This is a genomic window from Streptomyces sp. NPDC050448, from assembly GCF_040655295.1.
In the GTDB taxonomy this organism is placed as follows: Bacteria; Actinomycetota; Actinomycetes; order Streptomycetales; family Streptomycetaceae; genus Streptomyces.
Genome location: NZ_JBFAJR010000028.1, coordinates 1 through 105993, shown reverse-complemented (window position 1 = coordinate 105993; position 105993 = coordinate 1). Strand labels below are relative to the sequence as shown.

Sequence of the window (105993 nt, the reverse complement as noted above, 5' to 3'; positions counted from 1 at the left end):
CGCGGGCGCTCGGCCACGAGGAGGTCCTGGACGACGTCCGGGAGGTCTCGGTGCGCGGGGTCGGCGCGCCCGGGCCCGGGCCTGATCCGCCGGACACCCCCTAGCGCACCGGCGCCGCCGACAGGACCGCCAGCGCGTCCGGCCCGGACCAGCGCGCGCCGACCCCGCGCACCGAGACCTCCCGTACGTCGTCCAGGACCTCCTCGTGGCCGACCGCCCGCGCGATCACCACGTGCAGCCGGTCCTCGGAGAGCTCCTCGACCTTGCCGTCGCCCCACTCCACGACGACCACGGACTCGGGCAGCGAGACGTCGAGGTCCAGGTCCTCCATCTCGTCCAGCCCGCCGCCGAGCCGGTACGCGTCCACGTGCACCAGCGCTGGACCGCCGCGCAGCGAGGGGTGCACCCGGGCGATCACGAAGGTCGGCGAGGTGACGGCGCCCCGTACGCCCAGCCCCTCGCCCAGGCCCCGGGTCAGCGTGGTCTTGCCCGCGCCGAGCTCCCCGGTCAGCAGGACGAGGTCGCCGGGGCGGAGCAGGCCGGCGAGGGTGCGGCCCAGCTCCTGCATGGCCTCGGGCGAGTCGACGGTGACGCGGGCCTCGGCGTCGGCCGCCTCAGCTCCCTGCTGCGGTGCCTGGCTGTGCGGTGCTCGCGGCGCTTCCAGCGGTACTTCTTCCATGCCCGCCAACGTTAGTCGCTGTGGGCACCGCACCGGTGCGCGCCAGCAGGTCGGCGAGCAGCCCGGTCACCGTCTCGGGGTACTCCAGCATCATCAGGTGCCCGGCGGACTCCAGGACCACCAGCTCGGCGGCCGGCAGCGCGTCCTTGATGGCCTGGCTGTGCGCGGCCGGGGTGACCATGTCGCGGTCGCCGGCGATGACGGTGACGGGGATGTCGGCGAACCGCTGGAGGGCGGCGCTCTTGTCGTGGATCTGGAAGGCCGGGTAGAACTCGGCGACCACGTCGATCGGAGTGGCCTCGATGAGCCGCTCGGCGAAGCGCGCGACGCCCGGGTCCACCTCGCGGGGGGCGCCGAACGAGTACATCTTGATCATTCCCGCGAAGAGGTCGGCGGTGGCCCGGCGCCCCTTCTCCACCAGCTCCACCTGTGAGCCGAGGGCCTTGAGCACGGGCGGCAGGATGCGGCGTACGGCCCCCATCCCGACCGAGGGCAGCCCGTACGTCACCTGGTCGAGGTGCCCGCTGGAGGTGCCGACGAGGGCGACGCCGATCACCCGGTCGCGGATGAGCTCGGGGAACTGCTCGGCCAGCGCCATGATGGTCATGCCGCCCATCGAGTGACCCACCAGGATCAGCGGGCCCTCGGGCGCGGCGGCGTCGATGACGGCCTTCAGGTCGCGGCCGAGCTGGTCGATGGTCACGCGCTCGCCGTCGGCCTGGGAGAACCCGCGCGCGCTGCGGCCGTGGCTGCGCTGGTCCCAGTACACGGCGCGGACCAGTCCGCGCAGGGCGGCGCGCTGGAAGTGCCAGGAGTCCTGGGCGAGGCAGTAGCCGTGGCAGAACACGACGGTCGGGGCGGCCGGGCCCTTGCGGCGCAGCCGGGGCCGCTTCTTCGGGCCCTCGGACGGCTCGTCGACCTCGTGGTAGAGCTCGGTGCCGTCCTCGGCGTAGCAGGCTCCCGGCGTCCCGCGCAGGGACCCGTAGTCGCCGGTGGCGTCGAGCGCGAGGCGCGCCTTGCGGCGCATGCCGCGCCCGACCGTGATCCGTTCGACCGCGACCCCGGCAGCCGCGCCTGCGGCTATCACGCCGATCGCGGCGCCGGCCCAGCCGGCTTTGCGCCAGTTCTCGCTCACGCCGTCCTCACTCAGCCCTCAGCCGCCCAGGTAGACCCGAGGAACGCGCACCCCGATACGGGTGACGATCTCATAGGCGATCGTGTGTGCCGCCTGAGCCCAGTCCTCGGCGGTGGGCTCGCCGTGCTCGCCGGTGCCGAAGATGACGGCCTCGTCCCCGGCCCGTACCAGGTCACTGCCCAGGTCGACGACGAACTGGTCCATGGCGACGCGGCCGGCGACGCGGCGGACCTTCCCGCCGACGGAGACGGGTCCGCGGCCGGAGGCGTGCCGGGGGATGCCGTCGGCGTATCCGGCCGGGATGAGGGCGAGGTTCGTCTCGCCCTCGGTGACGTAGTGGTGTCCGTAGCTCACCCCGTGGCCCGGGGGCACGGCCTTGACCAGCGCCACGGAGGCCTTGAGGGTCATGGCGGGGCGCAGGCCGAGCTCTTCGGAGGTCCCGAGCTCGGGGGCCGGGGACACGCCGTAGACGGCGAGGCCGCAGCGCACGAGGTCGAAGTGGCTCTCGGGCAGGGTCAGGGTCGCGGGCGAGTTGGCGATGTGCCGGACCTCGGGCCGGGCGCCCTCCTTCTCGGCGTACGCCAGCATGTCGCGGAACGCCGCCAGCTGGAGCGCGATGGAGGGGTGGCCGGGCTCGTCGGCGCAGGCGAAGTGGGACCAGACGCCGGTGATCCGGACGGTCCCCTCGGCCTGGGCGGCGACGGCCGCGCCGACGAGCTCGGCCCAGTCGGCGGGCGTGCAGCCGTTGCGGCCGAGGCCGGTGTCGGCCTTGAGCTGGATCCTGGCCGGGCGGTCGGCGGCGTGTGCGGCCTTGCGTACCTCGTCGAGGGCCCACATCCCGCTGACGGAGATGTCCAGGTCGGCCTCGACGGCCGCCTGCCAGGGCCCGCCGGGGGTCCACAGCCAGCACATGACCGGCCCGCCGATCCCGGCGGCGCGCAGGGCGAGCGCCTCCTGGGGGGTGGCGGTTCCGAGCCAGGTGGCACCGGCCTCCTGGGCCGCGCGGGCGCAGGGGATCGCGCCGTGGCCATAGGCGTCCGCCTTGACGACGGCCATCAGCTCGGCCCCGGGTGCCCGCTCGCGCAGTGCGCGTACGTTCGCCCGTACGGCGTCCAGATCGATCTCGGCGTACACGCGCGTCGGTGTCTCGTTCATCGCCCCCAGTCTCTCAGAGCCCGGCCCTGGCCTGCGCGACCGCCGTCCCCGCCCCGCATACCAACATATTTGACTCCATTGGGACCACTCCGGGCGCCCCGGGACCCGGATACCTGCCTCCGCGGGCGGGGGTGGCGGGGTGTCAGGGGCGACGGGGGTGTCAGGGCCGGCGGGTGCTGCGCCAGACCTCCGGGAGGGACTCCGCGATCTCCTGGGCGAGGAGCGGCGCTCCGGACGCGGCCCGGCGCCCCGCCAGGCCGTGGAGGTACGCCGCGACCGAAGCGGCGTCGGCCGCCGACAGGCCCGAGGCCAGCAGGGAGCCCGCCAGGCCCGACAGGACGTCGCCGCTGCCGGCCGTCGCCAGCCACGGGGTGCCCGTCGGGTTGACCCGGACCGGGCCGCCGCCGCGGGACACCAGCGTCGTCGAGCCCTTCAGCAGGGCCGTCGCCCCGTACCGCGCCGCCAGGGACCGTACGGACGACAGCCGGGCCGACTCCACCGACTCCCGGGACACCCCCAGCAGCGCCGCCGCCTCCCCCGCGTGCGGGGTCAGCAGGGTCTCGGCCGGCCGGGCCCGCAGCACCGCCGGGTCCAGCCCGCGCAGCCCGTCCGCGTCCACCAGCACCGGCACCGGGTCCGCCAGGGCCTTCGCGACCTCCGCCGCCCGGCCCTCCCCCAGCCCCGGACCGACCACCCACGCCTGCACCCGGCCCCGCCCGATCAGCGTCTCGGGGTACCGCGCCAGCACCGCGTCCGCCGCCGGCCCGACGTACCGCACGGCACCCGCGCCGCCCCGCAGCGCCCCCGCTACGGCGAGCACCGCCGCGCCCGGGTACTGCGCCGACCCGGCGACGATGCCGACCACGCCCCGCCGGTACTTGTCGCTCGACGCCGTCGGCACCGGCAGCAGCTCCGCCACATCGGCGTGCTGCAGCGCCTCCGCGTCCGGCTCCGGCAGCGACAGCCCGATGTCCACCAGCCGCACCGCGCCCGTGCGCGAGGCCCCCGGGTCGATCAGCAGCCCCGGCTTGTACGCCCCGAAGGTCACCGTGACATCGGCCCGGACGGCCGGTCCGGCCACCTCCCCGGTGTCCGCGTCCACCCCGCTCGGCAGGTCCACCGCGACCACGACCGCGCCGGCCGGGATCTGCTCCACCAGCGCCGCCGCGGCCGGCCGCAGCCCGCCGCGCCCGCCGATGCCGACGAGCCCGTCCAGTACGAGGTCCGCCCGCCCGGGAACGCCCTGCGCCACCCGCCCCCCGGCGGCCAGCAGCGCCCGCAGCCCGCCCGCGTGCACCCGCTGCGGATCCATCGCGACCGCCGTCACCCCGGCGCCGCGCCGGGTCAGCCGGGCGCCCGCGTACAGCGCGTCGCCGCCGTTGTCCCCGGGTCCGACGAGCAGCACCACGCGCGCCCCGTACACCCGGCGCAGCAGGCCCGCGCAGACGGCGGCCAGCCCGGCCGCCGCCCGCTGCATCAGGGCGCCCTCGGGCAGCCGGGCCATCAGCTCCCGCTCGGCGGTCCGTACGGTCTCCACGCTGTAAGCAGTACGCATGGCACCAGCGTGCCCGAAAAGACGGCCCTGCCTCTCGCCTACCCTTCGGCGATCACCACGGCCGAGGCGATGCCCGCGTCGTGGCTCAGGGAGACGTGCCAGGACTTCACGCCCAGCGCCACCGCCCTGGCCTTGACCGTCCCCGACACCCGCACCCGCGGCTGCCCGGTCTCCTCGACGTACACCTCGGCGTCGGTCCACAGCATCCCGCCGGGCGCGCCGAGCGCCTTGGCGACTGCCTCCTTGGCCGCGAACCGGGCGGCGAGCGAGGCGATCCCGCGCCGCTCGCCGCTCGGCAGCGTCAACTCGGAGTCGACGAACAGCCGCTGAGCCATGTTCGGCGTGCGCTCCAGCGCCTCCCCGAACCGTTCGATCTCGGCAACGTCGATCCCCACACCGATAATCACCACGTCAACTCGCTTCGCTCACTCCACCGTCACCGACTTCGCGAGATTACGCGGCTGGTCCACCTCGTTCCCCCGCGCCGTCGCCAGCTCGCAGGCGAAGACCTGCAACGGCACCGTCGCCACCAGCGGCTGCAGCAGCGTCGGCGTCGCCGGGATCCGGATCAGGTGGTCGGCGTACGGGACGACCGCCTGGTCGCCCTCCTCCGCGATCACGATGGTCCGCGCCCCGCGCGCCCGGATCTCCTGGATGTTCGACACGATCTTGTCGTGCAGCACGGAGCGCCCGCGCGGCGACGGCACGACCACCACCACCGGCAGGTCCTTCTCGATCAGCGCGATCGGGCCGTGCTTGAGCTCGCCCGCCGCGAAGCCCTCGGCGTGCATGTACGCGAGCTCCTTGAGCTTGAGCGCGCCCTCCAGGGCCACCGGGTACCCGACGTGCCGCCCGAGGAACAGCACGGTGTCCTTGTCCGCCAGCGACCGCGCCAGCTCCCGTACCGGCTCCATGGTCTCCAGTACGGTGTCCACGGCCGCGGCGATGTCGGACAGCTCTCGGATCACCGCCTCGATCTCGTCGCCCCATTTCGTACCCCGAACCTGCCCGAGGTACAGCGCGACCAGATAGCAGGCCACCAGCTGTGTCAAGAACGCCTTGGTCGAGGCGACGGCCACCTCCGGACCGGCGTGCGTGTACAGCACCGCATCCGATTCGCGCGGGATCGTCGACCCGTTCGTATTGCAGATGGCCAGCACCTTTGCCCCCTGCTCGCGCGCGTGCCGCAGCGCCATCAGGGTGTCCATGGTCTCGCCGCTCTGCGAGATCGCGACCACCAGCGTCCGCTGGTCCAGGATCGGGTCGCGGTAGCGGAACTCGCTCGCCAGCTCCGTCTCGCACGGGATGCGGGTCCAGTGCTCGATGGCCAGCTTCGCGATCATGCCCGCGTGGTACGCCGTACCGCACGCCACGATCACGACCTTGTCGACCTCCCTGAGCACCGAGACGGGGATGCGCACCTCGTCCAGGCTCAGCGAGCCGCTCGCGTCGATCCTGCCCAGGAGGGTGTCGGCGACAGCCTTCGGCTGCTCGGCGATCTCCTTGAGCATGAAGTAGTCATATCCCCCCTTCTCGGCCGCCGAGGCGTCCCAGTCCACGTGGTACGCCCGCACGGACGCGGGCGCACCGCCGAAGTCGGTCACCGTGACCCCGTCGCGGCGGAGCTCGACGACCTGATCCTGCCCCAGCTCGATCGCGGACCGGGTGTGGGCGATGAACGCGGCCACGTCCGAGGCGAGGAAGTGCTCACCCTCCCCAACGCCCACCACCAGAGGGGAGTTCCGGCGTGCCCCGACGACCACGTCCGGTGCGTCGGCGTGCACCGCGACCAGCGTGAACGCGCCCTCCAGCCGCCGGCACACCTGCCGCATGGCCTCCGCGAGATCCCCGCCGGCGTCGAACCGCTCCGCCAGCAGGTGCGCGACGACCTCGGTGTCCGTCTCGGACTCCAGCCGGTGCCCGCGTTCGGTCAGTTCGGCGCGCAGCGCGGCGAAGTTCTCGATGATGCCGTTGTGTACGACGGCCACCCGGCCCGCGTTGTCGAGGTGCGGGTGGGCGTTGACGTCGGTGGGCCCGCCGTGGGTAGCCCAGCGGGTGTGCCCGAGTCCCGTGGAACCGGCCGGCAGCGGGTGCGCGACCAGCTCCTTCTCCAGATTGACCAGTTTTCCGGCCTTCTTGGCGGCGGCGAGCCCCCCGTCGGCGAGCACGGCGACGCCCGCCGAGTCGTAGCCGCGGTACTCGAGCCGCTTGAGTCCGGCGATGACCACATCGAGCGCCGACTGCGCTCCCACGTAACCCACAATTCCGCACATACGGCGCAGCGTACGCCGTAGTTGGCCGCCTGGCCGGTACCTGAACAAGACGAAAACCCCGCCCCGGCGAATGCGCCGGAGCGGGGTCGACGGCCGGTGCGGCCGGACTCAGCCGAGCTTCTTGACCTGGGTGTCGATCAGCGCCTTCGGGTGCTCGGCCTCGCCCGTCAGGCTGATCGAGCTGAAGGTGGCCGCGGTGGAGCCCTTGCGGGTGACGGCGATCAGGATCGTGCCCTTGTCGCCGTCCGACAGGTCGACGGTGAGGGACAGGCTCACGGACTCGTCGCCGCCGGTGACGGCCGGGCCGGGCTTGACGCTCTCGTACTTGGTGGTGTCGCCCTCGGAGGTGGCGCTGAAGCCGCCCGCGCACGCGGTGCCCGCCGCCTTGACGGAGGCGAGCAGCTCCTCCGCGCCCTTGCCGTCGTACGAGGAGAGGCCGGTCATCGTCGTGGTGATGCCGAGCGCGTTCTTGATCGCCTCGAGCTTCTCCTCCGGCGAGGCGTTGGCGGCCGGCTCCTTCGGCTTGGCGCCCAGCGCCGTACGGGCGACGCCGGTCGGCGTGCCGACCTTCTGCAGGGCCTGGGACTGGACCAGGACCTTGCAGGCGGCCTTGTCGGTGGTGACCGCGGTCGAGTCGACCTTGGCGAGCTTGGTGGCCGCCTCGGTCTGGACCAGGTAGCCGGGGACCTCGGCCTGGGTGACCAGCAGGCCGGTGAGCTCCGCGTCGGTCTTGCCCTTCGCGGCCGCGGCGGGGGCCGCGGACGACGCGGCGGCCGACGGCTTGGCGTCCGCCTTCTTGTCGTCCGCCTTGTCGGAACCGCAGGCGGTGGCCAGCAGGGCCAGGGACACGGCGGAAGCGGTCAGGACGGCACGGCGGACAAGGGTGCTACGCACGAAGGATCTCCCCCAGAAAACACAACGACGGCGACTACGGCAGGACAGCCCGAGCTGCGCCCGTCCGGAGGAGGGCGCACACCAGGCCGCGATGATCAGCAAATCTACGGGGCGATCCGATCACTGCCAGTGCATTTTCCGCCGCATACGGCGATCGTGATCGCGGCGGGATCCGGCGCACCTCCCCTCGCCGCCCACCCCGCTCCCCGCCTGCCGCCCCGGGAACACCCCGCCCCCGCCCGAACCGTGCCCGGCCCGAGCCCCCGCCCGAGCGCCCGCCCGGACCCCTGCCCGAGCGCCTGCCCGAGCCTCGCCCCAGACCGGTTCGCGCCCGGCTCGCGCCCGGCTCGAGACCGGAACGCGGACCACTGCACGCCACCCCGCCAACACCGCTGCGCCGGCCGCAGGCCCCCGGCACGTGACCGACCACACCACCCACAACCGCCCCCGAGCCATGACAATGGCCCTGTGATCACTTCGCCGCCACGAAGCACGCCGGACAGCGCGATGGAGCGCCCCGACCGACCCGAGCGACCTCACCGCCGGGCCGAGGTCTCCCCGTACGTCGACCTCACCCGCGCCGAGTGGAGCGCCCTGCGCGAGCGCACCCCGCTCCCCCTCACCGCCGACGAGGTCGAGCGGCTGCGCGGTCTGGGCGACGTCATCGACCTCGACGAGGTCCGGGACGTCTACCTCCCGCTCTCCCGCCTCCTCAACCTCTACGTCGGCGCCACGAGCAATCTCCGCGGCACCCTCAACACCTTCCTCGGCGACGCCGGCAACGGCCACGGCGCCCAGCAGGGCACCCCGTTCGTCATAGGGGTCGCCGGCTCCGTCGCCGTCGGCAAGTCCACCGTGGCGCGTCTGCTCCAGGCCCTGCTCGCCCGCTGGCCCGAGCACCCCCGCGTCGAACTGGTCACCACCGACGGCTTCCTCTACCCCATGAAGGAGCTCCAGCGCCGCGGGCTCACCTCCCGCAAGGGCTTCCCGGAGTCGTACGACCGCCGTGCCCTCACCCGCTTCGTCGCGGACATCAAGGCGGGCAAGGACGAGGTCACGGCCCCGGTCTACTCGCACCTGATCTACGACATCGTCCCGGGCGAGCAGCTCGTCGTGCGCCGCCCGGACATCCTGATCGTCGAGGGGCTCAACGTCCTCCAGCCGGCCCTCCCGGGCAAGGACGGCCGCACGCGCGTCGGCCTCGCCGACTACTTCGACTTCAGCGTGTACGTGGACGCCCGTCCCGAGGACATCGAGCGCTGGTACCTCAACCGGTTCCGGAAGCTGCGCGAGACCGCATTCCAGAATCCTTTCTCCTACTTCCGCAAGTACACCCAGGTCTCCGAGGAGGAGGCCATGGAGTACGCGCAGACCATGTGGCGCACCATCAACAAGCCCAACCTCCTGGAGAACGTGGCCCCCACCCGCGGCCGCGCGACCCTCGTCGTGCGCAAGGGCCCGGACCACAAGGTGCAGAAGCTCAGCCTCCGAAAGCTCTGACCCCGTCACCCACTAAGGTGCGGCCATGCTGCACCTTCGGTTGATCACTCCGGCGGACCGGACCGAGGCCGTGGTCTCGGTCATCGAATCGACGGTCGGCACCACCCATCTGGTCGTACTGCCGGGCGCCGCCCGCGAACCCCGGGGCGACCTCGTGCTGTGCGACGTCGCCCGCGAGGCGGGGGACGAGCTGCTGCACGAGCTCCGGGAGCTGGGGATCGAGCAGGACGGCTCGATCGCCGTCGAGAACATCGACCTGTCGCTGTCCCGGCGTGCCGACGCGGCCGAGGAGGAGGCCCCGGGCGAGGCCGCCGACGCGGTGCTGTGGGAGCAGCTGACCGAGGCCACCCACGAGGAGTCCACCCTCACCATCACGTACGTCGCGTTCATGATCCTCGCGACCATGATCGCGGCGTGTGGTGTCGCCCTCGACAACGCCATCCTGATCGTGGGCGCGATGGCGGTCGGTCCGGAGTTCGGCCCGCTCGCGGGTGTCTGCACCGCGGTGGTGCAGCGCGAGCCGCGGCTCGCGCTGCGGTCCCTGAGCGCGCTGCTGATCGGCTTCGCCTCGGCGATCGTCGCCACCACCGTCTTCAGCCTGGGGATGGACGCGATCGGGCAGTTCCACGCGGGAATACTGGACCGGCCCCGCCCGAACACCGGCTTCATCTGGCAGCCGGACCCGTTCTCCTTCGTGGTGTCGCTGCTCGCGGGCGTGGCGGGGGTGCTGTCCCTGACCTCCGCCAAGTCCGGGGCCCTGGTGGGCGTCGCGATCTCCGTGACCACCGTCCCGGCCGGTGCGAATGCCGCTCTGGCCCTCAGCTACGGCGACTTCGCCCAGATGTGGGGGTCGACGGAGCAGCTGCTGCTGAATCTGGGCGGGATCATGCTGGCCGGCATCCTGACCCTCTACGGGCAGAAAGCGCTGTGGCGGACCCAGCGCGGCCGCTGGGTCCGCCGGCCGAAGACCTGAGGCGCGGGCGGCGCCGGCCGCCCCAGCCCCAGCGCGTGGAACGCAGTCGGCCCCGCCCTCCGGAATCTGCGGGAGGGCGGGGCCGATGCGCGGGCCGATGCGTGGGCCGATGCAGGAGCCGATGCGCGGGCCGGGGGCCGGATCTAGCCGAGCGCCGACTTCACGACGTCCGCGAGCCGCCCGGCGACCGCGCGGGCCTGCTCGATGTCGGCGGCCTCGACCATCACCCGGACGAGCGGCTCGGTGCCGGACGGACGGAGCAGCACCCGGCCGGTGGTGCCCAGCTCGCGCTCGGCGTCGGCGACGGCCGCGGCCAGCTCGGCGGAGGTCCCGACCCGGGACCGGTCCACGTCGGGGACGTTGATCAGCACCTGCGGCAGCCGCTGCATGACGCCGGCCAGGTCGGCCAGCGACCGGCCTGTGGCCGCGACGCGCGCCGCCAGCATCAGGCCGGTGAGCGTGCCGTCGCCGGTCGTGGCGTGATCGAGGATGATCACGTGGCCGGACTGCTCGCCGCCGAGCGCGTAACCGTGCTCCTTCATCGATTCGAGCACGTACCGGTCGCCGACGCCGGTCTGCACGACCTGGATGCCCTCGCCCTCCATGGCCAGCTTGAAGCCGAGGTTGGACATCACGGTGCCGACGACGGTGTTGCCGCGCAGCTGGCCGGCCTCGCGCATGGCCAGGGCCAGCACCGCGAGGATCTGGTCGCCGTCGATTTCCGTGCCGGAGGCGTCGACCGCGAGGCAGCGGTCCGCGTCGCCGTCGTGCGCGATGCCGAGGTCGGCGCCGTGCTCGACCACGGCCTGCTTGAGGAGCTCCATGTGGGTGGAGCCGCAGCCGTCGTTGATGTTGAGGCCGTCCGGCTCGGCGCCGATGGTGACGACCTCGGCACCCGCCCGGGTGAAGGCCTCGGGCGAGACGCGGGCGGCCGCGCCGTGCGCCTCGTCCAGGACGATCTTGAGCCCGTCCAGGCGGTTGGGCAGGACCGCGATCAGGTGGGCGACGTACTTGTCGAAGCCCTCGTCATAGTCGGAGACGCGGCCGACGCCGGCGCCGGTGGGCCGGTCCCAGGGAGCGCCGGTGCGGTGCTCGTCGTAGACGGCCTCGATGCGGTCCTCGAGCTCGTCGGCGAGCTTGTGGCCGCCGCGGGCGAAGAACTTGATGCCGTTGTCGGGCATCGCGTTGTGGCTGGCGGAGAGCATCACGCCGAGGTCGGCACCCAGCGCACCGGTGAGATACGCCACCGCCGGGGTGGGCAGCACACCGACGCGCAGGACGTCCACGCCCGCGCTCGCGAGGCCCGCGACGACCGCGGCCTCCAGGAATTCGCCGGAGGCGCGGGGGTCGCGGCCGACGACCGCGGTCGCCCGGTGGCCCGCGAAAGTGCCCGCCTCGGCGAGTACGTGGGCAGCTGCCACGGAGAGACCGAGCGCGAGCTCAGCCGTCAGATCCGCGTTGGCGACGCCGCGTACACCGTCCGTCCCGAAGAGTTGTCCCACTGTTGTCCTCCCGAGTTCACGCTTCGTTTGTGACCGCTTGTGACATCTATTTGCCGCTTGTGGCGGTAAACGAACCGCCCCGGCAGCACGGAGAGTGCTGCCGGGGCGGTTGTTGCTGAACAGCAGGCGCAGATTAACGCTTGCTGTACTGCGGAGCCTTACGGGCCTTCTTGAGACCGGCCTTCTTGCGCTCGACCGCACGGTCGTCGCGGGAGAGGAAGCCGGCCTTCTTCAGCGCCGGGCGGTTGTTGTCGACGTCCGCCTCGTTCAGGGCGCGGGCCACACCGAGGCGCAGGGCGCCGGCCTGACCGGAGACGCCGCCACCCGCGATGCGGGCGATGACGTCGTAGCGACCGTCGAGCTCGAGCAGCTTGAACGGCTCGTTGACTTCCTGCTGGTGCACCTTGTTGGGGAAGTAGTCCTCAAGGGTGCGACCGTTGATCTTCCACTTGCCGGTGCCCGGAACGATCCGGACGCGGGCGATGGCGTTCTTGCGACGGCCCAGGCCGGCAGCCGGCTGGGGGTCGCCGAAGCGGCCGGCAAGGGACTCGGAGGTGTAGTCGCCCTCGACGACAACCTCAGACTCGGTGGTGTACTCCTCGACGCCCTCGAACTCTTCGACGGGGGTCTCGGCGGTGGTCTCGGCCACGATGCTCCTCAGAATTTTCTACGTCTTAGGGGGTGGCCGGAACTACTGCGCGACCTGGGTGATCTCGAACGGCACCGGCTGCTGGGCAGCGTGGGGGTGCTGGTCGCCCGAGTAGACCTTCAGCTTCGAGAGCATCTGACGGCCCAGGGTGTTCTTGGGGAGCATGCCCTTGACGGCCTTCTCGACGGCCTTCTCCGGGTTGTTCGCCAGGAGGTCGTCGTAGCGCACGGAACGCAGACCACCCGGGAAGCCGGAGTGGCGGTACGCCATCTTCTGGGTCGCCTTGTTGCCGGACAGGTGAACCTTGTCGGCGTTGACGATGATGACGAAGTCGCCCATGTCCATGTGGGGGGCGTAAGTCGGCTTGTGCTTGCCCCGCAGGAGGGCAGCGGCCTGGGTCGCCAGACGGCCGAGGACAACGTCCTGGGCGTCGATGACGAGCCACTGGCGCGAGATGTCGCCGGGCTTGGGGCTGAACGTACGCACGCGTATGCCTTCGCTTCTTCAGTGGTGGTATCCCAAGGGCGCAAGCCCCCACGGGAAGGTCCTGACAGGGTCACCACGGACGATCACGACAGCCCTCGTTCACATCGGGGACGCAACCCGTGTGAACCGCTGGTCATCGGTCCGGTGGACCGGCGTAAGGCCCTTTCACGTGAGAATGAGAAAGCCAATACGCATAACAAACCAGCAGGATACCCAAGCAGACCCGTACGGGTCAAAACGCGGTCCGCGATGCCGATTCTGCTGGCGTCGCGGCGCACTCCGGTTCGGTCCTGGGTGGGGACCCCGCAGTTGTTACGGGCTCCAGAATAACCCGACCTGAGCGCAACGCACGACGCGCCAGCAGGATCGCGAGCCCGCACAGCGTGGCGCAGTCCTTGAAGGCGCGCCGCTTGTGGGCCAGCTCCGAGGGCCACGGGATCAGGGCCACCTGGGGCGTCAGGGCCAGCCAGAACCAGGGCGAGCGGGGCATCGAGCCCGGCCGTACCGCCGAGGCCAGCAGCAGCGGCAGCACCACCAGCAGGTAGTGGTCGAAGGACGGCCGCGAGACCAGGAATGCGGCGAGCATCACCATGCAGGCCGTCTCCACGAGCCGCAGCTCTCCCCCGTCCGTCTCCTCCCCCGTGCGCCGCCACCGCGTCCAAGCGGCCCACAGCCCCGCCCCGGCCCCCGCGAAGGCCACCAGCACCGCCACCGGCTCCGGCACGCCCAGCCGGGGCAGCACGGCGATCGGCGAGGCGTCCCAGGGCAGCGCGTACGCGTCCTGCCCCTTGAACAGGAACGGCAGGGTCTTGGTGACGAACAGCGACGGGCTCGGCATCAGCAGCGCACCCGCCAGCGAGAGCCCCAGCGGCACCAGTACGGCCGCCGCCAGCCCCCGCCACCGCCGCGCGATCACGAACAGCAGCCCGACCGGCACCAGCATCGGCTTGCAGGCGATCGCCAGCCCGACGACCAGCCCGGCCGCCCCCCAGCGCCGCCGGTGCGCGAGCAGCAGCGCCACCGGCAGCGCGGCAGCCGAGATCGCCGTCCAGTTGCCGATCAGCACGAGGTTCACGTACGGCTTGTAGGCCAGGGCCAGCGCCGCGAACCCGCCCACCGCGAAGCGCGAGCGCAGCGGCACCGAGAACATCCGCAGCGCGGCCAGCCACCCGATGCCCAGCAGCCCGGACATGGCGACCGGCAGGCTCCAGCGCAGCACGGGCGTCGGCAGCAGCGCCTCGGGAACGGCCATCAGGACCGCGCTGGGCAGGTACAGGAAGCGCTTGTCCTCGTACGGCGACCCGCCGGCCAGAAGCGTCTGCGCCGCCTTGACCACGAAGGCGTTGTCGGAGCCCCAGTTCTCCCGCAGGCTCGTGGAGACGCATATCCCCAGGACGACCGCGAGGGAGACGAGCTGCCAGGGCCGGGACGCGGGCCGCAGCAGCCAGTCGAGCAGCCGGCTGCCGGGGCTGTGGTTCTCCCACTTCATGAGCCAGATGCCAGGCCGCAGGCCCACAACGCCTCCCCTCACTCCGACCGGGGACGGGGTCCCCTAGCGCTTCCGCTCGACTCTGCGTTCGTCCCAAACGGGTTCCTGAGTCTCTCGCACAACACCGTCCGAACCGAAGACCAGGAAACGGTCAAATGTGCGCGCGAACCAGCGGTCGTGCGTGACGCACAGCACAGTTCCCTCGTACGACTCCAGGCCGTCCTGGAGCGCCTCCGCGGACTCCAGGTCCAGGTTGTCCGTCGGCTCGTCCAGCAGCAGTGCCGTGGTGCCCGCCAGCTCCAGCAGCAGGATCTGGAAGCGCGCCTGCTGTCCGCCCGAGAGCTTCTCGAAGGGCTGGTCCCCCTGCCGCTCCAGCTCGTACCGGCGCAGGACGCCCATGGCGGCGCCGAGCGGCTTCGCGGCCTCCGTCCACAGGATGTCGACGAGGGTGCGGCCGAACAGCTCCGGATGCGCGTGCGTCTGCGCGAAGTGCCCGGGAACCACCCGTGCGCCCAGCTTCCACGTACCGGTGTGCTTGACGTCCTCGCCCGCCATCAGCCGCAGGAAGTGCGACTTCCCGGAGCCGTTCGAGCCGAGCACCGCGACCCGCTCCCCGTAGAAGACCTCCAGCGAGAACGGCTTCATCAGGCCCGTGAGCTCGAGGTTCTCCACGGTCAGCGCGCGCACGCCGGTCCGGCCGCCCTTGAGCCGCATCCGGATGTCCTGCTCCCGCGGCGGCTCCGGAGGCGGGCCCGCCTCCTCGAACTTCTGGAAGCGCGTCTGCATGGCCTTGTACCGCGAGGCCATGTCGGGGCTGCTCGCCGCCTGGTTGCGCAGCCGCAGGACCAGCGCCTTCAGGCGGGCGTGCTCCTCGTCCCAGCGTCGCTTGAGCTCCTCGAAGCGCGCGAAGCGCTCCCTGCGGGCGTCGTGGTACGTGCCGAAGCCCGCGCCGTGCACCCACACGTCCGTCCCCATGGGGCTCGGCTCCAGGCTGATGATCTTCTCGGCGGCCGTGGACAGCAGCTCCCGGTCGTGCGACACGAAGAGCACCGTCTTGCGGGTGGTCTTGAGCTGCTCCTCCAGCCACCGCTTGCCCGGGACGTCCAGGTAGTTGTCCGGTTCGTCGAGCAGCAGCACCTCGTCCGGCCCGCGCAGCAGGGCCTCCAGGACCAGCCGCTTCTGCTCACCGCCCGACAGCGTGCGCACCTCGCGGAACTGCGCCGTGTCGTACGGGACGGCCAGCGCGGCCATGGTGCACACGTCCCAGAGGGTCTCCGCCTCGTAGCCCTGCACGTCGGCCCAGTCGCTGAGCGCCTGCGCGTACGCCATCTGGGCGGACTCGTCGTCCACCGTCATGATCAGGTGCTCGGCGTGGTCGACGGCCTTCGCGGCCGCCCGGAGCCGGGGCTGGGCCACCGAGACCAGCAGGTCCCGGACGGTCGTCTCGTCCCGTACGGAGCCCACGAACTGCGACATCACGCCGAGGCCGCCGCTGACGGTGACCCCGCCGCCGTGGGGCTGGAGGTCACCGGAGATCAGCTTCAGCAGGGTGGTCTTGCCGGCCCCGTTCGCCCCGACGAGGGCGACGACCGACCCCTCCCCCACACGGAAGGAGACGTCGGGGAGCAGTACCCGCCCGTCGGGAAGGTAGTACTCCAGGTGGCTGGCTTCGAGATGTCCCATGCCGGGCATTGTCCAGGCCCGGCGCCGATCCGCCCAAACGGATAAGGCGCCGGTCAGCAGCAGCCGGCGCCCGGGAGGGTGCGGATGTTGCGCGCTTCCTTGCTGCGGGCGGCCAGCAGCTCGTCGGCCGGGTAGCCGACCTCCTCCAGGGTGAGCCCGTGCGGCTTCACGACGTGCACCGAGGAATCCCGTACGGCGGCCCGCAGGACCTTCCCGGGCCAGTCGGTGGGCCGGTGCCCGTCCCCGACGTGCAGCAGCGCGCCGACCAGCGAGCGGACCATGTTGTGGCAGAAGGCGTCGGCGCGGACGGTCGCGGTGATGATCCCGTCCTCGGCGCGCTCCCAGCTCAGCTGCTGGAGGGTGCGGATCGTCGTGGCGCCCTCGCGCTTCTTGCAGTACGCGGCGAAGTCGTGCTCGCCGAGCAGCGGGGCGGCGGCTTCGTTCATGGCGTCCACGTCCAGCGGCCACTGGTGCCACAGGACGTGCCCGCGGCGCAGCGGGTCGACGCCGCCCTGGTGGTCGCCCACGCGGTAGGCGTAGCGGCGCCAGATGGCGGAGAACCGGGCGTTGAAGCCCTCCGGGGCCTCGGCGACCTTCCACACCCGTACGTCGTGCGGGAGCCGGCCCGCGAGGCGGCGCAGCAGCTTGTCGTGGTGCTCGGCCCACACCTCCTCGGCCAGGTCGAACTGCGCGACCTGGCCGCGGGCGTGCACGCCCGCGTCGGTCCGCCCCGCCACGGTCAGCTCCACCGGGTACGGCAGCCGCATCACGGTCTGCAGAGCCGACTCCAGCTCACCCTGCACGGTCCGCAGCACGCGCTGCTTCGCCCAGCCGGAGAAGTCCTTGCCGTCGTACGACAGGTCCAGCCGCACCCGGACGTGCCCGGGCTCCACCTCGTCACTCACGTGACCGATCCTCTCAGAAGGCTCGAGAACTCCAGAAAACGCAGAACGGGCCCGCCCCGGGAAAGGGGCGGGCCCGTTCAGAGCCGATCAAGCAAGCTCGATCCCGAAGGATCAGGCCTCCTTGGTCTCCTCGGCGGGGGTCTCGACAGCCTCCGCCTCCTTGACCGCGCGCTTGGTGGCGGCCTCGGCCTCACCGGTGGCCTGCTGGGCGACCGTAAGGGCCTCGACCAGCTCGATCACGGCCATCGGGGCGTTGTCGCCACGACGGTTGCCGATCTTGGTGATGCGCGTGTAACCACCGGGGCGGTTCTCGTAGCGCGGGGCGATCTCGGTGAACAGCGTGTGCACGATGCTCTTGTCCGTGATCGTCTGCAGCACCAGGCGACGGTTGTGGATGTCGCCCTTCTTGGCCTTGGTGACCAGACGCTCGGCGTAGGGACGCAGGCGACGGGCCTTGGCCTCGGTGGTGGTGATGCGGCCGTGCTCGAAGAGGGCCTTCGCGAGGTTCGCGAGAAGGTGCTTCTCGTGCGCGGCGCTGCCGCCCAGACGGGCACCCTTTGCGGGACGCGGCATGGTGTTACTCCTTCATATCTGCACCGGCCGTGTCAGGTACCGGTGTCAGTTCCCCCGGGGCGGCTGCCCCGGGAAAGTCTCTTCTTAGTACTGCTCGGTCTCGACGAAACCGGCGTCCGCGTCGTCGTCGGCGCCGAAGGCGTCGGCGGCGGCGGTCGGGTCGAATCCGGGCGGGCTGTCCTTGAGGGCCAGGCCCATGCCGGCCAGCTTCGCCTTGACCTCGTCGATCGACTTCGCACCGAAGTTGCGGATGTCGAGCAGGTCCGCCTCGGAGCGGGCGACGAGCTCACCCACGGAGTGGATGCCCTCGCGCTTGAGGCAGTTGTACGACCGAACGGTGAGCTCGAGCTCCTCGATCGGCAGCGCCAGGTCGGCGGCCAGGGCGGCGTCCGTCGGGGACGGGCCCATGTCGATGCCCTCGGCGTCGATGTTGAGCTCGCGGGCCAGACCGAACAGCTCGACCAGGGTCTTGCCGGCGGACGCCATGGCGTCACGCGGGCGCATGGCCTGCTTGGTCTCGACGTCGACGATCAGCTTGTCGAAGTCGGTGCGCTGCTCGACTCGGGTCGCCTCGACCTTGTAGGTGACCTTGAGGACCGGGCTGTAGATGGAGTCGATCGGGATACGGCCGATCTCCTGGCCCAGCTGCTTGTTCTGGACGGCGGAGACGTAGCCGCGACCGCGCTCGACGGTCAGCTCCATCTCCAGCTTGCCCTTGCCGTTGAGCGTGGCGAGGACCAGGTCCGGGTTGTGCACCTCGACACCGGCCGGGGGCGCGATGTCGGCAGCGGTGACCAGGCCGGGACCCTGCTTGCGCAGGTACATCACGACCGGCTCGTCGTGCTCCGAGGAGACGACCAGCTGCTTGATGTTGAGGATGATGTCGGTGACGTCTTCCTTGACACCGGGCACGGTGGTGAACTCGTGCAGGACGCCGTCCACGCGGATGCTGGTGACAGCGGCACCCGGGATCGAGGACAGGAGCGTGCGGCGCAGCGAGTTGCCGAGGGTGTAGCCGAAGCCCGGCTCGAGCGGCTCGATCACGAACCGCGAGCGGTACTCGTCGACGACCTCTTCGGTCAGCGAAGGACGCTGAGCGATAAGCATGTCTGTGTTCCTTCAGTCGTGGACGCCCACTATTTGACGCCCGACACGTACTGCTGGGTACTGCAAGGGTACGGGCGGCACGGCCCCCGAAGGGGTCGTACCGCCCGGACACTCAAAGACGCACAGGCGTCGCTGCGTCAGACGCGGCGGCGCTTCGGCGGGCGGCAGCCGTTGTGCGGGGTGGGGGTGACGTCCTGGATCGAGCCGACCTCGAGGCCGGTGGCCTGGAGGGAGCGGATCGCGGTCTCGCGGCCGGAGCCCGGACCCTTGACGAAGACGTCAACCTTGCGCATGCCGTGCTCCTGCGCGCGGCGGGCGGCCGACTCGGCGGCCATCTGCGCGGCGAAGGGGGTGGACTTGCGCGAGCCCTTGAAGCCGACGTGGCCGGCGGAGGCCCAGGAGATCACGTTGCCCGAGGGGTCCGTGATCGAGACGATCGTGTTGTTGAACGTGCTCTTGATGTGGGCGTGCCCGTGAGCGACGTTCTTCTTTTCCTTGCGGCGCACCTTCTTGGCAGCGCCCTGACGACCCTTGGGGGGCATCTAAATCTCCTACGGGAGGTGGTCGGTCCTACAGCGCAAGACCGCTGAACAGGACTACTTCTTGCCCGGCTTCTTCTTACCGGCGATCGCGCGACGCGGGCCCTTGCGGGTACGCGCGTTCGTGCTGGTGCGCTGACCGTGCACCGGCAGGCCACGACGGTGGCGGATGCCCTGGTAGCACTGGATCTCGATCTTGCGGCGAATGTCGCCCTGGATCTCGCGGCGGAGGTCACCCTCGGTACGGAGGTTGGCGTCCACGTACTCGCGGATCTTGACGAGGTCCTCTTCGGCCAGGTCACGAACGCGGGTGTTCGGGTTCACGCCGGTGGAGGCGAGGATCTCCTTGGACCGGGTGCGCCCGATACCGAAGACGTAGGTGAGTGCGATCTCCACACGCTTTTCGCGCGGGATGTCAACACCGGAAACGCGTGCCATTCAATGGCTCCTGTGTGTTCGGGGGTCTTCCGCAGAGCCACTCCCGACCGCCGACCACACCTGATGGGTGGTGGTACGCCCGGGTCTCCGGCCCCCGCCGGAGGTGCCGCCGGCCCTCTTCAGGGCTGGGCGGGCTCTGCGTATGTACGTTTTCTTACGTCGCGCGAAGAACTGCGTAGTGCAGGTCGGTCGGCGTGCGTCAGCCCTGGCGCTGCTTGTGGCGCAGGTTGTCGCAGATGACCATGACCCGACCGTGACGGCGGATCACCTTGCACTTGTCGCAGATCTTCTTGACGCTCGGCTTGACCTTCATGTTGGTGAGGTTCTCCGGGTCAGTGCCACCACCCGTACCGGGACGTGCGCCCAGGCAGGAGTGAGGACAAGATCTACTTGTATCGGTAGACGATCCGGCCACGCGTCAGGTCGTACGGAGACAGCTCCACAACGACCCGGTCATCCGGGAGGATGCGGATGTAGTGCATACGCATCTTGCCGCTGATGTGCGCGAGGACCTTGTGACCGTTCTGCAGTTCCACCTTGAACATCGCGTTCGGGAGGGACTCGATCACGGTGCCCTCGATTTCGATGGCACCTTGCTTCTTGGCCACGCTTCGCCCTTCGAATCGGCTACCTTGATCAGCTCCCTGCTTCACATGAGGACATGCGGGTGCAAAGGAGCCGACGAGTCAGTCTACGTCAGGGCACCCAGAAAGACGAATCCGGAAAGTTTGCCCCACAGACTAGATCATTAACCGAGGGGATCCGGCGCCGTCGTCACGCCGTACTCCGCCAGCTTCGCCTTGCCGCAGTCCGATTCCCGGACGCCCCGCTCGCGGGCTCGGCGCTGGCGCGCCTCACAAGCTTCGCGAGGCTGCGCCGGACTCCGTCCGTCGACGCGGCCCGGGCTCCCGGCCGGATCAGCCCAGCGGGTCAGGCGCCGTCGTCACGCCGTACTCCGCCAGCTTCGCCTTGCCGCAGTCCGGGCTGGTCAGGACGATGGGGCCGGCCTCCGTCAGCGCGATGGAGTGCTCCCAGTGCGAGGACCAGGTGCCGTCCGTCGTGATGACCGTCCAGTCGTCCGCCAGAACCTCCGTCTGGGGGGTGCCCAGGGAGACCATCGGCTCGATCGCCAGGCAGACGCCCGGGACCAGCTTGATGCCCTTGCCCCGCTTGCGCGAGACGTAGTTCAGCAGGTGGGGGTCCATGTGCATCTCGGACCCGATGCCGTGGCCGCCGTAGTCCTCGATGATCCCGTACTTGCCGGTCGCGGGCCGCGGCTGGCGGCGGATGTAGCCCTCGATCGCCTTGGAGATGTCCACGAGGCGGTTGCCGAGCTTCATGGCGGCGATGCCGGCCCACATGGACTCCTCGGTCACCCGGGAGAGCTCGATGAGCTCCGGAGCGTGGCCGTTGCCCACGAAGGCCGTGTACGCGGCGTCGCCGTGCCAGCCGTCGACGATCGCGCCGGCGTCGATCGAGATGACGTCGCCGTCCTTGAGGACCGTCTTGTCGTCCGGGATGCCGTGGACGACGACCTCGTTCACCGAGGTGCAGATCGTCGCGGGGAAGCCGCCGTAGCCGAGGAAGTTCGACTTGGCCCCGGCATCCGCGATGACCTTGCGGGCCACCATGTCCAGATCCCGCGTCGTGGCGCCCGGCACGGCCGCCTCACGGGTCGCCGCGTGGATCGCGGCGACGACCAGCCCTGCCTCGCGCATCTTCGCGATCTGCTCGGGGGTCTTGATCTGGACCATGGGAAAAGCCTGCCCTTCTGTGCGGCCGGACCGCCGCCGCTCTCGCGGAGGTGGTTGCTCTCCGCTGTGGTTCCTCAATTATTGGCTGAGGTCGGCACCATCTGCTTCATGCAGACGGCCGCGGCGTCTCGAGGACACCGCGGCCGTACTGCACGAACAGGGGTACTACTTCTTGAGGGCGTCCATCGCGCGCTGCGTGACGTCCGCGACCTCACCGAGGGCCGGGATGGTCACCAGCAGGCCCTGGGCCTTGTAGTAGTCGATGATCGGCTCGGTCTGCGTGTGGTAGACCTCGAGCCGGTTGCGGACCGTGGCCTCCGAGTCGTCGTCGCGCTGGTACAGCTCGCCGCCGCAGACGTCGCAGACGCCCTCGGCCTTCGGCGCGGCGTACACCACGTGGAAGACGTGCGCAGAGTCGTTGCGGCAGATCCGGCGACCGGCGATGCGCTTGACGACCTCGTCCTCCTCGACCTCCAGGTCGAGGACGGCGTCGAGCTTCATGGCCGCCGTCTTCAGCATCTCGTCCAGCGCCTCGGCCTGCGAGACGTTGCGCGGGAAGCCGTCCAGCAGGAAGCCGTTCACGGCGTCCGGCTGCTCCATCCGGTCCTTGGCCATGCCGATGGTGATCTCGTCGGGGACGAGGTCACCGGCGTCCATGAACGCCTTCGCGCGCTGGCCCAGCTCGGTGTTCCGGCTGATGTTGGCGCGGAAGAGGTCGCCCGTGGAGATGTGCGGGATCGACAGGTTCTTCGCAAGGAACGCGGCCTGCGTTCCCTTGCCCGCACCGGGCGGTCCGACGAGGACGATTCGCATCAGCGGAGGAACCCTTCGTAATTGCGCTGCTGGAGCTGGCTCTCGATCTGCTTCACGGTTTCCAGACCCACACCCACGATGATGAGGATGCTCGTCCCGCCGAACGGGAAGTTCTGGTTCGCTCCGAAGCCGGCCAACGCCATCGTCGGCACAAGAGCGATGAGACCCAGGTACAGCGACCCCGGCCAGGTGATCCGGTTGAGCACGTAGCTCAGGTACTCAGCGGTGGGTCGACCGGCGCGAATACCCGGGATGAACCCACCATACTTCTTCATGTTGTCTGCAACTTCCTCGGGGTTGAACGAAATCGCCACGTAGAAGAACGCGAAGAAGACGATCAGGAGGAAGTAGGCGGCGATGTAGTACGGGTGGTCGCCCTTGACGAAGTGCTTCTGGATCCAGGTGGCCCAGCTCGCGGTCGAACCGCTGAACTGGACGATCAGCGCCGGGATGTACAGCAGCGACGAGGCGAAGATGACCGGGATCACACCCGCCTGGTTCACCTTGAGCGGGATGTACGTCGAGGTGCCCCCGTACGCACGGCGGCCGATCATGCGCTTCGCGTACTGGACCGGAATCCGTCGCTGCGCCTGCTCGACGAAGACCACCAGGGCGACCATGGCCAGGCCGACGAGGATGACCACGCCGAACTCGACCCAGCCGCCGGCGATCTTGCCCTGGAGCTTGATCTGCCAGAGGGCGCCCATGAAGCCGGCGGCGATCGAGATGAACATCAGGATCGACATGCCGTTGCCGATGCCGCGGTCGGTCACGAGCTCGCCGAGCCACATGACGACGCAGGTACCGGCGGTCATCGTGACGACCATGACGATGGTGGTGAAGATCGACCGGTTCGGAACGATCTGGCTGGCGACCTGGCAGCCCTGGAACAGGGCACCAGTGCGGGCAGTGGCGACGAGGCCGGTGCCCTGCAGGATCGCGAGTGCGACCGTCAGATAGCGCGTGTACTGAGTGATCTTCGCGGTGCCGGACTGACCCTCTTTTTTGAGGTTCTCCAGCTTCGGGATGACCACGGTCAGCAGCTGCAGGATGATGCTCGCCGTGATGTACGGCATGATGCCGAGCGCAAAGATCGTGATCTGCAGCAGCGCACCGCCGCTGAACATGTTGACGAGCCCGAAGAGGCTGTTGTTGCTTCCGGCCTGGTCGACACAGATCTGAACGTTCTTGTAGCTCACGCCGGGTACCGGGATGTGGGACCCGAGCCGGAACAGCACGATGATGCCGAGCGTGAAGAGCAGCTTCTTGCGCAGGTCGGGCGTCTTGAACGCCCGGGCGAACGCGGTGAGCACGGTGCCTCCTGCGACCCCCGCGCTACTGCGTCAGAGGTGACGGTCTGAGGGATCGACGAATACGTACAAGCAAAGGTGCAGGCCACCTTACCGGCGACTGCGCCCCCCGTGGAACGACCAACCGGGGATGCCCCAAATGTGAGGCATCCCCGGTCGGGTTTCTAGCTATCTGTCACCCGGTTCGTCTTAGACGAGCTCGGTGACGGTGCCGCCGGCAGCGGCAATCTTCTCCTTGGCGGAGGCGGAAACGGCGTCAACCGAAACCGTCAGCGCCACGGAGATCTCGCCCTGGCCCAGGACCTTGACGAGGCTGTTCTTGCGAACCGCGCCCTTGGCGACCAGGTCGGCCACCGTGACCTCTCCACCCTCGGGGTAGAGAGCGCCGAGCTTGTCCAGGTTGACAACCTGGAACTCGGTGCGGAACGGGTTCTTGAAGCCCTTGAGCTTCGGCAGGCGCATGTGGAGGGGCATCTGCCCACCCTCGAAGCGCTGCGGGATCTGGTAACGGGCCTTCTGGCCCTTCGTACCACGACCGGCCGTCTTACCCTTCGACGCCTCACCACGACCGACACGGGTCTTCGCGGTCTTGGCGCCGGGGGCGGGACGGAGGTTGTGGGCCTTCAGCGGGCTGTTCTCAGCCATGATTAGTCAACCTCCTCAACCGTCACGAGGTGGCGGACGGTGTGAACCATTCCGCGGAACTCGGGGCGGTCCTCCTTGACGACGACGTCGTTCAGGCGCTTGAGCCCGAGCGAACGCAGCGTGTCGCGGTGGTTCTGCTTGCTGCCGATGTACGACTTCGTCTGCGTGATCTTGAGGCGAGCCATTACGCACCCGCCCCAGCACGTGCACGAAGGAGAGCCGCGGGGGCGACGTCCTCGAGGGGCAGACCACGGCGAGCCGCGATCTCCTCGGGACGCTGCAGGCCCTTGAGGGCCGCCACGGTCGCGTGCACGATGTTGATCGCGTTGGAAGAGCCGAGCGACTTCGACAGGATGTCGTGAACGCCGGCGCACTCCAGAACGGCGCGCACCGGGCCACCGGCGATAACACCGGTACCGGGGGAAGCCGGCTTCAGCAGCACGACGCCCGCAGCACGCTCGCCCGTGATCGGGTGAGGAATGGTGCCCTGGATGCGCGGGACCTTGAAGAAGCTCTTCTTGGCTTCCTCGACGCCCTTGGCGATGGCCGCGGGAACTTCCTTGGCCTTGCCGTAACCGACACCTACAGTGCCGTCACCGTCGCCCACCACGACCAGCGCGGTGAAGCTGAAGCGGCGACCACCCTTGACAACCTTGGCGACGCGGTTGATCGCGACAACGCGCTCAACGTAAGCGGTCTTCTCGGCGGCAGGGCCACCGTCGCGACCCTTCCGGTCCCGCCGCTCGCCGCCACCGGCACCGCTTCCGCGGCGCTGGGGTCCAGCCATTGGATTACCTCTCTCTGTTACGTCCGTGAGTCCCGGAACCGGGGCTTAGAACTTCAGCCCGGCTTCGCGGGCGGCGTCAGCCAGAGCGGCAATGCGCCCGGCGTATCGGTTGCCACCGCGGTCAAAGACAACGGTCTCGACGCCGGCAGCCTTCGCACGCTCGGCCACGAGCGCGCCGACGGCCTGGGCCTGGGCGCTCTTGTCGCCTTCGCCACCGCGGATCGAGGTGTCCAGGGTCGACGCGGACGCCAGGGTGTGACCCTGGAGGTCGTCGATGACCTGAGCAACGATGTTGCGGTTGGAACGCGTCACGACGAGGCGCGGACGCTCCGCCGTACCCGACACGTTCTTGCGAATGCGGATGTGGCGGCGAGCCTTGGCAGCGCGCTTGTACGCGTCGCCCTTGGCGATCTTCACACCGTATGCCATGGCTACTTACCAGCCTTTCCGACCTTGCGGCGGATGACTTCGCCGGCGTACTTGACACCCTTGGCCTTGTACGGGTCGGGCTTCCGCAGCTTGCGGATGTTGGCGGCGACCTCGCCGACCTTCTGCTTGTCGATGCCCTCGACCGAGAACTTGGTGGGCGACTCGACCTTGAAGGAGATGCCCTCGGGCGCCTCGATCAGGATCGGGTGGCTGTAACCAAGCTGGAACTCCAGAGCGGAGCCCTTCGCGGCGACGCGGTAACCGACACCGCTGATCTCGAGAGCCTTGACGTACCCCGTGGTCACACCGGTGATCATGTTCGCCACCAGCGTGCGGGACAGGCCGTGCAGGGCCTTGTTCTGACGCTCGTCGTTGGGGCGGATGACGTTCAGAACGCCTTCCTCACCCTTGACGATCTCGATCGGCGCGGCGACGGTGTGCGAGAGGAGACCCTTGGGGCCCTTCACCGCGACCGTGCGGCCATCGATGGTGACGTCCACACCGGCGGGAACCTGGATGGGGAGCTTGCCGATTCGCGACATTGCTTTTCCTCCGTTCCCGACTACCAGACGTAGGCGAGGACTTCCCCACCTACGCCCTTCTTGCCTGCCTGCTGGCCGGTCAGGAGACCGTGGGACGTGGAGATGATCGCCACGCCCAGGCCGCCGAGGACCTTCGGCAGGTTGGTGGACTTTGCGTACACGCGCAGACCGGGCTTCGAGATCCGCTTGATGCCCGCGATGGAGCGCTCACGGTTCGGCCCGAACTTCAGCTCGAGGACGAGGTTCTTGCCGACCTCGGCGTCCTCGACCTTCCAGCCGGTGATGAAACCCTCCTGCTTGAGGATCTCCGCGATGTGCGACTTGATCTTGCTGTGCGGCATCACGACAGTGTCGTGGTACGCCGAGTTAGCGTTACGCAGACGGGTCAGCATGTCTGCGATCGGGTCAGTCATGGTCATGAAGTGGCCTTCGGCCTCTCTCGCCGGGGTTTCCTGTATGCGCCATCCCTCTCCCCACTCAGTGGCGGGACGGGTGCGGTGCGGGGACCTACGGCGTAGTAAGTCGTTATGGACGGCGGACGCCCAACCCCGCAAGCCTACGGCATGCGGAGCAGGGCACCCACCGACCAGATGCTTACCGAGAGTGCCTGGAAGTTCCCAAGTCCTTGCGGACGAGAGGGAATTACCAGGAGCTCTTGGTCACGCCCGGCAGCTCGCCACGGTGAGCCATCTCACGAAGGCAGACGCGGCACAGGCCGAACTTGCGGTACACGGAGTGGGGACGACCGCAGCGCTGGCAGCGGGTGTACGCACGTACACCGAACTTGGGCTTGCGGGCAGCCTTCGCGATGAGAGCCTTCTTCGCCATCTCGCTTACGCCTCCTTGAAGGGGAAGCCGAGGTGACGAAGGAGCGCGCGGCCCTCAGCGTCGTTGGTCGCCGTGGTGACCACGGTGATGTCCATACCCCGGGTACGGTCGATCTTGTCCTGGTCGATCTCGTGGAACATGACCTGCTCCGTGAGACCGAAGGTGTAGTTACCACGGCCGTCGAACTGCTTCGGCGACAGACCACGGAAGTCACGGATACGCGGCAGCGCGAGCGACAGCGTACGGTCCAGGAACTCCCACATGCGGTCACCACGGAGGGTGACGTGGCAGCCGATCGGCTGACCCTCGCGCAGCTTGAACTGCGCGATGGACTTGCGGGCCTTCGTGACGGCCGGCTTCTGACCGGTGATCGTCGTCAGGTCCTTGATGGCGCCGTCGATCAGCTTGGAGTCGCGGGCGGCGTCGCCCACACCCATGTTGACCACGATCTTCACGAGACCGGGGATCTGCATGACGTTCTCGTAGGAGAACTCCTCACGCAGCTTGCCCGAGATGTCCTCGCGGTACTTCGTCTTGAGACGCGGAGTGGTAGCCATCAGATGTCCTCACCCGTCCGCTTGGCAACGCGGATCTTGTTGCCCTCGTCATCGAAGCGGAAACCGACGCGGGTAACGACCTTCTGGCCGTCCTTCTCCACAACCAGCTGAACGTTGCTGACGTGGATCGGCGCCTCGACGATCACGATGCCGCCGGTCTGCGAACCACCAGCGGTCTGGCCGGCCTTGGTGTGCTTCTTGACCCGGTTGACACCCTCGACGAGGACACGGTTCTCAGTAGGGATGGCCATGATGACCTTGCCCTGCTTGCCCTTGTCCTTACCGGTGATGACCTGAACCAGGTCGCCCTTCTTGATCTTCATGCTTACAGCACCTCCGGCGCGAGCGAGATGATCTTCATGAACTTCTTCTCGCGCAGCTCACGGCCCACCGGGCCGAAGATACGGGTGCCGCGAGGGTCGCCGTCGTTCTTCAGAATGACGGCGGCGTTCTCGTCGAAGCGGATGTACGAGCCGTCCTGGCGGCGACGCTCCTTGACGGTGCGAACGATGACCGCCTTGACGACGTCACCCTTCTTTACGTTGCCACCGGGGATCGCGTCCTTGACGGTGGCGACGATGACGTCACCGATGCCCGCGTAGCGGCGACCCGAACCACCGAGAACACGGATGCAAAGGATTTCCTTCGCACCAGTGTTGTCGGCGATACGCAGTCGCGACTCCTGCTGGATCACGTGTATCTCCTGTTTGTCTGCCGGTTCCCGGCGGGGGCTTCACTCCGAAGAGCGGCAGCCCCCACCGAGCCTGGCGGAACGAACCTGAGGGAAACCCCTCAGGCCTTGACTATTGGAATTCGCTTGCGCGAATTTCCTTACTTGGCCTTCTCGAGGATCTCGACGATGCGCCAGCGCTTGCTCGCCGACAGCGGACGCGTCTCCATGATGAGGACGCGGTCGCCGACGCCGGCAGCGTTCTGCTCGTCGTGCGCCTTGAGCTTGTTCGTACGGCGGATGACCTTGCCGTACAGGGCGTGCTTCACGCGGTCCTCGACAGCGACGACGACGGTCTTGTCCATCTTGTCGCTGACGACGAGACCCTCACGGGTCTTGCGGAAACCGCGCTCGTTCGTCTCAGTCACGTTCTTCTCGCTCATCAGGCGCTCTCCACCGTCTCGATACCGAGCTCACGCTCGTGCATCAGGGTGTAGATGCGAGCGATGTCCTTACGGACGGACTTGAGCCGGCCGTTGTTCTCCAGCTGACCCGTGGCCGCCTGGAAGCGGAGCTTGAACAGCTCCTCCTTGGCCTCGCGCAGCTTGCCAACGAGCTCCTCGTTGCCGAGCTCACGCAGCTCGGACGCCTTGGTTCCCGTCGCCATCACGACTCACCTGCCTCGCGCCGAACAATCCGGCACTTCATCGGAAGCTTGTGAGCAGCGCGGGTGAGCGCCTCACGAGCAATCTTCTCGTTCGGGTAGGACAGCTCGAACATGACCCGGCCCGGGTGCACGTTCGCGATCCACCACTCGGGAGAACCCTTACCGGAACCCATGCGGGTCTCGGCAGGCTTCTTGGTCAGCGGGCGGTCCGGGTAGATGTTGATCCAGACCTTGCCGCCACGCTTGATGTGGCGGGTCATCGCGATACGAGCCGCCTCGATCTGGCGGTTCGTCACGTACGCCGGGGTCAGCGCCTGGATGCCGTACTCGCCGAACGAGACCTCAGTACCGCCCTTGGCCATACCGCGGCGCTTCGGGTGGTGCTGCTTGCGGTGCTTGACCCTACGAGGGATCAGCATGTCGGTCAGGCCTCCGTTCCGGTGCTCTCGGCCGGAGCGGCGGCGGGAGCGTCGGCCTTGGGGGCCTCGGCGCCTGCAGCCTGCTGCGGCTTGCGGCCACCACGGCCGCCGCGCTCGCCACCACGGCCACCACGGCCGGCGGGACGGTCGCCAGCGCCCTGCGCGCCACGGGCCGGGCGGTTACCCGCACGGGCCGCAGCGTTCTCGGCGCGAACCTCGGCGATGTTCTTGACGTCGCCCTTGTAGATCCAGACCTTCACACCGATACGGCCGAAGGTGGTCTTGGCCTCGAAGAAGCCGTAGTCCACGTTCGCGCGCAGCGTGTGCAGCGGCACACGACCCTCGCGGTAGAACTCGGAGCGGGACATCTCGGCGCCGCCGAGACGGCCGCCACACTGGATCTTGATGCCCTTGGCGCCGGCCTTCATCGTGCCCTGCATGCTCTTACGCATGGCGCGACGGAAGGAGACGCGGGAGGAGAGCTGCTCGGCAACGGCCTGGGCAACCAGCTGAGCGTCGAGCTCGGGGTTCTTGACCTCGAGGATGTTCAGCTGGACCTGCTTGCCCGTGAGCTTCTCGAGGTCACCGCGGATGCGGTCGGCCTCGGCGCCACGGCGGCCGATGACGATGCCCGGACGAGCGGTGTGGATGTCCACACGCACGCGGTCACGGGTGCGCTCGATCTCAACCTTCGAGATGCCGGCGCGCTCCATGCCGGACGTCATCATCCGACGGATGGCGACGTCTTCCTTGACGTAGTCCTTGTACAGCTTGTCGGCGTACCAACGCGACTTGAAGTCGGTGGTGATGCCGAGCCGGAACCCGTGCGGGTTTACCTTCTGGCCCATTACCGGGAACCTTCCTTGCTGCTGACGACCACGGTGATGTGGCTGGTCCGCTTGCGGATCCGGTAGGCACGGCCCTGCGCACGCGGACGGAACCGCTTCAGGGTCGGGCCCTCGTCCACGAACGCCTCGCTGATGACCAGCGTGGAGGCGTCCGGGTGGTTGTAGTTGTGTGCGGCGTTGGCAATGGCGCTGTCCAGCACCTTGCCGACCGGCACGCTCGCGGCCTGCGGGGCGAAACGCAGGACCGCCTGAGCCTCCGTGGCATCCATGCCACGGATAAGGTCCACCACTCGGCGGGCCTTCATGGGCGTGACGCGGATGTACCGCGCCTGGGCCCTGGCTTCCATGGTTGTCCCTTCGGTGTAAGTCATAGTCGTTACCACCCCGCCTTTAGCGGCGCTTCGACTTCCGGTCGTCCTTGACGTGGCCGCGGAAGGTGCGAGTCGGCGAGAACTCGCCGAGCTTGTGGCCGACCATCGACTCGGTGACGAACACCGGGACGTGGGTCTTGCCGTTGTGCACCGCGATGGTGTGACCCAGCATGCTGGGGATGATCATCGAGCGACGGGACCAGGTCTTGATGACGTTCTTGGTGCCGGCTTCGTTCTGGACGTCCACCTTCTTTACGAGGTGGTCGTCGACGAAGGGCCCCTTCTTGAGACTGCGCGGCATCTAAACCCGCTCCTAGCGCTTCTTGTTCGTCTTGCGGCGGCGGACGATGTACTTGCTCGAAGCCTTCTTCGGCGAGCGAGTACGACCCTCCTTCTGACCCCACGGGGAGACCGGGTGGCGACCACCACTGGTCTTACCCTCACCACCACCGTGCGGGTGGTCAACCGGGTTCATCGCGACACCGCGGACGGACGGGCGAACGCCCTTCCAGCGCATGCGGCCGGCCTTGCCCCAGTTGATGTTCGACTGCTCGGCGTTGCCGACCTCGCCGACGGTGGCGCGGCAGCGGGCGTCGACGAGACGGATCTCGCCGGACGGCATGCGGAGGTGGGCCATGGTGCCCTCCTTCGCCAGCAGCTGCACGGAGGCACCAGCCGAGCGGGCGAACTTCGCGCCGCCACCGGGACGGAGCTCGATCGCGTGGATCGTGGTACCGACCGGGATGTTGCGGAGCGCCAGGTTGTTACCGGGCTTGATGTCGGCCGTCGGGCCGTTCTCAATCCGGTCGCCCTGCTTCAGAGCCTTCGGCGCGATGATGTAGCGCTTCTCGCCGTCCGCGTAGTGCAGGAGCGCGATGCGCGCGGTGCGGTTGGGGTCGTACTCGATGTGCGCGACCTTGGCCGGCACGCCGTCCTTGTCGTGACGACGGAAGTCGATCACGCGGTAGGCGCGCTTGTGTCCACCACCCTGGTGGCGAACGGTGATCCGACCGGTGTTGTTACGGCCGCCCTTGCTGTGCAGCGGGCGAACCAGCGACTTCTCCGGCGTGGACCGCGTGATCTCGACAAAGTCGGCGACGCTGGAGCCACGACGGCCCGGGGTCGTCGGCTTGTACTTGCGGATACCCATTTCTCAGTCCTCGTCCGATTCCGGACGACTAGACCTCCGTTAGGAGGCCTGGCCGCCGAAGATGTCGATTCGGTCGCCCTCAGCGAGGGTCACGATGGCGCGCTTGGTGTTGGCGCGCTTGCCGAAACCGGTCTTGGTGCGCTTGCGCTTACCCTGACGGTTGATCGTGTTGACCCCGGTGACCTTGACCGAGAAGACCGCCTCGACGGCCTGCTTGATCTGGGTCTTGTTGGCGCCAGGCGCGACGATGAACGTGTACTTGTTCTCGTCCAGCAGCGCGTAGCTCTTCTCCGAGACAACCGGCTTGATCAGCAGGTCGCGCGGGTCAGTGAAGGTCTTGCTGGTAACGGTCGCCTCAGACATCAGGCGTCGCTCCCTTCGGTCTCATCGGCCTTGGGGCCAGACACGAAGGACTCGAAAGCGGCCTGAGTGAAGACCACGTCGTCAGAGACGATCACGTCGTACGTGTTCAGCTGGCCCGGCTCCAGGATGTGAACCTGGGGCAGGTTGCGGGCGGACAGCCACGCGGCCTCGTCGGCGCGCTCGACGACCAGGAGCAGGTTCTTGCGCTCCGAGATCTTGCCGAACAGCGTCTTGGCGGCCTTCGTGGAGGCGGCACCCTCGACCACGCCGGTGACGACGTGGATGCGGGAGTGGCGCGCACGGTCCGAGAGGGCACCGCGGAGGGCGGCGGCCTTCATCTTCTTCGGGGTCCGCTGGGAGTAGTCACGCGGCTGCGGGCCGTGGACGACGCCACCGCCGACGAACTGCGGAGCGCGGGTCGAACCCTGACGGGCGCGGCCGGTGCCCTTCTGGCGGTACGGCTTGCGGCCACCACCACGGACTTCGCCACGACGCTTGGTCTTGTGCGTGCCCTGACGGGCAGCAGCCAGCTGAGCGACAACGACCTGGTGGATCAGCGGAACGCTGGTCTTCGCGTCGAAGATCTCCGCGGGGAGCTCGACGGTACCGGCCTTGTCGCCTGCCGGCGAAAGGATGTCAATGGTGCTCATTACCTCAAGCCCCCTTGGCCGCGGTACGGACCAGGACGAGGCCGCCGTTCGGACCGGGGACTGCGCCCTTGATGAGGAGCAGACCCTTCTCCGCGTCAACCGCGTGGATGGTCAGGTTCTGGGTGGTGACGCGCTCGTTGCCCATACGACCGGCCATGCGCATGCCCTTGAAGACACGCCCAGGGGTGGCGCAGCCACCGATCGAACCGGGGGAGCGGTGCTTGCGCTGCACACCGTGACCGGCGCCGAGGCCCCGGAAGTTGTGCCGCTTCATGACACCGGCGAAGCCCTTGCCCTTGCTGTTGCCCGTGACGTCAACCTTGACGCCGGACTCGAACACCTGGGCGGTGATCTCCTGGCCGAGCGTGTACTCGCTGGCGTCGGAGGTGCGGAGCTCCACCAGGTGGCGGCGCGGGGTCACGTCGGCCTTGGCGAAGTGGCCCTTGAGGGGCTTGTTCACCTTGCGCGGGTCGATCTCGCCGAAGGCGATCTGGACCGACTCGTAGCCGTCGATGTCGTTCGTACGGACCTGGGTAACGACGCAGGGCCCGGCCTTGACAACGGTCACCGGGACGACACGGTTGTTCTCGTCCCAGACCTGGGTCATGCCGAGCTTCTCGCCCAGGACGCCCTTGATCTGCTTTGCCATCTTCTCGACGCCTCTCAGAGCTTGATCTCGATGTCAACGCCGGCCGGAAGGTCCAGGCGCATCAGCGAGTCAACGGTCTTGGGCGTCGGGTCGAGGATGTCGATCAGGCGCTTGTGCGTGCGCATCTCGAAGTGCTCGCGCGAGTCCTTGTACTTGTGCGGCGACTTGATGACGCAGTACACGTTCTTCTCAGTGGGCAGCGGCACCGGGCCTGCGACCGACGCACCAGTGCGGGTCACCGTCTCGACGATCTTCTTCGCCGAGGAGTCGATGACCTCGTGGTCGTAGGCCTTGAGCCGGATGCGGATCTTCTGTCCCGCCATGGCTACTCCGTAGTCCTGTCTGTTGTGGAAACGCTCTGGCTCTCGGTCGGCTGTGGATCTCTCCACCGCTTCTCTCCGACCCACGCGGTCGGGCGTGTCGCACTCCCTCTACAGAAAATTCCCATACGGAAATTCCCTCGTCCAAGGGGGTGCGGTCCCAAGACCGCGGTTCGGGGGAGAAACACCCACCGAGTGCCTGGCCGACACCGTGCTGACGCTTCCCAGAAGATTCCCGTACGTCCGCCCCATTGCTGCCCCGAAAGGCAGATGAAGGCGACGAGTACTGTGGGACTTGCTTCCGGTCCTCCCGGCGGGAGGCGCGCAGCATCGGCACTCAGCCGAGCAACTTGAGTAGTCTGCCATACAAGACACGTACTGCGCCAATCGGGCCGAAGAGAATACCCCTCCGCGGTGATCGGTCAAACCGCACCGCGCAGCGAGGCTTCCCGGGCCCCCCTTGGGATCCGCCCGGGCCCGCCCACGGGCACGACGGCGGGCACACCGGTCCCCGGAATCCCGTTCGCCCCGCCGCGAGAGCAGGGCGCGGCCCTGGCCCCGGGGGCCTGAGCGCGAGCTTCTGGTTCCCGGACCGCGTGGCCCCTCAGTTCTTCTGGGCGTCCCTCTTGACCTTGGCGGCCTTCCGGGCGTCCTTCTCGACCTGCTCGTCCTTCTCGATGTCCGCCCTGGAGCGGACGCGCTTGGGCGCGTTCATCCCGCAGACGCTGGGCCAGTCGTCGGCCACGATGCCGGCGCACCAGATGAAGTCCTGAATGGGGCCGGGCTTCCAGTCGTCCTTCTCGATGTCCTTGCAGTCCTTGACGGGCGAGAAGCGCGGGCAGCTGCCGTCCCGCTTCTTGATGGTGTGCGCGCGGTACGCGTCGATGCCCATCGAGTCGACGTCGGACGAGGGCATGTAGCGGTTGACCGACCAGGACGCACCCATGGTCGCGAACAGGGCGACCACGCACACCATGCCGGCGGCGAGCTGGCGGACCACCCGCCGCGGAATGACCCGGGAGGCCCCGGCCCCCGCCCCGGTCGGGCGCAGCGTGCGCTCGATCCACCCGGAGCCCCGGTTCACCACCGCCATCATGCCGAGCACGGCCAGGATCATCAGGCAGTACATGATGATCCACGTGGTGCGCGGGTAGAGCTGGATGGCCTTGTCGTGGGCCATGTGCCCGGCGAACCAGAAGCGGGCGAGCCAGGCGCCCGCCAGGACCGCCGCCGCGGTGCGGACCATGACGTTGCGCAGGCCGAGGCCGAGGCCGAGGCCCACCCCGAACAGCAGCAGCAGGGCGAACCCGCTCTGGCCCGCCAGCTCGCCGGCCACCGGCCAGGTCTGGTAGGTCAGGGTCCCGGACCGGTCCGAGACCCAGCCGAGGACGTACGTGGGATCCGCGTAGACGGCGAGGAAGGCGTAGCGGTCGGGGTTCTCCGAGCCCAGCCGGACCATCTGGTACAGCAGCGGGGCGCCGACGACGGCGGCCGACACCAGCGTGGCTCCGACGTACAGGCCCGCCCTCTTGGCCGTCGCGGCGCCCTGGCGCCACGGGAAGAAGAACAGCGCGGCCGCGGCAGCGCCGGGTGCGGCCCAGATGTACCAGCCGGAGTACCAGAGGAACAGCGCGCCGAAGATCAGGCCGACGGCGGTGCCGCGCAGCAGCAGGTGCCACGTGGTGAGCCGGCCGGCCAGGCGCATCTCGCGCAGCCAGTAACCGAGCAGCGGGAGCAGCACGATCATGACGATGTGGCTGTACGGGCGGATCGGGTCGAGGAAGACCACCGCGGCCGGAACCGCGATCAGCAGCGCCCAGAAGGGCCGCAGCAGTACCCGCCAGGCCAGGTAGGCCATCGGGCCGGCCACGGCGGTGAAGAAGATCTGGAGGTCGTGCAGGGCGAAACCGGTCTCGCCGCGGCCGTTGTAGCGGATCTTCGCCCAGAGGGCGATCAGGGCCGGGAAGGCGGGCGGGTAGATGCCCGACATCCCCTCGTGGTGCAGGAACGAGTTGGCCATGTCGATCAGGACGCCCGGGTCGCCCTCCTGGCCGCCGAGCGCGTGGGGCGTGCCGCGCAGGGCGACGACGACACCGCCGGCGATCACGCCGGTGGCCAGGCCCGCCAGGGCGGCGCAGACCAGGCGCTTGACCAGCTGGTGGCGCCGGGCGGTACCCCGGTAGGCGGTGAACAGCAGCAGCGCGAGCAGCGGCAGGCCGATGATCGCGGCGTACTGCTGGAGCATGGCGAGGCCGCTGACCTGGCCGAGGCGGACGAGCGGGTTCACCATGATGTGACGGCTCAGCAGCGTGTAGCCGAGGGCCGCCGTGACGCTGACGACGGCCTCCGCGAGGCCGAGCACCCAGCGCCGGGACGTCCAGGGGCGGCGGGCCGCCTCGCCGGCCGGGACTGGCCCGGCATCCGGGGTCCGGGTACCGGTCCGGCGGTGCGCCGTGCCGGATGCTCCGACGACCTCGGGGGCCAGGTGTGTCATCTCAGTCCAATTCCGTCACGGGTGTCACCGCGGGATGGGGCCCGACGGCCGCTGTCTCTGGTGTTCCGGGGTCAGTCAGCTCTCTGACCGGCGGTGAAGGCGTGCTTCGCCAGCGTGCGGACGCCCTCGCGGTGTCCGCGGAGCAGGGCGCCGGGGATCATGGTGATGGCGTGGAACCGGGAGCCGCTGTGGAAGCGGGCCGCGCGTGCGGCCTTGGGCCAGCCCCGGGCGTCCATCCGGGCGGCCACCGCGGAGAAGTACCGCTCGGCCTCGGTGAAGCGGGTGCCGGAGAACGCCTGGACCGACGACTCGCTGACCGCGTGGCGGCGGTACTGGAACACCGTGGTGGACTCGTCGATCAGCATCTGCTCGCCGAGCTCGAGGAGGTCGACCACCAGTGCCAGGTCCTGGATCACCGAGTAGTCGTCGCGGAAGTTGACCCCGCGCAGGGCCTCGCCGCGCCAGCAGATCGACGGGAAGTACAGCCAGTTCCCGCGCAGCACGCTGGTGGCCAGCTCTTCGCCGCCCATCAGGCGCCGGCCCTTGACCTGAGGGGCGTACAGCCGCCGCTTGGTCTGGTCGGCCAGCCCGGACGTCACCTGTCCGTCGCCGTCGATCACCTCGACGCCGGGCTGGACCATGCCGATGCCCGGGTTGGCCGTGATGAGGCCGCGGACGGTCTCCAGGTAGTGCGGGTGCAGCAGGTCGTCGCAGCCCATGATGACGACGTAGTCGGCCTCGGAGAGCCGGACGCACTTCTGGAAGTTCTTGGTGATGCCGAGGTTCTGCTCGTTGCGCGTGTAGTGCACCCGCTCGTCGCCGAGCGCCTCGAACCAGCCCGGGACGTCGGGCTCCTTGCCGTCGTCGATGACGACGAGGCGGAAGTCCGGGTCCGTCTGGGCCAGGACGCTGCGGACGGCGTCCTGCATCAGCTGCACGTCCCCGTAGTAGGGGAGCATGAAGTCGAAGGTCACCACGGGACGTCAGGCCTTCACGGAGTCGGATTCGGCGGGCGAGTCGGCGTTCGACCCGGCGGCGGCGCCGACGGTCGAGCCGAGGCGCGCGTCGTTGTGCCGTGCGCCCTCGCTCAGGGCCACCGTCCGGGCCAGGTCGGTGATCTTCTTCTCCAACGAGCGGAAGCGCAGGAAGGTGTTGAGGGTCAGGAAGCCCATGGCCAGCACCATGACGTACAGCACAAGGTCGGTGCCGCGGCCGACGCCGAGCCGGTGCGCCACCCACGTGACGTCCGTGGGGCGGAGCACGGCGTACACGTTGACGACGACGAACACCGAGAACGCGATGCGCTTCCAGGCGCGGTTCTTCGCCTGGCCCCACGTACGGATGAACATCAGTGCCATCGACACCGATCCCGCGATGAGCAGCAGCTGGATCCAGAAGTACTTCATCAGCGGTTTCGCTCCCGCATCGTGATGTCAAAGATGATGTTGACGCCGTTGATCAGGGACTGGCCCTTGGCGCGCGAGTACTCGGTGTAGAGGATGTCCACGGGGACCTCGGTGACGCGCAGGCCGGACCCGGCCAGGAAACCGACGATCTCGGACGCGTGCGCCATCCCGTTCATGGTGATGTCCAGTTGCTCGGCCGCCTTGCGGCTGAGCACGCGCAGACCGTTGTGCGCGTCGGTGAGCTTCAGCTTGCGGGCGGTCGGGCTGACCGTCGCGGCCGTACGCAGCACGACGCGCTTGATCCACGGCACTTGGCCGTTCTGCTCGATGAAGCGCGAGCCGAGGACCACGTCGGCCTCGTCGTCGCGCAGCACCTTGACCATCTTCTCGACGTCGTGCGTCTGGTGCTGGCCGTCCGCGTCGAAGGTCGCGAAGTAGCGGGCACCGGGCTGGGCGAGGGCGTACTTGAGACCGGTCTGCAGGGCGGCGCCCTGGCCGAGGTTGACCGGGTGCCGCACCAGGTGGGCGCCGGTCGTCGTGATGTGCTCGGCCGAGTTGTCGGAGCTGCCGTCGTCGACGACGACTATGTTCGGGAAGGTCGCACGCGCTCCCTCGACCACATCGGCGATCACCTGGCCCTCGTTATAGGCCGGTATGACCAGCCAGACATCGTCGTATTGGGACACGGTAGCTCCAGCGGAATGTGGCACGTGCGCGTGCTCGGTGATCGGTGGGACGTCGGAAGCCGGCATGGTCACTCCCCGACCGCTCCGGCGCCCAGCGGGCTTGCGGCGACCTTGTGCCCGGGTCCTTCGGGTGCGCCCGGAGCAGCTCCGGGGAACCTCAGTCTCAGCACGGCCAGCATACCGAGCACGGTGGCGAGGGAGCCGAGAGCGTAGGCCAGGATGACGCGCATGGCCACGTCGCCCGGAGCGAAGGTGATGCCGATCAGGACGGCGGTGCCGATGGCCCAGCAGAGCAGTTGCAGGTTGTGCCGCTTGAATACCATCAGCGCCTGTCCGAGCACCATCGCGAACATGTACGCCACGGTGCCTGCGGACAAAAGGAAGAAGTCGAGGCAGCCCAGTACCGGCTCGGCGTGGAACAGCACCTCGATCAGCCAGGGGCCGAGCACGGTCGCGGGCACGCCGCCGAGCAGCCCCAGCAGCCCGACGACCACGCCGATCCGGCGCAGCATCGCGGAGAACGCGGCCCGGTCGCCGGCCGTGTAGGCGGCGGTGAGCCCGCCCAGCAGCGAGGCCTGGAGCGAGCCGAAGACGAACAGCGGCACCCGGGCCAGGACCAGCGCGTTCAGCAGCGCCGCGATCAGCGCGCTGTCGGTGGGGGCGAGCAGCTTGGTGCTCATCACCGCCGCGTTGACGACGACCTGCGACAGCAGGGTCGAGCAGATCAGCAGGCCGAGGCCGCCGGTCAGCTCCCGCCAGGCGATCTCCTCGCCGGGCTCCACGGTGCGCAGCAGCGCCGGGAGGGTGAGCAGCGTCGCCGCGACGGGCGCGACGGCCAGGACCAGGCTGAAGGCGAGCGCGGAGTGCAGCCCGGACACCGCGCAGCCGAAGGCGAGGACGATGCGCAGCCCGCCGTCGACGGCCAGCTGGGTGCCGTACACGCCGAACCGGCCGAGGCCGGCCAGGACGCCGCGGGTCAGGTAGCAGACGGCCATTCCCGTGAACGCGCCGCCGAGGGCCGCCACCAGGCCGCGGTCGCCGCGGAACAGCAGGTCCGCGATCGGGCCCGCGCCGAGGGCGAGGACGACCAGGGTCGCGCCGAGGATCCCCGAGGTCAGCAGCGTGGCCCGGCGCAGTACGGGGGCCGCGCCCTGGCCCAGCACCACGCGGGCGGAGACGATCCGGGTGAGCTCCTGCTCGATCGGGAAGAAGATGCCGAGGCCGAGCGCCATGACGATCGTCCACAGCACCGAGACGTTCGCCATGGCGTCCGTGGACAGGCTGTGCCCGGCCACGCCCAGGTGGACGTACGAGGCCGCACCGAGCACGACGGTGCCGCCGGCCACCGCGACGGTGCCCGGCGGCAGCGCCGCGGTGAGCCTGCTCAGCAGGGACTTCATCCCGTACTGCCGTTCCTGGCGGAGCCGGCCAGCGCGGTGAACGCGGGGGCGGCGAGGGCCTCGGCGAGCTGTTCGCGCCAGTCGGCGAGCGGGGCCAGGCCCGCTTCGGCCCAGCGGTCGTGCGCGAGCACGCTGAACGCCGGGCGGGCGGCAGGGCGGACGAACGCGGCGGAGGTGGTCGGCCGGATCCGCTCCGGGTCGAGCCCGCTCAGCCGGTAGCTCTCGCGGGCCAGCCCCCACCAGGTGGTGCGGCCGCTCGCGGTGCCGTGGTAGACCCCGCCGGGGGCCCGGCCCGCCAGCGCGGCCAGGCCGAGCTCGACGAGGCGGCGGGCCAGCGCGTACGACCAGGTGGGCTGGCCGTGCTGGTCGTCGACCACGTCGAGGGTGTCCCGCTGCGCGGCCAGCTTGAGCATGGTGGCGACGAAGTTCGGCCCGTGCTCGCCGTACAGCCACGCGGTGCGCACGACGTAGCCGTCCTGCGGCAGCAGTTCGGCGACGGCCTGCTCGCCGGCCAGCTTGCCGCGCCCGTACGCGTTGACCGGGCCGGTGGCCGCGTCCTCGCGGTACGGCTCGCAGGCGTCCCCGGGCAGCACGTAGTCGGTGGAGACGTGCAGCAGGCGCGCACCGGCCGCGGCGCAGGCCTCGGCGAGGACGCGTACGCCCGTGCCGTTGACGGCGGTGGCGGCCTCCTCGGCCGTCTCCGCACCGTCGACGTCGGTCCAGGCGGCGCAGTTCACGACGACGGCGACGCCCTCGACGGCGGCCCGGACTGCGGCCGGGTCGGTGATGTCGAGGTCGGCGCGGCCGAGGCCCGCGGCCTCGATCCCGGCGTCCTTGAGCACGGCCAGGACGTCCTGGCCGAGCATCCCGGCGGCGCCGGTGACGACCCAGCGCCCCGCGGCGGAGTTCGTGCCGTGCGCGCTCACTTCTGCAGGGCCGCCTTCGCCTTCAGCGGCTCCCACCAGGCGCGGTTCTCGCGGTACCAGTCGACGGTGGCGGCGATGCCGGCCTCGAAGGTGACCTGCGGGGCGTAGCCGAGCTCCGCGCCGATCTTGCTGATGTCGATGGAGTAGCGGAGGTCGTGGCCCTTGCGGTCCTCGACCTGCTCGACCATGTCCCAGCCGAGGCCGGCCGCCTCGAGCAGCACACCGGTGAGCTCCTTGTTGGTGAGCTCGGTGCCGCCGCCGATGTTGTAGACCTCGCCGGCGCGGCCCTTGCGCATCGCCAGGTCGATGCCGCGGCAGTGGTCGGAGACGTGCAGCCAGTCGCGGACGTTGCCGCCGTTGCCGTACAGCGGGACCTTCTTGCCGTCCATCAGGTTCGAGACGAACAGCGGGATGACCTTCTCCGGGAACTGGTAGTGCCCGTAGTTGTTGGAGCAGCGCGTGACCACGACGTCCATGCCGTGCGTCCGGGCGTAGGCCAGGGCCAGCAGGTCGGACGAGGCCTTGGAGGCGGAGTACGGGGAGTTCGGGACCAGGGGCCACTCCTCGGTCCAGGAGCCCTCGCTGATCGAGCCGTACACCTCGTCGGTGGAGATGTGGACGAAGCGGCCGACGCCGTGCTTGCGGGCGGCGTCCAACAGGACCTGCGTGCCCACGACGTTGGTCATCACGAACGGGCCGGCGCCGGCGATCGAGCGGTCCACGTGGGACTCCGCGGCGAAGTGCACCACGACGTCGTGCCCGGGCATGACCTGGTCGACGGCATCGGCGTCGCAGATGTCGCCCTTGACGAACGTGTAACCGGGGTGCGCCGCGACCGGGGCGAGATTGGCTTCGACTCCGGAGTAGGTCAGCTTGTCGAAGACCGTGATCTGGGCCGATGCATCTGCACCGAGCTGCTGGCGGACGAATTCTGAACCGATGAAGCCGGCGCCGCCGGTCACGAGGATGCGCATAATACGAAGAGTCTAGCCGCTCGTACACCACCGTTCCGGCCCGGACCACGCCGCCCCCGCGCTCTCGCATAGGGTTGTGGCCATGCGTGGAATTCTCTTGGCCGGTGGCACCGGATCCCGACTCTGGCCGCTGACCCGGGCCGTCTCGAAGCAGCTGCTCCCCGTCTTCGACAAGCCGATGATCTACTACCCGCTCTCCACCCTGGTCATGGCCGGAATCAGCGAGATTCTCGTCATCACCACTCCGGAGGACCGTGCTCAGTTCGAGCGACTGCTCGGCGACGGCTCCCAGTTCGGCATCCGGCTGGAGTACGCGGTCCAGGAGCGCCCCGAGGGCATCGCCCAGGCTTTCGTGCTCGGCGCCGACTTCATCGGCGACGAATCCGTCGCCCTGATCCTCGGCGACAACATCTTCCACGGCAGCGGTCTCGGCACCCGCCTGGCGGAGCACACCGACTCCAAGGGCGGCCGGGTCTTCGCGTACCCGGTGGCGGACCCGAGGGCGTACGGCGTGGTCGAGTTCGACGAGAACGGCCAGGCCATCTCCATCGAGGAGAAGCCGGCCCAGCCCAAGTCCCGCTATGCGGTGCCCGGTCTGTACTTCTACGACAACCGCGTCGTCGAGATCGCCCGCACCCTGAAGCCCAGCGCGCGCGGCGAACTGGAGATCACGGCGGTCAACGACGCGTACCTCCAGGCCGGTGAGTTGAATGTCACCATCCTCGACCGCGGTACCGCCTGGCTGGACACCGGGACCTTCGTCTCCATGGTCCAGGCCTCGGAGTTCGTCCGCGTGATCGAGGAGCGCCAGGGCTTCAAGATCGGCTGCATCGAGGAGGCGGCCTGGCGGGCCGGCCTGATCGACTCGGCGCAGCTGCGCGACCTGGCCCAGCCGCTGCTCAAGAGCGGTTACGGCGACTACCTGATCAGCCTGCTCGACGAGGAGTCCTCCCGGTGAAGTTCCGCCAGCTCTCGATAGAGGGCGCCTACGAGATCACCCCGCAGCTGCACGGCGACCCGCGCGGCCTGTTCACCGAGTGGTACCGCTTCGACAAGCTGTCCGAGGTCGTCGGGCACCCGCTGAACCTGGCGCAGGCGAACCTCTCGGTGTCCTCGCGCGGCGTGGTCCGCGGCATCCACTTCGCCGACGTACCGCGCGGCCAGGCCAAGTACGTGACCTGCGTACGGGGCGCCGTGCTCGACGTGATCGTGGACCTGCGGGTCGGCTCTGCGACCTTCGGCCGCTGGGAGGGTGTCCGGCTGGACGACGTGGACCGCCGCGCGGTCTACATCCCGGAGGGCCTGGGTCACGGGTTCTGCGCTCTGAGCGACGACGCCACGCTTTCGTACCTCTGTTCGGAGACGTACAACCCGACCGGCGAGCACTCGGTTCACCCGCTCGACCCGGATCTGGCCATCGACTGGCCGGCGGACGTCCCGCTGCTCTCCGCCCGCGACGAGGCCGCGCCGTCGCTGGCCGAGGCCGTCGAGTCGGGCCTGCTGCCCGACTACGCCGTCTGCAACGAGTTCACCGAATCCCTGCGCGTGACCGGCTGACGACTCCCCCGCAGCACACGAGAGAGGGCCGCACCCCGCGATCGGGGGTGCGGCCCTCTTCCGTGTGCCGTACGACGCCCCGTACGGCGGCTCGTACGACGAAGGGCCCCTCCCCCGCCGCCGAGGCGGAAGGGAAGGGGCCCTTCTGTCAAACATGGTGCCCGCTCGCGCGAGCTACCAGGTCAGAGCACGAATTACTTCGTGATCTTGGTGACCTGGCCGGCGCCGACCGTACGACCACCCTCACGGATGGCGAACTTCAGGCCCTCCTCCATGGCGACCGGCTGGATCAGCGCGACCGTCATCTCGGTGTTGTCGCCCGGCATGACCATCTCCGTGCCGGCCGGCAGGGTGACGACACCCGTGACGTCCGTGGTACGGAAGTAGAACTGCGGGCGGTAGTTGTTGAAGAACGGGGTGTGACGGCCACCCTCGTCCTTCGACAGGATGTAGGCCTGGGCCTCGAACTCGGTGTGCGGGGTGACCGAACCGGGCTTGATGATGACCTGGCCGCGCTCGACGTCCTCGCGCTTGATGCCACGGAGGAGCAGACCGACGTTCTCGCCCGCCTGGCCCTCGTCGAGGAGCTTGCGGAACATCTCGATACCGGTGACCGTGGTGGTGGTCTTGGTCTCCTTGATACCGATGATGTCGACGGTCTCGTTGACCTTCAGGACACCACGCTCGATACGACCGGTGACGACGGTGCCACGACCGGTGATCGTGAAGACGTCCTCGACGGGCATGAGGAACGGCAGGTCGGTGTCACGCGGCGGGGTCGGGATCGCCTCGTCGACGGCGGACATGAGGCCGAGAAGCTTCTCGCCCCACTCCTTGTCGCCCTCGAGCGCCTTCAGCGCGGAGACACGGACGACCGGAAGGTCGTCGCCCGGGAACTCGTAGTCGGAGAGGAGCTCACGAACCTCGAGCTCGACGAGCTCCAGGATCTCCTCGTCGTCCACCATGTCGGCCTTGTTCAGGGCGACGACGATGTAGGGGACGCCGACCTGGCGGGCCAGGAGCACGTGCTCCTTGGTCTGCGGCATCGGGCCGTCGGTGGCGGCGACCACGAGGATCGCGCCGTCCATCTGCGCGGCACCGGTGATCATGTTCTTGATGTAGTCCGCGTGACCCGGGCAGTCGACGTGGGCGTAGTGACGCGCCTCGGTCTGGTACTCGACGTGCGCGATGGAGATGGTGATACCGCGCTGGCGCTCCTCAGGAGCCTTGTCGATCTGGTCGAAGGCCGAGGCCTCGTTCAGGTCCGGGTACGCGTCGTGCAGCACCTTGGTAATGGCGGCCGTGAGGGTCGTCTTACCGTGGTCAATGTGACCGATGGTGCCGATGTTGACGTGCGGCTTAGTCCGCTCGAACTTCGCCTTCGCCACGGGGGTCCTCCTGGAGAGTGGTTCTGTACGCCTTACTCATCGGCGCCAGGTGATCTTTGCTGGATTGCCGTCCCCTCCGGGGCAACGAGAGTGGTTACTCCTGATGCCCCAGAGGTTCCGGTGATTAGCCTAAAGCGTGAACTCGGGAGAGTTACTCGCCCTTGGCCTTCGCGATGATCTCCTCGGCGACGTTCCGGGGAACCTCGGCGTAGGAGTCGAACTGCATCGAGTAGCTGGCGCGACCCGAGGTCTTGCTGCGGAGGTCGCCGACGTAGCCGAACATCTCCGAAAGCGGCACGAGGCCCTTCACGACGCGAGCGCCGTGACGCTCCTCCATGGCCTGGATCTGGCCACGGCGGGAGTTGATGTCGCCGATGACGTCACCCATGTAGTCCTCGGGCGTGGTGACCTCTACGGCCATCATCGGCTCGAGGAGCACGGGAGAAGCCTTGCGCGCGGCCTCCTTGAAGGCCTGCGAACCGGCGATCTTGAACGCGAGCTCGGAGGAGTCGACCTCGTGGTAGCCACCGTCGAGAAGCGTGACGCGAACGCCCGTCATCTCGTAGCCGGCCAGGATGCCGAACTGCATGGCCTCCTGCGCACCGGCGTCGACCGAAGGGATGTACTCCTTCGGCACGCGGCCACCGGTGACCTTGTTCACGAACTCGTACGCCGGACCATCGGCGTCCGTGATCGGCTCGATCGCGATCTGCACCTTGGCGAACTGACCGGTACCACCGGTCTGCTTCTTGTGGGTGTAGTCGTGACGCTCGACGGCCTTGCGGATCGTCTCGCGGTACGCGACCTGCGGCTTGCCGACGTTGGCCTCGACCTTGAACTCGCGCTTCATACGGTCGACCAGCACCTCGAGGTGCAGCTCGCCCATACCGCCGAGGATGGTCTGGCCCGTCTCCTCGTCCGAGTGAACGTGGAAGGAGGGGTCCTCCTCCGCGAGACGCTGGATGGCGACACCCAGCTTCTCCTGGTCACCCTTGGACTTGGGCTCGATGGCGACCTGGATGACCGGAGCCGGGAAGTCCATGGACTCCAGGATCACGGGCGCCTTGTCGTCACACAGCGTCTCACCGGTGGTGGTCTGCTTCAGGCCCATGACGGCGACGATGTCACCGGCGCCCACCGCGGCGATCTCTTCACGCTTGTTGGCGTGCATGCGGTAGATCTTGCCGATGCGCTCCTTCTTGCCCTTGACGGAGTTCAGCACCGAGGTGCCGGCCTCCAGGCGGCCCGAGTAAACCCGGACGAAGGTGAGCTTGCCGAGGTGCGGGTCGCTCATGATCTTGAACGCGAGCGCCGCGAGGGGCTCCTCGTCGGACGGCTTGCGCTTCACGACGACCTCGGCGTCCCGGACGTCGTGGCCCTCGATGGCCTCGATGTCCAGGGGCGACGGCAGGTAGCGGACGACAGCGTCGAGCAGGGGCTGAACGCCCTTGTTCTTGAACGCCGTGCCACAGAACACCGCAGTGATCGTGGGCTCGCCCTTGCCCTTGCCGGAGCCGAGGATGATGCGACGGACGGCGGCGTGCAGCTGCTCCACGGACGGCTCGTCGCCGTTCAGGAAGAGCTCCATGATCTCGTCGTCGTTCTCGGCGACGGTCTCGACCAGCTTGCCGCGCCACTCTTCAGCAGCCTCGGTGTGCGTGGCCGGGATGTCGACGATGTCGTACATCTCGCCCTTGGTCGCCTCGGCGGACCAGACGAACGCCTTCATGGTGACCAGGTCGACAACGCCCTGGAAGTCCATCTCGGCACCGATGGGGAGCTGCATGACGATCGGAACCGCACCGAGGCGGTCCTTGATCATGTCGACACAGCGGTGGAACTCGGCGCCGGTGCGGTCCAGCTTGTTGACGAAGCAGATGCGCGGCACGCCGTAACGGTCGGCCTGACGCCAGACCGTCTCGGACTGCGGCTCCACACCGGCGACACCGTCGAACACGGTGACGGCACCGTCGAGGACGCGGAGCGAACGCTCCACCTCGACGGTGAAGTCGACGTGACCCGGGGTGTCGATGATGTTGATGGTGTGGTCAACGTCTTCGAGGGGCCAGTGGCAGGTCGTAGCGGCAGACGTGATGGTGATACCACGCTCCTGCTCCTGCTCCATCCAGTCCATCGTGGCGGCGCCGTCGTGGACCTCACCGATCTTGTACGACACACCGGTGTAGAACAGGATGCGCTCGGTGGTGGTCGTCTTGCCCGCGTCGATGTGGGCCATGATCCCGATGTTGCGGACCTTGGCCAGGTCAAGCGAAGTGGTAGCCATAAGGCTTCGGTCTTCTCTCGGTCTCGATGTGGGGTGGGACTACCAGCGGTAGTGCGCGAAGGCCTTGTTGGACTCGGCCATCTTGTGCGTGTCCTCGCGCTTCTTGACGGCCGCACCGAGGCCGTTCGAGGCGTCGAGGAGCTCGTTCATGAGGCGCTCGGTCATGGTCTTCTCGCGGCGGGCGCGGGAGTAACCCACGACCCAGCGCAGCGCGAGGGTGGACGCGCGACCGGGCTTGACCTCGATCGGCACCTGGTAGGTGGCGCCACCGACACGGCGGGACTTGACCTCGAGGGACGGCTTGACGTTCTCGAGCGCGCGCTTCAGCGTGATGACCGGGTCAGCGCCGGTCTTCTCGCGGAGGCCTTCCATGGCGCCGTAAACGATGCGCTCGGCGGTGGAGCGCTTGCCGTTCAGGAGGATCTTGTTGATGAGCGAGGTCACCAGAGGAGATGCGTAGACCGGGTCGATGATGACCGGGCGCTTCGGGGCGGGGCCCTTACGAGGCATTCTTACTTCTCCTTCTTGGCGCCGTAGCGGCTGCGGGCCTGCTTGCGGTTCTTGACAGCCTGCGTGTCAAGCGCACCGCGGATGATCTTGTAACGAACACCCGGCAGGTCCTTCACACGGCCACCACGCACGAGCACGATCGAGTGCTCCTGCAGGTTGTGTCCCTCACCCGGAATGTAAGCGGTGACCTCGATGCCGGAGGTCAGACGCACACGCGCGACCTTACGGAGCGCCGAGTTCGGCTTCTTCGGGGTGGTCGTGAACACACGCGTGCAGACGCCACGGCGCTGGGGCGAAGCCTCAAGCGCGGGCGTCTTCGTCTTCTCGACCTTGTCCTGCCGGCCCTTACGGACCAGCTGCTGGATCGTAGGCACTACTTCTCCGGTTTCTGTGTGCCGTGTAGTGAAGCTAACCTGGAACTTTGCCGACCCACGCGGTCGGGTGTGTCGGATCCGGCGAAGCTCCGCGCAAGCACGGAAACGCATGGATCGCGGTGGCTGATCCGGCTCTCGTGCGGTTGATGGACACGCACGGGAGCCCAGGCACACCCCAGGCACAAGGTCTGAGCGTACCTACCGCATCCCATCCGGTCAAAACAAAAGCCCGCGCGGGACAACCGGGACATCGCCGCCGGTCATGTGCCGCTTGGGCGAGGCCCCGGTGTGGCCGCGCCGACTCGCGCGTGTGGTAAAGGCGTGCTAAGCGGAGCCGGACGGAGCGACCGCCCCCGCGAACTAAACTGCCTCAGCGATTCACCCCAAACGGCACCACACCAGGGAGCGGGACATTGCGGACGGTCACCACGGAGCCGACGGCGGCCGACAGCCCGGTCCACCCGTCGCCCCGGCGCCGGCACCCGCGACCCGCCCGGCTGTACGGGCCCCTGCTGGCGTTCCTCGTCACCTCGGCCGCGTTCTGCTCGGCCTGGGCGGCCCGCGGCACCTTCCCCTTCGGCAACACCGGCCGGGCCCTCAACGACCAGGCAAACCAGTACGTGCCCTTCCACCGGGCGCTGTGGGACCTGGTCCACGGGCAGGCCGCTGGCGACGTGCTCTTCACCTGGCGCGGAGGCTTCGGCCAGCAGTTCCTGTCCGACTACTACACGTACCTCGGCAACCCGTTCTCCTGGCTGGCCGTCCTGGTCCCGCGCACCCACGTCGACCTCGCCGTCTTCGCGATCACCCCGATCACGATGGGCACCGCCGCCGCCCTCATGACGGTCTACCTCGGCAAGCTGGCCCCCGGCCCGTGGTGGCAGCGCGGGGTCCTCGGCGCCTGCTACGGCCTGTGCGGCTGGGCGCTCAGCGACGCCTCGTACATCCCCATGTGGCTGTGGGGCCTGGTCGCGCTCCCCCTCCTCGGCATCGCCGTCGAGTGGTGCCTGGAGGAGCGCCGCTGGCCGGGGGTGGCGCTGTTCGTCGCGCTCGCCTGGTTCGGCAACTTCTACACCGCGATGATGGCCACGATGGCCGCCTGCGTCCTGCTCGGCATCCGTCTGACCACCCGGGACATGACCGGCCGGCAGCGGCTGCGCGCCCTGTGGCGGGCCTCGACCGCCGCCGCGACGGGCATCCTCCTCACCCTCCCGCTCCTGCTGCCGTCCTTCCTCTCCAGCGGCTCCTCGCAGCCCACCCGGGCAGGGGCCTTCGAGCCGGTGCGGATCGAGGTCTTCCTCGCCGGGATGCTCCCGGCCACCCACCTGTGGGGCGGCCGGCCGCGGCTGTACGTGGCCTCGCTGGGCCTGATCCTCGCCGGATCGTTCCTCTTCAACGCCGCCATCGCGAAGAAGACCCGCCTGGTGTGGGCGGCGGCGACGCTGCTGGTCGTCGCCTCCTTCCAGTTCCCGCCGACGCAGTACCTGTGGCACGGGCTGGCGGTGCCGAACGGCAATCCGTACCGCGAGGCCTTCGTCTTCAGCGGCATGGTGGTGATCCTGGCCTGGCTGGCCCTGGCCCACCGCCCGCGCCCGCTCCACCTTGCACTGACGGCCGCCCTCCTGGTGGCGGCCACCTTCGCGCTCCGCCACACCGACGACTTCGGCGGCTGGACCTGGCCTGCGGTGCTCGTCGGCGGGGGCGTCTCGCTGCTCGCCCTGACCCTCCTGTCACTGGGCGAGAAGCGCCGGGTGCTGATCCCCGTGGCCGCCGTCCTCATGGTCGGCGTGGTCTTCGCCGAATCCACCGTGGCGGCCGCCAGCGCGGACGCCCGCCGGGCCCGCGAGCGCTGGGCCAAGCCCACCGCCACCTCGAACCGGTCGATCAACGCGCACTTCGACGCCGTCCGAGGCGTGGACGGCTGGCCCGCATACCGGACCGATTCGGGCGCGCCGCAGACCTCGTACAACGACGCCCTGGCCCTGCGGGCCGAGGGGCCGCAGTACTACAGCAGCTACCTGCCGGAGGCCACCTACCAGGCCCTGGAGCCCCTCGGCTACGGCTTCAAGAACGACGGCCGGACCTTCTTCGGCGCCGACAACCCGGTGCTCGACGCGATCTTCGCCATCGGCGCCCGGGTCCACCCGGGTCCGGCGAAGGACACCTGGACGTCCACCCGCTTCCCCGCCCCTCCCCTGGTGACGGTCCGCAGCGCCGCCTACGCCTCGCCGAACCCGGCCGACAGCGTCTACGCCCACCAGGAGAACGTGCTGGGCGCCACCGTCTACCAGGTCCCGCAGGTCACCCGGGGCGGCAGCGCCACGGAGCAGACGTACACCGCCCTCTGCACCCCGGGCGCGGAGGCGTACTGGTTCTCCCCGGAGCTCTACGGCGCCCTCGCCTCCGGCGGCTCGTCCCGCCCCCTGGAAGACCGGATGACCGGGGTCGTGAAGCTGGGCCCGGTCCCCGCCGACGGCACGGTCTCGGTCACGGTGAAGACGGGGACCAAGGACGCGACGGCCGGCGACCACCCGGTCGGCTGCCTGGACCGCCCCGCCCTGGACACGGCGGTCGGCTCCCTCAGGTCCACCGGCGCCACGAAGGTCACGGCGGGCGGCCACACCATCGAGGCCGCCCTCCCGAAGGGCGCCACGGGCACGGCGGTCTTCGCGATGACCGACGTCCCCGGCTGGCAGTGCACGGCGGGCTCCCGCACGACCGCCCCGACCTCCTTCCACGGCCTGGTCTCCCTCCCCCTCCCCCCGGGCACGGACAAGGTCTCCTGCGCCTTCACCCCGAAGGGCCTCACCCCGGGCCTCGCAGCCGCCGCCCTGGCCCTCCTGGCCCTGACCTCGGTCACACTGGCCGGCCTCCGTCGCCGGCCGGCCACCGGGTAATCCCGCAGTTCCGGGACCGGCCGAAGCCGTTGTTGAGTACATTGACCGCCCTGATCAACGGGGCGGGGGCAATGGCAGATGACCGAGGGTGCGGACTCGACGTACGACGCGGGCGGGCTGGACGACCGGGTCCCCTTACTCGCCCGGCTGGAGGAAGCAGACGGCACCGCGTTACGGGCGCTCGGGCGCGAGGTGATCTACCAGCCCCGCAGCACCCTGCTCCACCAGGACGAGCCCACCACCCACGTCCTCCTGGTGCTGCACGGCTGGACCAAGGTCACCGCCACGCACCCCAACGGCTACCAGGCCCTGCTCGCCCTGCGCGGGCCGGGCGACATCATCGGTGAGTCCGCGGCCCTCACCCGTCGTCCCCGCTCCGCGACCGTGACCGCACTCGAACGGGTCCGCGCGGTCGTCATCGAGCACGAACACTTCCGCGTCTTCCTCGGCCGCTTCCCCGACGTCGCGCTCCAGCTGCTGGCCCTCGTCTCCGACCGCACACGGGCGGCAGACCGGCGCAATCTCCAGTTCGCCTCCATGCCGGTCCGCGAGCGGCTCGCGGTGCTCCTGCTGGACTTGGCCCGGATCCACGGCAGGCGCACCACGGAGGGAGTGGAGGTGGCCGTCCCGCTGACCAAACAGGAGCTGGCGGGGGCTGTGGGAGCCTCGCGCGAGATGGTCCAGCGGGAGCTGAAGAGCCTGCGGGACCGGGGAGTCATCAGCACCGGCCGGCGCACGCTGGTGATCGTACGGCCGGACGTGCTGCACCGGATCGCCCGGGCCCAGTCGCCCGCCCCCTGAGGCAGGCCCCGCGCTCCGTTCAGTGCACACGGTCACACTCGGATGCGTCATCCGCCCTCACGGCACGGGGGCAACCCGGCCGACGCTGCTCGCATGACACAGCCACAGCCCCTGTCCCGCACCCTGCTCCTCATCGACACCGAGCGGTACAGCGACCGCGATGACGTCCAGCAGGGCTACCTCCGGCGCATGCTCTTCGGGATCGTCGACCGCGTCCTGCTCGCGGCCGGCGTCGACGAAACCCTGCGCCGACGAGCCGACCGCGGTGACGCGGTCATCGAGCTGATCGACCCCGCCGTGCCGCTGACCGGCCTGCTGCGGGCACTGCTGAAGGACGCTCCCGCCGAACTGCACGCCGTGAACCGGCTCGCCGCCAGCTCCGCGCAGATCCGGCTGCGTGCCGTCCTGGCGACGGGGTTCGTCCACATCGACGAGTTCGACGGCTGGGTGGGCACGGACCTGAACAACGCCTGCCGTCTCCTCGACGGCGAACCACTGCGGGCCGCACTGCGCGAGCGCCCGGACGACTACGCGCTGTGCGTCTCGGAATCCGTGCACTCCGGCATCGTCGCCCACGACCACCTCGGCATCCCCACGGACGAGTTCCACCCGGTCACCGTCCCCACCAAGAACGGCCCGATGCCCGCCTGGCTCCACGGCCCGCTCCCCGCCCCGCGCCCCGCCCCTGAAGCACCGACTGCGTCCACCCCCCACCCCGGGGCCCCCCGGCCCGCGCCCTGCGCCCCCACCGCCATCGACTTCCACGGCACCAACCACGGGATGGTCGCCAACCAGGTCCAGGGCGACATCACCTTCGGCGCCCCCGGTGAGCGCCGGTGAGCGAGCAAGCGGCTCCGCAGGCCGATCCGGAAGCGCCCGCCGCCGGACCGGCCGACGGCGAGACCGTTGCCGAGGCCGAACAGCCCGCGCAGGAGCCCTGGGCTGCTCGCCGGGACCTGGACGCTCACGCTCCCAGCTCGATGGCGCTCCGCTTCCGTGGGACCAACCACGGCGTCACGGCCCAGCAGGTCATCGGCGACATCATCACCGGCGGCAAGACCGAGCACCACTACAACTTCGGTGGTTTCGGCGGTGGGCAGGTCTCCGGCGAGATCCCGACGGAGGCCTTGGAACGACTGGCCGACGACTTCGTGGCGGAAGGCACCGCGTTTGCGCAGCTGCTGGAGAGGCTGCGCGAGGAGCGGGTGATCGTCCTGGCGGGTGCCCCTTTCACCGGCCGCCGCACCGCGGCCCTCATGCTGCTGCACCATCTCGGCGCCACTCCGGTCCGCGCCCTGGACCGGGATGTGACGCCGGGCGAGCTGAGCCTGCGGCTGGCCTCGGGTAACGGCACCGTCGGCCACGTGCTGTGCGATCTGGACATCTCGCGTGAGCAGCCGCTGCGGGAGGCCCACGTACTGGCACTGCGCGGCCGGATGCGGGAACTGAACGGCTATCTCGTGATCACTACGGGCCGTAGCCCGTACGTCGAGGACACCGTCGAGCTTGCCGCCTGGCGCCCGCCCGAAGCGGCGATCGTACTCAGGGCCCTGCTGCCCCAGAAGACAGGCGCCGCGCATGCGCAGCGGCTGCTGGCCCTGCCTGCCGTTGCCGAGTTCCTCACGCACGAGCGCCAGATCCGCGAGGTCGTGCGGTACGTCGGGGTTCTCGCCGAGGCCGACGAGGACCGGATCGATCAGTACTCGCTCGACGCCCTGGAACAGCAGGTCCAAGAGTGGTTCGAGGAGGCTGAGACGCCGGTGCAGTTACGGGAGAAAGCCTTCCTGATCGCGCTGGCCGCCTTCGACCACGGGCCGTACGCCCTGACCGCAGAACTGAGCGACACCCTCTACGCCGCCCTGCGCAGCACCGGGGACGAGAAGTACCAGAAACCGATACCGGTCTTCGGCACCCACATCGGCAAACGGCTGCAGAACGCACGGGCACGCAGCTACCGCAGCAAGGAAATGACCGAGTGGGGGCCGGTCACCCAGGTCAAGGCGGCCTTCCACGACGAACGTGTGGCGCCGGTCGTGCTGCGCGAGGTCTGGACCGGCCACCCTGCAGCCCGCCCTGCGCTGATCAGATGGCTCAACGCCCTCTCCATCGATGGGCGTCCCTTCGTACGGACCCGGGCGGCGGCCACCGTCGCCGTCCTCGCCTACACCGACCTGCCGTCCACCATGGCTCTCATCATCGAGCGCTGGGCGGGGGCGAGGGAATCCCGGCGCCAGCTGACGGCGGTCAGCGCTCTCACTCTGGCGCACCGCATCGGGGCCCCGAACATCCCCCGGATCGTCGATGTGTGGAGCGGCGATGGGCATGACCCGAAGCGCTGCTGGGTGGGGGTCCGGGCACTGGGGCTGATCGGGCCCGAGCGCCCGGTGGAGACCCTCGCCGCCCTTCAGGCACAAGCCCGGCACCAGTACGACAAGAAGCTCAAGCAATCCCGCGTGGGGGCGGGCGACCAGCAGGTCACCGCGGAGCTTCCCCAGTCCGTCGCCCTGCTGCTGCTCTCGCCGGCGGCCGATCCGGCCCTCGGCGCCCTGCTGCCGGCCCTCGACGGCCACCCTTCCGCGCGTGAGCTCGCTCTGGACGGTTTCCTCACTGCCTGCGAACGGGTGGACGAGCCTGCTTGTCCTCCGTTGCTGAGCCTGGCGGCCCGGTCGCCCTCCGCCTCCGCCGGCGTCGCCCAGCTGCTTCGGGTCGCGCTCAACGACCGTACGACCAATGAACGCGCCGAGGACGTGCTGCGGAGCTGGGTCCGGGCCGCCGACGCGGACCCGGGTACAGCGCGGGCCCTCACGGATCTGCTCCCCGCGGTCGTCGCCGGCCCCCGCGACGCGGCCCGCCTCGACCACCTGCTCGACACCGTGCAGGGGCTGGACGGTCAGCCCCGGCCGGCGGTCGCGGACCGGATGCGCGCCGCCCTCACCCGTCCCCTGGCCCACACCTGACAGGAGGCCTGACATGGCCAGTCCGCTGTACCGCTCCACCGACTGGGACCAGCACGCCGACCGGCACGCCCTGCTGAAGGACCCAGTCGTCACGGTCCGCCAGCTGGGTCGTCTGGGCCTGCCCGGCAGCCCGCCGACCCGCATCGATCACACCCTTGTCTACACAACCAGGCGTGGCACCTTCGAGGTCTTCCTCCCGCCGCACCGACCCCGTCGGATCCCTCGGCGCTACACCGCGGTCTACGAAGTGGACATGGGCGTGCATGCCGTACGGACCCGAGTGCCATTGCCCAGCATCGACGACGCCCACGAGTTCGAGGTGAGCGTCGAACTCGACTGGCAGGTCACCGACCCGGCCCGGTTCGTTCGCAGCGGGCACCGCGACGTCCCCCGTCTCCTGCTGGGCGAACTCGAACGGGCCGCCCGTCCGGTCACCCGTCGGTTCCCGATCGCCGACAGCGCGGGCGCCGAGGCAGAGGTACTGACCGTGGTCCGTGAGGGAAAACCGCTGGGCGAGGAGGCGGGCCTGCGGGTCCTGTGGACCGTCCGGCTGCGTCGCGACGAGGACAACGTCGCCCACGCCCGGCGCCTCCAGGCGATCGAACACACGACCGCCGAGGGGATCCTGACCCAGCAGGGCGGCTCCAGGGTCGACCTGGAGAAGGCCTTGCGCGCCCATGCCCAGCACCAGCACCGCCTGGAGCTGCAGGAGTACGAGGCGCAGCGGATCGACTTCTACCGTGAATATCTGACGCGCGGCGGGATCGACGCCTGGGCCCTGCACCTGGCACAGCATCCGCAGGACTCCGCAAAGGCCATGAACAGCCTTCGCGAGGATCAGCGGGAGCGCCTGCGGGCTCAGATGAACCTCATCAAGGAGGTGCTGACCAAGACGGGCACCGAGCCCTTCGAGTTGGAAGGACCGCGGCGGCTCGCGATCGACGCGTTCAATGCCGTATTCGGCCAGCACGTGCCCGTCGAGCCGGGCTCCGCGGAACCGGACGCCGAGAAGGAGACGGAGGCCCGTACGGAGCCCGATCCCGCGCGCCTGCCCGCGCAACCGGCGGCGGACATGCACGGCTGGCAGCCGGCGGTTCCTCCGAGCCCTCCCGCCGCCCCCGGTGAGCCCCTGTGACCGCCGATGACGAGGTGGCGGTCCGGCTCCTCGCCGACCTTCGCGTCGAGATCGCCCGCGCCGACAGCAAGGCGGCCCTGCTCGTCGGGGCCCTCGGGATGACCGCCGGTGTGGTCAGTGGCCAGCAGTCCGGGCCGCACCGGTCTCCCGGCTCCCTTTCAGGATGCGGCCTGGCGCTCTGGTGGGCCGGCGTGGTGGCTCTGGCGTTGGCCCTGCTGGCCCTGCTCCTCGCCGTATTGCCCCGGTCGCTGCGCTCCGACTGGCAGGCGGGCAGTTCACTGACCTACTTCGGCGACATCCGCTCCGCCGACCGGCAGGGCCGTCTGGCCGAAGCCCTCGCCGACACCGGTCACGACCCGAGCAGCGCGGTACGTGCCGCGCTGGCCGCGAACAGCCGGATCGCGGTCCGCAAACACCAGTGGATCCGGGTCGGCCTGGTGGCCTACGGCTCCGGCGCGGTGCTGCTGCCCGCCGCCCTGTTCCTCTGCTGACCCGATCCCGCCCGTGGAGGCCCGCATGGACGACACACCCGCTCCGCCCGACGACCTCGAATACCGCAATGGCCCCGGTACCCGTGTCACGTACCGGGCCCGGCAGCGCCGGACCGACCACACCGCCTGGCTCGGGCTCGCGCTGCACCTGCCCGCGTTCCTGCTCAGCTCCGCAGTGGTCATGACAGCGGCCCTGGCACTCGACGCCTGGCTGGGCGTCCCGGTGTGGCTCCCCACCATGCTGTGGGCAGCCTCCGGGATGTTCGCCTTCCACCGACCGGCCGAAGGGCTCCTCGCCCGTCACGTACTGCACCTGCATCGTCCGATACCCGCCGAGCTGACCAGGCTCGCCCCGGTGTGGCGCGAGGTCACAGCCCGTGCCGGGGTGGACGGGAGCCGGTACGAGCTGTGGGTCGAGGACAGCGACGACCTGAACGCCCTCGCCGCCGCCGGCCACATCGTCGCCGTGACCCGGCGGGCGCTGCAGGACCTGCCCACCTCCCGGCTGGCTGCCGTACTCGCACACGAGCTGGGACACCACACCAGTGGTCACTCGTGGTCGGGGATGCTCGGCTGGTGGTACGCGATCCCCGGGCGTCTGGTGTGGCGGGGGCTGACCCGCATGAGGCCCCGGCTGATCCGTACCGCACGCGGGGCGTCGATCACGGCCGTGGGCGTACTCATGGTCCTCACCGGCTACCTCGCATTCACCGCGCTGAAGGCCAGCTACGGCCTTCCGCTACTCCTGCTCGCACTGCCTTACCTGACGGCTGCGGTCGGCAGGCGGGCCGAGCTCCGTGCCGACGCGCACGCCGCTCGCCTCGGCTTCGGGCAGCCCCTCGCCAGGACACTGCACGAGCGGCTCACCGAGCAGTCCGCTGTGCCCGGAGCGGCGGAGCGGCCCGGACTCGCGGCACGCCTCCTGTCCCACCACCCCGACCACCGCACCCGGCTGCACCACCTCCAGCCGTATCTCCAGCCCCCGGGAACGCCGCAGGGCGGCCACCCTTCCGGGTGACCGCCCTGCGGTTTACTGCTTGCGCTCGACTCAGCCGTTGTACGGGCCGTAGTCGTAGTCCTCCAGCGGGACAGCCTGGCCGGAGCCGGTGCCGAAGGGCGAGTAGTCGATGTCGTCGTAGCCGACGGCCGAGTACATCGCTGCCTTCGCCTCTTCGGTGGGCTCGACCCGGATGTTGCGGTAGCGGGCGAGGCCCGTACCGGCCGGGATGAGCTTACCGATGATGACGTTCTCCTTGAGGCCGATGAGGCTGTCGGACTTGGCGTTGATCGCCGCATCCGTCAGGACTCGGGTCGTCTCCTGGAAGGAGGCGGCCGACAGCCAGGACTCCGTCGCCAGCGAGGCCTTGGTGATACCCATCAGCTGCGGACGGCCGGAGGCGGGGTGACCGCCCTCGGTGACCACACGACGGTTCTCGGTCTCGAACCTCGAGCGCTCGACGAGCTCGCCCGGCAGGAGCTCCGCGTCGCCGGACTCGATGATCGTCACGCGGCGGAGCATCTGCCGGATGATGATCTCGATGTGCTTGTCGTGGATCGACACGCCCTGCGAGTTGTAGACCTTCTGGACTTCGCCGACCAGGTGGACCTGGACCGCACGCTGGCCGAGGATGCGCAGCACGTCGTGCGGGTTGGTGGCACCCGCGGTGAGCTTCTGGCCCACCTCGACGTGGTCACCCTCGTGCACGATGACCTTGGCGCGCTTCGAGATCGGGAAGGCCGTCTCGTCGCTGCCGTCGTCCGGCGTGATGACGATCTTCTTCGTCTTCTCGGTCTCCTCGATCCGCACGCGGCCGGCGGCCTCGGAGATCGGGGCGACACCCTTCGGGGTACGGGCCTCGAAGAGCTCGACGACACGCGGCAGACCCTGCGTGATGTCGTCACCGGCCACACCACCGGTGTGGAAGGTACGCATCGTCAGCTGGGTACCGGGCTCACCGATGGACTGGGCGGCGATGATGCCGACCGCCTCACCGATGTCGACCAGCTTGCCGGTGGCGAGCGAGCGTCCGTAGCAGAAGGCACAGGTGCCGACCGCGGACTCACAGGTCAGGACCGAGCGGGTCTTGACCTCCTCGACGCCGTTGGCGACCAGGGCGTCGATCAGGACGTCACCGAGGTCGACGTTGGCCGGCGCGATGACCTTGCCGTCGATGACGACGTCCTCGGCCAGCATGCGGGCGTAGATCGAGGTCTCGACGTCGTCGGCCTTGCGCAGCACGCCGTCCTCGCCGCGAACGGCGATCTTCAGCTTCAGGCCGCGCTCGGTGCCGCAGTCCTCCTCGCGGATGATCACGTCCTGCGAGACGTCCACCAGACGACGGGTCAGGTAACCCGAGTCGGCGGTACGCAGGGCGGTGTCCGCCAGACCCTTACGGGCACCGTGCGTGGAGATGAAGTACTCCAGAACGGTGAGGCCCTCACGGAAGGACGCCTTGATCGGACGCGGGATGGTCTCGTTCTTCGCGTTCGACACCAGACCACGCATACCGGCGATCTGTCGCATCTGCATCATGTTTCCTCGGGCACCCGAGTCAACCATCATGAAGATGGGGTTCGTCTTGGGGAAGTTCGCGTTCATCGCCTCGGCAACCTCGTTGGTCGCCTTGGTCCAGATCGCGATGAGCTCCTGCGTGCGCTCGTCCTTGGTGATCAGACCGCGCTCGTACTGCTTCTGGACCTTCTCGTCCATCGCCTCGTAGCCCGCGACGATGGCCTTCTTGGCCTCGGGCACGACGACGTCGGAGATGGCCACGGTGACGCCCGAACGGGTCGCCCAGTGGAAGCCGGCCGCCTTCAGGTTGTCGAGCGTCGCCGCCACGATGACCTTGGGGTAGCGCTCCGCCAGGTCGTTGACGATCTCGGAGAGCTGCTTCTTGCCCACCGAGTAGTCGACGAACGGGTAGTCCTCGGGCAGCAGCTCGTTGAAGAGCGCGCGACCCAGGGTGGTCTTCAGACGGAAGCTGTCGCCCTGCTGGAACTCCTGCTCGCCCTCCTCGGCGACCGGCGCCACCCAGCCACGCGGCGGGATGGTGCCCACCGGGAAGCGGATGTCGACGGACGACTGCAGCGCGAGCTCGCCGGCGTCGAACGCCATGATCGCCTCGGCCGTGGAGCCGAACGCGCGGCCCTCGCCCTTGGTGTCACGGAGCTCACCGTCCGTGGTCAGGAAGAACAGACCGAGGACCATGTCCTGGGTCGGCATCGTGACCGGACGGCCGTCGGCCGGCTTGAGGATGTTGTTCGAGGACAGCATCAGGATGCGGGCCTCGGCCTGCGCCTCCGCGGAGAGCGGCAGGTGCACGGCCATCTGGTCACCGTCGAAGTCCGCGTTGAACGCGGTGCAGACGAGCGGGTGGATCTGGATGGCCTTGCCTTCGACCAGCTGGGGCTCGAAGGCCTGGATGCCGAGGCGGTGCAGCGTGGGTGCACGGTTCAGCAGCACCGGGTGCTCGGCGATGACCTCTTCGAGCACGTCGTACACGACCGTGCGGCCGCGCTCGACCATGCGCTTCGCCGACTTGATGTTCTGCGCGTGGTTCAGGTCGACCAGGCGCTTCATCACGAACGGCTTGAAGAGCTCCAGCGCCATGGCCTTGGGCAGACCACACTGGTGCAGCTTCAGCTGCGGACCGACGACGATCACGGAACGCGCGGAGTAGTCCACGCGCTTGCCGAGAAGGTTCTGGCGGAATCGACCCTGCTTGCCCTTGAGCATGTCGCTCAGGGACTTCAGCGGACGGTTGCCGGGGCCCGTGACCGGGCGACCGCGACGGCCGTTGTCGAAGAGGGCGTCGACCGCCTCCTGGAGCATGCGCTTCTCGTTGTTCACGATGATCTCGGGGGCACCGAGGTCGAGAAGGCGCTTCAGACGGTTGTTGCGGTTGATCACGCGGCGGTACAGGTCGTTCAGGTCGGAGGTCGCGAAGCGGCCACCGTCCAGCTGCACCATCGGACGCAGGTCCGGCGGGATGACCGGCACGCAGTCCAGAACCATGCCCTTGGGCTTGTTGCTGGTCTGCAGGAACGCGGAGACGACCTTGAGGCGCTTGAGCGCACGGGTCTTCTTCTGGCCCTTGCCGGTACGGATGATCTCGCGGAGGCGCTCGGCCTCCTCCTCGAGGTCGAAGGACTCCAGGCGCTTCTGCAGCGCCGCGGCACCCATGCAACCGTCGAAGTACGTACCGAAGCGGTCGCGCAGCTCGCGGTAGAGCAGCTCGTCGCCCTCGAGGTCCTGGACCTTGAGGTTCTTGAAGCGCGCCCAGACCTCGTCGAGGCGGTCGATCTCGCGCTGGGCGCGGTCACGGAGCTGCTTCATCTCGCGCTCGGCGCCTTCGCGCACCTTGCGGCGTACGTCGGCCTTCGCGCCCTCGGCCTCGAGCTCGGCCAGGTCGGTCTCGAGCTTCTTGGCACGGCCTTCGAGGTCCGCGTCACGGCGGTTCTCGATCTGCTGGCGCTCGACGGAGACGTGCGCCTCCAGCGACGGGAGGTCGCGGGTGCGGCGCTCGTCGTCCACGAACGTGATCATGTACGCGGCGAAGTAGATGACCTTCTCGAGGTCCTTCGGCGCGAGGTCCAGCAGGTAGCCAAGGCGCGACGGGACGCCCTTGAAGTACCAGATGTGGGTGACGGGAGCGGCAAGCTCGATGTGGCCCATCCGCTCACGACGCACCTTGGCGCGCGTGACTTCGACGCCACAGCGCTCACAGATGATGCCCTTGAAGCGGACACGCTTGTACTTGCCGCAGTAGCACTCCCAGTCCCGGGTAGGACCGAAGATCTTCTCGCAGAAGAGTCCGTCCTTCTCGGGCTTGAGGGTGCGGTAGTTGATGGTCTCCGGCTTCTTGACCTCGCCGTGCGACCAGGTTCGGATGTCGTCCGCGGTGGCAAGGCCGATCCGCAGCTCGTCGAAGAAGTTGACGTCGAGCACTGTGCGTCAATCCCTCTTTCGGGGTCGAGTCTCAATCATGGTCTGAACGGTCCCGGGGATGACGGGGGGCTCTTGAGCGAGCCCCCCGTCAGGCCCGTCAGACCTCTTCGACGCTGCTCGGCTCGCGCCGGGACAGGTCGATACCGAGCTCCTCCGCCGCGCGGAAGACGTCCTCGTCGGTGTCGCGCATCTCGATGGACATGCCGTCCGAGGACAGCACCTCCACGTTGAGGCAGAGCGACTGCATTTCCTTGATGAGCACCTTGAAGGACTCGGGAATGCCCGGCTCGGGGATGTTCTCGCCCTTGACGATGGCCTCGTAGACCTTCACGCGGCCGGTGACGTCGTCGGACTTGATGGTCAGCAGCTCCTGGAGGGCGTAAGCGGCGCCATAAGCCTCGAGCGCCCACACCTCCATCTCACCGAAGCGCTGGCCACCGAACTGCGCCTTACCACCCAGCGGCTGCTGCGTGATCATCGAGTACGGACCGGTCGACCGCGCGTGGAGCTTGTCGTCGACCAGGTGGTGGAGCTTGAGGATGTACATGTACCCGATCGAGATCGGGTCCGGGAACGGCTCGCCGGAGCGGCCGTCGAACAGGCGCGCCTTGCCGGACGGGAGGACCAGGCGGTCACCGTCGCGGTTCGGGATGGTGTGCTCGAACAGGCCGGCGAGCTCGTCCTCGCGGGCGCCGTCGAACACGGGGGTGGCGACGTTGGTACCGGGCTCGACATGGTCGGCGCCGATGACCTTCAGACGCTCGGCCCAGTCCTCCGCGAGGCCGGAGACGTCCCAGCCGCGGCTGGCGAGCCAGCCGAGGTGGATCTCCAGGACCTGTCCCGGGTTCATTCGGGACGGGACACCCAGCGGGTTCAGGATGATGTCGACCGGGGTGCCGTCCTCGAGGAAGGGCATGTCCTCGATCGGAAGGATCTTGGAGATGACACCCTTGTTGCCGTGGCGGCCGGCGAGCTTGTCACCGTCGGTGATCTTGCGCTTCTGGGCGACGTAGACGCGGACCAGCTGGTTCACGCCCGGAGGAAGCTCGTCGCCCTCCTCGCGGTCGAAGACGCGGACACCGATGACCTTGCCGATCTCACCGTGAGGCACCTTGAGCGAGGTGTCACGCACCTCGCGGGCCTTCTCACCGAAGATCGCGCGGAGCAGGCGCTCCTCCGGGGTCAGCTCGGTCTCACCCTTGGGCGTGACCTTGCCGACCAGGATGTCGCCGGCGACGACGTCCGCACCGATGCGGATGATGCCGCGCTCGTCGAGGTCGGCGAGGACCTCCTCGGAGACGTTCGGGATGTCCCGGGTGATCTCCTCGGGGCCCAGCTTGGTGTCACGGGCGTCGACCTCGTGCTCCTCGATGTGGATCGAGGAGAGGACGTCGTCCTGCACGAGGCGCTGCGACAGGATGATCGCGTCCTCGTAGTTGTGACCTTCCCACGGCATGAACGCGACGAGCAGGTTCTTGCCGAGGGCCATTTCGCCCTCTTCGGTCGCGGGACCGTCGGCGAGGACCTGGGACTCGACGATCCGGTCACCCTCGTTGACGATGACCTTCTGGTTGACCGAGGTGCCCTGGTTCGAGCGGGAGAACTTGGCGACGCGGTACGTGGTGTACGTGCCGTCGTCGTTGGCGACGGTGATGTAGTCGGCCGAGACCTCCTGGACGACACCGTCCTTCTCCGCACGGATCGAGTCACCGGCGTCGACCGCACAGCGGTACTCCATGCCGGTGCCGACGAGCGGGGCCTCCGCCTTGATGAGCGGAACGGCCTGGCGCATCATGTTCGCGCCCATGAGGGCACGGTTGGCGTCGTCGTGCTCCAGGAAGGGGATCATCGCGGTCGCGACGGACACCATCTGGCGCGGGGAGACGTCCATGTAGTCGACGTCGCCGCCGGCGATGTAGTCGATCTCGCCACCACGGCGGCGGACCAGGACGCGGTTCTCGGTGAAGCGCATCTCATCGTTCAGGGCGGCGTTCGCCTGGGCGATGACGAAGCGGTCTTCCTCGTCGGCCGTGAGGTAGTCGACCTCGTCGGTGACGACACCCTCGACGACCTTGCGGTACGGGGTCTCGATGAAGCCGAACGGGTTGATCCGGCCGTAGGAGGCCAGCGAGCCGATCAGACCGATGTTCGGGCCTTCCGGCGTCTCGATCGGGCACATGCGGCCGTAGTGCGACGGGTGCACGTCACGGACCTCGAAGCCGGCCCGCTCACGGGAGAGACCACCCGGGCCGAGGGCGTTGAGACGACGCTTGTGCGTCAGACCCGACAGCGGGTTGTTCTGGTCCATGAACTGCGACAGCTGGCTGGTGCCGAAGAACTCCTTGATGGAGGCGACGACCGGCCGGATGTTGATCAGGGTCTGCGGCGTGATCGCCTCGACGTCCTGGGTGGTCATGCGCTCGCGCACGACGCGCTCCATACGGGCGAGACCCGTACGGACCTGGTTCTGGATGAGCTCGCCGACGTTGCGGATACGACGGTTGCCGAAGTGGTCGATGTCGTCGGTCTCGACGACGATCTCCCGGCCCGACTCGCCGACCGTCTCGGTCTCCCCGGCGTGCAGCTTCACCAGGTACTTGATCGTCGCGATGACGTCGTCGGTGGTGAGCACACCGGCGTCGAGCGGCTCGTCGGCGCCGAGCTTCTTGTTCACCTTGTAGCGGCCGACCTTGGCGAGGTCGTAGCGCTTCGGGTTGAAGTAGAGGTTCTCGAGCAGCGTCTGAGCGGCCTCGCGGGTCGGCGGCTCGCCCGGGCGCAGCTTGCGGTAGATGTCGAGCAGCGCGTCGTCCTGGCCCTGGGTGTGGTCCTTCTCCAGGGTGGCGCGCATGGACTCGTACTCGCCGAACTCCTCGAGGATCTGCTCGGTGGTCCAGCCGAGAGCCTTCAGGAGGACGGTGACGGACTGCTTGCGCTTGCGGTCGATGCGGACGCCGACCATGTCGCGCTTGTCGATCTCCATCTCCAGCCAGGCACCCCGGGACGGGATGATCTTGGCGGAGAAGATGTCCTTGTCGGACGTCTTGTCGATGGAGGAGTCGAAGTAGACACCGGGGGAACGGACAAGCTGCGACACGACGACACGCTCGGTGCCGTTGATGACGAAGGTGCCCTTGTTGGTCATGAGCGGGAAGTCGCCCATGAAGACCGTCTGAGACTTGATCTCACCGGTCTCGTTGTTCGTGAACTCGGCCGTGACGAAGAGCGGCGCCGCGTACGTGAAGTCGCGCTCCTTGCACTCGTCGACGGAGTTCTTCGCCGGCTCGAACCGGTGGTCGCGGAACGTCAGCGACATGGAACCGGAGAAGTCCTCGATCGGCGAGATCTCCTCGAAGATCTCTTCCAGACCGGACTTGGTGGGGACGTCCTGTCCACTCTCGAGCGCCGACTCGACGCGAGACTTCCAGGCTGCATTGCCGAGCAGCCAGTCAAAGCTCTCGGTTTGCAGCGCCAGGAGGTTCGGAACCTCGAGGGGCTCCTTGATCTTTGCAAAGGAGATGCGCAGCGGGGCGGTGCTGGCACCGGTGTTCGTATTGGTCGAGGCGTTGCGCGAGGCGGCCAAGAGGGGGTCCTTCCGAGGGCTCGGACTCACTACGCGCGTACCGGTCCCAGCTGACACAGAAGACGGCCCCCCTGATCTGGCCCGAAAAGGCCAGGTCAGGGCGTATCAATCAAGTGTGCTCGAGCGTGGGCATGCCCCTGGCGACGGGCAGGGGGCAGCTAACAGGCAGCGCAAAGGGTCAGTGTAGCCACTTGGCTCACTGATGTCCAGACCAGGTTTCCGGAAACCGGCAACAGGCCTTCCCCATGTCGTTGAAACCAACCCTGCAACCCTGCGTCCAGCACTGCGGCTCTCGTACACAGAGCGCGTATCAGTACTGCCCTCTTCGTAGCCGATCCATGCCTCGGATCCGCGATCCGTGCCTCGGATCCCTGATCGAGCGGACCGTTCCCGCAACGGGTCTGAGAATTGCGCGCCGCGTGCCGTTCGTCAAGGCCCCCTGCTCCGTGCGGATCAGCTCCGGACCCGGCCGCGGGGCAACGATGATCACCCTACTCCCCAACGAGACCAGGGCAAGTCAGGCACTGCGGGTACGCCAAAGGGCGACCACCCTTACGGGTGATCGCCCTCGGTTGGGGCCTCAGGAGGCCCCAGAGGTGTTACTTGACCTCGACGGCCGCACCGGCACCCTTGAGGGCCTCGGCAGCCTTCTCCGCGGCCTCCTTGGCGACCTTCTCGAGGACCGGCTTCGGGGCGCCGTCCACGAGGTCCTTGGCCTCCTTCAGGCCCAGGGAGGTCAGCTCACGCACGACCTTGATGACCTGGATCTTCTTGTCGCCGGCACCGGTGAGGATGACGTCGAACTCGTCCTGCTCCTCGGCGGCCTCGGCAACGACGGCCGGGCCGGCGGGGCCGGCGGCGACGGCCGCGGCGGCGGTGACGTCGAACTTGTCCTCGAACGCCTTAACGAACTCGGAGAGCTCGATGAGGGTCATCTCCTCGAACTGGGCGAGGAGGTCGTCCTGAGAGAGCTTCGCCATGATGGGCGATCCTTCCACTAATTCGGCAGGTGCCGGATGTATATAGAGGCGGGCGTAACGGCCCGCTACGACCCACGCACTAGGCGGCGTGGATCAGTGCGCGAGCCGAATTACTCGGCACCGCCCTGCTCGGCGAGCTTGACGCGAAGCGCTTCCGCGGTGCGGACGAACTTCGACGGCAGCGCCTGGAAGAGCGAGGCAGCCTGAGACTGCTTGCCCTTGAACGCGCCGGCCAGCTTGCTGAGCAGAACCTCGCGGGACTCGAGGTCCGCAAGCTTCTTGATCTCATCGGCGGTGAGCGCCTTACCATCAAGGACACCCGCCTTGATGATGAGGTTCGGGTTGTCCTTGGCGAAGTCACGCAGGCTCTTCGCCGACTCCACCGGGTCACCGGTGATGAAGGCGACCGCGGTCGGACCAGCGAAGTGCTCGTCCAGCGCGGTGATCCCGGCCTGGTTGGCCGCAATCTTGGTCAGCGTGTTCTTCACCACGGCGTACTGGGCGTTCTCACCGAGAGAACGACGCAGCGTCTTGAGCTGCGCGACGGTGAGACCCCGGTACTCGGTCAGCACGGCGGCGTTCGAGCTCTGGAACGCGTCCGTGAGCTCGGCTACCGCGGCAGCCTTGTTGGGCGTCGGCATAGTGCGTCGGCCTCCTTCCGGGTGATGAGGACCGCTCAGAAGGGGCTGACATACGAAACGCCCCGGCGCAGGCGCCAGGGCGTAGCTCAACCGGAATAAAATTCCGGGAACATTCCACAGTCACCTGCGCAGGACGTCCGCAATTGGCGGATCCTTCGGCCGCCGTTCCCTTGCGGGCACGGCAACGACCAGCGGTCTTTGGCTTCTGGGGAAGACTACGTGACCCGGCACCGGTCAGGCAAATCGGTCAGTGGCCGAGGCCGTCCAGCGTGGCCTGGGCCTCCTTCAGCTTGCGGTCGGTCTCCTTCTGCACGTCGCCGAAGTCGGAGACCTGGTCCGCCGGCGGCGCCTCGACCGGCGCCGCCTTGCCGAAGTCGGAGAACTTGGCCGTGGTCTTCGCCGGGCCCTTCTCGTCCGTCAGTACGGAGTCCACCCGGACCGGGAAGCCCGCCTTGTCGATCCACAGGTCGAAGGCGTAGGTCTTGACCTTGGCCTTCTTCAGGGCGTCGTACAGTGCCTGGCGCTGCTTGTCCTCGAGGAGCCTGCTCTTGGAGTCGCTCTGGAGCAGCTCGTCCAGGGTGAAGGTGCCCTGGTAGTGCTGGGCGTCGGCGCCGTCGGTCTGCTCGGCCCCGACGTGCTTGAGGTTCTCCTGGTCCAGCAGCATCGCCAGGTACTCGACCGGGTTGTCGTTCAGCCGGACGCCGGGCTTGTCCGGGGTGCCCAGCTCGAGCTTCATCCACGGCTTGCCGCCGTTCTTGTCCTTCTCGACCGGCGAGTAGACGGTGTCACCGATCATGATCGAGCGCTTCCCGGCGCTCGTGGTGTCCATGCTGTACGGGTACCAGCCCTTGACCCCGGTCTCCTCGCGGGCCGCGCCGTCCGCCTCCACGGTCGAGACGGAGGCTTTGGCGAACTTGGCCGCCACCGTCTTCTTGTAGGACGCCTTGACCGCTTCGGTGGGCTTCTGGGCGTGGTCGGCGCCCCCGTGGCCCCCGTCGGCCTGCTTGTCCTTCCCCGTGCCCCCGTCGGCGCCGCAGGCCGTGAGACCCCCCACGAGCAGTGCGGCACCCGCCAGGGCGGCACCCGTCCGTATCCAGACAGCCTGGTTCATCGTGTTGCTTCCCCCCATGCGTGGATCTTGATCCGACCCTACGCGCGAGTACGGCCGTCCGAAAACGAGAAACGGGCCCCTCGCCGCCCTGTGAAGGGGGCGAGGGGCCCGTTCAGCCACTCAGGTGAGCCGGAGGCTCAGCGTGGGGCTCAGACAGCGGCCGGGTCTTCCTCGACGAGGAGGTTCCGGGTGCGGTTCGAGTCCAGCTGGATGCCGGGGCCCATCGTGGTGCTCAGGGCGGCCTTCTTGATGTAGCGGCCCTTCGCGGCGGACGGCTTCAGACGAAGGATCTCGTCCAGGGCCGCGCCGTAGTTCTCGACCAGCTGCTCATCGGAGAAGGAGACCTTGCCGATGATGAAGTGCAGGTTCGAGTGCTTGTCGACGCGGAACTCGATCTTGCCACCCTTGATCTCGGTGACAGCCTTCACGACGTCCATCGTGACGGTGCCGGTCTTCGGGTTCGGCATGAGGCCACGGGGACCGAGCACGCGGCCGAGGCGGCCGACCTTGCCCATGAGGTCCGGGGTGGCCACAACGGCGTCGAACTCGTTCAGGCGGTTGCCCTTGGCGATCTCGTTGATCAGCTCGTCGTCGCCGACGATGTCGGCGCCGGCGGCTTCCGCGGCCGCAGCACGGTCACCGGTCGCGAAGACCAGGACCCGGGCGGTCTTGCCGGTGCCGTGCGGGAGGTTCACGGTGCCACGCACCATCTGGTCGGCCTTGCGCGGGTCGACACCCAGGCGGAAGGCGACCTCGACGGTGCTGTCGAACTTGGTCGCGGAGGTCTCCTTGGCGAGACGGACGGCCTCGAGCGGGGCGTACAGCTTCTCCCGGTCGACCTTGGCGTCCGCAGCGCGGAGAGTCTTGCTGCGCTTCACTTCTGCTCCTGTGTTTTGGCTTCAGGCATGGAGTCGTGGTGCGGACCAGCGCTTGGTCCTACCACTGGTGGTGCTGGGGGGTGGCTGGATCAGCCTTCGACCGTGACGCCCATCGAGCGCGCGGTGCCGGCGATGATCTTCATCGCGGCGTCGACGTCGTTGGCGTTCAGGTCGGGCATCTTCAGCTCGGCGATCTCGCGGACCTGGGCGCCGGTGAGCTTGGCGACCTTGGTCTTGTGCGGCTCGCCGGAGCCCTTCTCGATGCCCGCGGCCTTCAGGATGAGGCGCGCGGCCGGCGGGGTCTTGGTGATGAAGGTGAAGGAACGGTCGTCGTAGACCGTGATCTCCACCGGCACGACCATGCCACGCTGCGACTCGGTCGCGGCGTTGTAGGCCTTGCAGAACTCCATGATGTTGACGCCGTGCTGACCGAGCGCGGGGCCGACCGGCGGAGCCGGGTTGGCCGCACCGGCCTTGATCTGGAGCTTGATGAGCCCCGTGATCTTCTTCTTCTTGGGAGGCATTGCTCTCTCCGGGTCCTAGTGAGAGTTTTTCGCCGCCAATCCGGTCATCCGGATGGAGGCATACCGCACCACAATAACGGGTATCGGAGCGGGGCTAAAAACCGAGCAGGTCAGACCGCCCTTTGCGGGGCGATCTGACCTGTCCGGAAGCGTTGTCTCAGAAGATCAGTTCTTCTGGATCTGGTCGAAGCTGAGCTCGACCGGAGTCTCGCGACCGAAGATCTCGACGAGGCCCTTGACCTTCTTCGAGTCGGGGTTGATCTCGTTGATGGTCGCCTGCAGCGTCGCGAACGGGCCGTCGGTGACCGTGACCGAGTCGCCGACCTCGAAGTCCAGGACCTCGATGGTGCGCTTGACGGCGGGCGCGGGCAGGCCGGCCTCTTCCGCGGCGGCCTTGGCGGCCTTCTCCTGCGCCTCCGGGGCGAGCATCTTGACGATCTCGTCCAGGGTCAGCGGGTACGGGTCGTACGCGTTGCCGACGAAGCCGGTGACACCGGGCGTGTTGCGGACGACGCCCCAGGACTCGTTCGTCAGATCCATGCGGACGAGAACGTAACCGGGCAGCTTGTTCTGCCGGACGTTCTTGCGCTCGCCGTTCTTGATCTGGACGATCTCTTCCTCGGGCACCTCGGCCTGGTAGATGAACTCCTCGACGTTCAGCGAGACGGCGCGCTGCTCCAGGTTGGCCTTCACGCGCTTCTCGTAGCCCGCGTAGGTGTGGATCACGTACCACTCGCCGGGCAGGAGGCGCAGCTCGTCGCGCAGGGCCTGGACGGGGTCGACGGGCTCGACGGGCTCGGCGACGGCGGCCTCCTCGGCCTCTTCCGCGTCCGCAGCGTCCTCGGTGGGCTCGGCCTCGTCCGCGACGTCGCCGGCCTCGGCGACGGCGGCGTCCTCGTCGGCCTCTTCGTCGTCCGCGACCTCGTCAGCCTCGTCCTCGACGTGCAGCGCGGCCTCTTCGGCGGCGACACCCGCCTCGGCGTCGGCGAGCTCGGCCTCGTCGGGGTCCACAGCGTCTGCCGCCTCGACGATGTCGAGCGCGTCCTCGACGGACTCGACGGAGTCGGGGCTCGCGTTCAGGTTCGGGTCAGACACGGTGGCTGCTTCTTCCTGGATACAAAAGGTGGTCGAACATGCGAAAACGGGCGGCACCCATCAAGGCGCCGCCCTCCGCGGGGATCAGCCGAAGACGAACTTGATGGCTTCCTGGAGTCCATAGTCAATCACGGTCACCAGACCGATCATGATGACGACGAAGACAATCACCACGGAGGTGTACGTCGTGAGCTGGTTGCGCGTCGGCCAGACGACCTTGCGGAGCTCCGCGACGATCTGGCGGTAGAACAGCGCAAGCCGGCCCAGAGGACCCTTCTTCCCGCGCTTACCGCCCTTGCGGGCCTTCTTCTCGCGGGTGTCGTCCTCGGCGTCAGGCATGTCGATGGAGCCCAGGGCGTCCGTCACGTCTCTCACCTGAATCCGGGTCGTGGCCGTAGCCGCGCCCGGTTGCGCCGCACGGCGTTGCATCGAAGTACGTACCTGCGCACACATCCGAGAAGGAGTGTGGAGCAGGGCCGGAGGGACTCGAACCCCCAACCGCTGGTTTTGGAGACCAGTGCTCTACCAATTGAGCTACGACCCTTTGCGTCCCCCAACCTACCGCATCCAAGCGAGTGCACGGAGTGCTCACGCTCTGGAGTGATCGGCGGGGTCCAACGACAGGTGAGTGTACGTGGTCCGGGCCCTGACGTCGAACAGAGCGCATTTTCGGCTGGTCCGTCCGATGACTGAAACGGTGTGCGGCGCCTCTGGGGCGTCTGGGACGATTGGCGGCATGACCTCTGCAACGCCTTCCTCCGAGCGCCGGGTGTCCGCCCGTATCGGCGCCATTTCCGAGTCCGCCACCCTCGCCGTGGACGCCAAGGCCAAGGCCCTCAAGGCCGCCGGGCGCCCGGTCATCGGCTTCGGTGCGGGCGAGCCCGACTTCCCGACCCCGGACTACATCGTCGAGGCGGCGGTCGAGGCCTGCCGCAACCCGAAGTACCACCGCTACACGCCGGCCGGGGGCCTGCCCGAGCTGAAGGCCGCCATCGCCGCGAAGACGCTGCGCGACTCCGGCTACGAGGTCGACGCGTCGCAGGTCCTGGTGACCAACGGCGGCAAGCAGGCGATCTACGAGGCGTTCGCCGCCATCCTGGACCCGGGTGACGAGGTCATCGTCCCGGCTCCGTACTGGACCACCTACCCCGAGTCGATCCGCCTCGCCGGCGGTGTCCCGGTCGAGGTCGTCGCCGACGAGACCACCGGCTACCGCGTGTCCGTCGAGCAGCTCGAGGCCGCCCGCACCGAGCGCACCAAGGTCGTCCTGTTCGTCTCCCCGTCGAACCCGACCGGCGCCGTGTACTCCGAGGCCGACGCGGAGGCCATCGGCCGCTGGGCCGCGGAGAAGGGCCTGTGGGTCCTGACGGACGAGATCTACGAGCACCTCGTCTACGGCGACGCGAAGTTCGTCTCCCTCCCGGCGATCGTCCCCGAGCTGGCCGACAAGTGCATCGTCGTCAACGGCGTCGCCAAGACGTACGCGATGACCGGCTGGCGCGTGGGCTGGATCATCGGCCCCCGCGACGTCGTGAAGGCCGCGACCAACCTGCAGTCGCACGCCACCTCCAACGTCTCCAACGTGGCCCAGGTCGCGGCGCTCGCCGCCGTCTCCGGCAACCTGGACGCCGTCCACGAGATGCGCACCGCCTTCGACCGCCGCCGCCAGACGATGGTGCGGATGCTGAACGAGATCGACGGCGTCGTCTGCCCGACCCCCGAGGGCGCGTTCTACGTCTACCCCGCGGTCAAGGACCTGCTCGGCAAGGAGATCCGCGGCAGGCGCCCGCAGACCTCGGTCGAGCTCGCGGCCCTGATCCTCGACGAGGTCGAGGTCGCGGTCGTCCCGGGCGAAGCCTTCGGCACCCCCGGCTACCTGCGCCTCTCGTACGCCCTGGGCGACGAGGACCTGGTCGAGGGCGTGTCCCGCATCCAGAAGCTGCTGGCCGAGGCCAAGGCGTAGGCCTCCGGCGGTTTCCGCGGGCACGGAGCGGCGCCACCCCGCCGGGGGTGGCGCCGCTCCGGCATATCCGGCCCCGGCGCCGCGTGGGGGCCGCCCGGCCCCGCCGGCGTTTGAGGCCCGGAACCAAACCCGGCCCCGCCGACGCTTGAGGCCCGGAACCAAACCCGGCCCCGCCGACGCTTGAGGCCCGGAACCAAACCCGGCCCCGCCGACGCTTGAGGCCCGGAACCAAACCCAGCCCCGCCGGCGTTTGAGGCCCGGAACCAAACCCAGCCCCGCCGGCGTTTGAGGCCGGAGCCAAACCCAGCCCCGCCGGCGTTTGAGGCGCGGGTCCGGGCGGAGCCCGGGAGGCCCCGCGCAGCGGCCCGCCCCGGCCCCCGGCCCCGCGCGCACGTTCGGGCAAGCCCCCAAAAGGGAAAACCCCCTCCCGCAGAGCGCAGCGGTACGGCAGGATCACCAGATGGAGCACGTACGCGATCTCACGCTTCTGCCGAAAGCCCACCTCCACCTGCACTTCACCGGGTCGATGCGACCGTCGACCCTCCTCGAGCTCGCCGACAAGTACGGCGTGCGCCTTCCCGATGCGCTGACCGCCGGGGAGCCGCCCAAGCTCCGCGCCACCGACGAGCGCGGCTGGTTCCGCTTCCAGCGCCTCTACGACGCCGCCCGCTCCTGCCTGCGCGAGCCCGAGGACATCCGGCGCCTCGTCCGCGAGGCTGCCGAGGAGGACGTACGGGACGGCAGCGGCTGGCTGGAGATCCAGGTGGATCCCACCTCCTACGCCCCCCTGCTCGGCGGCATGATCCCGGCCGTCGAGATCATCCTGGACGCCGTCGACGCGGCGTCCCGCGAGACCGGGCTCGGCATGCGGGTCCTCATCGCCGCGAACCGCATGAAGCACCCCCTCGACGCCCGCACCCTGGCCCGGCTCGCCGTCCGCTACGCCGACCGCGGCATCGTCGGCTTCGGGCTCTCCAACGACGAGCGGCGCGGCATGGCCCGCGACTTCGACCGGGCCTTCGCCATCGCCCGCGAGGGCGGCCTGCTCGCGGCCCCGCACGGCGGCGAGCTCACCGGACCCGCCTCCGTCCGGGACTGCCTGGACGATCTGCACGCCTCCCGCATCGGCCACGGCGTACGGGCCGCCGAGGACCCCCGGCTGCTCAAACGGCTCGCCGACCGGCAGATCACCTGCGAGGTCTGCCCCGCGTCGAACGTCGCCCTCGGGGTCTACGAGCGGCCCGAGGACGTCCCGCTGCGCACCTTCTTCGAGGCCGGGGTGCCGATGGCGCTGGGCGCGGACGACCCGCTGCTATTCGGGTCCCGGCTGGCGGCGCAGTACGAGATCGCCCGCCGCCACCACGCCTTCACGGACGCGGAGCTCGCCGAGCTGGCCCGGCAGTCGGTGCGCGGTTCGGCGGCGCCGGGGGACGTACAGGACAAGCTGCTGGCCGGGATCGACCACTGGCTGGCTTCCTGAGGGCTGTCAGCGCGTGAGCCGCAGGTCGCCCTGCCAGCAGTCGGCCCGTACCCGGTCGCCGTCGGGGAAGCCGATCTCCAGCTGCGTGCGCCCGGTCTCCGGCACCGCGAACTCGGCCACGGTCGCCACCGTGTCCCCGAGGTGCCGCAGGAAGGGGTGGTCGCCCAGGTCCTCGCCGACCTCGATCCGGCCCCACTCCCCCATGTCGTACGGCTCGTGGGGCGGCGCGGATTCCACGATGAGGCACCAGTCGGACCCGGTGCTGATCCTGGTGGACTCGCCCTCGCTGTCGATCAGCCAGACGTCGAGCGGCGCCTCGGAGCGTTCGCCCTCGTAGACGTGCCAGGACGCGACGATCCTGCTGATCGTGCGTCCCACCAGGCGGGTGGGGTCCGTACCGGCCCCGTGCAGTGGACAGAGCATGGCGGCCGGGACTCCTCAGATGCTGACGCCGACCGTCACCGGTTCGTTGACCAGGGTGACGCCGAAGGCCGCGTGGACGCCCGCGACGACCTCGCGGGCCAGGGCGAGGAGGTCCTCGGTGGTGGCCTCGCCGCGGTTCGTCAGCGCGAGGGTGTGCTTGGTCGAGATGCGGGCCGGTCCGGTGCCGTAGCCCTTGGTGAAGCCGGCCTTGTCGATCAGCCAGGCCGCGCTGGTCTTCGTACGGCCGTCGCCGGCAGGGTACGCGGGCGGGGCGGTCTCGGGGCCGAGCCGGTCCTGGACGCGGGCGAGGAAGGCGGCGTACGCCTCGTCGCTCAGGATCGGGTTGTGGAAGAAGGACCCGGCGGACCAGGTGTCGTGGTCGGCGGGGTCGAGGACCATGCCCTTGCCCGCGCGCAGGCGCAGCACGGTCTCGCGGGCGGCGGCGGCCGGGACCCGGTCGCCGGCCCCGACGCCGAGGGCGCGGGCGGTCTCCGGGTACTTGATCGGCGCGGACAGGCCGCCCGCGTCCTCCAGGGCGAAGCGGACGCGGAGGACGACGTACCGCTCGGGCTGGTGCTTGAAGAGGCTGTTGCGGTACGAGAACGCGCACTCGGCGGCGGTCAGCGTGACCGTTTCGCGCCGGGTGCGGTCGTACGCGACGACCTCGGTGATGGTGTCGCAGACCTCCTGGCCGTACGCCCCGACGTTCTGGATCGGGGTGGCACCGGCGGAGCCGGGGATTCCGGCGAGGCACTCGATGCCGGCCAGGCCCGCTTCGACGGTACGGGCGACGGCGTCGCTCCAGTTCTCGCCGGCGGCGAGCTCCAGGGTGGTGCCGTCGAGATGGAAGCCGGTGGTCGCGATGCGCAGGGCGGTGCCCTCGAAGCCACGGTCACCGATGACCAGGTTGCTTCCGCCGCCGATGACGAGGAGCGGGGTGCCGCTCTCGTCCGCGGCACGGACGGCGTCGACCACTTCGGCGTCGGTGGTCGCGGTGACCAGACGGGTGGCGGGGCCACCGAGGCGGAAGGTGGTCAGGGGGGCGAGGGGGGCGTCGTGGAGTTCCTGCACGCGGACAAGAGTACGGTCCGTACCCCTCGCACCCCTGCGGGGCCACGGACCGTACGTCACGAGCGGGCTTCCTGTTCGGCCAGCCGGCGCTCGGCCTCGGCCCAGGTGACCGGGAGCCCGGCGGCCGGAGCGGTCCAGAACGTGAAGGCCGATTGCCGCATGAACGCGGCGGCGGCGCGGGAGCTGGACCGGTGCGGCTCGCTGCGGGCGAAGCGGTACAGCGCGTCTCGGTCCTCCCAGGCGGAGAGGGTCAGGAAGGTCCGGCTGAAGACCCGGGCCCGGAGGGCGACGCCGTGCGCGCCGGGGGCCGAGCGGATCTGGCGGACGATGCCGGGCGCCCTGAGGAAGAACCGGAAGGCGCCGGCGAGGCTCTCGGTCTCGAACCGGGAGGCCATGACGTAGACCTCGGCGCCGGGAGCGGGCGCGGTGGGCGTGTACCAGGGGATGTCGGGCATGGCGTGCACTCCTTTGCGGGAGGGGTGGGCGGCGGGCCGTTCAGCGCGTGGCGGGGACCTTGTCGGGGGTCGCGGATGTGTTCCCGGCGACGACGGGGGCGGGGCTCTGGAGGGCTCGCTTGCCCGGGACCAGGAGGGCGAAGGCGGCTGCCACGGCCACCGCGACGGCGCCGATCCACAGCGCGGGCACGGTCCCGTCGGTGAAGGCCTGCGGGGACTCGTAGCCGCCCTGGGCGGAGAAGACCGAGGCCAGGACCGCGACACCGAGGGCGCCGCCGACCTCGCGCAGGGCGTTGTTGGCGCCGGAGGCCTTGCCCTGGTCGGCGGGGGACACGGTGGACATCAGGACGTTGGAGGCGGGGGCGAAGAACAGGCCCATGCCGATGCCGCTGACGATCAGCGCGGGGAGCTGGGCGGCGTACGAGACGTCCGTGCTCAGGACCGTCGCGAACCAGCCGAGGCCGAGGGCCTGCAGCGCGAGTCCGGTGGCGACGACGGGGCGGCCGCCGATCCGGTCGGAGAGGATGCCCGCGATCGGGGCCGCGATCATCGGCATGGCGGTCCAGGGGAGCATGCGCACGCCGGCCTGGGTGGGCGTGTAGCCGGCGACGCCCTGGAGGAACTGGCTGAGCAGGAAGATCGAGCCGAACATGCCCAGGTACATGAGGAGGCTGGCCATGTTGATCCCGAGGAAGCCGCGGCCCAGGAAGAGGCGCATGGGCAGTATCGGGTTGGCGTTGCGGAAGCCGTGGTGGACGAATCCGCCGACGAGCGCGGCGCCGGCGATCAGGCCGGTGAGGACCGGGGCGCTGGTCCAGCCGTGGGCGTTGGCGTTGACGAGTCCGTAGACGATGCCGAAGAGGCCGCCGCTGATGAGGAGCGTGCCCGGCACGTCGAGGCGGGCGTTCGGGACGGTGGACTCGGCCAGCTTGAGGCGGGCGAGCGGGATCAGGGCCAGGCCGAGCGGGACGTTCAGCCAGAAGATCCACTGCCAGGAGACGTGCTCGGTGAGGGTTCCGCCGATGAGCGGGCCGCTGGCGACGGCGAGGCCGCCGACGGCGCCGAAGATGCCGAGGGCCATGCCGCGGCGGGCGGGCGGGACCGCGGCGGTGAGCAGGGTGAGCGTGAGCGGCATCATGACCGCGGCGCCGACGCCCTGGACGGCGCGGGCGGCGATGAGTTCGTTGATGCCGGGCGAGAGGGCGGCCACGGCGGAGGCGCCGGTGAATATCGCGAGGCCGGACATGAAGAGCCGGCGCCGGCCGAAGCGGTCGCCGAGGGCCGCGCCGAACATCAGGAGGACGGCGAAGGTGAGCGTGTACGCGTTCACCGTCCACTCCAGGTCCTCCAGCGCTCCGCCGAGGTCCTTGCGGATGGCGGGGAGGGCGGTGGTCACGACCAGGTTGTCGAGGGCGGCCATGAAGCCGGCGACGGAGGTGAGGACGAGGGCCCAGACGGCGGGGGCGCGGAGCGCGGTGCCGCTGGCGCTGGCGCTGGCGCTGGCGCTGGCGGAGTCTCGGGAGCTTGGGGAGCCTGGTGTGTCTTGCATGCCGTTCACGTTTCCCCCTGAGGGTGAGGCTGGGTGTGAGGCTGAGCGTGAGGACTTGTTAGTTATTGCTGACTAACTTTCGCGCGCATGGAGATGCGGAGATCCGATGGGCCGGGTCTCACTCCTCCGGATGGCCCTTGACCCGGGCGGAGGGGTACAGCCCCTCCCAGACCCGATGCCCGGGCGGGAAGCCCATGGCGGCCAGCGTGTTGATCAGCATCCCGTACGCCATGAAGGTCGTGGTCTCGTTCACATCGGCGCCGAGGGGTGCCTGGACGGTGTCCCAGAGGTCCATCCAGCCCTTCCGGACGAGCTCACCGAGCTGGTGGTCACCGGCGGCCTCGGCGGCGGCGACGGTGACGTACATCTGGAGCTGCATCTGGAGCTTGTCCGGGTCCTCGGCGATGAGCCGGACGTACGCCTCCGCCATGGCGTGCGTGGCCTCTTCGCCCTGCAGCCCCTCGGCGGCGGCGGCGAAGACCTCGCGGGTGTCCCGCAGGCAGCGCTCGGCGGCGGCGAGGAAGATGGCCGGCTTGTTGGGGAAGAGCCGGAACAGGTACGGCTGCGAGACCCCGACGCGCTTGGCGATCGCCTCGGTGGAGGTCCCGTAGTAGCCGCCGCGGGCGAACTCGTGCATCGCCGCGCGGATGACGCTCTCGCGTCGCTCGTCTGCGCTCATCCTTGCCATGCGTTCTAAGTTAGTGGCTAATCACTAACTCTGCAACCCCTGCGGAGCCCTGCGGGGCGGGGACGGGTGATGTCCGGCGGGCGCCGGGCCCGGCGCGGCGAGGGGGCCGGCGGTGCACACGCCGGAAGGGACACCGAAGGACCGGGTGGGCGCCCGATGGCCGGGCGGGGGCTGGTGCAGCTCCCGAGGCAGGGGCGGGGACCTGACATGCCCCCGGGGCCGGTGGCCTGCCCGGCTGGGCTGGGTTTGGTGTCGCGGGTCGGGACCACCGCGGTGAGCGGCGGCCCGCTCGGCGGCTTCGGGAGCGGGGCGGGGACCTGACATGACCCCCGGAGCCGGTGGCCTGCCCGGCTGGGCTGCGCTGGGCTGGGTGTCACGGGGCGGGACCACCACGGTGAGCGGCGGCCCGCTCGGCGGCTTCGGGGGCGGGGCGGGGCCCCTCCGGAGGTTCGTCTCGGCTCGCGGATCCCGGCGGCATCCGGTGCGTCTCGGCGGTGACCGCTCGTCCTCGAGCTCACCACCGCAGTGTCCCCACCCCACCCAGCCCGCCACAAAGCCACGAGCGGTGTACCCCGCCGAGCCCAACGGCCCCCGCCAGGCAAATCCAGGCCCCGCCCGGAAAATCCAGCCCCGCTGGCGTTTGAGGCACGGGGTTCGGGGGCCGGCTCCCGGCGACCGGCCGGCCCGGGTTCAGGCGTGGGGGCCGAGGGCCGGCCCGGGCAAGCCCCGCCGGCGTTCGAGGCGCGGGGGCCCAGGGGTTGGCCCCCGGCAACGGGCCGGCCCGGTTCAGGCGTGGGGGCCGAGGGCCGGCCCGGGCAAGCCCCGCCGGCGTACGAGGCGCGGGGGGCCAGGGGTTGGCCCCCGGCAACGGGCCGGCCCGGGTTCGGGCGTGGGGGGCCTGGGAGGGTCAGGCCAGGGTTACCAGGGCCCGGGACATGCCCAGGACCTTCTGGCCCGCGCTCATCGCCGTCAGGTCAACCCGCACGCGGTTGTCCTCCAGCTTCGCCGCAACCTTGGCCGTGACCTCGATCACCGCACCCGCATCGTCGTTCGGAACGACCACCGGCTTCGTGAATCGCACGCCGTACTCCACGACCGCTCCCGGGTCGCCGACCCAGTCGGTGACCACGCGGATCGCCTCGGCCATCGTGAACATGCCGTGCGCGATGACGTCCGGCAGTCCGACCTCCTTGGCGAACTTCTCGTTCCAGTGGATCGGGTTGAAGTCACCCGAGGCACCCGCGTACTGCACGAGCGTGGCCCGCGTCACCGGGAAGGACCCCGCCGGCAGCTCGGTGCCGACCTCGACGTCGGCGTACTTGATCTGCGCAGTCATCTCAGGCCTCCTCGGGGGCGCGGGAGACGAGCTTCGTCCACGCCGTCACCACGTGCTCGCCGGTCTCGTCGTGGACCTCGCCGCGGATGTCGATGATGTCGTTGCCCGCCATCGACTTCACGGCCTCGATCGTGGAGGTCACCGAGAGCCGGTCACCGGCACGCACGGGGCGCGAGTACGCGAACTTCTGGTCGCCGTGCACGACGCGGCTGTAGTCCAGACCCAGCTGCGGGTCTTCCACGACCTGGCCCGCCGCCGCGAATGTGATCGCAAACACAAAAGTCGGCGGGGCGATCACATCCAGGTGGCCGTACGCCTTGGCGGCTTCGGGGTCGGTGTAGACGGGATTTACGTCACCCACCGCAACCGCGAATTCGCGGATCTTCTCCCGGCCGACCTCGTACGGATCGGTGGACGGGTAGCTCCGCCCCACGAAGGACTGGTCGAGCGCCATGGCTCCCTACCTCCTGCTTGAAAAAGACGATCACGGAAACGACACGAGGCCGTCCCCAATGAAGGGGACGACCTCATGACGGTGCCTATATTCCGAGACTTCGCTGGGGTCAGCGGGTCTCGCGGTGCGCGGTGTGCGAGTTGCAACGCGGGCAGTGCTTCTTCATCTCAAGACGGTCCGGGTTGTTACGCCGGTTCTTCTTGGTGATGTAGTTCCGCTCCTTGCACTCCACGCAGGCCAGCGTGATCTTCGGGCGGACGTCGGTGGCAGCCACGTGAGTGCTCCTTGACGGACTATGGGACGGATGAACGCATAAAAGAGTAGCCGATCGGGAGACCGACCCCGCAATCGGCTACTGTGGGTAGCGGCGACCGGACTTGAACCGGTGACACAGCGATTATGAGCCGCTTGCTCTACCGACTGAGCTACGCCGCTTTGATGTGATCAGCCCCCCACCCGAGGGTGGGGAACCTCTCTCACCAGAGCCCCAATGCGGAATCGAACCGCAGACCTTCTCCTTACCATGGAGACGCTCTACCGACTGAGCTATTGGGGCGAGCGATGAAGACATTACACGGTTGCCCGCCCATCGCCCAAATCCTTTGCGGGGACTGGCCTCCGAGGGGGTCGGCAAGGCTTTCTTGATCGGCCCCCGGGCGGCCTTGGAGCCTTTTTCAGGGCAGATTGTGGCCGGGCTCACAAACCCGGCGCCCCCGGCGGCCCGTCGGGCGCGTACGAAGCGGCCCGTACGAGCAGCCCGTACCGGCGGCCTCGTACGAGGCCGCGCGTCCGGGGCGCGTCGGGCGGATGGAGCCGGACCGGCTGCGCGCGGCCGATGGGCGCGCACGCGGGCGCCTCGGCGCGTGGCACCACACCGGTACGACTATTGCGCTCCTCCCTGAAGCGGAGAGCCCCGCACCCTAGGCTCTGAGCACGCTGCGTGATCTTGGGCCGCGGGCCGCGGCCACACGGCCCAGGAACCGCCCGAGCCACCGCAGGAGCGCGATGTCCGACAGCCAGCCGCAGCAGCCGTCCCCCTTCCCGCCGGGCGGCCGCGGCGAGGGCGCCGGCCACGGGCCGCAGCGCCCGACCGGCAACGGGAACGCGGCCGCCGCCGAGTCCACCACCCTCCTGCTCGCCGGGGCCCGCCTCACGGACGGCCGTACGGTCGACGTCCGGCTCGGCGGCGGGCGGATCCAGGCCGTCGGCACCGCGGGCAGCCTCCCCGCCCCCGCGCTCTCCCGGGTGGACCTGAGCGGCTACCTGCTGCTCCCCGCGCCCGCCGAGCCGCACGCCCACGGGGACACCGCCCTCACCGCCGACGGCGCGGGGCCCGTCTCGTACACCCCCGACGAGGTGCAGCGCCGGGCCACCGAGGCCGCCCTGCTCCAGCTCGGGCACGGCGCCACGGCGATGCGATCCCATGTCCGGATCGGCGACGTACACGGCCTCGGCCCCCTGGAGGCCGTGCTCCAGGCCCGCCGCTCGCTGCGCGGACTCACCGACCTGACCACCGTGGCCGTTCCCCGGCTGCTCACCGGTCTCGCCGGCGCGGACGGGCTCGCCATGCTGCGGGACGCCGTGAAGATGGGCGCCTCCGTCATCGGCGGCTGCCCGGACCTGGACCCCGACCCGACGGGCTTCCTCGAAGCCGTCCTGGATCTTGCCGCCGAGCACGGCTGCCCCGTGGACCTGCACACGGACGGTGACGATCCCGGCCGCCTGGCCCGGCTCGCGGCAATGGCCGGCGGGCTGCGCCCGGGGGTGACGATCGGCCCCTGCGGCGGGCTGTCGCGGCTCCCGCTGGACGTGGCGCACCGGGCCGCCGACCAGCTGGCCGCGGCCGGCGTACGGGTCACCTGCCTGCCCCAGGGCGACTGCGCGGCCCTGGAACGGCGCGGTCTGCGCACCGCGCCCGTACGGCTGCTGCGCGCCGCCGGGGTCCGCGTCGCGGCCGGCAGCGGGGCGCTGCGGGACGCCGGGAACCCGGTCGGCCGCGGCGACCCCCTGGAGGCCGCGTACCTGCTGGCCTCCCAGGGCGGGCTGCGGGCGGCGGATGCCTACGCGTCGGTCAGCGGCGCCGCCCGGGAGGCCATGGGCCTGCCGGAGGTCCGGGTGGAGGCCGGGTTCCCGGCGGATCTGCTCGCCGTACGGGGGGACCGGATCTCGGGCGTGCTGTCCCTGGCCTACAGCCGGATCGTGATCCACTGCGGCCGGGTGGTAGCCCGGACGAGTGCCGTACGGGAGTACTGCGACTCGGCGGTCGCGGTGGCCCTGGACCTGCCCCGGCAGGGGCGTATGGAGCCTGGTCCCTGACCGTTCGCCGGCCGGCCGGTGGACACTTTCGCGGGCGGGGGCGCCCGGCTCGTCGTACGGTCGGGGCATGCGCATCGTCATCGCGGGTGGACACGGTCAGATCGCGCTGCGGCTGGAGCAACTGCTCGCCGCGCGCGGGTACGAGGTCGCGGGCATCATCCGCGACCCGGCGCAGGGCGACGACCTGCGGGAGACGGGCACCGAACCGGTGCTCTGCGACCTGGAGTCGGCTTCGGTCGAGCATGTGGCGGGCATCCTGCAGGGCGCGGACGTGGCGGTGTTCGCGGCAGGCGCGGGGCCCGGCAGCGGTGTCGGGCGCAAGGACACCGTCGACCGGGGCGCTGCGGTGCTGTTCGCGGATGCGGCCGAACGGGCGCGGGTACGCCGCTTCCTGATGGTCTCTTCGATGGGCGCGGACGCGCACCACGAGGGCGACGACGTCTTCGACGTCTACCTGCGGGCGAAGGGCGCGGCGGACGACCACGTACGGACGCGGCTGGGCCTGGAGTGGACCGTCCTGCGGCCCGGGTCGCTGACCGACGACCGCGGGACGCGGCAGGTGCGGCTGGAGGCGCGGACGGGCCCCGGATCGGTGCCGCGCGACGACGTGGCGGCCGTGCTGGCGGAGCTGATCGAGACCCCGGCGACGGCCGGCCTGACCCTGGAGCTGATCGAGGGCTCGATCCCGGTCGAGGTGGCCGTCAAGGACGTCGCGGGCAACTGAGGTGAGGTGCCCTCAGAACTCGGCGGTCACCTCGTCGTCGGAGCGCCCGACGGAGTCCTGCTGGTACTGGTCCTCGTAGGCCCGCCGGATCCGCTCGATGCGCGCGCTGCGCTCGTCGGCCTCCTTCTCCGGGTACAGCAGCACCACCTCGTACGAGGTCTCTCGGATGACCTTGCCGTCCCGGCGCCACTGGCCGTGCCCGTCCTGGAGGGTGAGCCCCTCGGGGAAGGCGGAGGTGATCTCGCGGTCCAGGAACCGCATGAACTCCTTCTCCGCGACCGGAGCCCGTCCCCCTGGGCGCTCGGTGCCGAAGTAGAGCCTGGTTTCCTGGTAGGGCTCGCCCACATGGCTGTGCAGTGCCGCCCCGACCAGGGCCGGGATCCCGGCTCCGAGGAGGGCGAGCAGTACGCCGCCGCCGACCTTCCCGCGCGTGTCAGAAATGAATTTCACGAGCGGAGAACGAACAGGAGACCAGGACGATGCGGCCGATGACCGGCCCCGACATCGAACGGGCGGCAGCCGAAATGGTGTCGGCCCTGGCCCCGCACACCGGCCGGGACCGGCGGGTGAAGGCCGGTTCCCTCGAATGGACGTGCTGGACGACGGCGGCGCACGTCGCCCACGACCTCCTGGCGTACGCCGCCCAGGTGGCGGCTCAGCCCGCGGACGCCTACCTGCCGCTGGACCTGCGCGTACGGGAGGGCACCCCACCCGGGGAGGTGCTCCGGGTGGTGTCGGCGGCGGCCCGGCTGCTGAGCGCGGCCGTGGACGCGGCGCCGGAGTCCGCGCGGGCCTGGCACTGGGGCCCCTGCGATCCGGGGGGCTTCGCGGCGATGGGCGTGGCGGAGATCCTGCTCCACACGTACGACATCGCCCGTGGGCTGGCTCTCCCGTGACTGCCGCCGGCCGACCTCTCGGCCCCGGTCCTGGCCCGCCTCTTCCCTGAATCCCTGTCCGGTCCGGCCCCGGAGGTCCTCCTCTGGTCGGCCAGCCGACTGGCCCTCCCGACCCGCCCGCGCCGCATGTCCTGGTCCTGGCGCGCGTCCCTCACGCCCTCGCCCGGCTCGTAGGGCGGGCTACCGGCTGTTCCTCCACCGCGCTGCCGTGATCGCCGGCCACGCGGTTCCCGGCCCCTGTTCCGGTGACGAAGGCCTCGCACGGCGCATGCGAGAAGACCCCCGTTACTGCGTTTCCGCAGTAACGGGGGTCTCACATCGCGTGGCGGCGCCAGGGTTCGAACCTGGGTAGGCTGAGCCGGCAGATTTACAGTCTGCTCCCTTTGGCCACTCGGGCACACCGCCAAGATTCGTTGCCGTTTTTCCGCCTTGCGGCGGCGCTCCGTGGCAACGACGTAAACAATACCCGATGTGCGAGGGTGCTTCGCCACCGGATTGATCAGCGCTGCGGGTGGGCGCGGTGGCTAGGCTTTGCGGAGCGGGCCGGGGATGTCCGGCCGCGCCCTCCGGGGCAATGACAGCCGACTTCAAGGAGCCACAGCACATGGCCGACTCCAGTTTCGACATCGTCTCGAAGGTCGAGCGGCAGGAGGTCGACAACGCCCTCAACCAGGCCGCCAAGGAACTCTCGCAGCGCTACGACTTCAAGGGCACCGGCGCCACCATCGCCTGGTCCGGCGAGAAGATCCTCATGGAGGCGAACTCCGAGGAGCGCGTCAAGGCCGTCCTCGACGTGTTCGAGACCAAGCTGGTCAAGCGCGGGATCTCGCTGAAGTCACTCGACGCCGGCGAGCCGCAGCTGTCCGGCAAGGAGTACAAGATCTTCGCCTCCATCGAGGAGGGCATCTCCCAGGAGAACGCCAAGAAGGTCGCGAAGATCATCCGGGACGAGGGTCCCAAGGGCGTCAAGGCCCAGGTGCAGGGCGAGGAGCTGCGCGTCAGCTCCAAGAGCCGTGACGACCTGCAGGCCATCCAGGCCCTCCTCAAGGGCAAGGACCTGGACTTCGCGATCCAGTTCGTGAACTACCGCTGACAGCGGTACCCACCTGCCGTCCGGCGGCCCGGCGGTCCTTCCAGGACCGCCGGGCCGCGGCTGTTTCCGGGGCGTGCGGATCACATGCCCGGCGTGCACGGCGCATGCGCCTCAGTAGCTCCCAATGGGCACTTGGGCTGCGGTGCGCGCGCCCGCCACCCTGGTGGCATCCATCACCGCGGGACAGGGGAGGTTCTCGGATGTCTGGGGTTGACACGTTTCGCGAAGACTTCGGGGCGTCCGTCGTCGTCGCGCTCGTCGCGTTGCCCCTCTGCGTGGGCGTGGCCGTCGCCTCCGGCGTGCCCGCCGAGCTGGGGATCGTCACCGGGGTGGTGGGCGGGCTGGTCACCGGATGGTTCCCGGGGAGTTCGCTGCAGGTGAGCGGGCCGGCCGCCGGGCTCACCGTGCTCGTCTACGAGGCGGTGCACACGCACGGGGCCCGCGCGCTCGGGGTCCTGGTGCTAGCCGCCGGGGTACTGCAACTGGGCATGGGGGCGCTGCGGCTCGGGCGGTGGTTCCGGGCGATCTCCGTCGCCGTCGTGCACGGGATGCTGGCCGGGATCGGGCTCGTGCTCATCGCGGGGCAGCTGTACTCCCTGGGCGGCGTGAAGGCCCCCGGCGGAACCCTGGAGAAGCTGGCCGCGGTGCCGGCGCTCGCCGGGGAGGCCGACTGGTCCGCCGTGGCACTCGGGGCCGGGACCATCGCCGTCATCGTGGCCTGGCGCCGGATGCCCTCCCGGCTGCGGCTCGTACCGGGCGCGCTCGTCGGGGTGGCGGCCGCCACCGCCGTGTCCGTGCTGCTGCGGCTGCCCGTCGAGAAGGTGACGGTGACCGGCGTCCTGGGGGCCGTGACCCCGCCCGGCTGGGGGGACTTCGGGCTGCTGGCCTCCGTCGGTGGCCTCGGAACCGTGATCGCCCTGGCACTGATCGCCTCCGCCGAGACCCTGTTCAGCGCGGCCGCCGTCGACCGGATGCACGACGGGCCCCGGACCCACTACGACCGGGAGCTCATGGCCCAGGGCGTCGGCAACACCGTCTGCGGACTGCTGGGGGCGCTGCCGATGACCGCCGTGATCGTGCGCAGCGCCGCCAATGTGGAGGCAGGGGCCCGCACCCGGGCGTCCCGGGTCCTGCACGGCGGCTGGCTGCTGCTGTTCGCCGTCGCGGTCCCGGAACTGCTTCAGGTCGTACCGCTCGCCGCGCTGGCCGGGGTGCTGCTGCACGCCGGATGGAAGCTGCTGCCGACCCGGGCCGTCGCCGGCCTGTGGCAGACGCACCGGGGCGAGGCGGTGGTGCTGGTGGCGACGGCGGCCGCGGTCGTGGCCACCAACCTCTTCGAGGGCGTGCTGGTCGGGCTGGGCCTCGCCGTGGCCAAGGCGGCCTGGGAGACCTCCCACGTGCACATCGAGGAGGTGTGGGAGGGCGGGGAGCTCCGCGTCCAGGTCATGGGGAGCGCCAGCTTCCTGCGGCTGCCGAAGCTGCTCGACGAGCTGGACGCGCTGCCGGCCGGACAGCCCGTACACCTCGACCTGAGCGGGCTGCGCCACCTCGACCACGCCTGTCTGACCGCCCTCCACGGGTGGGAGCAGAACCGGGCGCCGCTGCCCGGTCGAGAGGGCGTCATCTAGCCCGGCTACTCTCCGCCCGTGAACAACGAGCTGAAGCGCACGCTGGGAGTGTTCGACGCCGTGGTCGTCGGACTCGGCGCAATGGTCGGGGCCGGCATCTTCGCCGCGCTCGCCCCGGCGGCGGGCGCGGCGGGCCCGGCGGGCGGCGCGCTGCTCGCCGCCCTCGCGGTGGCTGCCTTGATCGCCTACTGCAACGCACACTCCTCGGCGCGGCTGGCCGCCCGCTATCCGGCCTCCGGCGGGACCTACGTCTACGGGCGGGAACGGCTCGGCCCGTTCTGGGGCTATCTGGCCGGCTGGGGCTTCGTCATCGGCAAGACCGCCTCGTGTGCGGCGATGGCGCTCACCGTCGGGGCGTACGTGTGGCCCGGCCAGCAGCATGCCGTCGCCGTCGCGGCGGTGGTCGCACTGACCGCCGCGAGCTACGGAGGCGTGCAGAAGTCCGCCCGGATCGCCCGGGTGATCGTGGCGGCGGTGCTGGCGGTGCTGGCCGGGGTCGTGGTGGTGTGCCTGACCTCCGGCGCGGCGGACGCGGGACGGCTCGGCGGCCTGGCCGGGGGCGGCGTCGGCGGCCTGCTCCAGGCGGCCGGACTGCTGTTCTTCGCCTTCGCGGGATACGCCCGGATCACCACCCTGGGCGAGGAGGTGCGTGATCCGGAGCGCACGATCCCGCGGGCGGTGCCCCTCGCCCTGGGGATCGCCCTGCTCGTGTACGCCGCGGTGGCGGTGGCGGCGCTGTCGGTGCTGGGCGCCGAGGCCCTGGCCGCTTCGACGGCCCCGCTGGCCGACGCGGTACGGGCGGCAGGCCGGCCCGGACTGACCCCCGTGGTCCGGGTCGGTGCGGCCCTGGCCGCGCTGGGCTCGCTGCTGGCCCTGGTGCTCGGGGTGTCGCGGACCACCCTGGCGATGGCGCGGGACGGCCATCTCCCCCGCGCACTGGCCGCCGTACATCCGCGGCATCAGGTGCCGCACCATGCGGAGCTCGCCGTTGGTGCGGTGGTCGCGGCGCTCGCGGCCACCACCGATCTGCGGGGCGCGATCGGTTTCTCCTCGTTCGGAGTGCTGGCCTACTACGCGATCGCGAACGCTTCCGCGTGGACTCTCGATGCAGGTGTCAAGGGCCGGGCCGTGGCAGCGGTCGGGCTGTCCGGCTGTGTCGTGCTGGCCTGCGCGCTGCCCCCTGCGTCGGCGCTCACGGGGGCTGCGGTGCTGGCGGCGGGCGCGCTGGCCTATGGCGTGCGCGGGCGGCTCACACGCGGGATCTGAAGCCGGTCCACGGCGCCAGGTCCAGGTCGTACTCCTCCCCCGCCGTGGAGTCCTCGCAGTACCAGGCGGTGCCGTCGAGCCAGCCCCGCAGCCAGTCGGCGAGGCTCGGGGTGTCGATGAACCAGGCGAGGTCCGGATCTCCCAGGTTCGGGTCGAACAGCAGGACTTGGGCGGTCTCGGAGCGGCAGTCGACGCACACGTACATGCCGCAGCCCCAGTCGGCGATCGGCAGCACGCCTCCGGGCCATCTCCATCCGGATCCGCGCATCGCCCGGTAGGTGGCGACGGCGTCCTTCAGGGGCAGCAGCCCGCACTCCGGACCGAACCCGCCGTCCCCGACGCGGGCGTAGAGACCGGCGAGCAGCGGCGGCAGCCCGAAGCCGAGCATGAGCGCGGCCCGGGCCGGCTCCTCGGCGTCCAGCGGCGCCGGCAGGGGCTTTCCGTGCCCGTCCGCATCACGGTGCGCACGGACCGCGACTTGCTCCAGCAACTGCTCGGTCTCGTTCATGCGTTCATAGTGACCCACGCCACTGACAATCGCCCTGACCTGCGCAAGCACTCCCGGAGCCGCCGTCAGTTCCCGGTCTCTCCCGGCCTCTTGCCGGTGTCGTCGCGCGCCGAGTCGTACCCGATGAAGTACGTGGGCCTGCGCTGTACCGCGGTGTAGATCCGCCCGATGTACTCACCGAGCAGCCCGACGCAGATCAGCTGCACGCCGCCGAGGAAGAGCATGGCGACGAACAGCGAGGTCCAGCCGGGTACGGTCTTGCCGACCAGGAAGATCACCAGCGTCACGGCGATCATGACGAAGCAGGTGACGAAGCTGATGACGCCGAGCCAGGTCGCGAGCCGCAGCGGGGCGGCCGAGAAGTTGGTGATGCCGTCCACGGCGAGGCGGATCATCTTGCTCAGCGGGTACTTGGTCTCGCCCGCCACCCGCTCGCCCCGGCGGTACGTGACCTGCCCGCTCGGGAATCCGAGCCAGGGCACCAGCAGCCGGTAGACCTGGTGCTGGTCGGGGAGGGCCTTGAGGGCTTCCACGGCCTCGCGGCTGAGCAGCCGGAAGTCCCCGGCCTGCGCGGGCACCTGCTTGCCGACCATGCGGCGCATCAACCAGTAGTAGGCGGCGGCGGTGCGGCGCTTGAAGCCGGTGTCGGTGCTGCGGTCGGAACGGACGCCGTAGACGATGTCGAGGTTCTCGGACCGGGCCAGGTCCAGCATCTCCGGTATTTTCTCGGGCGGATCCTGGAGGTCGGCGTCGATGCTCGCCACGTACGCCCCGACCGCGCTGTGCAAGCCGGCGCGCAGGGCGGCCTGGTGGCCGGAGTTGCCGCGCAGCCGGACGATGCGGAGCTCGGGCCAGTCCGTGCGGAACTTCTCGAGGAGTTCGGCCGTCCGGTCGGTGCTGCCGTCGTCGACCGCGAGGACCTCGTACGGGACCCCGGTGCCGTCGAGTACCGGCCGCAGGCGGCTCACCAGGGCGGGGAGGGCCTCTTCCTCGTTGTACATCGGCACGATGACCGACAGGGTCGTGGCCGTGCTCGCAGCCGACACTGGTTCTTCCTGCCCGTGAGTTCCCTCGCCGCCCTGCCGTCTACCGGGACGCGAACGGCGCGTCGGTCGGGACGATCTCGCGCCCGAGCGGGAGCAGGGACAGCGGGACCATCTTGAAGTTGGCGATGCCGAACGGGATGCCGATGATCGTGATGCACAGGGCGATGCCGGTGACGATGTGACCGATGGCCAGCCACCAGCCCGCCAGGATCAGCCACAGGACGTTGCCGATGCAGGACGCCGCGCCCGCGTCTCGGCGCTCGACCGTGGTGTAGCCGAAGGGCCAGAGGGCGTACACGGCGATGCGGAAGGCCGCGATGCCGAACGGGATGCCGATGATGGTGATGCACAGGAGCACGCCCGCCAGGCAGTAGCCCAGGAACAGCCAGATGCCGCTGAGGACGAGCCAAATGATGTTGAGGATGGTCTTCATTGACTACGGCCTGCCATCTGTTCGAGCCGGGCGATGCGCTCGGCCATCGGAGGGTGTGTGGAGAACATCTTAGAAAGGCCCTCGCCCGGGCGGAACGGGTTGGCGATCATCATGTGGCTCGCGGTCTCCAGCCGCGGCTCGGGCGGCAGCGGGAGCTGCTTGACGCCGGCGTCCAGCTTGCGCAGGGCGCCGGCCAGGGCGAGCGGGTCGCCGGTGAGCTGGGCGCCGGACGCGTCGGCCTCGTACTCGCGCGAGCGGCTGATGGCCAGCTGGATCACGGATGCGGCCAGCGGGCCCAGGATCATGATCAGCAGCATGCCGAAGATGCCGGGCCCCTCGTCGTCATTGGACCGGCCGATGGGGATCAGCCAGGCGAAGTTCACCAGGAACATGATGACGGAGGCGAGCGCTCCGGCGACGGACGAGATCAGGATGTCGCGGTTGTAGACGTGGCTCAGCTCGTGGCCGATCACCCCGCGCAGCTCACGCTCGTCGAGTATGCGCAGGATGCCCTCGGTGCAGCAGACCGCGGCGTTGCGCGGGTTGCGGCCGGTGGCGAAGGCGTTCGGCGCGTCGGTCGGCGAGATGTACAGCCGGGGCATGGGCTGGCGCGCGGAGGTGGAGAGCTCGCGCACCATGCGGTAGAGCTGGGGGGCCTCGAACTCGCTCACGGGGCGGGCACGCATCGCGCGTAGAGCCAGCTTGTCGCTGTTCCAGTACGCGTACGCGTTCGTCCCGAGGGCGACGAGGACGGCGATGATCAGGCCGCCCCGCCCGAAGAAGCTTCCGATGAGGATGATGAGTGCGGACAGCCCGCCGAGGAGTACGGCGGTCTTCAGCCCGTTGTGCCGGCGGTGCACGGTACGCCCTCCAAATGGTGCGGCAGGGGGACCCCGTCCAGGATCTGCGGATCTGAGGGTCTACGGTCCAGTGGACCCTCCCTTCCTCGTCAACGCGAGGCGAGGGTCTGTGGTTCCCAGGCCGTGCCGCGCGCGCCGCCCCGGGGTAAGGGGCGGCGGGGCGGCGGCGGGCGTTGCTCCGTGCGGGTCGCGGCGTACGGCTGGACCGGCGTACCGGCCGGCGTCGGGGTTCTGCGGGCCTGCGGGCTACTGCGGGAACAGGCTGCCCGCGGCGAAGCGCAGGACCAGCTGCGGGGCGCCCGAGAGCACCACGGCGGCGCCGGCCGTGACCGCGATCGCGGTGGTGACCGGCCACGGGGCCTTCGTACGGGCGCCCTCGACGGGGCCCTCGGGGGCGCGGAAGAGCAGCGCCGTCCAGCGCAGGTAGTAGTACAGGGCCATGACGACGTTGACCGCCATGACCACGGCCAGCCAGCCCAGGCCCGCGTCGACCGCGGAGCCGAAGACGGTGACCTTGGCGAAGAGGCCGATGAGGCCCGGCGGCAGGCCGGCCAGGCAGAGCAGGAAGAAGGCCAGCGCGAGGGCGGCAGCCGGGCGCTCCGCGTACAGGCCGCGGTAGTCGCTGATCCGGTGCAGCGGCTTCGTACTGGCGACCAGGGCGGCGACCGAGAAGGCGCCGAGGTTCACGGCGGCGTACATGAGGGCGTACGCGACGGTGGAGCCGATCTGGTCGCGCTCGGAGTACGCGGCGGCCGCGATCGGGACCAGCAGGTAGCCGGCCTGGCCGACCGAGGACCAGGCGAGCAGCCGGACGGCACTGTGGGGCCGGTCCGCGCGCTGGCGCAGGGCGGCGGCGTTGCCGACCGTCATGGTGAGCGCGGCGAGGACGGCGAGCGCCGGGCCCCAGATGTCGGAGTACGCCGGGAAGGCGATCACCGTGACGAGGATGAGGCCGGTGAAGCCGACGGCCTTGCCGATCACGGAGAGGTAGCCCGCGATGGGCAGCGGCGCGCCGATGTAGGTGTCCGGGACCCAGAAGTGGAAGGGGACGGCCGCGGTCTTGAAGGCGAAGCCGACGAGGGTGAGCGCGACGCCGGCCATGGCGAGGGTGTCGAGCTGCCCGGGGACGTCTTCGAGGCGGTCGGCGACCTGGGTGAAGTGCAGGGTGCCGGTGGTGGCGTAGACGAAGCTGACGCCCATCAGCGACACGGCGGTGGCCGTGACGGAGGAGAGGAAGAACTTGAGGGCGGCCTCGGAGGAGAGCCGGTCGCCGCGGCGCATGCCGACGAGGGCGAAGGCGGGCAGCGAGGCGACTTCGAGGGCGACGATCAGCGTGGCGAGGTCGCGGGAGGCGGGCAGCAGGGCGGCGCCGGCGGCGGAGGACAGCAGCAGGAACCAGTACTCGCCGGCCGGCATGCGCGCGTCGCGGACGGTGGTGACCGACAGCAGGGCGGTGACCAGGGCGCCCGCCAGCACCAGGAACTGGATGACGAGCGTGAAGTGGTCGGCGGTGTAGCTGCACGCGCCGGGGTCGGTGCCGAGGCAGAAGGTGGCGCGGTCGCCTGCGCGCAGCGGCAGCAGGCTGGCGGTCGCGGCGGCGAGGCCGGCCACGGAGAACCAGCCGAGCAGCGGCTTGTGCCGTTCCGGTACGAAGAGGTCGGCGATCAGGACGACCAGGGCGACGCCGGCGGTTAGCACCACGGGGGCGATCGCGAGCCAGTCGACGCTCTGGACGAGGCTCGCGGTCTCGGCGGCCGGTGCCGCAGCCGTGGCCGGGGCGGTGGCCGCGGACAGGGCGGGCAGGGCCGACAGGGCGGACAGGGCCGTCATGCGTTGCCTCCTGCGAGGAGCTTCTGGACGGCCGGGTCGGTGAGGCCGAGGAGGACAGCGGGCCACAGGCCGGCGAGGACGGTGAGGGCCGCGAGCGGGGTCCAGGCGGCGAACTCGTAGCGCTGGATGTCGGCGAGTTCGAGCGCGGGCTCGTGCCGGGCCTTGGGGTCGCCCATGCAGACGCGCCGTACGACGATCAGCAGGTAGGCGGCGGTGAGCAGGGTGCCGAACGCGCCGAAGGCCATGTAGGTGAGGAAGGCGGGCCGGGACAGGCCCTCCGCCGGGTCGAACGCGCCGAACAGGGCCAGCATCTCGCCCCAGAAGCCGGCGAGGCCGGGCAGGCCGAGGGAGGCGACGGCGGCGAAGGCGAGGAGGGCGCCGAGGCGGGGGGTGCGGCCGTAGAGGGCGGCCCCGGTGGCTCCGGCGAGGGTGTCGAGATCGGCGGTGTTGTAACGGTCCTTGAGCGCACCGACAAGAAAGAAGAGAAGGCCGGTGATCAGACCGTGCGCGATGTTGGCGAACAGCGCGCCGTTGACGCCGGTGGGAGTCATCGAGGCGATGCCGAGGAGGACGAAGCCCATGTGGCCGACGGAGGAGTACGCGATGAGGCGCTTGAGGTCGCCCTTGTTGCCCTTGCGGGCGAGCGAGAGACAGGCGAGGGACCCGTAGATGATGCCGATGGCGGCGAAGGCACCCAGGTAGGGGGCGAAGGTCGCCATGCCGTCGGGCGTGACGGGGAGCAGGATGCGCACGAACCCGTACGTGCCCATCTTGAGCAGCACGCCGGCCAGCAGGACGGAGCCGACGGTGGGCGCGGCGGTGTGGGCGTCGGGCAGCCAGCTGTGCAGCGGCCACATCGGGGTCTTCACAGCGAGGCCGATGCCGATGGCGAGGACGGCCACGAGCTGGGTGGTGTGGGTCAGTTCACGGCCGTTTTCGGAGGCGAGGGTCACCATGTCGAAAGTGCCGCTGTTCAGTCCGATCAGCAGCAGTCCGAGCAGCATGACCACGGAGCCGAGGAGGGTGTAGAGGATGAACTTCCAGGCGGCGGCCTGCCGCTGAGCACCGCCCCAGCGGGCGATGAGGAAGTACATCGGGATGAGGACCATCTCGAAGGCGAGGAAGAACAGCAGCAGGTCGAGGACGGCGAAGGTCGCGAGGGTGCCGGACTCGAGGACGAGGAGCAGGGCGACGAAGGCCTTCGGGGAGGGTCCCTCGGGGAGCTTGAAGTAGCTGTAGAGCGCGCAGAGGAAGAACAGCAGCGCGGTCATCAGGAGGAGGGGGAGCGAGATGCCGTCGATGCCGAGGTGGATCCGGACCTTCAGCGCCGGGATCCAGCTGATGTCCGTGGCCGCCTGGAAGCGGGCCGGGGCGTCGCGGTCGAAGCCCAGGGCGAGGGCGATCGCCGCGGCGAGAATCGCGCCGGTCACGGTCACGCCGTGGCGCAGCACGGCCTGTTCGGGGCTTTTGCCCTTGAGTCCGGGCGGGGCCGGCAGGAGGGCCGCTGCGGCGCCGAGGAGCGGTGCGGCCACGACGAACGCCAGAAGGAACTGCATCACGGACGGGCTGATATCAATCACGGCTGACTCACGGCTCACGATCCGGCGTTGACGTTGGCGAGGACGGCGGTGGCGATCGCCAGGACCACGGCGCCGGCGAGCAGGGCGCTCAGGTAGCTCTGCACGTTGCCGGTCTGGGCCCGGCGCACGAGGCTGCCGAGCAGCCGGGGGCCGGCGCCCGCGGCGCGGACGTACGTGTCCACGACCTCGCGGTCGAGGAAGCGGACGAGGCTCGCGGCGGCGCGGACGGGGCGGACGAACAGCCGGTCGTAGACGGCGTCGAGGTGGAAGCCGTCGGCCGCGTGGCGGTGCAGCGGGCCGAGCAGCGCCCGGCCGGGGTCGGGGGCGGCGCCGGCCGGGACGGCGGGGTGGTCGTGGGTGACCTCGGCGACCTCGGGGGTCTCGGCGGCGGACTCCGCGGCAGCGGCAGACGCGGACGCACCGGCTCCGTATCCGACCGCGAGGGCCTTGGCCGTGGCCCGCTGCCACAGGGCGTACGTCAGCACCGCGCCGACGGCGGCCGCTCCCGTGCCGAGGACGGAGGTGGTCAGCGTCGGGGTGAGTGCCCTGCCGTCGAACCAGTCGGCGATCGGCCCGGCGGCGAGGCCGAAGCCGATCGTCGGGATCGCGAGCAGCCACAGCACGCCGGTCATGGCGACGGGCTCCTTGCCGTGGTCGGGGGCGGCGGCGCCCCGGCCGCGGAAGGCCATCAGCCACAGCCGGGTGGCGTAGGCGGCGGTGAGCAGGGCGGTCAGCACGCCGGCGACGAGCACGACCCAGCCGGCGGAGCTGGGAGCGAACTGCGAGTGCCCGGCGGCGGCGCGCTCGGCGGCGGCGAGGACGGCTTCCTTGGAGAAGAAGCCGGCGAAGGGCGGGATCGCGGCGAGCGCGAGCAGCGCGATCGTCATGGTCCAGAAGGCGTCGGGGATGCGCTTGGCCAGGCCGTCCATGCGGGACATGGCGGCCAGGGAGTTCGTCCCGGCGGCGTGGATGATCACGCCCGCACCGAGGAACAGGAGCGCCTTGAAGGCGCCGTGGGACAGGAGGTGGAAGACGGCGGCGCTGCGGTCGCCGACGGCCAGGGCCCCGGTCATGTAGCCGAGCTGGCCGATCGTGGAGTAGGCGAGTACGCGCTTGATGTCGTCCTGGGCCAGGGCGGCGAGGCCGGAACCGACCATCGTGACGGCCGCCATGACGGCCATGACCACCAGTGCGGCCTGGGAGGCCGCGAAGACCGGGAGGAGACGGGCGACGAAGTAGACACCGGCGGCGACCATCGTCGCGGCGTGGATCAGCGCGGAGACCGGGGTGGGGCCCGCCATGGCGTCCGGAAGCCAGGTGTGCAGCGGGAACTGCGCGGACTTGCCCGCGACTCCGGCGAGCAGGAGCAGCGCGATCAGTGTCGGGTGGTCGAGCCCGCCCGCGGCGACGGTGCCCAGGACCTTGGGGATCTGGAAGGAGCCTGCGTCGGCGGCGAGCGCGAACAGGCCGATCAGGAAGGGGACGTCGCCCAGCTTGGTGACGAGGAAGGCCTTCAGGGAGGCGGAGCGGGCCGCCTCGGTCTCCCAGTAGTGGCCGACCAGGAAGTACGAGCAGATGCCCATGACCTCCCAGCCGACCAGCAGCACCATCAGGTCGCCGGAGTAGACGACGAGCAGCATGGCGGAGGTGAACAGTGAGACCAGAGCGGCATACGACGGGTAGCGCGGGTCCTCGCGGAGGTACGCCGTCGAGTAGAGCTGTACGCAGGTGGCGACGACGCCGACCAGCACGGCGACCAGGACGGCGAAGCCGTTCAGGTAGAGCGAGAGGTCGATCGGCACCGAGCCGGTCGGGGTCAGCTCGGTCGACGTGACGATCGGCTTGCCGCCGCCCTGGCGGACGGCGACGAGCACGGCCAGCACGGCCGAGGCCAGCACCGGCAGCACCGCGAGGGGCCGGACGAACCCGGGGGCGCTGCGGCCGAACAGCAGTCCCGCCACCGCGCCCAGGAAGGGCAGGAGCGGGACGAGGACCGCGAGGGTCGTGGTGCTCACGCGATGACCTCGCTGCTCTGGTTGTTCGGGGCGGGCTCGTGGCCCTCGGCGGTGTCGCGCAGCCGGTCGATGTCCGAGGTGCCGCGGTTGCGGTACACCATCAGCACGATCGCGAGGCCGATGCCGATCTCGGCGGCGGCGATGGCGATGGTGAAGAGGGTGAGGGCCTGGCCGGCGTGCAGGGTGTCGCGCAGCCAGACGTCGAACGTCACCAGGTTGAGGTTGACGGCGTTGAGCATCAGCTCGACGGACATCAGGACCAGGATGGCGTTGCGGCGGGCGAGCACTCCGTACAGGCCCGTGCAGAAGAGGAGCGCCGCGAGCACGGCGGGGTAGGCGAGGTGCATCAGCGCTGCTGCCCCTTCTTGTCGTCGGGCCCACCGGCGGCGGTGTCCCTGCGGGAGAGCACGATGGCGCCGATCAGGGCTGCGAGGAGGAGGACGGAGAGCGCTTCGAAGGGCAGCACCCAGTGCTGGAAGAGGATCTCGCCGGAGACCTTGGTGGAGCCCTGGGCGGGGCCGTCGAGGTCGATCCAGGTGGTGCGGAACGCGTCGACGACGACCCAGACGAGCGCGGTGGCCGCGACGAGGGCGACACCGAGGGCGATCCAGCGGTTGTTCGAGTCGGCGTCCGGGGAGCGGCCGATGGGGGCCTTGGTGAGCATCAGCCCGAAGAGGAGGAGGACGACCACGGAACCGAGGTAGATCAGGACTTGGACCCAGGCGATGAACTCGGCGGTCAGCAGCAGGTACTCGACGGCGATGCCGCCGAGCGCGACGACCAGCCAGAGAGCGGCGTGCACGAGCTGCTTGGTGACGACCGTGATCGCGGCCGCGCCGAGAGTGGCGAGGCCGACGAGGACGAAGGCGATCTCGACGCCGGTCGGGGAGAGGAACCCGTTGCCCGTCGCCGTGGCGGCCAGGGCGGTGGCTGCGGGGGTCACTCGTCTCCCTCCGGGGTGATCGGGGCGTCGGTCTCGGGCGCGGCGGGCTCGGCCGGCGCGGCGGCAGCGGCGGCTGCCGCGGCGGCGGCGGCCTCGGCCTTCTCCACCGCCTTCCGGGCGGCGGCGATCTCCTTGGGCTCCTCGGCTGCCGGGTCCAGGGAGGGCGGTGCCGGGACGGTCCACATCCACTCGCGCAGCTTGTCGCGCTCGTGGGTGAGTTCGAGGATGTCCGTCTCCGCGTACTCGAACTCCGGCGACCAGAAGAGGGCGTCGAAGGGGCACACCTCGATGCAGATGCCGCAGTACATGCAGAGCGAGAAGTCGATGGCGAAGCGGTCGAGGACGTTGCGGCTGCGCTCGCGGCCGCCGGGGGCGGCGGCCGGGACCGTCTCCTTGTGGGAGTCGATGTAGATGCACCAGTCGGGGCACTCGCGGGCGCACAGCATGCAGACCGTGCAGTTCTCCTCGAACAGGCCGATGACCCCGCGGGTGCGGGGCGGGAGCTCGGGCTGCACCTCGGGGTACTGGGCGGTGTGCGCGCGCTTCGTCATCGTGCGCAGGGTGACGGCGAGGCCCTTGGCGAGGCCGGATCCGGGGATGGGCATTACTGGATCGCCACCTTCACGATGCCGGTGAGCGCGATCTGGGCGAGCGCGAGCGGGATGAGTGCGGTCCAGGCGAGCTTCTGGAGCTGGTCCTCGCGCAGCCGGGGGTAGCTGACGCGGAGCCAGATCACGACGAAGGCGAGGACCGCGGTCTTGAGGAGGGTCCAGACCCAGCCGTCGGCGATCGGCCCGTGCCAGCCGCCGAGGAAGAGGACGGTGGTGAGGGCGCAGAGGACGACGATGCCGGCGTACTCGGCGAGCAGGAACAGCGCGAAGCGCAGGCCGGTGTACTCGGTGTACGCGCCGAAGATGATCTCGGAGTCGGCGACGGGCATGTCGAAGGGGGGCCGCTGGAGTTCGGCGAGGCCGGCGGTGAAGAAGACGAGCGCGCCGGTGATCTGCCAGGGCAGCCACCACCACTGGAAGGCGTCGACGATGCCGGGGAGGGACACGGTCCCGGCGGCCATGGCGACGGAGGCGGCGGCGAGCAGCATGGGGAGCTCGTACGCGAGGAGCTGCGCGGCGGTGCGCAGACCGCCGAGCAGGGAGAACTTGTTGGCGGAGGCCCAGCCGGCCATCAGGCTGCCGAGGATGCCGACGCCCATGACGGCGAGCACGAAGAACAGCCCGGCGTCGATGACCTGGCCGACCGCGCCCTCGCCCGGGCCGATGGGGATGGCGACGAGGACGAGGAGGTACGGGAGCAGGGCGACGGCGGGGGCGAGCTGGAAGATGCGGCGGTCGGCGTTGGCCGGGACGACGTCTTCCTTCTGCGCGAACTTCACGCCGTCGGCGACGAGCTGGGCCCAGCCGTGGAAGCCGCCGGCGTACATGGGGCCGAGGCGGCCCTGCATGTGCGCCATCACCTTGTGCTCGGTCTGCCCGACGACGAGCGGGAGCACGAGGAAGACGGCGAAGACGACGATGAGTCGCAGGGCGACGTCGAGCACGTCGTTCACGCGTCGCCTCCGTTGTCGGGGGTGGGCTCGGGATCAGTGACCGGTTCGCCTGCGGCGGGCTCGGGCTTGGGCGCGGGCTCGGGTGCCGGCTCGGGCTCGGGTGCGACCTCAGGCTCGCGTGCGGGCTTGGGCTCGGGTGCGGGCTTGGGCTCGGGTGCCGGCTTGGGCTCGGGTGCGGATGCCGGATCGGGTGCCGGCTCGGGCTCGCGTGCGGGCTCGGGCTTGGGCTCGGGTGCGAGCTTGGGCTCGGGTGCGAGCTCAGGTGCGGGTGCGAGCTCAGGTGCGGGCTCGTCGAAAGCGGGCTTCGGGTTGTGCCAGGGCGCGTCCGCGCTTCGCCTGACCGGCGGCTTCCGGGTGGTGGGCTCCGGAGCCCCCGCGGCGGGAACCTCCCCCGCTGCCGGGTCCGCCGAAGGAGCTTCGGGCTCCGCCGACGGGAGCGCCTGGCTCGCCGAGCCTTCCGTCACCGAGCGGGTACGGCGCGCCGGGCGCGGGGGCTCGGGCTGCGGCGTCGCTTCGGCTTCCGCCGACGGGAGCGCCTGGCTCGCCGAGCCTTCCGCCACCGAGCGGGTACGGCGCGCCGGGCGCGGGGTCTCCGGTTCCGGGGGCTGGGTGGCCGAGCCTTCCGCCACCGAGCGGGTGCGGCGGACCGGGGCGCCCTCGCGCGGGGCGCGGGCGGCGCGGGCCGGGCGGGTGGGAGCCGGCGGGAGCTGGCCCTTGAGCGGGCCCCAGTCGTTGGGGTCCGGGACGCCCGGCGGGAGCATCTGGCGGCGCTTCGGGGCGTCGGGGTCGTGTGCCTCGCCCGGTTCCTTGGCTCCCGGCCAGGCCTTCGCGACGCGCGCGGCCAGCACGAAGTCCTTGCGCAGCGGGTGCCCCTCGAAGTCCTCCGGGAGGAGGAGGGGAACCAGGTGCGGGTGGTCGGTGAAGACCACCCCGAACATCTCGAACGTCTCCCGCTCGTGCCATTCCGCGCCCGCGTAGATCGCGACCGCCGACGGGAGGGACGGCGCCGAGTGCGGGACCGTCGTCCGCAGGAGCAGGCGGCGTACGCGGTGGTTCTCGAGAGAGACGACGTGGGCGCAGATCCGGAAGCCCGTGCCCGGCTCGTCCACCGCGCTCAGCCAGTCGAAGTACGTGCAGCCCAGCTTGTCCCGGGCGATCTCCAGCGCCGGGATCCAGCTGCCGACCGGGACGTCGACCGTCAGGACGTCGTACGCGTACTCGGCCACCGCCTCCGCGCCGAAGATCGTCGCGGCGGCGTCGGGGAGGGAGTCGTAGAGGTTCATGCGCCCGCTCCCGGCACCGGCGGGGGCGTGACCAGGCCGCTCGTGAGCTGCGAGACCGAGGGCCCCGGCTCGGTGGCATAGCGGTCCGCCAGCGACTCCCGAGCGATCTTCTCCTGGAGCTTGAGGATGCCCTGCAGCAGCGCCTCCGGGCGCGGCGGGCAGCCGGGGACGTAGACGTCGACCGGGATGATCTGGTCGACGCCCTTCGTCACCGAGTACGAGTCCCAGTACGGCCCGCCGCAGTTCGAGCAGGCGCCGAAGGAGATGACGTACTTCGGCTCCGGCATCTGCTCGTACAGCCGCTTCACGGCGGGGGCCATCTTGTCCGTCACCGTGCCCGAGACGATCATCAGGTCCGCCTGGCGCGGGCCGGGCGCGAAGGGGATGACGCCGAGCCGGATGAAGTCGTGCCGGGCCATCGACGCGGCGATGAACTCGATCGCGCAGCAGGCGAGGCCGAAGTTGAAGACCCACAGGCTGTAGCGGCGGCCCCAGTTCAGGACCACCTTCATGGGCTCCGGGGCGAGGCGGGAGAGGACTCCCAGCCGCTTGGGCTCGGGGAGCAGCTGGGGCTCGGCCGACGTCCCGGCCGGTGTCACGTCCATTCGAGGACGCCCTTCTTGTACGCGTAGAGCAGGCCGACGGCCAGGAAGCCCAGGAAGATGAACATCTCCACGAGCGTCGTGGCGCCGTAACCGGCGGTGGCGAACACCGTCGCCCACGGGAAGAGGAAGATCGAGTCGACGGCGAAGATGACGTAGAGGAACGCGTAGACGTAGTAGCGGACCTGGGTGTGCGCCCAGCCCTCGCCGACGGGGTCCACACCGCATTCGTACGTCAGCAGCTTCTCAGGGGTCGGGACGACCGGTCTCAGCAGGCGGCCCGCGCCGAACGCGACGGCGACGAAGAGCACACCGAGGAGGGCCAGCAGGCCGACGACCGAATAACTTCGGAAATAGTCCGCCGCGAGCACGGTTACGGTCGATACCGTTGGGTCGGGCACGTCCGTTCCTCGCTCCTTGGCCACTGTCGATGATCTGGTACGGACGGGAGTCTAGGGCCTGGTCCACACAGGGTGGGGTTATCCCCCGTTTACTGCGGCCCGGCTACCCCATGGCACCCGCGGGGCGATATTGGCAGGCTGGGGCGCATGACCGCGCGCATTCAAGTCTCCCACCAGCGTCCCGACAACGACCGGCCCCCTCCCGTACGCCCGGCCCTGGGGGCCGTGGCGTGGAAGGAGATCGCCCATCTCCTGAGCAATCTTCCACTCGCGCTCGTCGGGTTCGTCTACACCGTGTCCATGGTGGCGACCGCGGGCGGCCTGTCCGTGACCGCGATCGGTCTTCCGCTGCTCGCAGGTGGTCTGCTCGTGTCTCGCCAGCTGGGACGGCTGGAGCGGGCGAGGGCGCGCGCGCTGCTCGGCGTACGGGTGGACGAGCCGACCCCGCTGCCGGGGCCGCGGGCCGGCGGGTTCTTCCCCTGGCTGTGGGCGGGCGTGAAGGACCCGGTGGCCTGGCGGACCGTGCTGTACGAGCTGGTTCGGATGCCGTGGGGGGTGCTGACCTTCACGGTGGCGCTGGTCGGGCTGCTGGTGCTGTGGCCGGTGCTGCCGTACGTGTCGCGCTGGCTGTCGAACGTGGACCGGCTGATGGTACGAGGGCTGCTCTCGCCCTCGGACGAGCTGGAGCGGCGGATCGCGGAGCTGGAGTCCGACCGGGGCGTGGTCGTGGACACGGCGGCGGCCGACATGCGGCGCATCGAGCGGGATCTGCACGACGGGGCGCAGGCGCGGCTGGTGGCGCTGGCGATGGGGCTGGGCCTGGCCAAGGAGAAGCTGCTCGAGGACCCGGACTCGGCGGCGGCGATGGTGGACGAGGCGCACGGGGAAGTGAAGCTGGCGCTGCAGGAGCTGCGGGACCTGGCGCGGGGGATCCACCCGGCGGTGCTGACGGACCGGGGGCTGGATGCGGCGCTCTCGTCGGTGGCGTCGCGGTGCGTGGTGCCGGTGAAGGTGGCGGTGGATCTGCCGGAGCGGCCTGCGGCCGCCGTTGAGGGGATCGCGTACTTCACGGTGTCGGAGCTGCTGCAGAACGTGAGCAAGCATGCGGGGGCGCGGGGCGCGAGCGTGGAGGTGTGGCGGACGGGGGCGGACGGGCAGCCGGGGGCGCGGTTGTCGATCCGGGTGTCGGATGACGGGCGGGGCGGGGCCGATGCGGTGGGCGGGTCGGGGCTGGCGGGGCTGGCGGAGCGGCTGCATGCCGTGGACGGGGCCTTCGTCGTCGACTCCCCCGAGGGGGAGGGGACGGTGGTGACGGCGGCGTTGCCGTGGCGCGGGCGCGGCTGATGCCGGGGCTTCGGCCTGGCTGATCGGGACTCCCGTCCGGGGTGTGGGCGGGGGTTCCGTCCGCTTGTGTGGCCCACCGCCCTGGGGTGGACCCCCTGCGGGGCTGGTCCCCTACCCGCCCTTCCACCGTTCCCCGGGCGCTGCCCGGACCCCGAGGGGCCGTGGGCTCCGCCCCCGAATCCTCCCCTCGCCTCAAACGCCGGCGGGGCTGGACTTGGCCGGGGTGCGCGGGCCGGGAGGGGCCTTCGCGGGAGCGGCGGGGGCGGCCCGCGGCCGGCGCTGCGGGGCGGCTTCCGGCGGGAGCGGGGTGGGGTTATCCCCCCTGTCGAGAGGCCGACCCGCCCGATGGTTTCGGGCGGGTCGGGGCGGGAGGGTTGGGGTGGGTCATGGGAACGCGGAAGGGCGGGTCGGGATCATGGGGATCGGTGGGGTGCTGCGGGCTCCGGTCGAGGGGCGGACGTGGCGGGAGTTCGGGTATCTGGTGCTCGGGCTGCCGCTGAGCCTGCTGTACTTCTCGCTCGCGATCACCGGCGTCAGCCTCGGCGCCGGGCTGCTCGTCACCTTCATCGGGATCCCGGTGCTCGCCGGGGTGCTCGCCATGTGCCGCGGATTCGGAAGGGTCGAACGGGCCCGGGTGCGCGGCCTGCTCGGGGTCGACATCGCCGAGCCCGCGCCCGTCCGGGCGAAGACGCGGGGTCCGCTCGCCGCCATGGGGGCGCTGCTCAGGAGCGGCAGCGCCTGGCGGCACGCGCTGTACTCGGTGGTCCACCTCCCGTGGGCGCTGTTCGCCTTCACCGTGGCACTGGTGTTCTGGGCGTACGGATGGGCCTTGCTGCTGTACCCGGTCTGGTTCTGGGTCTTCCCGGCCTACACCGACTGGCCCGGGCTGCAGCTGTTCCAGAACGACGACTACACCTTCTACCTCGATTCGCCCCTCGAGATCGCCCTCACCTGCCTGGTCGGGCTCGGGTTCACCCTGGCCACGCCCTGGGTGGTGCGGGCCCTCACCACCGTCGACCGCGTCCTCGTCGCCGGGCTGCTCGGGCCGTCGCGCCTCGACCACCGCGTCACGGAGCTGGAGTCCGACCGCGGGGCCGTCGTCGACACCGCCGCCGCCGACCTGCGGCGCATCGAGCGGGATCTGCACGACGGCGCGCAGGCCCGCCTGGTGGCGCTGGCCATGGACCTGGGCCTGGCGAAGGAGAAGCTCGCCGAGGATCCCCGCGCCGCCGCCCGGATGGTGGACGAGGCGCACGGAGAGGTGAAGATCGCACTCCAGGAGCTGCGCGACCTGGCCCGCGGGATTCACCCGGCCGTACTGACGGACCGCGGTCTGGACGCGGCACTGTCGTCCGTGGCCTCCCGGTGCGCGGTGCCGGTGCGGGTGTCCGTGGATCTTCCGGACCGGCCGGCCTCCGCCGTCGAGGGGATCGCCTACTTCACCGTCTCGGAGCTGCTGCAGAACGTCAGCAAGCACTCCGGGGCCCGTACCGCGGGTGTGGACGTGTGGAAATCCGGGGACCGGCTGCTGATCCAGGTCGCGGACGACGGGCGCGGCGGCGCGATCACCGGCGGCACGGGCACCGGCGGCACGGGCACCGGGCTGGCCGGGCTCGCCGAGCGGCTGGACGCCGTGGACGGGGTGCTCGTCGTCGATTCGCCCGCCGGCAGCGGCACCACCGTCACCGCCGAGCTCCCCTGGCGTCCCAGGTAGACCGGGCGCTTCCGGTTCCACCGGCATCGGCTCCCGCGGCCGCGCCTTGGCCGGTCTCGCCCGCATCCGCCCTCGAGGCTGGGATGCTTGGCCGGGTCAGGGACATCGGGGAACGTGTGGACGCGGGAGCTGCTGGATCGTGGAAAACAGGGTGCGGGTGGTCATCGCCGAGGATTCAGTGCTGCTGCGTGAGGGCCTGACCCGGTTGCTCACCGACCGGGGGCATGACGTCGTGGCCGGCGTCGGGGACGCGGAAGCCCTGATCAAGACGGTGGCGGAGCTGGCGGCCGAGGATGCGCTGCCGGATGTGGTGGTGGCCGACGTACGGATGCCGCCGACGCACACCGACGAAGGCGTACGGGCCGCCGTACGGCTGCGCCGCGAGCATCCCGGGATAGGCGTGCTCGTGCTGTCGCAGTACGTGGAGGAGCAGTACGCCACCGAACTGCTGGCCGGTTCCAGTACCGGGGTGGGGTATCTGCTCAAGGACCGGGTGGCCGACGTACGGGAATTCCTGGACGCCGTCGTACGCGTGGCCCGGGGCGGGACCGCCCTGGACCCCGAGGTGGTCGCCCAGCTGCTCGGCCGCAGCCGGAAGCAGGACGTGCTGGCGGGGCTGACCCCGCGCGAGCGCGAGGTGCTGGGCCTGATGGCCGAGGGCCGGACCAACTCGGCCGTGGCCAAACAGCTCGTGGTCAGCGACGGAGCGGTGGAGAAGCACGTCAGCAACATCTTCATGAAGCTCGGGCTGTCCCCGAGCGACGGGGACCACCGGCGAGTCCTGGCCGTTCTCACCTACCTGCGTTCTTGACCGAGGAACCCGGGCATTGATCAAAACCTTGATCAACTGACACTGTGTCAGGTGCGGCGGTACCGCATCTGGCCGCTGGGGGCTCGCACTATTTCTGCACGGCACGCATTCCCGGAATCTCTCGGAATCTCTCGGAATCTCACGGAATTCTCTCGACAGACCGCCGCAGACGGCGGTCCAGAATATGAGCGTCCCCTGAGGAGGCCACTCCTACCGACGTAGGGTTGACCTTGGGAGCGGGAACGCCAAGCCTCGAAGGAGGTCCAGTTCAGTGACCAGCCAGGTCAGTAGCCCAGCCGAACATGCCGACGGGGCCGAAGGGACTGTAGTCGGCGAACAACGGACGCCCCAGGGCCCGAGCGGCAAGGAAGTACGCCGCCTCGACCGGGTGATCATCCGGTTCGCGGGTGACTCGGGTGACGGTATGCAGCTCACCGGTGACCGCTTCACCTCGGAGACGGCCTCCTTCGGGAACGACCTCTCCACACTCCCGAACTTCCCGGCCGAGATCCGCGCCCCTGCCGGCACCCTGCCGGGCGTCTCCTCGTTCCAGCTGCATTTCGCCGACCACGACATCCTGACGCCGGGCGACGCCCCGAACGTACTGGTGGCGATGAATCCGGCAGCGCTGAAGGCGAACATCGCGGATGTGCCGCGCGGCGCCGAGATCATCATCAATACCGATGAATTCACCAAGCGCCCGATGGCCAAGGTGGGCTACGAGACCTCACCGCTGGAAGACGGCTCGCTCGGCGCCTACAGCATCCACCCGGTGCCGCTGACCACCCTCACGGTCGAGGCGCTGAAGGACTTCGGGCTCTCCCGCAAGGAGGCCGAGCGCAGCAAGAACATGTTCGCGCTGGGGCTGCTGAGCTGGATGTACCACCGGCCCACCGAGGGCACGGAGAGCTTCCTGCGGCAGAAGTTCGCGAAGAAGCCCGCCATCGCCGAGGCGAACGTGGCCGCCTTCCGGGCGGGCTGGAACTTCGGCGAGACGACGGAGGACTTCGCGGTCTCCTACGAGGTGGCCCCGGCGACCCGCGCCTTCCCGACCGGCACGTACCGCAACATCTCCGGGAACCTGGCCCTGTCCTACGGGCTGATCGCGGCGGGCCGGCAGGCCGACCTGCCGCTCTACCTGGGCTCGTACCCGATCACCCCGGCCTCGGACATCCTGCACGAGCTGAGCAAGCACAAGAACTTCGGCGTGCGCACGTTCCAGGCGGAGGACGAGATCGCCGGCATCGGCGCGGCGCTCGGCGCGGCCTTCGGCGGCTCGCTCGGCGTGACCACGACTTCCGGCCCGGGCGTGGCGCTGAAGTCCGAGACGATCGGCCTCGCGGTCTCCCTCGAGCTGCCGCTGCTGATCGTGGACATCCAGCGCGGCGGCCCCTCCACCGGCCTGCCGACCAAGACCGAGCAGGCGGACCTGCTCCAGGCGATGTACGGGCGCAACGGCGAGGCACCGGTCCCGATCGTCGCCCCGCGCACCCCGGCCGACTGCTTCGACGCGGCCCTGGACGCGGCCCGGATCGCGCTGACGTACCGCACCCCGGTGTTCCTGCTCTCCGACGGCTACCTCGCGAACGGCTCCGAGCCGTGGCGGATCCCGGACGTCGCCGACCTTCCGGACCTGAAGGTGCAGTTCGCCTCCGGGCCCAACCACACGCTCGCGGACGGCACCGAGGTGTTCTGGCCGTACAAGCGCGATCCGCAGACGCTGGCCCGCCCGTGGGCGGTCCCCGGGACGCCCGGTCTGGAGCACCGGATCGGCGGCATCGAGAAGCAGGACGGCACGGGCAACATCTCGTACGACCCGGCCAACCACGACTTCATGGTCCGCGCCCGCCAGGCCAAGATCGACGGCATCGAGGTCCCCGACCTCGACGTCGACGACCCCGACCACGCCCGCACCCTCGTGCTCGGCTGGGGCTCCACCTACGGCCCGATCACGGCCGCCGTCCGCCGTCTGCGCCAAGCCGGCGCACCCGTCGCACAGACCCACCTGCGCCACCTGAACCCCTTCCCGAGGAATCTCGGGGAGGTCCTGAAGCGTTACGACAAGGTAGTGGTGCCGGAGATGAACCTCGGGCAGCTCGCCACCCTGATCCGGGCCAAGTACCTGGTCGACGCCCAGTCGTACACCCAGGTCAACGGAATGCCGTTCAAGGCTGAGCAGCTCGCGAAGGTTCTCGAGGAGGCCATCAATGACTGAGGTGACCGACGCCCCCCACCTGCTCTCGCTGGTCCCCAAGGCGGACGCCAAGCAGTCCATGAAGGACTTCAAGTCGGACCAGGAGGTCCGCTGGTGCCCCGGCTGCGGCGACTACGCGGTGCTCGCGGCCGTCCAGGGCTTCATGCCCGAGCTCGGAC

The 105993-nt window shown here is 69.9% G+C and carries 109 protein-coding genes, 4 tRNA genes and 1 pseudogene; 24 read left to right on the top strand and 90 right to left on the bottom strand.

Going from position 1 to position 105993, the window contains the following annotated elements:
• Positions 1–100 precede the first annotated feature (100 nt).
• From tsaE to AB0I68_RS28085, 7 genes are all read right to left on the bottom strand, one after another.
• Positions 101–679, bottom strand: a complete 579-nt coding sequence (tsaE, locus tag AB0I68_RS28115; RefSeq protein WP_363180146.1) for a tRNA (adenosine(37)-N6)-threonylcarbamoyltransferase complex ATPase subunit type 1 TsaE — start codon at positions 677–679, stop codon at positions 101–103.
• On the bottom strand, positions 615–1814 hold the full coding sequence (locus AB0I68_RS28110) for an alpha/beta hydrolase (protein WP_363180145.1): 1200 nt from the start codon (positions 1812–1814) through the stop codon (positions 615–617). Before AB0I68_RS28110 ends, tsaE begins: the two co-directional genes overlap by 65 nt.
• Positions 1815–1832: 18 nt before the next feature.
• Entirely contained in the window at positions 1833–2969 is a 1137-nt protein-coding gene (gene alr / locus AB0I68_RS28105) for an alanine racemase (protein ID WP_363180144.1), read from the bottom strand.
• 160 nt (positions 2970–3129) lie between these two features.
• A complete protein-coding gene (locus AB0I68_RS28100) occupies positions 3130–4524 on the bottom strand; it encodes an NAD(P)H-hydrate dehydratase (protein WP_363180143.1) in 1395 nt (464 codons plus the stop codon).
• 38 nt (positions 4525–4562) lie between these two features.
• Entirely contained in the window at positions 4563–4934 is a 372-nt protein-coding gene (locus AB0I68_RS28095; RefSeq protein WP_363180142.1) for a holo-ACP synthase, read from the bottom strand.
• A 15-nt stretch (positions 4935–4949) separates the two neighbouring features.
• Positions 4950–6797, bottom strand: coding sequence for a glutamine--fructose-6-phosphate transaminase (isomerizing) (gene glmS, locus AB0I68_RS28090; protein WP_363180141.1), 1848 nt, complete (start codon positions 6795–6797; stop codon positions 4950–4952).
• Positions 6798–6905: 108 nt separating this feature from the next.
• A complete protein-coding gene (locus tag AB0I68_RS28085) occupies positions 6906–7691 on the bottom strand; it encodes a hypothetical protein (RefSeq protein WP_363180140.1) in 786 nt (261 codons plus the stop codon).
• A 507-nt stretch (positions 7692–8198) separates the two neighbouring features.
• Here AB0I68_RS28085 and coaA point away from each other — a divergent pair.
• Entirely contained in the window at positions 8199–9191 is a 993-nt protein-coding gene (gene coaA, locus AB0I68_RS28080) for a type I pantothenate kinase (protein ID WP_363180148.1), read from the top strand.
• 25 nt (positions 9192–9216) lie between these two features.
• On the top strand, positions 9217–10164 hold the full coding sequence (locus AB0I68_RS28075; protein ID WP_363180139.1) for a DUF389 domain-containing protein: 948 nt from the start codon (positions 9217–9219) through the stop codon (positions 10162–10164).
• 143 nt (positions 10165–10307) lie between these two features.
• Here AB0I68_RS28075 and glmM read toward each other — a convergent pair whose 3' ends face one another.
• From glmM to rfbB, 43 genes are all read right to left on the bottom strand, one after another.
• Positions 10308–11666, bottom strand: coding sequence for a phosphoglucosamine mutase (glmM, locus tag AB0I68_RS28070; protein ID WP_363180138.1), 1359 nt, complete (start codon positions 11664–11666; stop codon positions 10308–10310).
• 133 nt (positions 11667–11799) lie between these two features.
• Positions 11800–12315, bottom strand: coding sequence for a 30S ribosomal protein S9 (gene rpsI, locus AB0I68_RS28065; RefSeq protein ID WP_030230680.1), 516 nt, complete (start codon positions 12313–12315; stop codon positions 11800–11802).
• 42 nt (positions 12316–12357) lie between these two features.
• Positions 12358–12801, bottom strand: coding sequence for a 50S ribosomal protein L13 (gene rplM, locus AB0I68_RS28060; protein ID WP_069921533.1), 444 nt, complete (start codon positions 12799–12801; stop codon positions 12358–12360).
• 232 nt (positions 12802–13033) lie between these two features.
• On the bottom strand, positions 13034–14290 hold the full coding sequence (locus AB0I68_RS28055) for a glycosyltransferase family 87 protein (RefSeq protein ID WP_363180137.1): 1257 nt from the start codon (positions 14288–14290) through the stop codon (positions 13034–13036).
• 63 nt (positions 14291–14353) lie between these two features.
• Positions 14354–15982, bottom strand: a complete 1629-nt coding sequence (locus AB0I68_RS28050; protein ID WP_363180136.1) for an ATP-binding cassette domain-containing protein — start codon at positions 15980–15982, stop codon at positions 14354–14356.
• 44 nt (positions 15983–16026) lie between these two features.
• Positions 16027–16878, bottom strand: a complete 852-nt coding sequence (gene truA, locus AB0I68_RS28045; protein ID WP_363180135.1) for a tRNA pseudouridine(38-40) synthase TruA — start codon at positions 16876–16878, stop codon at positions 16027–16029.
• Positions 16879–16989: 111 nt separating this feature from the next.
• The gene (rplQ, locus tag AB0I68_RS28040) at positions 16990–17451 is read right to left on the bottom strand and encodes a 50S ribosomal protein L17 (RefSeq protein ID WP_030154710.1); all 462 of its coding nucleotides are present in this window, start codon (positions 17449–17451) and stop codon (positions 16990–16992) included.
• Between the two features lie 84 nt (positions 17452–17535).
• Positions 17536–18558, bottom strand: coding sequence for a DNA-directed RNA polymerase subunit alpha (locus AB0I68_RS28035; protein ID WP_008739666.1), 1023 nt, complete (start codon positions 18556–18558; stop codon positions 17536–17538).
• Positions 18559–18695: 137 nt separating this feature from the next.
• The gene (gene rpsK, locus AB0I68_RS28030; protein ID WP_003956432.1) at positions 18696–19100 is read right to left on the bottom strand and encodes a 30S ribosomal protein S11; all 405 of its coding nucleotides are present in this window, start codon (positions 19098–19100) and stop codon (positions 18696–18698) included.
• 54 nt (positions 19101–19154) lie between these two features.
• Positions 19155–19535, bottom strand: coding sequence for a 30S ribosomal protein S13 (gene rpsM, locus AB0I68_RS28025; protein WP_007265919.1), 381 nt, complete (start codon positions 19533–19535; stop codon positions 19155–19157).
• Between the two features lie 199 nt (positions 19536–19734).
• Positions 19735–19848, bottom strand: coding sequence for a 50S ribosomal protein L36 (gene rpmJ, locus AB0I68_RS28020; RefSeq protein WP_003956441.1), 114 nt, complete (start codon positions 19846–19848; stop codon positions 19735–19737).
• Between the two features lie 73 nt (positions 19849–19921).
• The gene (infA, locus tag AB0I68_RS28015; protein ID WP_003956442.1) at positions 19922–20143 is read right to left on the bottom strand and encodes a translation initiation factor IF-1; all 222 of its coding nucleotides are present in this window, start codon (positions 20141–20143) and stop codon (positions 19922–19924) included.
• 309 nt (positions 20144–20452) lie between these two features.
• Complete coding sequence (gene map / locus AB0I68_RS28010) at positions 20453–21289, bottom strand: type I methionyl aminopeptidase (RefSeq protein WP_363180134.1); 837 nt, start codon at positions 21287–21289, stop codon at positions 20453–20455.
• Positions 21290–21454: 165 nt separating this feature from the next.
• Positions 21455–22102: an adenylate kinase gene (locus tag AB0I68_RS28005; protein WP_363180133.1), complete on the bottom strand. Its 648-nt coding sequence runs from the start codon at positions 22100–22102 to the stop codon at positions 21455–21457.
• Positions 22102–23415: a preprotein translocase subunit SecY gene (gene secY, locus AB0I68_RS28000; protein ID WP_363180132.1), complete on the bottom strand. Its 1314-nt coding sequence runs from the start codon at positions 23413–23415 to the stop codon at positions 22102–22104. Before secY ends, AB0I68_RS28005 begins: the two co-directional genes overlap by 1 nt.
• Positions 23416–23601: 186 nt before the next feature.
• Positions 23602–24057 carry a 50S ribosomal protein L15 gene (rplO, locus tag AB0I68_RS27995; protein ID WP_030154704.1) on the bottom strand — a complete coding sequence of 152 codons (456 nt, stop codon included), beginning with the start codon at positions 24055–24057 and terminating at the stop codon, positions 23602–23604.
• A gap of 2 nt (positions 24058–24059) precedes the next feature.
• Complete coding sequence (gene rpmD / locus AB0I68_RS27990; RefSeq protein ID WP_005313525.1) at positions 24060–24242, bottom strand: 50S ribosomal protein L30; 183 nt, start codon at positions 24240–24242, stop codon at positions 24060–24062.
• Positions 24242–24844 carry a 30S ribosomal protein S5 gene (gene rpsE / locus AB0I68_RS27985; protein ID WP_073912880.1) on the bottom strand — a complete coding sequence of 201 codons (603 nt, stop codon included), beginning with the start codon at positions 24842–24844 and terminating at the stop codon, positions 24242–24244. Before rpsE ends, rpmD begins: the two co-directional genes overlap by 1 nt.
• 45 nt (positions 24845–24889) lie before the next feature.
• Complete coding sequence (gene rplR / locus AB0I68_RS27980) at positions 24890–25273, bottom strand: 50S ribosomal protein L18 (RefSeq protein ID WP_008739696.1); 384 nt, start codon at positions 25271–25273, stop codon at positions 24890–24892.
• Between the two features lie 2 nt (positions 25274–25275).
• A complete protein-coding gene (gene rplF / locus AB0I68_RS27975; RefSeq protein WP_363180131.1) occupies positions 25276–25815 on the bottom strand; it encodes a 50S ribosomal protein L6 in 540 nt (179 codons plus the stop codon).
• A gap of 20 nt (positions 25816–25835) precedes the next feature.
• Positions 25836–26234, bottom strand: coding sequence for a 30S ribosomal protein S8 (gene rpsH / locus AB0I68_RS27970; RefSeq protein WP_007265911.1), 399 nt, complete (start codon positions 26232–26234; stop codon positions 25836–25838).
• 223 nt (positions 26235–26457) lie between these two features.
• Complete coding sequence (locus tag AB0I68_RS27965) at positions 26458–26643, bottom strand: type Z 30S ribosomal protein S14 (RefSeq protein WP_003956452.1); 186 nt, start codon at positions 26641–26643, stop codon at positions 26458–26460.
• A gap of 5 nt (positions 26644–26648) precedes the next feature.
• Positions 26649–27200, bottom strand: a complete 552-nt coding sequence (gene rplE, locus AB0I68_RS27960) for a 50S ribosomal protein L5 (protein ID WP_363180130.1) — start codon at positions 27198–27200, stop codon at positions 26649–26651.
• Entirely contained in the window at positions 27200–27523 is a 324-nt protein-coding gene (gene rplX, locus AB0I68_RS27955; protein WP_214946845.1) for a 50S ribosomal protein L24, read from the bottom strand. Before rplX ends, rplE begins: the two co-directional genes overlap by 1 nt.
• A 2-nt stretch (positions 27524–27525) precedes the next feature.
• Positions 27526–27894 carry a 50S ribosomal protein L14 gene (gene rplN / locus AB0I68_RS27950; RefSeq protein WP_008739701.1) on the bottom strand — a complete coding sequence of 123 codons (369 nt, stop codon included), beginning with the start codon at positions 27892–27894 and terminating at the stop codon, positions 27526–27528.
• A gap of 137 nt (positions 27895–28031) precedes the next feature.
• On the bottom strand, positions 28032–28313 hold the full coding sequence (gene rpsQ / locus AB0I68_RS27945) for a 30S ribosomal protein S17 (RefSeq protein ID WP_030026328.1): 282 nt from the start codon (positions 28311–28313) through the stop codon (positions 28032–28034).
• Positions 28313–28537: a 50S ribosomal protein L29 gene (rpmC, locus tag AB0I68_RS27940; RefSeq protein ID WP_008739703.1), complete on the bottom strand. Its 225-nt coding sequence runs from the start codon at positions 28535–28537 to the stop codon at positions 28313–28315. Before rpmC ends, rpsQ begins: the two co-directional genes overlap by 1 nt.
• Positions 28537–28956, bottom strand: coding sequence for a 50S ribosomal protein L16 (gene rplP / locus AB0I68_RS27935; protein WP_030026326.1), 420 nt, complete (start codon positions 28954–28956; stop codon positions 28537–28539). The genes rpmC and rplP overlap by 1 nt, the downstream gene beginning before the upstream one ends.
• 5 nt (positions 28957–28961) lie before the next feature.
• A complete protein-coding gene (gene rpsC, locus AB0I68_RS27930) occupies positions 28962–29804 on the bottom strand; it encodes a 30S ribosomal protein S3 (RefSeq protein WP_008739710.1) in 843 nt (280 codons plus the stop codon).
• Positions 29804–30151, bottom strand: a complete 348-nt coding sequence (gene rplV / locus AB0I68_RS27925; protein ID WP_037792011.1) for a 50S ribosomal protein L22 — start codon at positions 30149–30151, stop codon at positions 29804–29806. The genes rpsC and rplV overlap by 1 nt, the downstream gene beginning before the upstream one ends.
• Positions 30152–30194: 43 nt before the next feature.
• Positions 30195–30476, bottom strand: a complete 282-nt coding sequence (gene rpsS / locus AB0I68_RS27920; RefSeq protein WP_008739713.1) for a 30S ribosomal protein S19 — start codon at positions 30474–30476, stop codon at positions 30195–30197.
• A gap of 12 nt (positions 30477–30488) precedes the next feature.
• The gene (gene rplB, locus AB0I68_RS27915) at positions 30489–31325 is read right to left on the bottom strand and encodes a 50S ribosomal protein L2 (protein WP_008739715.1); all 837 of its coding nucleotides are present in this window, start codon (positions 31323–31325) and stop codon (positions 30489–30491) included.
• A 39-nt stretch (positions 31326–31364) separates the two neighbouring features.
• Positions 31365–31688, bottom strand: a complete 324-nt coding sequence (gene rplW, locus AB0I68_RS27910) for a 50S ribosomal protein L23 (protein ID WP_037792012.1) — start codon at positions 31686–31688, stop codon at positions 31365–31367.
• Positions 31688–32338, bottom strand: a complete 651-nt coding sequence (gene rplD, locus AB0I68_RS27905; RefSeq protein ID WP_030008466.1) for a 50S ribosomal protein L4 — start codon at positions 32336–32338, stop codon at positions 31688–31690. The genes rplW and rplD overlap by 1 nt, the downstream gene beginning before the upstream one ends.
• Before the next feature lie 4 nt (positions 32339–32342).
• Positions 32343–32987: a 50S ribosomal protein L3 gene (rplC, locus tag AB0I68_RS27900; protein ID WP_008739720.1), complete on the bottom strand. Its 645-nt coding sequence runs from the start codon at positions 32985–32987 to the stop codon at positions 32343–32345.
• Between the two features lie 14 nt (positions 32988–33001).
• Positions 33002–33310 carry a 30S ribosomal protein S10 gene (gene rpsJ, locus AB0I68_RS27895; protein WP_003948644.1) on the bottom strand — a complete coding sequence of 103 codons (309 nt, stop codon included), beginning with the start codon at positions 33308–33310 and terminating at the stop codon, positions 33002–33004.
• Between the two features lie 601 nt (positions 33311–33911).
• A complete protein-coding gene (locus AB0I68_RS27890; protein ID WP_363180129.1) occupies positions 33912–35801 on the bottom strand; it encodes a hypothetical protein in 1890 nt (629 codons plus the stop codon).
• Positions 35802–35872: 71 nt separating this feature from the next.
• Entirely contained in the window at positions 35873–36775 is a 903-nt protein-coding gene (locus AB0I68_RS27885) for a glycosyltransferase family 2 protein (RefSeq protein ID WP_363180128.1), read from the bottom strand.
• 9 nt (positions 36776–36784) lie between these two features.
• Positions 36785–37207, bottom strand: a complete 423-nt coding sequence (locus tag AB0I68_RS27880) for a DUF2304 domain-containing protein (RefSeq protein WP_363180127.1) — start codon at positions 37205–37207, stop codon at positions 36785–36787.
• Positions 37207–37893, bottom strand: a complete 687-nt coding sequence (locus AB0I68_RS27875; protein ID WP_363180126.1) for a glycosyltransferase family 2 protein — start codon at positions 37891–37893, stop codon at positions 37207–37209. The genes AB0I68_RS27880 and AB0I68_RS27875 overlap by 1 nt, the downstream gene beginning before the upstream one ends.
• A gap of 68 nt (positions 37894–37961) precedes the next feature.
• Positions 37962–39293 carry a hypothetical protein gene (locus AB0I68_RS27870; RefSeq protein WP_363180125.1) on the bottom strand — a complete coding sequence of 444 codons (1332 nt, stop codon included), beginning with the start codon at positions 39291–39293 and terminating at the stop codon, positions 37962–37964.
• Positions 39290–40219 (bottom strand): dTDP-4-dehydrorhamnose reductase, encoded by a 930-nt coding sequence (rfbD, locus tag AB0I68_RS27865; protein WP_363180124.1) that lies wholly within the window; start codon positions 40217–40219, stop codon positions 39290–39292. Before rfbD ends, AB0I68_RS27870 begins: the two co-directional genes overlap by 4 nt.
• Positions 40216–41193, bottom strand: coding sequence for a dTDP-glucose 4,6-dehydratase (gene rfbB / locus AB0I68_RS27860; protein WP_363180123.1), 978 nt, complete (start codon positions 41191–41193; stop codon positions 40216–40218). The genes rfbD and rfbB overlap by 4 nt, the downstream gene beginning before the upstream one ends.
• Before the next feature lie 82 nt (positions 41194–41275).
• Here rfbB and rfbA point away from each other — a divergent pair, with 82 nt between their 5' ends.
• Both rfbA and rfbC read left to right on the top strand, forming a co-directional pair.
• Positions 41276–42151, top strand: a complete 876-nt coding sequence (gene rfbA, locus AB0I68_RS27855; RefSeq protein WP_363180122.1) for a glucose-1-phosphate thymidylyltransferase RfbA — start codon at positions 41276–41278, stop codon at positions 42149–42151.
• On the top strand, positions 42148–42750 hold the full coding sequence (rfbC, locus tag AB0I68_RS27850; RefSeq protein WP_363180121.1) for a dTDP-4-dehydrorhamnose 3,5-epimerase: 603 nt from the start codon (positions 42148–42150) through the stop codon (positions 42748–42750). Before rfbA ends, rfbC begins: the two co-directional genes overlap by 4 nt.
• Positions 42751–42944: 194 nt before the next feature.
• Here the strand turns inward: rfbC and tuf are convergent, their stop codons facing one another.
• The 4 genes from tuf to rpsL form a co-directional block, all read right to left on the bottom strand.
• Positions 42945–44138 carry an elongation factor Tu gene (gene tuf / locus AB0I68_RS27845; protein ID WP_363180120.1) on the bottom strand — a complete coding sequence of 398 codons (1194 nt, stop codon included), beginning with the start codon at positions 44136–44138 and terminating at the stop codon, positions 42945–42947.
• A gap of 151 nt (positions 44139–44289) precedes the next feature.
• On the bottom strand, positions 44290–46422 hold the full coding sequence (gene fusA / locus AB0I68_RS27840) for an elongation factor G (protein ID WP_363180119.1): 2133 nt from the start codon (positions 46420–46422) through the stop codon (positions 44290–44292).
• A 39-nt stretch (positions 46423–46461) separates the two neighbouring features.
• Positions 46462–46932 carry a 30S ribosomal protein S7 gene (gene rpsG, locus AB0I68_RS27835; RefSeq protein ID WP_326588520.1) on the bottom strand — a complete coding sequence of 157 codons (471 nt, stop codon included), beginning with the start codon at positions 46930–46932 and terminating at the stop codon, positions 46462–46464.
• Positions 46933–46934: 2 nt separating this feature from the next.
• Positions 46935–47306 (bottom strand): 30S ribosomal protein S12, encoded by a 372-nt coding sequence (gene rpsL / locus AB0I68_RS27830; RefSeq protein WP_007265893.1) that lies wholly within the window; start codon positions 47304–47306, stop codon positions 46935–46937.
• Positions 47307–47719: 413 nt separating this feature from the next.
• Between rpsL and AB0I68_RS27825 the strand changes: the two genes are divergently transcribed.
• From AB0I68_RS27825 to AB0I68_RS27795, 7 genes are all read left to right on the top strand, one after another.
• The gene (locus AB0I68_RS27825; protein WP_363180118.1) at positions 47720–50203 is read left to right on the top strand and encodes a YfhO family protein; all 2484 of its coding nucleotides are present in this window, start codon (positions 47720–47722) and stop codon (positions 50201–50203) included.
• A gap of 78 nt (positions 50204–50281) precedes the next feature.
• Positions 50282–51004, top strand: a complete 723-nt coding sequence (locus AB0I68_RS27820) for a Crp/Fnr family transcriptional regulator (protein WP_363180117.1) — start codon at positions 50282–50284, stop codon at positions 51002–51004.
• 93 nt (positions 51005–51097) lie between these two features.
• The gene (locus AB0I68_RS27815; RefSeq protein WP_363180116.1) at positions 51098–51844 is read left to right on the top strand and encodes a hypothetical protein; all 747 of its coding nucleotides are present in this window, start codon (positions 51098–51100) and stop codon (positions 51842–51844) included.
• Positions 51841–53961, top strand: coding sequence for a hypothetical protein (locus tag AB0I68_RS27810; protein WP_363180115.1), 2121 nt, complete (start codon positions 51841–51843; stop codon positions 53959–53961). Before AB0I68_RS27815 ends, AB0I68_RS27810 begins: the two co-directional genes overlap by 4 nt.
• Before the next feature lie 13 nt (positions 53962–53974).
• Complete coding sequence (locus AB0I68_RS27805; RefSeq protein WP_363180114.1) at positions 53975–55096, top strand: hypothetical protein; 1122 nt, start codon at positions 53975–53977, stop codon at positions 55094–55096.
• The gene (locus AB0I68_RS27800; RefSeq protein WP_363180113.1) at positions 55093–55587 is read left to right on the top strand and encodes a Pycsar system effector family protein; all 495 of its coding nucleotides are present in this window, start codon (positions 55093–55095) and stop codon (positions 55585–55587) included. The genes AB0I68_RS27805 and AB0I68_RS27800 overlap by 4 nt, the downstream gene beginning before the upstream one ends.
• Before the next feature lie 25 nt (positions 55588–55612).
• On the top strand, positions 55613–56605 hold the full coding sequence (locus AB0I68_RS27795) for a M48 family metalloprotease (protein WP_363180112.1): 993 nt from the start codon (positions 55613–55615) through the stop codon (positions 56603–56605).
• 30 nt (positions 56606–56635) lie between these two features.
• Here AB0I68_RS27795 and AB0I68_RS27790 read toward each other — a convergent pair whose 3' ends face one another.
• The 10 genes from AB0I68_RS27790 to AB0I68_RS27745 form a co-directional block, all read right to left on the bottom strand.
• The gene (locus AB0I68_RS27790) at positions 56636–60535 is read right to left on the bottom strand and encodes a DNA-directed RNA polymerase subunit beta' (protein WP_363180111.1); all 3900 of its coding nucleotides are present in this window, start codon (positions 60533–60535) and stop codon (positions 56636–56638) included.
• A gap of 97 nt (positions 60536–60632) precedes the next feature.
• Complete coding sequence (gene rpoB, locus AB0I68_RS27785) at positions 60633–64115, bottom strand: DNA-directed RNA polymerase subunit beta (RefSeq protein WP_363180110.1); 3483 nt, start codon at positions 64113–64115, stop codon at positions 60633–60635.
• Positions 64116–64714: 599 nt separating this feature from the next.
• Positions 64715–65095: a 50S ribosomal protein L7/L12 gene (gene rplL / locus AB0I68_RS27780; protein ID WP_363180109.1), complete on the bottom strand. Its 381-nt coding sequence runs from the start codon at positions 65093–65095 to the stop codon at positions 64715–64717.
• A gap of 110 nt (positions 65096–65205) precedes the next feature.
• Positions 65206–65736 (bottom strand): 50S ribosomal protein L10, encoded by a 531-nt coding sequence (gene rplJ / locus AB0I68_RS27775; RefSeq protein WP_214936399.1) that lies wholly within the window; start codon positions 65734–65736, stop codon positions 65206–65208.
• Positions 65737–65983: 247 nt separating this feature from the next.
• Positions 65984–66865, bottom strand: coding sequence for a hypothetical protein (locus tag AB0I68_RS27770; protein WP_363180107.1), 882 nt, complete (start codon positions 66863–66865; stop codon positions 65984–65986).
• Positions 66866–66996: 131 nt separating this feature from the next.
• Positions 66997–67725, bottom strand: a complete 729-nt coding sequence (gene rplA, locus AB0I68_RS27765; RefSeq protein ID WP_363180106.1) for a 50S ribosomal protein L1 — start codon at positions 67723–67725, stop codon at positions 66997–66999.
• Positions 67726–67814: 89 nt separating this feature from the next.
• Positions 67815–68249 (bottom strand): 50S ribosomal protein L11, encoded by a 435-nt coding sequence (rplK, locus tag AB0I68_RS27760; protein ID WP_266934889.1) that lies wholly within the window; start codon positions 68247–68249, stop codon positions 67815–67817.
• A gap of 165 nt (positions 68250–68414) precedes the next feature.
• Positions 68415–69344: a transcription termination/antitermination protein NusG gene (gene nusG, locus AB0I68_RS27755; protein ID WP_363180105.1), complete on the bottom strand. Its 930-nt coding sequence runs from the start codon at positions 69342–69344 to the stop codon at positions 68415–68417.
• Positions 69345–69428: 84 nt separating this feature from the next.
• Complete coding sequence (secE, locus tag AB0I68_RS27750; protein WP_363180104.1) at positions 69429–69710, bottom strand: preprotein translocase subunit SecE; 282 nt, start codon at positions 69708–69710, stop codon at positions 69429–69431.
• A 105-nt stretch (positions 69711–69815) separates the two neighbouring features.
• Positions 69816–69888, bottom strand: a tRNA-Trp gene (locus AB0I68_RS27745).
• Between the two features lie 192 nt (positions 69889–70080).
• Between AB0I68_RS27745 and AB0I68_RS27740 the strand changes: the two genes are divergently transcribed.
• Together AB0I68_RS27740 and AB0I68_RS27735 are read left to right on the top strand one after the other, a co-directional pair.
• Positions 70081–71307, top strand: a complete 1227-nt coding sequence (locus tag AB0I68_RS27740; RefSeq protein ID WP_363180103.1) for a pyridoxal phosphate-dependent aminotransferase — start codon at positions 70081–70083, stop codon at positions 71305–71307.
• Between the two features lie 460 nt (positions 71308–71767).
• Complete coding sequence (locus AB0I68_RS27735; protein ID WP_363180102.1) at positions 71768–72787, top strand: adenosine deaminase; 1020 nt, start codon at positions 71768–71770, stop codon at positions 72785–72787.
• A gap of 6 nt (positions 72788–72793) precedes the next feature.
• On the opposite strand, the gene AB0I68_RS27730 is transcribed toward AB0I68_RS27735, so the two are convergent.
• The 10 genes from AB0I68_RS27730 to AB0I68_RS27685 form a co-directional block, all read right to left on the bottom strand.
• A complete protein-coding gene (locus AB0I68_RS27730) occupies positions 72794–73210 on the bottom strand; it encodes a hypothetical protein (protein WP_363180101.1) in 417 nt (138 codons plus the stop codon).
• 15 nt (positions 73211–73225) lie between these two features.
• Entirely contained in the window at positions 73226–74281 is a 1056-nt protein-coding gene (locus AB0I68_RS27725) for a UDP-N-acetylmuramate dehydrogenase (RefSeq protein ID WP_363180100.1), read from the bottom strand.
• 56 nt (positions 74282–74337) lie between these two features.
• On the bottom strand, positions 74338–74736 hold the full coding sequence (locus AB0I68_RS27720) for a DUF3291 domain-containing protein (RefSeq protein WP_363180099.1): 399 nt from the start codon (positions 74734–74736) through the stop codon (positions 74338–74340).
• Between the two features lie 40 nt (positions 74737–74776).
• Positions 74777–76285, bottom strand: a complete 1509-nt coding sequence (locus AB0I68_RS27715) for a DHA2 family efflux MFS transporter permease subunit (RefSeq protein WP_363180098.1) — start codon at positions 76283–76285, stop codon at positions 74777–74779.
• Between the two features lie 118 nt (positions 76286–76403).
• Positions 76404–76973: a helix-turn-helix domain-containing protein gene (locus AB0I68_RS27710; RefSeq protein WP_363180097.1), complete on the bottom strand. Its 570-nt coding sequence runs from the start codon at positions 76971–76973 to the stop codon at positions 76404–76406.
• Between the two features lie 907 nt (positions 76974–77880).
• Positions 77881–78309, bottom strand: coding sequence for a MaoC family dehydratase (locus AB0I68_RS27705; RefSeq protein ID WP_363180096.1), 429 nt, complete (start codon positions 78307–78309; stop codon positions 77881–77883).
• 1 nt (position 78310) lies between these two features.
• The gene (locus AB0I68_RS27700; RefSeq protein WP_363180095.1) at positions 78311–78763 is read right to left on the bottom strand and encodes a MaoC family dehydratase N-terminal domain-containing protein; all 453 of its coding nucleotides are present in this window, start codon (positions 78761–78763) and stop codon (positions 78311–78313) included.
• A gap of 109 nt (positions 78764–78872) precedes the next feature.
• Positions 78873–79037: a 50S ribosomal protein L33 gene (gene rpmG / locus AB0I68_RS27695; protein WP_003956487.1), complete on the bottom strand. Its 165-nt coding sequence runs from the start codon at positions 79035–79037 to the stop codon at positions 78873–78875.
• Between the two features lie 88 nt (positions 79038–79125).
• Positions 79126–79198: transfer RNA gene (locus AB0I68_RS27690), tRNA-Met, on the bottom strand.
• Positions 79199–79246: 48 nt separating this feature from the next.
• Positions 79247–79319 (bottom strand) — tRNA-Thr (locus AB0I68_RS27685).
• Between the two features lie 449 nt (positions 79320–79768).
• Here AB0I68_RS27685 and AB0I68_RS27680 point away from each other — a divergent pair.
• Entirely contained in the window at positions 79769–81079 is a 1311-nt protein-coding gene (locus AB0I68_RS27680; RefSeq protein WP_363180094.1) for an amidohydrolase family protein, read from the top strand.
• A 67-nt stretch (positions 81080–81146) separates the two neighbouring features.
• Positions 81147–81803 (top strand): SDR family oxidoreductase, encoded by a 657-nt coding sequence (locus tag AB0I68_RS27675; protein WP_363180093.1) that lies wholly within the window; start codon positions 81147–81149, stop codon positions 81801–81803.
• A 12-nt stretch (positions 81804–81815) separates the two neighbouring features.
• On the opposite strand, the gene AB0I68_RS27670 is transcribed toward AB0I68_RS27675, so the two are convergent.
• The gene (locus AB0I68_RS27670; RefSeq protein WP_363180092.1) at positions 81816–82253 is read right to left on the bottom strand and encodes a DUF3574 domain-containing protein; all 438 of its coding nucleotides are present in this window, start codon (positions 82251–82253) and stop codon (positions 81816–81818) included.
• A gap of 38 nt (positions 82254–82291) precedes the next feature.
• Here AB0I68_RS27670 and AB0I68_RS27665 point away from each other — a divergent pair, with 38 nt between their 5' ends.
• Positions 82292–82699, top strand: a complete 408-nt coding sequence (locus tag AB0I68_RS27665) for a maleylpyruvate isomerase N-terminal domain-containing protein (RefSeq protein ID WP_363180091.1) — start codon at positions 82292–82294, stop codon at positions 82697–82699.
• 323 nt (positions 82700–83022) lie between these two features.
• On the opposite strand, the gene AB0I68_RS27660 is transcribed toward AB0I68_RS27665, so the two are convergent.
• A tRNA-Tyr gene (locus AB0I68_RS27660) sits at positions 83023–83104 on the bottom strand.
• 199 nt (positions 83105–83303) lie between these two features.
• On the opposite strand from AB0I68_RS27660, the gene AB0I68_RS27655 reads away from it, so the two are divergent.
• The 3 genes from AB0I68_RS27655 to AB0I68_RS27645 all read left to right on the top strand — a co-directional run bounded on the left by AB0I68_RS27655 (position 83304) and on the right by AB0I68_RS27645 (position 86686).
• Positions 83304–83792: a YajQ family cyclic di-GMP-binding protein gene (locus AB0I68_RS27655; RefSeq protein ID WP_363180090.1), complete on the top strand. Its 489-nt coding sequence runs from the start codon at positions 83304–83306 to the stop codon at positions 83790–83792.
• Positions 83793–83992: 200 nt separating this feature from the next.
• Positions 83993–85420, top strand: a complete 1428-nt coding sequence (locus tag AB0I68_RS27650; RefSeq protein WP_363180089.1) for a SulP family inorganic anion transporter — start codon at positions 83993–83995, stop codon at positions 85418–85420.
• A gap of 18 nt (positions 85421–85438) precedes the next feature.
• Positions 85439–86686: an APC family permease gene (locus AB0I68_RS27645; RefSeq protein ID WP_363180088.1), complete on the top strand. Its 1248-nt coding sequence runs from the start codon at positions 85439–85441 to the stop codon at positions 86684–86686.
• Here AB0I68_RS27645 and AB0I68_RS27640 read toward each other — a convergent pair.
• The 14 genes from AB0I68_RS27640 to AB0I68_RS27575 all read right to left on the bottom strand — a co-directional run bounded on the left by AB0I68_RS27640 (position 86670) and on the right by AB0I68_RS27575 (position 99751).
• Positions 86670–87194: an SMI1/KNR4 family protein gene (locus tag AB0I68_RS27640; protein WP_363180087.1), complete on the bottom strand. Its 525-nt coding sequence runs from the start codon at positions 87192–87194 to the stop codon at positions 86670–86672. The two genes, AB0I68_RS27645 and AB0I68_RS27640, sit on opposite strands and share 17 nt — an antisense overlap.
• 65 nt (positions 87195–87259) lie before the next feature.
• Entirely contained in the window at positions 87260–88240 is a 981-nt protein-coding gene (locus AB0I68_RS27635; RefSeq protein WP_363180086.1) for a glycosyltransferase family 2 protein, read from the bottom strand.
• Between the two features lie 40 nt (positions 88241–88280).
• Positions 88281–88673: a YccF domain-containing protein gene (locus AB0I68_RS27630; RefSeq protein ID WP_363180085.1), complete on the bottom strand. Its 393-nt coding sequence runs from the start codon at positions 88671–88673 to the stop codon at positions 88281–88283.
• A complete protein-coding gene (htpX, locus tag AB0I68_RS27625) occupies positions 88670–89533 on the bottom strand; it encodes a zinc metalloprotease HtpX (protein ID WP_363180084.1) in 864 nt (287 codons plus the stop codon). The genes AB0I68_RS27630 and htpX overlap by 4 nt, the downstream gene beginning before the upstream one ends.
• 246 nt (positions 89534–89779) lie before the next feature.
• Positions 89780–91363 carry an NADH-quinone oxidoreductase subunit N gene (locus AB0I68_RS27620; protein ID WP_363180083.1) on the bottom strand — a complete coding sequence of 528 codons (1584 nt, stop codon included), beginning with the start codon at positions 91361–91363 and terminating at the stop codon, positions 89780–89782.
• Positions 91360–92919 (bottom strand): NADH-quinone oxidoreductase subunit M, encoded by a 1560-nt coding sequence (locus AB0I68_RS27615; RefSeq protein ID WP_363180147.1) that lies wholly within the window; start codon positions 92917–92919, stop codon positions 91360–91362. The genes AB0I68_RS27620 and AB0I68_RS27615 overlap by 4 nt, the downstream gene beginning before the upstream one ends.
• A 38-nt stretch (positions 92920–92957) precedes the next feature.
• Positions 92958–94958, bottom strand: coding sequence for an NADH-quinone oxidoreductase subunit L (locus AB0I68_RS27610; RefSeq protein WP_363180082.1), 2001 nt, complete (start codon positions 94956–94958; stop codon positions 92958–92960).
• Entirely contained in the window at positions 94955–95305 is a 351-nt protein-coding gene (gene nuoK / locus AB0I68_RS27605) for an NADH-quinone oxidoreductase subunit NuoK (RefSeq protein WP_363180081.1), read from the bottom strand. The genes AB0I68_RS27610 and nuoK overlap by 4 nt, the downstream gene beginning before the upstream one ends.
• Complete coding sequence (locus AB0I68_RS27600) at positions 95305–95901, bottom strand: NADH-quinone oxidoreductase subunit J (protein ID WP_363180080.1); 597 nt, start codon at positions 95899–95901, stop codon at positions 95305–95307. Before AB0I68_RS27600 ends, nuoK begins: the two co-directional genes overlap by 1 nt.
• A complete protein-coding gene (locus AB0I68_RS27595) occupies positions 95898–96506 on the bottom strand; it encodes an NADH-quinone oxidoreductase subunit I (RefSeq protein ID WP_363180079.1) in 609 nt (202 codons plus the stop codon). The genes AB0I68_RS27600 and AB0I68_RS27595 overlap by 4 nt, the downstream gene beginning before the upstream one ends.
• Complete coding sequence (locus tag AB0I68_RS27590; protein ID WP_363180078.1) at positions 96506–97465, bottom strand: complex I subunit 1 family protein; 960 nt, start codon at positions 97463–97465, stop codon at positions 96506–96508. Before AB0I68_RS27590 ends, AB0I68_RS27595 begins: the two co-directional genes overlap by 1 nt.
• Positions 97462–98748 carry an NADH-quinone oxidoreductase subunit C gene (locus AB0I68_RS27585; protein WP_363180077.1) on the bottom strand — a complete coding sequence of 429 codons (1287 nt, stop codon included), beginning with the start codon at positions 98746–98748 and terminating at the stop codon, positions 97462–97464. The genes AB0I68_RS27590 and AB0I68_RS27585 overlap by 4 nt, the downstream gene beginning before the upstream one ends.
• On the bottom strand, positions 98745–99353 hold the full coding sequence (locus AB0I68_RS27580) for an NADH-quinone oxidoreductase subunit B family protein (protein WP_363180076.1): 609 nt from the start codon (positions 99351–99353) through the stop codon (positions 98745–98747). Before AB0I68_RS27580 ends, AB0I68_RS27585 begins: the two co-directional genes overlap by 4 nt.
• A complete protein-coding gene (locus AB0I68_RS27575; protein ID WP_363180075.1) occupies positions 99344–99751 on the bottom strand; it encodes an NADH-quinone oxidoreductase subunit A in 408 nt (135 codons plus the stop codon). The genes AB0I68_RS27580 and AB0I68_RS27575 overlap by 10 nt, the downstream gene beginning before the upstream one ends.
• 147 nt (positions 99752–99898) lie before the next feature.
• Here AB0I68_RS27575 and AB0I68_RS27570 point away from each other — a divergent pair, with 147 nt between their 5' ends.
• From AB0I68_RS27570 to AB0I68_RS27550, 5 genes and pseudogenes are all read left to right on the top strand, one after another.
• On the top strand, positions 99899–101095 hold the full coding sequence (locus AB0I68_RS27570; protein ID WP_363180074.1) for a sensor domain-containing protein: 1197 nt from the start codon (positions 99899–99901) through the stop codon (positions 101093–101095).
• Positions 101096–101510: 415 nt separating this feature from the next.
• Positions 101511–102809, top strand: a complete 1299-nt coding sequence (locus AB0I68_RS27565; protein ID WP_363180073.1) for a sensor domain-containing protein — start codon at positions 101511–101513, stop codon at positions 102807–102809.
• 151 nt (positions 102810–102960) lie between these two features.
• A complete protein-coding gene (locus AB0I68_RS27560; protein ID WP_030161942.1) occupies positions 102961–103620 on the top strand; it encodes a response regulator transcription factor in 660 nt (219 codons plus the stop codon).
• Between the two features lie 271 nt (positions 103621–103891).
• Positions 103892–105835: a 2-oxoacid:acceptor oxidoreductase subunit alpha gene (locus AB0I68_RS27555; RefSeq protein ID WP_363180072.1), complete on the top strand. Its 1944-nt coding sequence runs from the start codon at positions 103892–103894 to the stop codon at positions 105833–105835.
• A pseudogene (locus AB0I68_RS27550) lies at positions 105828–105993 on the top strand (2-oxoacid:ferredoxin oxidoreductase subunit beta); the annotation flags it as partial. The gene AB0I68_RS27555 and the pseudogene AB0I68_RS27550, both read left to right, overlap by 8 nt.

Bases quoted from the DNA above. Each gene is read 5' to 3' on its own strand.
- AB0I68_RS27655 (WP_363180090.1), top strand. From the start codon at position 83,304: ATGGCCGACTCCAGTTTCGACATCGTCTCGAAGGTCGAGCGGCAGGAG.
- AB0I68_RS27580 (WP_363180076.1), bottom strand. From the start codon at position 99,353: ATGGACGTGACACCGGCCGGGACGTCGGCCGAGCCCCAGCTGCTCCCC.
- rpsG (WP_326588520.1), bottom strand. From the start codon at position 46,932: ATGCCTCGTAAGGGCCCCGCCCCGAAGCGCCCGGTCATCATCGACCCG.
- AB0I68_RS28035 (WP_008739666.1), bottom strand. From the start codon at position 18,558: ATGCTTATCGCTCAGCGTCCTTCGCTGACCGAAGAGGTCGTCGACGAG.
- rplW (WP_037792012.1), bottom strand. From the start codon at position 31,688: ATGTCTGAGGCGACCGTTACCAGCAAGACCTTCACTGACCCGCGCGAC.
- rpsQ (WP_030026328.1), bottom strand. From the start codon at position 28,313: ATGAGCGAGAAGAACGTGACTGAGACGAACGAGCGCGGTTTCCGCAAG.
- AB0I68_RS27735 (WP_363180102.1), top strand. From the start codon at position 71,768: ATGGAGCACGTACGCGATCTCACGCTTCTGCCGAAAGCCCACCTCCAC.
- rpsE (WP_073912880.1), bottom strand. From the start codon at position 24,844: ATGGCTGGACCCCAGCGCCGCGGAAGCGGTGCCGGTGGCGGCGAGCGG.
- AB0I68_RS28005 (WP_363180133.1), bottom strand. From the start codon at position 22,102: ATGCGAATCGTCCTCGTCGGACCGCCCGGTGCGGGCAAGGGAACGCAG.
- rplD (WP_030008466.1), bottom strand. From the start codon at position 32,338: ATGAGCACCATTGACATCCTTTCGCCGGCAGGCGACAAGGCCGGTACC.
- rplV (WP_037792011.1), bottom strand. From the start codon at position 30,151: ATGGAAGCCAGGGCCCAGGCGCGGTACATCCGCGTCACGCCCATGAAG.
- AB0I68_RS27795 (WP_363180112.1), top strand. From the start codon at position 55,613: ATGGACGACACACCCGCTCCGCCCGACGACCTCGAATACCGCAATGGC.
- rpsH (WP_007265911.1), bottom strand. From the start codon at position 26,234: ATGACCATGACTGACCCGATCGCAGACATGCTGACCCGTCTGCGTAAC.
- rplX (WP_214946845.1), bottom strand. From the start codon at position 27,523: ATGAAGATCAAGAAGGGCGACCTGGTTCAGGTCATCACCGGTAAGGAC.
- rplK (WP_266934889.1), bottom strand. From the start codon at position 68,249: ATGCCTCCCAAGAAGAAGAAGATCACGGGGCTCATCAAGCTCCAGATC.
- AB0I68_RS27730 (WP_363180101.1), bottom strand. From the start codon at position 73,210: ATGCTCTGTCCACTGCACGGGGCCGGTACGGACCCCACCCGCCTGGTG.
- rplQ (WP_030154710.1), bottom strand. From the start codon at position 17,451: ATGCCGCGTCCCGCAAAGGGTGCCCGTCTGGGCGGCAGCGCCGCGCAC.
- AB0I68_RS27815 (WP_363180116.1), top strand. From the start codon at position 51,098: ATGACACAGCCACAGCCCCTGTCCCGCACCCTGCTCCTCATCGACACC.
- AB0I68_RS27665 (WP_363180091.1), top strand. From the start codon at position 82,292: ATGACCGGCCCCGACATCGAACGGGCGGCAGCCGAAATGGTGTCGGCC.
- AB0I68_RS28055 (WP_363180137.1), bottom strand. From the start codon at position 14,290: ATGAAGTGGGAGAACCACAGCCCCGGCAGCCGGCTGCTCGACTGGCTG.
- AB0I68_RS28050 (WP_363180136.1), bottom strand. From the start codon at position 15,982: ATGCCCGGCATGGGACATCTCGAAGCCAGCCACCTGGAGTACTACCTT.
- rplR (WP_008739696.1), bottom strand. From the start codon at position 25,273: ATGGCATACGGTGTGAAGATCGCCAAGGGCGACGCGTACAAGCGCGCT.
- AB0I68_RS27770 (WP_363180107.1), bottom strand. From the start codon at position 66,865: ATGGGGGGAAGCAACACGATGAACCAGGCTGTCTGGATACGGACGGGT.
- rpsK (WP_003956432.1), bottom strand. From the start codon at position 19,100: ATGCCCCCCAAGGGTCGTCAGGGCGCTGCCAAGAAGGTGCGCCGCAAG.
- rpmJ (WP_003956441.1), bottom strand. From the start codon at position 19,848: ATGAAGGTCAAGCCGAGCGTCAAGAAGATCTGCGACAAGTGCAAGGTG.
- coaA (WP_363180148.1), top strand. From the start codon at position 8,199: ATGGAGCGCCCCGACCGACCCGAGCGACCTCACCGCCGGGCCGAGGTC.
- rplJ (WP_214936399.1), bottom strand. From the start codon at position 65,736: ATGCCGACGCCCAACAAGGCTGCCGCGGTAGCCGAGCTCACGGACGCG.
- rpsS (WP_008739713.1), bottom strand. From the start codon at position 30,476: ATGCCGCGCAGTCTCAAGAAGGGGCCCTTCGTCGACGACCACCTCGTA.
- glmS (WP_363180141.1), bottom strand. From the start codon at position 6,797: ATGTGCGGAATTGTGGGTTACGTGGGAGCGCAGTCGGCGCTCGATGTG.
- AB0I68_RS28100 (WP_363180143.1), bottom strand. From the start codon at position 4,524: ATGCGTACTGCTTACAGCGTGGAGACCGTACGGACCGCCGAGCGGGAG.
- AB0I68_RS27710 (WP_363180097.1), bottom strand. From the start codon at position 76,973: ATGGCAAGGATGAGCGCAGACGAGCGACGCGAGAGCGTCATCCGCGCG.
- AB0I68_RS27570 (WP_363180074.1), top strand. From the start codon at position 99,899: ATGACCGCGCGCATTCAAGTCTCCCACCAGCGTCCCGACAACGACCGG.
- AB0I68_RS27595 (WP_363180079.1), bottom strand. From the start codon at position 96,506: ATGCCCATCCCCGGATCCGGCCTCGCCAAGGGCCTCGCCGTCACCCTG.
- rpmC (WP_008739703.1), bottom strand. From the start codon at position 28,537: ATGGCGACGGGAACCAAGGCGTCCGAGCTGCGTGAGCTCGGCAACGAG.
- AB0I68_RS27805 (WP_363180114.1), top strand. From the start codon at position 53,975: ATGGCCAGTCCGCTGTACCGCTCCACCGACTGGGACCAGCACGCCGAC.
- AB0I68_RS27640 (WP_363180087.1), bottom strand. From the start codon at position 87,194: ATGAACGAGACCGAGCAGTTGCTGGAGCAAGTCGCGGTCCGTGCGCAC.
- AB0I68_RS28075 (WP_363180139.1), top strand. From the start codon at position 9,217: ATGCTGCACCTTCGGTTGATCACTCCGGCGGACCGGACCGAGGCCGTG.
- rplO (WP_030154704.1), bottom strand. From the start codon at position 24,057: ATGGCTGAGAACAGCCCGCTGAAGGCCCACAACCTCCGTCCCGCCCCC.
- AB0I68_RS27565 (WP_363180073.1), top strand. From the start codon at position 101,511: ATGGGGATCGGTGGGGTGCTGCGGGCTCCGGTCGAGGGGCGGACGTGG.
- rfbA (WP_363180122.1), top strand. From the start codon at position 41,276: ATGCGTGGAATTCTCTTGGCCGGTGGCACCGGATCCCGACTCTGGCCG.
- AB0I68_RS27870 (WP_363180125.1), bottom strand. From the start codon at position 39,293: ATGAAGTCCCTGCTGAGCAGGCTCACCGCGGCGCTGCCGCCGGGCACC.
- rplL (WP_363180109.1), bottom strand. From the start codon at position 65,095: ATGGCGAAGCTCTCTCAGGACGACCTCCTCGCCCAGTTCGAGGAGATG.
- AB0I68_RS27620 (WP_363180083.1), bottom strand. From the start codon at position 91,363: ATGACGGCCCTGTCCGCCCTGTCGGCCCTGCCCGCCCTGTCCGCGGCC.
- tsaE (WP_363180146.1), bottom strand. From the start codon at position 679: ATGGAAGAAGTACCGCTGGAAGCGCCGCGAGCACCGCACAGCCAGGCA.
- rfbB (WP_363180123.1), bottom strand. From the start codon at position 41,193: ATGCGCATCCTCGTGACCGGCGGCGCCGGCTTCATCGGTTCAGAATTC.
- AB0I68_RS27820 (WP_363180117.1), top strand. From the start codon at position 50,282: ATGACCGAGGGTGCGGACTCGACGTACGACGCGGGCGGGCTGGACGAC.
- rplC (WP_008739720.1), bottom strand. From the start codon at position 32,987: ATGGCAAAGCAGATCAAGGGCGTCCTGGGCGAGAAGCTCGGCATGACC.
- AB0I68_RS27965 (WP_003956452.1), bottom strand. From the start codon at position 26,643: ATGGCGAAGAAGGCTCTCATCGCGAAGGCTGCCCGCAAGCCCAAGTTC.
- AB0I68_RS27680 (WP_363180094.1), top strand. From the start codon at position 79,769: ATGTCCGACAGCCAGCCGCAGCAGCCGTCCCCCTTCCCGCCGGGCGGC.
- AB0I68_RS27705 (WP_363180096.1), bottom strand. From the start codon at position 78,309: ATGACTGCGCAGATCAAGTACGCCGACGTCGAGGTCGGCACCGAGCTG.
- AB0I68_RS27585 (WP_363180077.1), bottom strand. From the start codon at position 98,748: ATGAACCTCTACGACTCCCTCCCCGACGCCGCCGCGACGATCTTCGGC.
- rpmD (WP_005313525.1), bottom strand. From the start codon at position 24,242: ATGGCTCGCCTCAAGATCACGCAGACGAAGTCGTACATCGGCAGCAAG.
- AB0I68_RS27880 (WP_363180127.1), bottom strand. From the start codon at position 37,207: ATGAAGTACTTCTGGATCCAGCTGCTGCTCATCGCGGGATCGGTGTCG.
- rpsJ (WP_003948644.1), bottom strand. From the start codon at position 33,310: ATGGCGGGACAGAAGATCCGCATCCGGCTCAAGGCCTACGACCACGAG.
- rplE (WP_363180130.1), bottom strand. From the start codon at position 27,200: ATGGCTACCACTCCGCGTCTCAAGACGAAGTACCGCGAGGACATCTCG.
- AB0I68_RS27890 (WP_363180129.1), bottom strand. From the start codon at position 35,801: ATGACACACCTGGCCCCCGAGGTCGTCGGAGCATCCGGCACGGCGCAC.
- AB0I68_RS27720 (WP_363180099.1), bottom strand. From the start codon at position 74,736: ATGCCCGACATCCCCTGGTACACGCCCACCGCGCCCGCTCCCGGCGCC.
- AB0I68_RS27740 (WP_363180103.1), top strand. From the start codon at position 70,081: ATGACCTCTGCAACGCCTTCCTCCGAGCGCCGGGTGTCCGCCCGTATC.
- AB0I68_RS27675 (WP_363180093.1), top strand. From the start codon at position 81,147: ATGCGCATCGTCATCGCGGGTGGACACGGTCAGATCGCGCTGCGGCTG.
- rplF (WP_363180131.1), bottom strand. From the start codon at position 25,815: ATGTCGCGAATCGGCAAGCTCCCCATCCAGGTTCCCGCCGGTGTGGAC.
- fusA (WP_363180119.1), bottom strand. From the start codon at position 46,422: ATGGCTACCACTTCGCTTGACCTGGCCAAGGTCCGCAACATCGGGATC.
- rplP (WP_030026326.1), bottom strand. From the start codon at position 28,956: ATGCTGATCCCTCGTAGGGTCAAGCACCGCAAGCAGCACCACCCGAAG.
- nuoK (WP_363180081.1), bottom strand. From the start codon at position 95,305: ATGCACCTCGCCTACCCCGCCGTGCTCGCGGCGCTCCTCTTCTGCACG.
- AB0I68_RS27715 (WP_363180098.1), bottom strand. From the start codon at position 76,285: ATGCAAGACACACCAGGCTCCCCAAGCTCCCGAGACTCCGCCAGCGCC.
- rplB (WP_008739715.1), bottom strand. From the start codon at position 31,325: ATGGGTATCCGCAAGTACAAGCCGACGACCCCGGGCCGTCGTGGCTCC.
- AB0I68_RS27650 (WP_363180089.1), top strand. From the start codon at position 83,993: ATGTCTGGGGTTGACACGTTTCGCGAAGACTTCGGGGCGTCCGTCGTC.
- map (WP_363180134.1), bottom strand. From the start codon at position 21,289: ATGGTCCAGATCAAGACCCCCGAGCAGATCGCGAAGATGCGCGAGGCA.
- alr (WP_363180144.1), bottom strand. From the start codon at position 2,969: ATGAACGAGACACCGACGCGCGTGTACGCCGAGATCGATCTGGACGCC.
- AB0I68_RS27630 (WP_363180085.1), bottom strand. From the start codon at position 88,673: ATGAAGACCATCCTCAACATCATTTGGCTCGTCCTCAGCGGCATCTGG.
- rpsM (WP_007265919.1), bottom strand. From the start codon at position 19,535: ATGGCACGCGTTTCCGGTGTTGACATCCCGCGCGAAAAGCGTGTGGAG.
- rpsC (WP_008739710.1), bottom strand. From the start codon at position 29,804: ATGGGCCAGAAGGTAAACCCGCACGGGTTCCGGCTCGGCATCACCACC.
- AB0I68_RS27615 (WP_363180147.1), bottom strand. From the start codon at position 92,919: ATGCAGTTCCTTCTGGCGTTCGTCGTGGCCGCACCGCTCCTCGGCGCC.
- AB0I68_RS27700 (WP_363180095.1), bottom strand. From the start codon at position 78,763: ATGGCGCTCGACCAGTCCTTCGTGGGGCGGAGCTACCCGTCCACCGAT.